Annotated in this window: 97 protein-coding genes and 1 pseudogene (1 of these 98 running past the window's edge); 44 read left to right on the top strand and 54 right to left on the bottom strand. The window is 59.3% G+C overall.

Features of this window, described 5'->3' with window-relative positions; genetic code table 11:
• The 3 genes in view from kduI to AC1DOG_RS19895 are tightly spaced (at most 3 nt apart) and all read left to right on the top strand, a layout consistent with a single transcriptional unit that may run on beyond the window.
• Positions 1 to 545: the 3' portion of a 5-dehydro-4-deoxy-D-glucuronate isomerase gene (kduI, locus tag AC1DOG_RS19905; RefSeq protein WP_296435537.1), read on the top strand. It extends 298 nt beyond the left edge of the window; 545 of the gene's 843 nt are visible here — the last part of the coding sequence; the start codon falls outside the window, past its left edge; its stop codon occupies positions 543 to 545.
• Positions 542 to 1,297, top strand: a complete 756-nt coding sequence (gene kduD, locus AC1DOG_RS19900) for a 2-dehydro-3-deoxy-D-gluconate 5-dehydrogenase KduD (RefSeq protein ID WP_477930483.1) — start codon at positions 542 to 544, stop codon at positions 1,295 to 1,297. The genes kduI and kduD overlap by 4 nt, the downstream gene beginning before the upstream one ends.
• Positions 1,298 to 1,300: 3 nt before the next feature.
• Positions 1,301 to 1,636, top strand: coding sequence for a cupin domain-containing protein (locus tag AC1DOG_RS19895; RefSeq protein WP_477930481.1), 336 nt, complete (start codon positions 1,301 to 1,303; stop codon positions 1,634 to 1,636).
• Between the two features lie 30 nt (positions 1,637 to 1,666).
• Here the strand turns inward: AC1DOG_RS19895 and AC1DOG_RS19890 are convergent, their stop codons facing one another.
• The 8 genes from AC1DOG_RS19890 to AC1DOG_RS19855 all read right to left on the bottom strand — a co-directional run bounded on the left by AC1DOG_RS19890 (position 1,667) and on the right by AC1DOG_RS19855 (position 12,996).
• Entirely contained in the window at positions 1,667 to 2,680 is a 1,014-nt protein-coding gene (locus AC1DOG_RS19890) for a LacI family DNA-binding transcriptional regulator (protein WP_112941183.1), read from the bottom strand.
• Between the two features lie 110 nt (positions 2,681 to 2,790).
• Positions 2,791 to 4,071, bottom strand: coding sequence for a D-tagatose-bisphosphate aldolase, class II, non-catalytic subunit (locus tag AC1DOG_RS19885; protein WP_477930479.1), 1,281 nt, complete (start codon positions 4,069 to 4,071; stop codon positions 2,791 to 2,793).
• 1 nt (position 4,072) lies between these two features.
• Positions 4,073 to 5,017, bottom strand: a complete 945-nt coding sequence (locus tag AC1DOG_RS19880; protein WP_112941185.1) for a tagatose kinase — start codon at positions 5,015 to 5,017, stop codon at positions 4,073 to 4,075.
• 19 nt (positions 5,018 to 5,036) lie between these two features.
• Complete coding sequence (locus AC1DOG_RS19875) at positions 5,037 to 5,999, bottom strand: ABC transporter permease (RefSeq protein ID WP_289729561.1); 963 nt, start codon at positions 5,997 to 5,999, stop codon at positions 5,037 to 5,039.
• Complete coding sequence (locus tag AC1DOG_RS19870) at positions 5,996 to 7,513, bottom strand: sugar ABC transporter ATP-binding protein (protein ID WP_112941186.1); 1,518 nt, start codon at positions 7,511 to 7,513, stop codon at positions 5,996 to 5,998. Before AC1DOG_RS19870 ends, AC1DOG_RS19875 begins: the two co-directional genes overlap by 4 nt.
• A gap of 174 nt (positions 7,514 to 7,687) precedes the next feature.
• On the bottom strand, positions 7,688 to 8,581 hold the full coding sequence (locus AC1DOG_RS19865; protein WP_112820312.1) for a substrate-binding domain-containing protein: 894 nt from the start codon (positions 8,579 to 8,581) through the stop codon (positions 7,688 to 7,690).
• A gap of 267 nt (positions 8,582 to 8,848) precedes the next feature.
• A complete protein-coding gene (locus AC1DOG_RS19860; protein ID WP_477930475.1) occupies positions 8,849 to 12,022 on the bottom strand; it encodes an autotransporter outer membrane beta-barrel domain-containing protein in 3,174 nt (1,057 codons plus the stop codon).
• A gap of 368 nt (positions 12,023 to 12,390) precedes the next feature.
• A complete protein-coding gene (locus tag AC1DOG_RS19855) occupies positions 12,391 to 12,996 on the bottom strand; it encodes a J domain-containing protein (RefSeq protein WP_477930473.1) in 606 nt (201 codons plus the stop codon).
• Positions 12,997 to 13,556: 560 nt separating this feature from the next.
• Here AC1DOG_RS19855 and AC1DOG_RS19850 point away from each other — a divergent pair.
• Positions 13,557 to 14,474 carry a DMT family transporter gene (locus tag AC1DOG_RS19850; RefSeq protein WP_477930471.1) on the top strand — a complete coding sequence of 306 codons (918 nt, stop codon included), beginning with the start codon at positions 13,557 to 13,559 and terminating at the stop codon, positions 14,472 to 14,474.
• Between the two features lie 59 nt (positions 14,475 to 14,533).
• On the opposite strand, the gene AC1DOG_RS19845 is transcribed toward AC1DOG_RS19850, so the two are convergent.
• The 13 genes from AC1DOG_RS19845 to AC1DOG_RS19785 form a co-directional block, all read right to left on the bottom strand.
• Positions 14,534 to 14,839 carry a hypothetical protein gene (locus AC1DOG_RS19845; RefSeq protein WP_112819897.1) on the bottom strand — a complete coding sequence of 102 codons (306 nt, stop codon included), beginning with the start codon at positions 14,837 to 14,839 and terminating at the stop codon, positions 14,534 to 14,536.
• Positions 14,840 to 14,935: 96 nt separating this feature from the next.
• Positions 14,936 to 15,574 (bottom strand): glutathione S-transferase family protein, encoded by a 639-nt coding sequence (locus AC1DOG_RS19840; protein WP_112819895.1) that lies wholly within the window; start codon positions 15,572 to 15,574, stop codon positions 14,936 to 14,938.
• Between the two features lie 174 nt (positions 15,575 to 15,748).
• Positions 15,749 to 16,786, bottom strand: coding sequence for an LLM class flavin-dependent oxidoreductase (locus AC1DOG_RS19835; RefSeq protein WP_477930577.1), 1,038 nt, complete (start codon positions 16,784 to 16,786; stop codon positions 15,749 to 15,751).
• Positions 16,787 to 16,842: 56 nt separating this feature from the next.
• Positions 16,843 to 17,238 carry a DUF1622 domain-containing protein gene (locus AC1DOG_RS19830; protein ID WP_113010563.1) on the bottom strand — a complete coding sequence of 132 codons (396 nt, stop codon included), beginning with the start codon at positions 17,236 to 17,238 and terminating at the stop codon, positions 16,843 to 16,845.
• Between the two features lie 45 nt (positions 17,239 to 17,283).
• Positions 17,284 to 17,961 (bottom strand): YoaK family protein, encoded by a 678-nt coding sequence (locus tag AC1DOG_RS19825; RefSeq protein WP_477930468.1) that lies wholly within the window; start codon positions 17,959 to 17,961, stop codon positions 17,284 to 17,286.
• A gap of 326 nt (positions 17,962 to 18,287) precedes the next feature.
• On the bottom strand, positions 18,288 to 18,542 hold the full coding sequence (locus AC1DOG_RS19820; RefSeq protein WP_112819887.1) for a formate dehydrogenase subunit delta: 255 nt from the start codon (positions 18,540 to 18,542) through the stop codon (positions 18,288 to 18,290).
• Between the two features lie 3 nt (positions 18,543 to 18,545).
• Positions 18,546 to 21,425 carry a formate dehydrogenase subunit alpha gene (fdhF, locus tag AC1DOG_RS19815; RefSeq protein WP_477930465.1) on the bottom strand — a complete coding sequence of 960 codons (2,880 nt, stop codon included), beginning with the start codon at positions 21,423 to 21,425 and terminating at the stop codon, positions 18,546 to 18,548.
• A gap of 234 nt (positions 21,426 to 21,659) precedes the next feature.
• On the bottom strand, positions 21,660 to 23,216 hold the full coding sequence (locus AC1DOG_RS19810; protein ID WP_477930463.1) for a formate dehydrogenase beta subunit: 1,557 nt from the start codon (positions 23,214 to 23,216) through the stop codon (positions 21,660 to 21,662).
• Complete coding sequence (locus AC1DOG_RS19805) at positions 23,213 to 23,692, bottom strand: formate dehydrogenase subunit gamma (protein ID WP_112941194.1); 480 nt, start codon at positions 23,690 to 23,692, stop codon at positions 23,213 to 23,215. The genes AC1DOG_RS19810 and AC1DOG_RS19805 overlap by 4 nt, the downstream gene beginning before the upstream one ends.
• Before the next feature lie 159 nt (positions 23,693 to 23,851).
• Entirely contained in the window at positions 23,852 to 24,748 is an 897-nt protein-coding gene (locus tag AC1DOG_RS19800; RefSeq protein ID WP_113010559.1) for a LysR family transcriptional regulator, read from the bottom strand.
• A 126-nt stretch (positions 24,749 to 24,874) separates the two neighbouring features.
• Entirely contained in the window at positions 24,875 to 25,162 is a 288-nt protein-coding gene (locus AC1DOG_RS19795) for a hypothetical protein (protein WP_112819879.1), read from the bottom strand.
• Positions 25,163 to 25,322: 160 nt separating this feature from the next.
• Positions 25,323 to 26,183, bottom strand: a complete 861-nt coding sequence (locus tag AC1DOG_RS19790; protein WP_477930460.1) for an urea carboxylase-associated family protein — start codon at positions 26,181 to 26,183, stop codon at positions 25,323 to 25,325.
• Positions 26,184 to 26,219: 36 nt separating this feature from the next.
• Positions 26,220 to 26,924, bottom strand: coding sequence for a GntR family transcriptional regulator (locus AC1DOG_RS19785; RefSeq protein WP_210297260.1), 705 nt, complete (start codon positions 26,922 to 26,924; stop codon positions 26,220 to 26,222).
• Between the two features lie 398 nt (positions 26,925 to 27,322).
• On the opposite strand from AC1DOG_RS19785, the gene AC1DOG_RS19780 reads away from it, so the two are divergent.
• Both AC1DOG_RS19780 and AC1DOG_RS19775 read left to right on the top strand, forming a co-directional pair.
• The gene (locus AC1DOG_RS19780) at positions 27,323 to 28,108 is read left to right on the top strand and encodes a transporter substrate-binding domain-containing protein (protein ID WP_477930457.1); all 786 of its coding nucleotides are present in this window, start codon (positions 27,323 to 27,325) and stop codon (positions 28,106 to 28,108) included.
• 96 nt (positions 28,109 to 28,204) lie between these two features.
• A complete protein-coding gene (locus AC1DOG_RS19775) occupies positions 28,205 to 29,701 on the top strand; it encodes an amino acid ABC transporter permease/ATP-binding protein (protein WP_477930455.1) in 1,497 nt (498 codons plus the stop codon).
• Positions 29,702 to 29,781: 80 nt separating this feature from the next.
• Here AC1DOG_RS19775 and AC1DOG_RS19770 read toward each other — a convergent pair whose 3' ends face one another.
• From AC1DOG_RS19770 to AC1DOG_RS19760, 3 genes are read right to left on the bottom strand one after another with little or no spacing between them, the layout of a single operon-like run.
• On the bottom strand, positions 29,782 to 31,494 hold the full coding sequence (locus tag AC1DOG_RS19770) for an acetyl/propionyl/methylcrotonyl-CoA carboxylase subunit alpha (protein WP_477930453.1): 1,713 nt from the start codon (positions 31,492 to 31,494) through the stop codon (positions 29,782 to 29,784).
• Entirely contained in the window at positions 31,491 to 33,113 is a 1,623-nt protein-coding gene (locus AC1DOG_RS19765; protein WP_477930451.1) for a 5-oxoprolinase subunit B/C family protein, read from the bottom strand. The genes AC1DOG_RS19770 and AC1DOG_RS19765 overlap by 4 nt, the downstream gene beginning before the upstream one ends.
• Entirely contained in the window at positions 33,110 to 33,880 is a 771-nt protein-coding gene (locus AC1DOG_RS19760) for a LamB/YcsF family protein (protein WP_477930449.1), read from the bottom strand. The genes AC1DOG_RS19765 and AC1DOG_RS19760 overlap by 4 nt, the downstream gene beginning before the upstream one ends.
• Positions 33,881 to 34,059: 179 nt before the next feature.
• On the opposite strand from AC1DOG_RS19760, the gene AC1DOG_RS19755 reads away from it, so the two are divergent.
• Complete coding sequence (locus AC1DOG_RS19755; protein ID WP_477930447.1) at positions 34,060 to 34,743, top strand: GntR family transcriptional regulator; 684 nt, start codon at positions 34,060 to 34,062, stop codon at positions 34,741 to 34,743.
• Positions 34,744 to 34,756: 13 nt separating this feature from the next.
• Here the strand turns inward: AC1DOG_RS19755 and AC1DOG_RS19750 are convergent, their stop codons facing one another.
• The 3 genes from AC1DOG_RS19750 to AC1DOG_RS19740 all read right to left on the bottom strand — a co-directional run bounded on the left by AC1DOG_RS19750 (position 34,757) and on the right by AC1DOG_RS19740 (position 37,389).
• Complete coding sequence (locus tag AC1DOG_RS19750; RefSeq protein ID WP_210297259.1) at positions 34,757 to 35,515, bottom strand: ABC transporter permease; 759 nt, start codon at positions 35,513 to 35,515, stop codon at positions 34,757 to 34,759.
• On the bottom strand, positions 35,500 to 36,273 hold the full coding sequence (locus AC1DOG_RS19745) for an ABC transporter permease (RefSeq protein WP_477930444.1): 774 nt from the start codon (positions 36,271 to 36,273) through the stop codon (positions 35,500 to 35,502). Before AC1DOG_RS19745 ends, AC1DOG_RS19750 begins: the two co-directional genes overlap by 16 nt.
• Positions 36,274 to 36,381: 108 nt before the next feature.
• Positions 36,382 to 37,389: an ABC transporter substrate-binding protein gene (locus AC1DOG_RS19740; RefSeq protein WP_477930442.1), complete on the bottom strand. Its 1,008-nt coding sequence runs from the start codon at positions 37,387 to 37,389 to the stop codon at positions 36,382 to 36,384.
• 238 nt (positions 37,390 to 37,627) lie between these two features.
• Here AC1DOG_RS19740 and AC1DOG_RS19735 point away from each other — a divergent pair, with 238 nt between their 5' ends.
• Positions 37,628 to 39,049, top strand: a complete 1,422-nt coding sequence (locus AC1DOG_RS19735) for an amidase (RefSeq protein WP_477930440.1) — start codon at positions 37,628 to 37,630, stop codon at positions 39,047 to 39,049.
• 12 nt (positions 39,050 to 39,061) lie between these two features.
• Here AC1DOG_RS19735 and AC1DOG_RS19730 read toward each other — a convergent pair whose 3' ends face one another.
• The 7 genes from AC1DOG_RS19730 to AC1DOG_RS19700 form a co-directional block, all read right to left on the bottom strand.
• Positions 39,062 to 40,009 (bottom strand): NAD(P)-dependent oxidoreductase, encoded by a 948-nt coding sequence (locus AC1DOG_RS19730; RefSeq protein WP_112941208.1) that lies wholly within the window; start codon positions 40,007 to 40,009, stop codon positions 39,062 to 39,064.
• A gap of 64 nt (positions 40,010 to 40,073) precedes the next feature.
• The gene (locus tag AC1DOG_RS19725) at positions 40,074 to 40,793 is read right to left on the bottom strand and encodes a GntR family transcriptional regulator (RefSeq protein WP_477930438.1); all 720 of its coding nucleotides are present in this window, start codon (positions 40,791 to 40,793) and stop codon (positions 40,074 to 40,076) included.
• A gap of 73 nt (positions 40,794 to 40,866) precedes the next feature.
• On the bottom strand, positions 40,867 to 41,700 hold the full coding sequence (locus AC1DOG_RS19720; protein ID WP_477930436.1) for an alpha/beta fold hydrolase: 834 nt from the start codon (positions 41,698 to 41,700) through the stop codon (positions 40,867 to 40,869).
• 3 nt (positions 41,701 to 41,703) lie between these two features.
• Positions 41,704 to 42,549: a carbohydrate ABC transporter permease gene (locus AC1DOG_RS19715; RefSeq protein WP_052213787.1), complete on the bottom strand. Its 846-nt coding sequence runs from the start codon at positions 42,547 to 42,549 to the stop codon at positions 41,704 to 41,706.
• A gap of 1 nt (position 42,550) precedes the next feature.
• Positions 42,551 to 43,489, bottom strand: a complete 939-nt coding sequence (locus AC1DOG_RS19710; RefSeq protein WP_477930434.1) for a carbohydrate ABC transporter permease — start codon at positions 43,487 to 43,489, stop codon at positions 42,551 to 42,553.
• 15 nt (positions 43,490 to 43,504) lie between these two features.
• Complete coding sequence (locus tag AC1DOG_RS19705; RefSeq protein ID WP_477930432.1) at positions 43,505 to 44,809, bottom strand: ABC transporter substrate-binding protein; 1,305 nt, start codon at positions 44,807 to 44,809, stop codon at positions 43,505 to 43,507.
• 46 nt (positions 44,810 to 44,855) lie between these two features.
• Positions 44,856 to 45,938, bottom strand: a complete 1,083-nt coding sequence (locus AC1DOG_RS19700) for an ABC transporter ATP-binding protein (protein ID WP_477930430.1) — start codon at positions 45,936 to 45,938, stop codon at positions 44,856 to 44,858.
• 301 nt (positions 45,939 to 46,239) lie between these two features.
• Between AC1DOG_RS19700 and AC1DOG_RS19695 the strand changes: the two genes are divergently transcribed.
• The 15 genes from AC1DOG_RS19695 to AC1DOG_RS19625 all read left to right on the top strand — a co-directional run bounded on the left by AC1DOG_RS19695 (position 46,240) and on the right by AC1DOG_RS19625 (position 61,630).
• The gene (locus tag AC1DOG_RS19695) at positions 46,240 to 47,028 is read left to right on the top strand and encodes an SDR family oxidoreductase (RefSeq protein ID WP_112820047.1); all 789 of its coding nucleotides are present in this window, start codon (positions 46,240 to 46,242) and stop codon (positions 47,026 to 47,028) included.
• 3 nt (positions 47,029 to 47,031) lie between these two features.
• The gene (locus tag AC1DOG_RS19690; RefSeq protein ID WP_477930428.1) at positions 47,032 to 48,168 is read left to right on the top strand and encodes a pyridoxal phosphate-dependent aminotransferase; all 1,137 of its coding nucleotides are present in this window, start codon (positions 47,032 to 47,034) and stop codon (positions 48,166 to 48,168) included.
• Between the two features lie 42 nt (positions 48,169 to 48,210).
• Positions 48,211 to 49,089: an alpha/beta fold hydrolase gene (locus tag AC1DOG_RS19685; RefSeq protein ID WP_477930426.1), complete on the top strand. Its 879-nt coding sequence runs from the start codon at positions 48,211 to 48,213 to the stop codon at positions 49,087 to 49,089.
• Positions 49,090 to 49,094: 5 nt separating this feature from the next.
• Positions 49,095 to 50,348, top strand: coding sequence for a hydantoinase/carbamoylase family amidase (locus AC1DOG_RS19680; RefSeq protein ID WP_477930424.1), 1,254 nt, complete (start codon positions 49,095 to 49,097; stop codon positions 50,346 to 50,348).
• The gene (locus AC1DOG_RS19675; protein ID WP_477930422.1) at positions 50,348 to 51,277 is read left to right on the top strand and encodes a cupin domain-containing protein; all 930 of its coding nucleotides are present in this window, start codon (positions 50,348 to 50,350) and stop codon (positions 51,275 to 51,277) included. The genes AC1DOG_RS19680 and AC1DOG_RS19675 overlap by 1 nt, the downstream gene beginning before the upstream one ends.
• A complete protein-coding gene (locus AC1DOG_RS19670) occupies positions 51,277 to 52,215 on the top strand; it encodes a nucleoside hydrolase (RefSeq protein WP_477930420.1) in 939 nt (312 codons plus the stop codon). The genes AC1DOG_RS19675 and AC1DOG_RS19670 overlap by 1 nt, the downstream gene beginning before the upstream one ends.
• Positions 52,216 to 52,579: 364 nt before the next feature.
• Positions 52,580 to 53,515: an ABC transporter ATP-binding protein gene (locus tag AC1DOG_RS19665; protein ID WP_477930418.1), complete on the top strand. Its 936-nt coding sequence runs from the start codon at positions 52,580 to 52,582 to the stop codon at positions 53,513 to 53,515.
• Positions 53,516 to 53,537: 22 nt separating this feature from the next.
• A complete protein-coding gene (locus AC1DOG_RS19660; RefSeq protein ID WP_477930416.1) occupies positions 53,538 to 54,317 on the top strand; it encodes a class II aldolase/adducin family protein in 780 nt (259 codons plus the stop codon).
• 50 nt (positions 54,318 to 54,367) lie between these two features.
• Positions 54,368 to 55,393, top strand: coding sequence for an ABC transporter substrate-binding protein (locus AC1DOG_RS19655; protein ID WP_477930414.1), 1,026 nt, complete (start codon positions 54,368 to 54,370; stop codon positions 55,391 to 55,393).
• A gap of 5 nt (positions 55,394 to 55,398) precedes the next feature.
• Complete coding sequence (locus AC1DOG_RS19650) at positions 55,399 to 56,187, top strand: ABC transporter permease (RefSeq protein WP_477930575.1); 789 nt, start codon at positions 55,399 to 55,401, stop codon at positions 56,185 to 56,187.
• Positions 56,184 to 56,942, top strand: coding sequence for an ABC transporter permease (locus AC1DOG_RS19645; RefSeq protein ID WP_477930412.1), 759 nt, complete (start codon positions 56,184 to 56,186; stop codon positions 56,940 to 56,942). The genes AC1DOG_RS19650 and AC1DOG_RS19645 overlap by 4 nt, the downstream gene beginning before the upstream one ends.
• A 7-nt stretch (positions 56,943 to 56,949) precedes the next feature.
• A complete protein-coding gene (locus tag AC1DOG_RS19640) occupies positions 56,950 to 58,245 on the top strand; it encodes an LLM class flavin-dependent oxidoreductase (RefSeq protein ID WP_477930410.1) in 1,296 nt (431 codons plus the stop codon).
• A gap of 9 nt (positions 58,246 to 58,254) precedes the next feature.
• Positions 58,255 to 58,767, top strand: coding sequence for a flavin reductase (locus AC1DOG_RS19635; protein WP_477930408.1), 513 nt, complete (start codon positions 58,255 to 58,257; stop codon positions 58,765 to 58,767).
• A gap of 89 nt (positions 58,768 to 58,856) precedes the next feature.
• Positions 58,857 to 60,440: a Na+/H+ antiporter gene (locus AC1DOG_RS19630; protein WP_477930406.1), complete on the top strand. Its 1,584-nt coding sequence runs from the start codon at positions 58,857 to 58,859 to the stop codon at positions 60,438 to 60,440.
• A gap of 149 nt (positions 60,441 to 60,589) precedes the next feature.
• A complete protein-coding gene (locus AC1DOG_RS19625; RefSeq protein ID WP_477930404.1) occupies positions 60,590 to 61,630 on the top strand; it encodes a zinc-dependent alcohol dehydrogenase family protein in 1,041 nt (346 codons plus the stop codon).
• 164 nt (positions 61,631 to 61,794) lie between these two features.
• Here the strand turns inward: AC1DOG_RS19625 and AC1DOG_RS19620 are convergent, their stop codons facing one another.
• The 6 genes from AC1DOG_RS19620 to AC1DOG_RS19595 form a co-directional block, all read right to left on the bottom strand.
• Entirely contained in the window at positions 61,795 to 62,541 is a 747-nt protein-coding gene (locus AC1DOG_RS19620) for a ribonuclease activity regulator RraA (protein ID WP_113010536.1), read from the bottom strand.
• A 22-nt stretch (positions 62,542 to 62,563) separates the two neighbouring features.
• On the bottom strand, positions 62,564 to 63,727 hold the full coding sequence (locus AC1DOG_RS19615) for a mandelate racemase/muconate lactonizing enzyme family protein (protein WP_477930402.1): 1,164 nt from the start codon (positions 63,725 to 63,727) through the stop codon (positions 62,564 to 62,566).
• 29 nt (positions 63,728 to 63,756) lie between these two features.
• On the bottom strand, positions 63,757 to 64,854 hold the full coding sequence (locus tag AC1DOG_RS19610; RefSeq protein WP_113010534.1) for an ABC transporter ATP-binding protein: 1,098 nt from the start codon (positions 64,852 to 64,854) through the stop codon (positions 63,757 to 63,759).
• A 10-nt stretch (positions 64,855 to 64,864) separates the two neighbouring features.
• Complete coding sequence (locus tag AC1DOG_RS19605; RefSeq protein WP_113010533.1) at positions 64,865 to 65,755, bottom strand: carbohydrate ABC transporter permease; 891 nt, start codon at positions 65,753 to 65,755, stop codon at positions 64,865 to 64,867.
• Positions 65,752 to 66,711, bottom strand: coding sequence for a carbohydrate ABC transporter permease (locus AC1DOG_RS19600; protein WP_113010532.1), 960 nt, complete (start codon positions 66,709 to 66,711; stop codon positions 65,752 to 65,754). Before AC1DOG_RS19600 ends, AC1DOG_RS19605 begins: the two co-directional genes overlap by 4 nt.
• A gap of 76 nt (positions 66,712 to 66,787) precedes the next feature.
• Positions 66,788 to 68,266 carry an ABC transporter substrate-binding protein gene (locus tag AC1DOG_RS19595; RefSeq protein WP_113010531.1) on the bottom strand — a complete coding sequence of 493 codons (1,479 nt, stop codon included), beginning with the start codon at positions 68,264 to 68,266 and terminating at the stop codon, positions 66,788 to 66,790.
• Positions 68,267 to 68,469: 203 nt separating this feature from the next.
• On the opposite strand from AC1DOG_RS19595, the gene AC1DOG_RS19590 reads away from it, so the two are divergent.
• From AC1DOG_RS19590 to AC1DOG_RS19575, 4 genes are all read left to right on the top strand, one after another.
• Positions 68,470 to 69,180: a GntR family transcriptional regulator gene (locus AC1DOG_RS19590; protein WP_113010577.1), complete on the top strand. Its 711-nt coding sequence runs from the start codon at positions 68,470 to 68,472 to the stop codon at positions 69,178 to 69,180.
• Between the two features lie 64 nt (positions 69,181 to 69,244).
• The gene (locus tag AC1DOG_RS19585) at positions 69,245 to 70,411 is read left to right on the top strand and encodes a mandelate racemase/muconate lactonizing enzyme family protein (protein WP_477930398.1); all 1,167 of its coding nucleotides are present in this window, start codon (positions 69,245 to 69,247) and stop codon (positions 70,409 to 70,411) included.
• 64 nt (positions 70,412 to 70,475) lie between these two features.
• Positions 70,476 to 71,837 (top strand): mandelate racemase/muconate lactonizing enzyme family protein, encoded by a 1,362-nt coding sequence (locus AC1DOG_RS19580; protein WP_113010529.1) that lies wholly within the window; start codon positions 70,476 to 70,478, stop codon positions 71,835 to 71,837.
• Between the two features lie 23 nt (positions 71,838 to 71,860).
• Positions 71,861 to 73,060, top strand: coding sequence for a mandelate racemase/muconate lactonizing enzyme family protein (locus AC1DOG_RS19575; RefSeq protein ID WP_477930395.1), 1,200 nt, complete (start codon positions 71,861 to 71,863; stop codon positions 73,058 to 73,060).
• Positions 73,061 to 73,133: 73 nt separating this feature from the next.
• On the opposite strand, the gene AC1DOG_RS19570 is transcribed toward AC1DOG_RS19575, so the two are convergent.
• The 8 genes from AC1DOG_RS19570 to AC1DOG_RS19535 form a co-directional block, all read right to left on the bottom strand.
• Positions 73,134 to 74,120 carry an aldo/keto reductase gene (locus AC1DOG_RS19570; RefSeq protein WP_477930393.1) on the bottom strand — a complete coding sequence of 329 codons (987 nt, stop codon included), beginning with the start codon at positions 74,118 to 74,120 and terminating at the stop codon, positions 73,134 to 73,136.
• A gap of 223 nt (positions 74,121 to 74,343) precedes the next feature.
• Positions 74,344 to 75,591, bottom strand: a complete 1,248-nt coding sequence (locus tag AC1DOG_RS19565) for an arsenic transporter (RefSeq protein WP_477930391.1) — start codon at positions 75,589 to 75,591, stop codon at positions 74,344 to 74,346.
• Between the two features lie 19 nt (positions 75,592 to 75,610).
• Positions 75,611 to 78,748, bottom strand: a complete 3,138-nt coding sequence (locus AC1DOG_RS19560; protein ID WP_477930389.1) for an efflux RND transporter permease subunit — start codon at positions 78,746 to 78,748, stop codon at positions 75,611 to 75,613.
• On the bottom strand, positions 78,745 to 79,899 hold the full coding sequence (locus AC1DOG_RS19555) for an efflux RND transporter periplasmic adaptor subunit (protein ID WP_477930387.1): 1,155 nt from the start codon (positions 79,897 to 79,899) through the stop codon (positions 78,745 to 78,747). Before AC1DOG_RS19555 ends, AC1DOG_RS19560 begins: the two co-directional genes overlap by 4 nt.
• Positions 79,900 to 79,904: 5 nt before the next feature.
• Positions 79,905 to 80,426: a hypothetical protein gene (locus tag AC1DOG_RS19550; RefSeq protein ID WP_477930385.1), complete on the bottom strand. Its 522-nt coding sequence runs from the start codon at positions 80,424 to 80,426 to the stop codon at positions 79,905 to 79,907.
• Between the two features lie 700 nt (positions 80,427 to 81,126).
• Positions 81,127 to 81,966, bottom strand: a complete 840-nt coding sequence (locus AC1DOG_RS19545) for a TIGR01459 family HAD-type hydrolase (protein WP_477930383.1) — start codon at positions 81,964 to 81,966, stop codon at positions 81,127 to 81,129.
• Positions 81,959 to 83,236, bottom strand: a complete 1,278-nt coding sequence (locus tag AC1DOG_RS19540) for an FGGY-family carbohydrate kinase (protein ID WP_477930381.1) — start codon at positions 83,234 to 83,236, stop codon at positions 81,959 to 81,961. The genes AC1DOG_RS19545 and AC1DOG_RS19540 overlap by 8 nt, the downstream gene beginning before the upstream one ends.
• Positions 83,233 to 84,315, bottom strand: a complete 1,083-nt coding sequence (locus AC1DOG_RS19535) for a class II aldolase/adducin family protein (RefSeq protein ID WP_477930379.1) — start codon at positions 84,313 to 84,315, stop codon at positions 83,233 to 83,235. The genes AC1DOG_RS19540 and AC1DOG_RS19535 overlap by 4 nt, the downstream gene beginning before the upstream one ends.
• Positions 84,316 to 84,493: 178 nt before the next feature.
• On the opposite strand from AC1DOG_RS19535, the gene AC1DOG_RS19530 reads away from it, so the two are divergent.
• The 6 genes from AC1DOG_RS19530 to AC1DOG_RS19505 all read left to right on the top strand — a co-directional run bounded on the left by AC1DOG_RS19530 (position 84,494) and on the right by AC1DOG_RS19505 (position 91,220).
• Positions 84,494 to 85,273 carry a DeoR/GlpR family DNA-binding transcription regulator gene (locus tag AC1DOG_RS19530; protein ID WP_112941229.1) on the top strand — a complete coding sequence of 260 codons (780 nt, stop codon included), beginning with the start codon at positions 84,494 to 84,496 and terminating at the stop codon, positions 85,271 to 85,273.
• Positions 85,270 to 86,676 (top strand): FGGY-family carbohydrate kinase, encoded by a 1,407-nt coding sequence (locus AC1DOG_RS19525; protein WP_477930377.1) that lies wholly within the window; start codon positions 85,270 to 85,272, stop codon positions 86,674 to 86,676. The genes AC1DOG_RS19530 and AC1DOG_RS19525 overlap by 4 nt, the downstream gene beginning before the upstream one ends.
• Entirely contained in the window at positions 86,673 to 88,217 is a 1,545-nt protein-coding gene (locus AC1DOG_RS19520) for a sugar ABC transporter ATP-binding protein (protein ID WP_113010520.1), read from the top strand. Before AC1DOG_RS19525 ends, AC1DOG_RS19520 begins: the two co-directional genes overlap by 4 nt.
• Positions 88,218 to 88,248: 31 nt before the next feature.
• On the top strand, positions 88,249 to 89,232 hold the full coding sequence (locus tag AC1DOG_RS19515; protein WP_477930374.1) for an ABC transporter permease subunit: 984 nt from the start codon (positions 88,249 to 88,251) through the stop codon (positions 89,230 to 89,232).
• A 65-nt stretch (positions 89,233 to 89,297) separates the two neighbouring features.
• Positions 89,298 to 90,236 carry an ABC transporter substrate-binding protein gene (locus AC1DOG_RS19510; RefSeq protein WP_112820045.1) on the top strand — a complete coding sequence of 313 codons (939 nt, stop codon included), beginning with the start codon at positions 89,298 to 89,300 and terminating at the stop codon, positions 90,234 to 90,236.
• 78 nt (positions 90,237 to 90,314) lie between these two features.
• Positions 90,315 to 91,220, top strand: a complete 906-nt coding sequence (locus AC1DOG_RS19505; protein WP_477930372.1) for a sugar phosphate isomerase/epimerase family protein — start codon at positions 90,315 to 90,317, stop codon at positions 91,218 to 91,220.
• A 406-nt stretch (positions 91,221 to 91,626) separates the two neighbouring features.
• Here the strand turns inward: AC1DOG_RS19505 and AC1DOG_RS19500 are convergent, their stop codons facing one another.
• The gene (locus AC1DOG_RS19500; RefSeq protein ID WP_477930370.1) at positions 91,627 to 92,619 is read right to left on the bottom strand and encodes a hypothetical protein; all 993 of its coding nucleotides are present in this window, start codon (positions 92,617 to 92,619) and stop codon (positions 91,627 to 91,629) included.
• A gap of 601 nt (positions 92,620 to 93,220) precedes the next feature.
• Here AC1DOG_RS19500 and AC1DOG_RS19495 point away from each other — a divergent pair.
• The 5 genes from AC1DOG_RS19495 (at position 93,221) to AC1DOG_RS19475 (ending at position 98,371) form a co-directional block, all read left to right on the top strand.
• Positions 93,221 to 94,747, top strand: coding sequence for an ABC transporter substrate-binding protein (locus AC1DOG_RS19495; protein WP_477930368.1), 1,527 nt, complete (start codon positions 93,221 to 93,223; stop codon positions 94,745 to 94,747).
• Between the two features lie 76 nt (positions 94,748 to 94,823).
• On the top strand, positions 94,824 to 95,765 hold the full coding sequence (locus AC1DOG_RS19490) for an ABC transporter permease (RefSeq protein ID WP_162725118.1): 942 nt from the start codon (positions 94,824 to 94,826) through the stop codon (positions 95,763 to 95,765).
• Complete coding sequence (locus AC1DOG_RS19485; RefSeq protein WP_112941237.1) at positions 95,765 to 96,634, top strand: ABC transporter permease; 870 nt, start codon at positions 95,765 to 95,767, stop codon at positions 96,632 to 96,634. The genes AC1DOG_RS19490 and AC1DOG_RS19485 overlap by 1 nt, the downstream gene beginning before the upstream one ends.
• On the top strand, positions 96,635 to 97,843 hold the full coding sequence (locus AC1DOG_RS19480) for an amidohydrolase/deacetylase family metallohydrolase (protein ID WP_477930365.1): 1,209 nt from the start codon (positions 96,635 to 96,637) through the stop codon (positions 97,841 to 97,843).
• A 30-nt stretch (positions 97,844 to 97,873) separates the two neighbouring features.
• On the top strand, positions 97,874 to 98,371 hold the full coding sequence (locus AC1DOG_RS19475) for a RidA family protein (protein ID WP_477930363.1): 498 nt from the start codon (positions 97,874 to 97,876) through the stop codon (positions 98,369 to 98,371).
• A gap of 11 nt (positions 98,372 to 98,382) precedes the next feature.
• Here AC1DOG_RS19475 and AC1DOG_RS19470 read toward each other — a convergent pair.
• A pseudogene (locus tag AC1DOG_RS19470) lies at positions 98,383 to 99,141 on the bottom strand (IclR family transcriptional regulator); the annotation flags it as partial.
• 180 nt (positions 99,142 to 99,321) lie between these two features.
• Between AC1DOG_RS19470 and AC1DOG_RS19465 the strand changes: the two are divergent.
• The 5 genes from AC1DOG_RS19465 to AC1DOG_RS19445 all read left to right on the top strand — a co-directional run bounded on the left by AC1DOG_RS19465 (position 99,322) and on the right by AC1DOG_RS19445 (position 108,017).
• Positions 99,322 to 100,518 (top strand): aminotransferase class V-fold PLP-dependent enzyme, encoded by a 1,197-nt coding sequence (locus AC1DOG_RS19465; protein ID WP_477930361.1) that lies wholly within the window; start codon positions 99,322 to 99,324, stop codon positions 100,516 to 100,518.
• Positions 100,519 to 100,554: 36 nt separating this feature from the next.
• Entirely contained in the window at positions 100,555 to 102,393 is a 1,839-nt protein-coding gene (locus tag AC1DOG_RS19460; protein WP_477930359.1) for an ABC transporter ATP-binding protein, read from the top strand.
• A 699-nt stretch (positions 102,394 to 103,092) separates the two neighbouring features.
• Positions 103,093 to 103,650 carry a TetR/AcrR family transcriptional regulator gene (locus AC1DOG_RS19455; RefSeq protein WP_112941243.1) on the top strand — a complete coding sequence of 186 codons (558 nt, stop codon included), beginning with the start codon at positions 103,093 to 103,095 and terminating at the stop codon, positions 103,648 to 103,650.
• A gap of 41 nt (positions 103,651 to 103,691) precedes the next feature.
• A complete protein-coding gene (locus AC1DOG_RS19450) occupies positions 103,692 to 104,882 on the top strand; it encodes an efflux RND transporter periplasmic adaptor subunit (RefSeq protein WP_477930357.1) in 1,191 nt (396 codons plus the stop codon).
• A 6-nt stretch (positions 104,883 to 104,888) separates the two neighbouring features.
• Positions 104,889 to 108,017 carry a multidrug efflux RND transporter permease subunit gene (locus AC1DOG_RS19445; RefSeq protein WP_477930355.1) on the top strand — a complete coding sequence of 1,043 codons (3,129 nt, stop codon included), beginning with the start codon at positions 104,889 to 104,891 and terminating at the stop codon, positions 108,015 to 108,017.
• Positions 108,018 to 108,087: 70 nt separating this feature from the next.
• On the opposite strand, the gene AC1DOG_RS19440 is transcribed toward AC1DOG_RS19445, so the two are convergent.
• From AC1DOG_RS19440 to AC1DOG_RS19425, 4 genes are all read right to left on the bottom strand, one after another.
• Positions 108,088 to 109,338, bottom strand: coding sequence for an MFS transporter (locus AC1DOG_RS19440; protein WP_477930353.1), 1,251 nt, complete (start codon positions 109,336 to 109,338; stop codon positions 108,088 to 108,090).
• An 8-nt stretch (positions 109,339 to 109,346) separates the two neighbouring features.
• On the bottom strand, positions 109,347 to 109,853 hold the full coding sequence (locus AC1DOG_RS19435) for an N-acetyltransferase family protein (protein ID WP_477930351.1): 507 nt from the start codon (positions 109,851 to 109,853) through the stop codon (positions 109,347 to 109,349).
• A 162-nt stretch (positions 109,854 to 110,015) separates the two neighbouring features.
• A complete protein-coding gene (locus AC1DOG_RS19430) occupies positions 110,016 to 111,203 on the bottom strand; it encodes a (R)-mandelonitrile lyase (protein ID WP_477930349.1) in 1,188 nt (395 codons plus the stop codon).
• Between the two features lie 727 nt (positions 111,204 to 111,930).
• A complete protein-coding gene (locus tag AC1DOG_RS19425) occupies positions 111,931 to 112,179 on the bottom strand; it encodes a hypothetical protein (RefSeq protein WP_477930347.1) in 249 nt (82 codons plus the stop codon).
• Between the two features lie 153 nt (positions 112,180 to 112,332).
• On the opposite strand from AC1DOG_RS19425, the gene AC1DOG_RS19420 reads away from it, so the two are divergent.
• The coding region (locus AC1DOG_RS19420; RefSeq protein ID WP_477930345.1) for a N,N-dimethylformamidase beta subunit family domain-containing protein at positions 112,333 to 115,343 on the top strand (3,011 nt) is incomplete at its 3' end.

Genomic DNA, 115,343 nt, shown 5'->3' with positions numbered 1-115,343 from the left:
TTGGCTTCCAGGAGGCGCTCTATGTCGGAATGGGCGAGGGCGCCTTGAGCTTCGCCAGCAAGGACCCGGCGGCGCCGGCGCTCTTTTACGTCTTGAGCGCGCCAGCGCACCGCACATACCCCACGGTGCACATCACCGGCGAGATGGCGAGGAAAGTGATCGTGGGCTCGGCGGAAGAATCCAACGCCCGCACGATCAACCAATACGTCCACCCCGATGTCTGCGACAGCTGCCAATTGCTGGTGGGGCTGACGAGGTTCGAGCCGGGTTCGGTGTGGAACACCATGCCGGCGCATGTTCATGATCGCCGCATGGAGGTTTATCTCTACTTCGGCATGCAGGAGCAGACACGCATCTTCCATTTCATGGGCGAGCCCAGCGAAACGCGGCATGTCGTCTTGAAGAACCACGATGCCGTGCTGTCGCCCGGCTGGTCAATCCACTCTGGTGCGGGAACCGGCCGCTACGCCTTCATCTGGGCGATGGCTGGCGATAATATGAGCTTTACCGACATGGACAAGGTGCCGATGGAAGACCTGCGATGAGCCTGTTCGATCTCACCGGCCGCTGGGCTATCGTCACCGGCGCCAACACCGGCATCGGCCAGGCTATCGCGGTTGGTTTCGCGCAGGCGGGCGCCGATATCGTCGGTGTCGGCCGCTCGGCAATGGACGAGACAGCGGACGCGGTCATATCGACGGGGCGCCGGTTCGTATCGCTCAAGGCGGACCTGTCCGATACCGGGGAGGCGAGGGACGTCATCGAACGCGCCCTAGCCGCCGGCGCCTCGCCCGATATCCTCGTCAACAATGCCGGCATCATCCGTCGCGCCGATGCGCTGGAGTTTACGGAAGAGGATTGGGATGCGGTCCTCGACACTAACCTGAAATTCGTCTTTTTCCTCTGCCAGGCTTTCGCGAGGGCTGCATTGGCACGACAGTCGCCGGCAAAGATCATCAACATCGCTTCGCTTCTTTCTTTCCAGGGCGGTATACGCATTCCGTCCTATACGGCGGCGAAGAGTGGGCTGGCCGGGATCACCCGGCTTATGGCGAACGAGTGGGCCTCGAAGGGCATCAATGTGAACGCCATTGCGCCCGGTTATGTCGAGACCAGCAACACCGAGGCGCTTCGCGCCGATGCCGAGCGCAGCGCCGACATCTTGAAGCGCATTCCGGCCGCCCGATGGGCCAAGGCGGAGGATATGGCCGGCACGGCGGTTTACCTCGCTTCACGCGCTTCCGATTATGTTCATGGCACTGTATTGCCAGTCGATGGCGGCTGGCTTGCCCGATAGGAGATGATGATGGCCGATCACTACACACTTCCCGATGACATCACCTGGACAGAAGTCGCGCCGGGCAACAATCGCGCCGTGCTATCGCATCGCCCCGAGGCGATGCTGGTCGCCTTCCGCTTTGAGCCAGGTGCGATCGGCGCGCTGCATTCGCATCCTCACACGCAGGCAAGTTATGTCGCAGAGGGTGCTTTCGACGTGACAATTGACGGAGTGACAACCAGGCTCGATGCCGGTTCCAGTTTCATCGTCGCGCCGAACCTTGTTCACGGCGTGGTCGCACTGGAGAAGGGACTATTGATCGATACCTTCACGCCAAGGCGCGATGACTTCCTGTAAGGCGGGGGGCGACGCTCGACCTGACAGCGTCTAGGCCGATTGTCTAAGAATGATCTCGGCATTCAATAGGACCTGCTCGGGCACGCTCAAAGCCGATCCCTCTGTTTCCTGGTCGAGCTTTTGCAGCAACAACTGCATGGCAATGCGGCCGATGTCGTTGTAGCTCTGCGCGACGGTGGTGATCGGCGGGCAGGCGTAGCGCGACAAAGGGTGGTCGTCGTGGCCGGCGATGCGCAGGCTGCAGTCGGGCGTGCGGCCGATTTTCACGCCTGCCTGAAAGGCTGCTGCGATGGCGCCGAATGCCACGCGGTCATTGGCGCAAAGAACGGTTGCGGTCGGGAAGCCCCCGCCTTCGAGAATGCGCTTCGTTTCTTCATAGCCAAATTTCTCGAAGTCCCAGCCCGCCGCCTTTTCGATCGGCAGCACGATCGGCTCCATCCGAAGTTCGGTCATCGCCTCGATATAGGCCGTCTCGCGGGTCGACGCGTTGGTGTTGACCGACGGCATACCGAGATAGCACGGCGGCTCTCCGGACCGGCACAGATAGTCAACGATCAGTTGAAAGCTTTGGCGGTTGTTGGTGCCGACAAAGGGAGAGACGTCGTCCAGTGGCGAGTCAACAAAGATCAGCGGGATCGACGCAGACAGCGCAAGCAGGGTCTCATGGTGTGATTGCACGCCAAGCGGGGCAATGATGGCACCTGCGACGTTCATCGACTTCAGCGTTTCGATGGCGCGTGCTTCCATCAGGGCATTGCCATCCGACGACAGCACAAAGGCGAGAAAGCCGGCATCATTGGCGATGAGCTCGACCCGGCGCGTCAGCGCCATGTAGAACGGGTCGGTGGAGTTGGGAATGATGATGCCGATGATGTTGCTGCGTCGGCGATTGAGATTGACCGCAAAGAGGTTGGGACGGAAGCCGCTCTCCTTGAGGGCAGCTTCGATGATGTCGCGGGTCTTGCGCCGCACGGAGCCCGGGTCGTTGAAGTACTTCGAAACGGTCGGCCGCGATAGGCCGACATACTCGGAAAAGTCCTCCATGGTTCTGATCGGCCTGTCTGACAAACGCGCGTCCCACTCATTCTTATTTAATCGATTGAAATATTTGACGCATTTCAATCAAAACTTTTGCGCCGGTGCAAGCCGCGCCTTTAGGCGCGGCAGGCTTCGAAGTAATCTTCCAACACGCGGTCGACGGCGGCAAGCGCTAGCGAACGTGCGTCCGGCTTGACCTTGCCGTCGCGCACGCCGACATAGGCGCCGGTCAGATACTGGTTGATCAGGGTCTCGGGGATCTGCACGCCATCAAGCAATGAGAATAGTGCCTTTACGGCCGCGTCGATCTCCGGCTGCGGCCAGTAGTAGCGAATACGGTCGCTGTAGCTGAAGTGACGCTGAATGTGCTTATCGTCGTCCGAACCGTGGTAATATTTGTCCCAGTTCTTCGGATCGGCCGTCAGAACACGCTCGATGGTGGCGATCAGCGTCTCCTTGCGCTTGTCTGGAAACAGGAACTCAGCGATCTGGTCGAGCCCGTAATAGGCTTCGCGCAGTGCAAAGGTCAGGCCGGGGCCAACTTTCAAAATAGCGAAACCATCCATGACGAGCTGCCGAAGCATGTCGCGGGTCTGGTAGTCGGTGGAGTGGGCCTCATAAACCATGCCCGGCATGTCTGAAAGCGTGGCGCTCAGTGCAGCCGCTTTTTCCGGAGCGTAGGCGATGACGTTTGCATTGCCGAATTCCACGCCAGGCTGGACAACCGCGCCGACAACTCGAGTGAAAGCGTCGGATACGCCAGCGGCCACGAAAGCCTGGCGGTGAATGGCGATGGTTTCGCGCGCGGCTTCTGGCTTGGTCACCTCAAGTTCTTCGATCTCTTCCATGGCGCCGCCGGGGATCGGCACTTCGGTGCCGACGATGTAGACAGGCTTGATGCCGTCCATGCCCTGCAGCGCTGCCTCGGCCACGGCAGCGAGCTTGGCAGCGCGCTCAGCGGTGATCGCGTCAGGCAGGGCAACCGGCTCGCCGGCGCAGCCCATGCTGGTGTCGAGATGCAGTTTGGTGAAGCCGGCCTTGGCAAAGGCCTCGATCATGGTGGAGGCTTTCGCCATTGCCTCGTCAGCGGGCAGGCTCTTCCATGGATTGGGACCGAGATGGTCGCCGCCGAGGATTAGCTTTTCAAGCGGGAAACCTGTATCGGCGGCGATCTTTTCCACGAAGTCGCGGAAATCGGCCGGCGTCATGCCGGTATAACCGCCATCCTGATTCACCTGGTTGCAGGTGGCTTCGACGAGTAGGTGGGCGCCCTGCTTCAGCGCATGCAGCATCGACGCCTCGATAACGAGGGGATGGGCCGAGCAGATCGAGGGAATGCCCTTGACGCCGCTGCCGTGGCGCCATTGTGCGATATCCGTGAGGTAGCTTTTCTGCATGTCAGGCTTGTCCTTGCGCTTTGATGAGGGCGTCGAGTTCGGCTTGGGTCGATGCGCCTTCCATCGGGCCGGCCTTGGTGACGGCGCGGGCGCCGGATGCGTTGGCGTAACGCAACGCTTCGGCGGGATGCATTCCCTTCAGCCAGAAGGTGACGAAGGTCGCGCCGAAGCAGTCGCCGGCGCCGGTGGGATCCACTTCCTCGACTTTGTAGCCCTCGAGATTGATCTGGGTGGTCCTGTCGAAGTAGCTGGAGCCCTTTTCGCCGCGCTTGATGACGATCGCCTTGATGCCCTTGGCGAGCAATTCGGCGACCGCCTCCTTCTCCGTCTTTGCCTCGGCGAACAGGAAGAGTTCCTCGCCGCTCGGCATGAATAGATCGGTCACTGAGAGCACGGTCTGCAGCGCCTCGCGCATGCCCGGACTATCGAGGATTTCAGGGCGCAGATTGGGGTCGAAGGACACGGTGCCGCCAGCGGCCTTGATGCGTTCGACTGCTGTCAGGATACTCCTCACCACGCTCGGGGCATAGAGAGCGGTGCCCATGACGTGCATGTGGGTGCAGCCGTCGATCAGAGCCAGCGTCTTGTCCGATAGCTCGATCTCACCGCATGCGCTGTGGCGGATGTTGAAGACGAAGGCGCGGCTGCCGTCCTCGCGGTAGCGCACGAAGGCGCTGCCGGTTGTGCCATGTGCAACGATCTCGATGCCGGAGACATCGACGCCGTCCTCGGTCAGGCGGTTGATGTTGACCCAGCCGAAATCATCATCGCCGACGCGCGAGATGATCGCGCAATCCTGGGCGAGCTTGCCGACCTGATCGATGAAGATGGCCGGTGCGCCCGAAGGAAAAGGACCGATCAGTGGCACGGCTTCACGAAAGCCGTTGCCGCGATTGGTAGCGACGATTTCGACCAGAATTTCGCCGATGGTGAGGATTTTCGACATGGCTTCTTGCTCTTGAGGATTACTGCTTGGCGCGCTTGGAGCGCACGTCGAGATAGACGGCGACGAGGATGACGAGGCCCTTGACGATGAGCTGGTAGAAGTAAGGCACTGACAGCATGTTCATGCCGTTGTTGAGCACGCCGATGATGAGCGCGCCGATCAGCGTGCCGATCATGGTGCCGACGCCGCCGGCAAGGCTGGTGCCGCCGAGAACGGCTGCTGCGATGGCGTCGAGCTCGTAGCTCATGCCCGCGTTGGTCTGGGCCGAGAACAGACGCGAGGAAAGCAGGATGCCGCTGATCGCCGCCATGATGCCCGAGATCATGAAGATGATGATCTTCAGGCGATCGACCTTGATGCCGGAATACAGAGCTGCCTCGCGGTTGCCGCCGGTCAGATAAGCGCGTCGGCCGAACTTGGTCTTGCTGAGCAGGATGTGGTTGAACAGGAAGAGTACCGCGACGACCCAGATGACGATCGGGATGCCGATGAAGCTCTGGGTGCCAATGGCCGTCCAGGTCGGCTCCATGATCATGGCAGGCGCGCCGTTCGTCGGCAGGCTGACCATGCCGCGATAGATGCCCATCGTGGCCACCGTGACGATGAACGACGGCAGCAGGAATTTCGCCGTCAGCACGCCGTTGGCGAGACCCAAAATCGCGCCGGCTGCGAGCGTCAGGACGAGTGCTGGAACGAAACCCATACCGAACGCGAAACATTGCGCGCCGACCATGCCGGCGACCGCGATGATCGATCCGATCGACAGGTCGATCTCACCGAGCAGGATCACCCAGGTCATCCCGAAGGCGGCGATCGCGATGACCGAGACCTGTTGCAGCACGTTCAGAAAGTTGGCAACGGACATGAACCGTTGATTGGTGATCGAAAAGATCACGCAAAGGACGATCAGCGATAGGAAAATACCGCCATACTGCTTCATTACCTGCCGGAATGCGGCATTGGCTGCGTGTCTGTCGCTCATGATACAAATCCCGTAGCAAAGCTCATGATCTTCTCCGGTGTCATCTGGTCGCCGGCAACGATGGCGGTGGCCCGCCCTTCGCTCATGACGACGGCGCGGTCGCTCATGCCGATGACTTCGGGAAGTTCGGACGACACCAGCAGGATTGCCGTGCCTTCCGCCGCCAGTTGGCGGATGATCTTGTAAATTTCAAACTTGGCGCCGACATCGACGCCGCGTGTCGGCTCGTCGAGGATGAGGATCCTCGGCTTGGTCAGCAGCCACTTGGCCAACACGATCTTCTGCTGGTTGCCGCCGGACAGTGATCCCGCCGAGGTCTCGAGCGACGCCGTCTTGATGGCTAGCCGGCCGACTTCCACCTTCGCGTCGTCGCGTTCGCGGCGGCGCTTGAGGAAGCCGAAGGGGCTGGAATAGTTGTCCAGCGCCACCATCGAGATGTTACTCTCGACGCTGTGGCTGAGCACCAGCCCCTCTTCTTTGCGGTTCTCGGTGACGAAGCCGATACGCCGGTTAATGGCATCGACGGGGGAGGTGATCGTTACCGCGCTGCCGTCGATCGAGATGGTGCCCGATGTCGGCTGCGTCATGCCGAAGAGGGTCTTCATCACCTCCGAACGGCCGGAACCGATCAGGCCGAAGAAGCCGAGGATCTCGCCCGGGCGCACATCGAAGGAGATATCCTCAAACTCGTCGTGGCTGGAAAGCCCGCTCACTGCCAGTACCGGCTTTTCGTCAAGCGCTGGAGCCGGCACGTCGCGCGGAGGGTAAATCTCATTCATGTCGCGGCCGACCATCAGGGCGATCAGTTCGTCGATCGTGGCTTCGGACTTATCGCGCGTGGTGATGTAGCTGCCGTCGCGCACGACGGTGATGTCGTCGCTTAGCCGCATGATCTCTTCCATGCGGTGCGAGATGTAAATTACGGCCACGCCGCGCGCTTTCAGTTGCGCGATGATCTCGAAAAGGATCTCGGCTTCGCTGTCGCTGAGCGAGGACGTCGGCTCGTCGAGGATAACGACCTTGGCGTCGATGCTCAGCCCCTTGGCGATCTCTACAAGCTGGCGCTGGGCGATCGACAGGTCGCCGACGCGCTCCTGGACGGATATCGGCAGCTTCAGATCGGCGACGATCGCCGCGGCCTGGCGCACGAGTGCCTTGTCGTTGATGAAACCGGCCCTTGTCGGCTCGCGGGTCGCGAGAATATTCTCGGCGACGCTCAAATTGTTGCAGAGGCTGAGTTCCTGGAAGACGATCGTCAGGCCCGCTGCCGCCGCGTCCTGCGGGTTGGCTGGCGCATAGGGCTTGCCGTCGAGAAGGATCGAGCCCGATGTCGGCTGGTAGACACCGGCGAGGATCTTCATCAGCGTCGATTTTCCGGCGCCGTTTTCACCGAGGATCGTGTGAACCCTGCCGGGCCGAACCTTCAGCTGCATGTTCTTCAACGCGGTCACCGCACCGAAGACTTTCGTAATGTCCTTGATCTCTAGGATCGCGTTGTCGCCGCAGCTTTGCATGGCGTCACCTTTCACCAAGAGCCGCAGGCATCGGGCAGATGCGTGGGGCGCTCTGACTTGTCGCGAGGATATCGCTGCTTTCCGGCGGCTAGCCCTTCAAAAGAACCCGGCCGCCGGAAGGAGCGGTCACTGTGCGAGACTTCGGACCTTCGCACAGTGCGCCTTGGGAGGACTTTACTGCTTCTTGACGTAGACGCCGGGGACGATCGGCTGCTCAGCAGGCACGTCTTTGCCGGCCTTGAGGTCCAGCGCGGTATCGACGGCGAGCTTGCCCATCTGGTCCGGGAACTGCTGGATGACGCCGACCATGTCAGGATCGCTGTCGACCGCCTTGATCGCCTCAGGCATGCCGTCGAAGCCGATGACCTTGACCTTGCCAGTGAGGCCGGAGGACTTGACCGCAACCGCTGCAGCAAGAGCCGCGTCGTCACCGAAGCCGAAGATGCCGTTGATGTCGGGGTTTGCCTGTAACATGTTCTGCGCGACGGCCAGAGCCTCGGCGCGGGTGATGCCGGTCTGGATCGACACGATCTTGATGTCAGGGTGCTTGGCAATGGCTTCCTTGAAGCCGTTGACGCGGTTCACGACCGACTGGACCAGCGGATAGTCGATGATCGCGACATTGCCCTTGCCGCCGAGCTGCTCAGCCATCAGTTCGCCGGCCTTGACGCCACCGGCGTAGTTGTCGGTGCCGATGTAGGATGAAACCTTGGCGCCTTCGACCGGAACGTCGACAGTGATAACCTTGATGCCTGCTGCCTCAGCGCGGGCGACGGCTGCGAGCGCGCCCTTGCTGTCGACTGGCGACATGATGATGACGTCCACGCCCTTGACGATGAAGTCTTCGATGTCGGCAAGCTGCTTGTTCAGATCCTGATTGGCGATCGCGATCTCGACCGAGACGTTCTTGGCCTTGGCTTCAGCGGTGATCGCCTTTGCGAGCTCGTTGTAGAAAGGATGCTGCTGCGTCAGCAGCGACGCGCCAATGCCTTCTGCCTGCGCGGTAACGGCGGCGAGCGTGAAAGCGGCGGAAACGAGCAGCGACTTTGCGATGCGAGAAATAATCAATTTTTCCTCCCGGAAACCTATCGAGGCTTGTGCTTGGGACCGCCGGACCTGGCCGCCTCCTGAGCCAACCGACGTCGCCTATTCATCATTAAACTTTCCGCGCGTCAACTTTAAAATCGATATGCGTTAAATTAGGTGAGGATTGCGCGTGTTTGTTTGTGCCGCTCATGCCGATGCATGCGCAGCTTGGTTCCGCGTCGTTAATACGATAACGGGATAAGTATCCTCAGCGCTTCAGGCGGTTGCTGGCCATCGCGGCGGCACAGCCTAGAAACTCGTTACGAGGTTCATCTGGATGGCGGTGGAGCGCAGGCCTTTGCCGAATTCGCCGGCGTAGTTCAGCGTCAGCCGCGCCGACTTTGAAAGCTTCGCGGAGACGCCGATCTCCGCCACGACGGAATCGCGGGGCATCTCGGTACCTTCGATTATAAAGGGCGAGCCACCAGAAAACGCCATACGCGAGTATGGCGTTACATCGCCTGCGATATGCCGCCAGCCCAGCAATCCGGAAACGGAGAGGGGCAATTCGTTCTCCGGCCAGTCCATAGCCCAGCGCAATCCGACCGTCGAAGAGGTGATTGCGGCGTTTGCGCCGGCTGCAGAGAGTGCGGCGTCGCCACCCTTCTCCTCAAAGCTATCAGTGTCGAGATTGATGTAGGCGAGACTTGCGAAGGGTTGAACTTTGAGCGCGTCCCACTCGTAAGTCCATGAAAGATCGGCAAAGACCTGGCTGGTGGCGCTCGCATAGTTTGCCGATAGGTGGTCCGTAAATGTGCCGAATGCGATATCGCGCTGCGTGGATGCGTCATTGTGTGCGTAGATGGCGCCTCCGGCGAGTTGCACCGGGCCGATATCGCCCATGGCGTAAAGCCCGGCGTAATAGGAGTTTGCGTCGACCTGGGCGAACGATTGTTGACCAAAGCCGACCACACCGCCGACACGCCAGTGATCGGACACTGGTGCATCGGCCCCGAACAGGGCGCCGTCGACGCGGGTGTCGATCCCGGCTGCGTTGTTTCCTCCCGACAGCACGTTGGACGACAGAAGTCCTGAGGTCCAGAAGGTGACGTCGGTCTCCCGCTGGTGCGGCCCCCAGGCGATCTCGTCGAGAATCGCTTCCCGCGGAAAGCGGCTTTGCCATAGCAACGCGCTTTTGACAGAGGCATGGGCTTCGCCGCTCAGCTGCGCAAAGGCACTCGCGGCCGTGGCGGAATCAAGCGACAGAACCGCGTCGTAGACCACACGGCCCGATCCCATCTGTTCGACCGCCGCAGCGGCAGCCCGGCCATTTGCCGTATTTGCCACATCAGCGAATTGGACGCTGTTGCGGTCCAGTCGCATGTCGATGGTGGTGACGTCGTATGTCAGGGTTGGCGACAGAAAGGCGAAGTCGCTTGTCACAGTGTCGAACGTACCGGCAATGCTGCCGCCGGTCAGGATCGTGTAGCTGGTTGCTGCGGCGTAATTGCCGGTCGCTGCCTTGACGGCAAGCGTTCCGCCCTGGATGGAAACGGCTCCCGTGGCATCGACCTTGTCGGAGACGCCTCCCGTCGCAATGTCGACCTGGTAGGTGGATCCGGCGGCGAATGTTACGTCCCCATTGACGCCAAGCGTTGCAATCCCTGGCCCTGGCGCCAATACGCCGCCTGCATTCACTAGGATGCCGCCGACATTGCCGCTACCAGAGAGAAGGCCGCCGTCGTCTATGCTGACGGCGCCCGATATGGTGCCATCGTTGACGAGCGAGCCGCCGGAAACAATTGCCGCGCCTGAAATTGTACCGGTGTTGGAGAATGTCCCGGCATTGTTCTGGAGTGCTGCAATCGTTCCGTCGTTTGCAGCCATTCCTGAATTCGTCACGGTAGCGGCCGTCGCGCCGCTGTTGTTGACGAAGGTGCCGGCAGCGCCCACTTCGACATTCGCCAATGTCGCATTGTTGACGACGCTGCCCCCGGCCACTGTCGTTGCGCCCGTAACTGCTCCACCCGCATTATTGGTGAATGTCCCGCCGTCGTTCTGGACGGAGGCGATCGTTCCGGCATTGGTGACCGTCCCGGCATTTGTAACGACGCCGGCTGTCGCGCCGGTGTTGTTGACGAAGGCTGCCGTGGCAGCGACATCAGCATTGGTGATGACAAAGTTGTTCGTCACCGCTCCGCTTTTGACGGTGGTTGTTCCTGTAATCGTGCCGCCGGCATTGTTGGTGAAGCTGCCGGCGGTATTGGTCAGGCTCGCGATGGTGCCGGCATTGGATGCCGTGCCGGCATTGGTGACAGCGCCTGCGGTGGCCCCGCTGGTGTTGGTGAACGTGCCGGCTGTGCCGACATCGACGCTATTGAGGCTGGCATTGTTGGTGACGCTGCCGCCGGCGATGTTCGTGTCACCGGTAACGGTTCCGCCAAAATTGTTGGTGAACGTCCCGGCGTCGTTCTGCACGGAGGCGATCGTCCCGGCATTGGTGGTGGTCCCGGCGTTTGTGATGGCGCTGGCGGTGGCGCCGGTGTTGTTGACGAAGGCTGCTGCCGCGGCGACATCAGCGTCGGTGATAACGAAATTGTTGGTAACCGTTCCGCCTTCGACAATGGTCTTCCCGGTTATAGTGCCGCCGGCATTGTTGGTGAAGCTGCCTGCCGTGTTGGTGAGGCTTGCGACTGTACCGGCATTGGACGCTGTGCCGGCATTCGTGACCGTTGCGGCGGTGGCCCCACTATTGTTGACGAAGGTTGCGGCCGCGGCGACATCGGCGTCGGTGATGACGAAGTTATTCGTGACCGTTCCGCCCGAGACGGTCGTTTTTCCCGACACGGTTCCGTCGTTTGTGAAACTGCCTGCCGTGTTTGTGACGCTGCCAACGGTTCCCGCGTTGGACGCGGTGCCGGCGTTGGTGACCGCGTCGATGGTCGCTCCGCTATTGTTGACGAGCGTTGCGCCGGTGGAGACGTTGACCTGGCCCGTGGCGCCGTTGTTCGTGAGTGCGGTTCCTGTTGCGACAATGGCACTACCGAGCGTACCGTTGACTGAGACATTGCCATTGTTAAGATTGAGCTGTCCGTTGAGTTGGCCATCGAGGGACAAGCTGCCGCCATCGAGACTGACGTCCGAGTTCATCACGCCACCGCTGTTGATGCTGACGCTGCCTGACGTGATCGTCGTGCCATTCGTGCTGGTCAAAACGCCGGTATTGCTGATGGTGACGTTGCCGCCATTCACGTCCAGATGACCGACGGTCGCATCATTGGAAACTTGTGGAGACCCCGCGTCGACGTGTGCTGTATCGTTGGCGTCGGGCGCGGTTGGGGTCCAATTCGCCGCGTTACTGAAATCGTTGTCTGTTGCCCCGGACCAGGCCGATTGCGCGAAGCCATGCGCGGGCAGCGCGATGGACGCCAGTGCCGTAAACAAGCCTAGACGGCGATAGAATGCCGGGAGTAGTTGGTTCATCTGCAGGCCGACGCTTAGCGGGCACCCACCTGATGTCGGCGGGATGATCAATAATTTCTAGCGCCCACATGGTTAACGAAGCGTTAACCATGTGGGCGCGTATCGCCATTCGATGGTGAATATCTTTTTCTCGAGTCCCTCGTTTCGCTTTTCGCGATATGGGCCGATGTATCCCGCGAAAGTCTTCACTCGGCTTGCGGAAACCAACTTTGATCCCGACGAAAAGATGCGCGAATAATCACAAACAGACGCCGGGGACCGGCAGCCTGATTTCCGGATCGACGTCCGCAATCTGCTCAAATGTTGCTGATCCGCTTTATTTCCATACAGGCATCCTCCAAAGCACCGGCCCTGGACACGACTGCCCTCTAGCAAAAACCGTTGAGCTTCAGGATCCGGTATGCTTCGATTGTCGCCCGCAGGCGATCTTCTGATTTGCGGTCACCACTGTTCGCGTCGGGATGATCGGCTTTCAGGCGCTCTTTATATCGGCTTTTGATCTCTTCAGACGTTGCAACCTGTTCGAGCCCCAGGACTTCGAACGCCTTGACCTCAAGTGGTTTGAGCTTGATCTGCGGTGCTGCCGCCGCCGCGTGGGACCTGTTCGCTATCCCTCGGGCTCTGAGTGATTTCGCTGATCCCGACGGGATAGATGACGGTAGTGGAGCCTCGCGGTGTTCCTGATCGGTCCTCACCCCGCGCGTGGCAATTTTACCCGCAGCTGCGTCAAGCTGGTACCGCGCGACGACGGGATCCGAATGGCTGGGATAGAAACTGTAACCCTTGGCGTAAATCTTTGAATGCTTCACACAGAAAGACAGGTAAAGCCCCTCTGCGGCGCTCCCGACCGGCGCTCTTTGGACACCAGGGCTATCGCAGCCATCCCACTGGCACCGGGGCGCGCTCGGTTGGGCTGGTTTGTCGCTGCTACTGCGGATAGGCCGAATGCCCACGAAAATCTTCGAGTCTGTCATCCGCGCGTTATATGGTGGGCGCTCTTTTCTAAGCAAGCTTCAACGCTCATCTAGTTGAAGATCAGTTCGAGATTTGTGATCGCCGAATGATCGACGTAACCCTTGAGCGTAAACGGAATGATTTGGCGATATGCACTGAACTGAGGCTGCCTGCGGTTTGAAGACTTGTCCTAAAGTTGTTCGCCGGCGACCCGCCAGCGCCGTGGTTGGCCCCTGTGGCAAGCACAGGGGTGAGAGTGGAGAGGTTGGCGGCCAAGAGCTTTCACTGCTCGCAAGAGAACGCTCCCTCAGAATCCGAAAGCTAAGATCCCGCCGCTTTTGACGCAAAGTACTGGCTTTCTTGCGGACGCAGAGCTATTGCGGCATTCAACACAGTGCAATGCCTGTGGACGCACCTCAACGCGGCATCATCAAGATTTGCTTCTTTGCTTGCAACAGGGTTTGCCACCGGGCTATGCATCTGCCGAACAATTGGGCATCGGCGTGGTGCGGCGAACCGTGTACCGGCGTTGCCGCTAGAACCGCGTCACAAAATGGCGTCACGGAGCGCCTTGAAAATCATGAACAAGCAGGCGGCTCTTGTCGCGGGCGGAAACGCCGTGTTGGTCGGTATCGCATTGATGCTCGTCGGCGACTTCATGTTCGCCCTTAACGACGCTATGGGCAAATGGCTCGTGGCCAGCTTTTCGGTCGGTCAGGTTCTGCTGGTTCGCTCGCTCGGCGCGTTTTTCGTGCTCGGGCCGATGTTGTCGCGCCAACCGGTCGCGGCACTCTATAGGGTGGAGAAGCCGCAATGGCAGCTAGCGCGCGTCATCCTCGCTACCGCTGACACCGGGCTATTTTATGCCGCCGTCGCCTATCTTCCGCTGGCCGACGTCACGACCTTCTACATGGCCGGTCCGATCTACGTCGCTGCTCTATCGCATTTCCTGCTCGGCGAACGGATCGGCTGGCGGCGCTGGCTGGCCGTGCTGATCGGCTTCATCGGCGTCGTCATCGCGCTGCGTCCATCTTCTGCGATGTTATCCTGGCCCTCGATGTTCGGTCTCGTCGGCAGCATTTCCTTCTCGTTGACACTGGTGCTTGGTCGTGTCCTACGATCCACGCCTGACGCCACGCTGGTTACGTTGCAGACGCTTGGATGTCTCGCTGTCGGGGCGGTGCTTAGCGTCGGGAGCTGGAGCGCTTTCAGCACAAGCCAGTTGCTGGCGCTACTACTGCTCGGAGTGGTGTCGTGCTCCGCGCATCTGATGATTACCCGCTCGCTGAAGCTTGCACCTGCCTCGCTGCTGGCACCGCTTCAGTACACGTTGCTGCTGTGGGCGATCATCTTCGGCTGGATGTTTTTCGGCGAGTTTCCCGATCGACAGACGTTGATTGGCGCTGCCGTGATCGTACTGGCAGGGCTGTTCATTTTCCACCGCGCCAAGGTCAAGGATGTGGAGCCGCTGGTGCCCAACGACGCGAGCCACGGATAAGACATGGCCGTGGCTGTGCCAATCCATGTGTTATGGTTTCGGGATGCGCGGCAATCGCGCTAGATCCCGGATCCATCGAGCTGGAGAATATCGTCGCCCTCCCATGGGGAGGGCAGCGAGCTCTGGCCGACATTGGCCAAAGGCATCGGCATCCAACATTTCAGCTCCGGATCGGGATATTCGATGATACGGCCGGGGACAGAATCGGATGAGCGCCAGCCTTCCGAACCAAACCGATCGCCGTTAGACCAGTAGGCAAGATCGACCTGCGCCGGTCCCTGTTCGGATGGATGGATCGTCACGAGAATCCGGCTGCCGTCCTTCGGGGCGCTTGCCATGTGGCGCCACTGGTTTGGGTCTTCCATCAACGTCCTCCCACATTGCTGTAGTTCACAAGTGTGGCGTCGCCGTTGAAAACGTCAACTCAAACTTCGCGAAATGCCCTCCGCATTTCGCCGATTTCAAACTGGCAGTGGGGGCATCGGCGGTGCTTCGAGCCCATGGAAAGGGTCGCGCCAGGCGTCAATCTCAGTCAGTCGGTTCGACCAGCGCTGAATGGAGGGATAGTCCGACACCGGCAATTTTGCGGCATCATTGAACGGCAGGAAGGTTGCCATGCGAAAATCCGCGAAGGAGATCGTGTCGCCAACGAGCCACATGCGATCGGCAAGTTCGGCCTCAAGCAGGGCTGCGGCCCTGTGGAACTGCTTCAGTCCGCTTTCGACCTGCGCTTCATCACAGCTACCAATGCCATAACGCGGTTTTGTCCCGCGCTCCCAATGGACCGCGTCACATGCCTTCACAAAATTGTCCTTCGCCCAACTGATCCAGCGGATCATCTCCGGTTCATCATCATCGGTACGCCAGAAATTCGAACCGGTATGTCGGGAAAGGTAACAGGCAATCGCGTCGGTTTCCCATAGCGATCGTCCCGGACGCTCGAGGATTGGAAGCAGGAGATTGGGGTTAAGTGGCAGGTAGCGTTCCGATTGCCCAGGCTCCAGAGGAGACGCGAATTCAAATTCGATGTTTGCGTCCAGGTGCCTGGCAACGGCAACGGCCAGACGTGGATTTGGATTTCTGCTGAAATAGAGCTTCATGGGGATCTCCTCCGATGCTTTTACCCTTCAAGGACGAACCAGGATCTGTCGTGCCGACACTGTCGGATGAAGATCCTAAATGAAAGGATTACACCGAAGCACCGGGCGGGCCGAAGACTATTCGATCCTCCCGGTGCGGCGCAGGGCGATATCGTTCTCCGCATCGGGTCAGGCTCAGGGCTGCGCCAGCATTGAGCGGACCAGCGGGATAACCTTGGTGCCGTAGAGGGCGATGCTGTTCATGAGCTTTTCGTGCTCCATCGGACCAGCCGAATACTTCATCTGGAAGCGCGAAATACCAAGTGTTCTGACGAGGTTGACGATCTTCTTCGCGACCGTTTCCGGCGATCCCGCGTAAAGCGATCCGTGTTCGATCTCGTTGTCGAAATCACGCTCTGTTACCGGCGGCCAGCCGCGCTCCCTGCCGAGGCGATCACGGATCTTCTTGAAATGTGGAAACAGATCGCGGCGAGCCTCTTCATCGTTTTCGGCGATATAGCCAGGCGAGTGGACGCCAACTTCACGCGCGGGCCGGCCCGCCTGCTCGGACGCTTTCTTGTAGAGATCCACATAGGGCACAAAGCGTTGCGGGTTGCCGCCGATGATCGCCAGCATCAGCCGCATGTCGTGCCTTACTGCGCGGATCACCGATTCTGGACTGCCGCCTACGCCGATCCACGTCTTCAGCTGGCCGTCGCCGATCGGAGGGTAGATGCGCTGGTCCTTCAAGGGCGGTCGCCAGTCTCCCTCGTAATCGATGACATCCTTGGTGACGAGTTCAGAGAAGAGGTCGAGCTTGTGTTCGAACAGTTCTTCGTATTTCGACAGATCGTAGCCGAAAAGCGGGAAGGATTCGATGAAGGAGCCACGGCCCAGAATAACCTCGGCGCGTCCGTTGGAGATTGCGTCGAGCGTGGAGAACCGCTGGAAGACGCGTATGGGGTCGTCTGAGCTCAACACGGTGACTGCTGATCCCAATCGTATGCGTTCTGTGCGCGCCGCAATCGCCGAGAGAACAACCTCGGGAGCGGACACGGCAAAATCTTTTCGGTGGTGTTCGCCGATGCCGAAAAAATCGATGCCATGCCGGTCTGCTAGAACGGCCTCTTCGATCACGTTGCGGATGACTTGAGGTTGCGCAAGAAGCTGACCGTCTGCCGCCGTGGTGACGTCTCCAAATGTGTCGAGGCCAAATTCGAGGGTTGAAGTCATGGTTTTCCTGCTGGTTTTGTGAATGATTAGGAGTGGACGCACTATTGCCCTTGTGGTCAACGGGGTTCCGTGCCGCCTTTCGACGCCCTGGACCATGGCCACTGACCGTCGATCTCGGCTTCCAGAGAGAAGCTGAGGAAGGTCCTGATCAGGACGATCAGCCCGAGCAGGCCGACGCTTTCCCAGGTCAAGGGCGATATGATCGTCGCGATAATGTCGGCGCCGATCAGGATTTCGAGCCCGAGCAAGATGCCGCGTCCAAGGTTCGCGCGATATCTGTCGTAGGCGTCATGCTTGGCAGGTGACATCAGATCTCGCGCGTAACTCACCGTCGCGACAACCACGCCGACCAGAATGACGCCGACACCGAAGAATTCGAGGCCCGATGCCATCGGCTTGAGGATCGGTGCGATCAGACTTGCCAACCCGCCGACTTCGCCAATTGTGTCCATTGCGGTCTTCCTTCTTCTTTGGTCCAATAGTCGTGAGAGTGAGAATTATGCGTCGGCACCTGCAGTGCTGGCGAAGAGTGCGATTGTGGCCAGAATGGCTGGCAGGGTGAAGGCTGCGGCGGGAGCAAACATGTAACCGGCGGCACCGAGGCCACAGCCGAGTGCGAACGTGACAACGGCCATGCCCATTTTCAAGATCCGTGCCCTCAGTGCTGCCGTCTCTTCCGGTTTCGCGCTGACCAGGAGATCTGCTAGATCGAGCATGATCTGCGTTGTCGTTCCGGTCATCAAGGTGGAGGGAGGCGCCTTCGACAGATGGGCTCTGTGCAGCCCGTTTTGGATGGCCATCGCGCAAACGAGAGCAAGTCCGACGACAAGCGTCACGATGTTTTCGTCCGCGTGAAATGGTCCATGATAGAGCGCGAAAATCGCGACACCGGCGAGGAAAGCCAGCTTCACGATCAGCATCGGGCGGATCGGGGAACGATCCACAGCCTGCAATTTCAAACACGTCAGGCGCGATGCGAAGACGACGAAGCAGAACACGGGAAGTGCCAATAGCTTCGACAACGCTCCGCCCAGACCGAGTGCCGCCGTTGCGCCGAGCGTGACGAAGTTCCCGGTGACGTGGGCGGTGAAGAGACCCGATAGCGCTAGAAAACCGAGCGTGTCCACATAGCCTGCGTTGAAGCTCAGGAGTTGGGGTAGGGAGGGCAACTTCATGATCTCAATCTCAATTCTCAAGTGGCGACGAGCTGAACGGCGGCTTGAAGCCGCCCTGGCGAACCTCGCGTTCGTCTGATGAGGAGATATTGAAGGGAAGAGCTCGCGCAAACAATTGCACGAATGATTTCGATTTAATTGCGCTAGCTGCAATTATCAGACCGCTTCAGTTCTAACGAACCGAGCTCGATTGGTTATCGGGTGTCACCTTCCAGTGCGCTGGAGGATGCGGGATGGTTGGGAGGTGATAGCCGAAGCGCATGACCGCTGTCGGCGCAATGGCGCCGTTATCTTCGATGATATCTGCATCGGCGGCATGGTGTTTGTCAGACGGTCGTTTCCGTACTGGGTGTTTCCGACAACGGCCGTTTGATCAGCGACACGGCCCGCAACACCAGGGGGCTCAGCCCGTTTTCATCCTGCTCCAGTATCTCGAACAGTTGCCGGCGCATGCGCGGCTCCCAGAACTTGTTGATATGCGAGGCCACACCCTGTGCGGCCTCGCCTTCGGGCTGGGTCGCGAAGAAGCCCGCGATTTGGTTGGCCATATAGACGAGCTTGTCGTTGGTGCTGTGTGACATGGTTTACTCCGCCGCTTCGAGCTTGCCCGATATCCGTCGGCTCTGCCGCGCCTGCTCATCATACTCGACCTGCCAGTCTGTCGGGCCGTTGGAAGGTGAGACCTGGACCGCGGTCACCTTGTACTCGGGACAGTTGGTTGCCCAGTCGGAGAAGTCGGTGGTGATCACGTTAGCCTGCGTGTCCGGATGGTGGAAAGTTGTATAGACCACGCCGGGCGAGACGCGATCGGTGATCAGCGCGCGCAGTGTCGTGTCGCCCGAGCGGCTCATCAGCTTCACCCAGTCGCCATCGCGGATGCCGCGCTGTTCGGCATCATGCGGATGGACCTCCAGCCGGTCCTCGGAGTGCCATACGACATTCTCGGTGCGGCGCGTCTGGGCTCCGACATTATATTGGCTGAGAATTCGCCCTGTCGTCAAAAGCAGCGGGAAGCGCGGGCCGGTGCGTTCATCGGTGGCGATGTATTCGGTGCGGATGAACTTGCCTTTCCCACGCACAAAACCATCGACATGCATGATCGGCGATCCCTCGGGGTGCGCTTCATTGCACGGCCACTGCACAGACCCCATCTTTTCCAGATAGTCGTAGGAGACCATTGCGAAGCTCGGCGTTGTTAGCGCGATCTCATCCATGATTTCGGACGGATGCTCGTAGTGCCAGGCAAGGCCGATCGCCTGCGCCAGCTTTTGCGTCACTTCCCAGTCAGCATAGCCGTTCTTCGGGCTCATGACCTTGCGCACGCGGTTGATGCGTCGCTCGGCATTGGTGAATGTGCCGTCCTTCTCGAGGAAACTCGAGCCCGGCAGGAAGACGTGCGCATAGTTTGCCGTCTCGTTCAGGAAGAGATCGTGGACTACGACGCATTCCATGGCCGCCAGCCCCGCCGCCACATGCTTGGTGTCAGGGTCGGACTGGAGGATGTCCTCGCCCTGAACATAGAGCCCTTTGAAAGACCCATCGACGGCGGCATCAAGCATGTTGGGAATGCGCAGGCCAGGCTCGTCGCTGATTTTGACGCCCCAGAGCTTCTCGAAGATGTCGCGTGTCGCATCGTCGGAGACATGGCGATAGCCCGGCAATTCGTGCGGGAAGGAGCCCATGTCGCAGGAACCCTGCACGTTGTTCTGGCCGCGCAAGGGGTTCACGCCGACGCCGGGACGGCCGATATTGCCGGTTACCATTGCAAGGTTGGCGATTGCCATGACCGTTGTCGAGCCCTGGCTGTGCTCGGTTACGCCAAGCCCGTAATAAATCGCGCCATTGCCGCCTGTGGCATAGAGGCGGGCAGCTCCGCGAAGCATATCTGCAGGCACGCCGGTCAGCGCCTCAGTCGCCTCGGGGCTATGGTTTGGCTCGGCCACGAACGCCGCCCAGTCTTCGAACTCCGACCAGTCGCAGCGCTCGCGGATGAAGCGCTCGTCGAACAGCCCTTCGGTGACGATCACATGCGCCAGCGAGGTCATGACCGCGACGTTGGTGCCCGGCTTCAGCGGCAAATGATAGGCTGCCTCGACATGCGGCGAGCGAACGATATCGGTGCGGCGCGGATCGATGACGATCAGCTTGGCGCCCTGCCGCAGCCGCTTTTTCAGGCGAGACCCGAAAACCGGGTGTCCATCCGTTGGGTTGGCGCCGATGATGACGATCACATCGCTCTTTTCGACGCTGTCGAAATTCTGTGTGCCGGCCGAGGTGCCGAAGGCCTGGCCGAGACCGTACCCCGTCGGTGAATGACAGACGCGGGCGCAGGTGTCGACATTGTTGTTGCGGAAGCCAGCGCGCACCAGCTTCTGCACGAGGTAGGTCTCTTCATTGGTGCAGCGAGAGGAGGTGATGCCGCCGATCGAATCGCGGCCGTACTGGTACTGGATACGACGGAACTCGGAGGCCACATGTGCGAAGGCCTCCTCCCAGGTCACTTCGCGCCACGGATCGGTGATTTTCTCGCGCACCATCGGGTTCAAGATGCGGTCCTTGTGGCTGGAATAGCCGTAGGCGAAGCGGCCCTTTACGCAGGAATGTCCGCGGTTCGCCTGCCCATCCTTCCACGGCACCATGCGCACCAGTTCTTCGCCGCGCATTTCCGCCTTGAATGAACAGCCGACGCCGCAATAGGCGCAGGTGGTAACGACCGAATGCTCGGGCTGGCCGATCTCGATCACCGACTTCTCGGTCAGCGTCGCGGTTGGGCAGGCCTGCACGCAGGCGCCGCACGAGACGCATTCCGAAGAGACGAAATCCTCATGCATCCCGGCCGAAACCCGCGAGCCGAAGCCCCGGCCCTCGATGGTTAGCGCGAAGGTGCCTTGCACCTCCTCGCAGGCGCGCACGCAGCGCGAACAGACGATGCATTTGGCCGGATCGAAGGTAAAATAGGGATTGCTTTCGTCCTTCGGCGCCCACTTGGCATTGAGCCCGCCATTATCGCGCGCCTTGACGTGGTTTTCGCCATCGTAGCCGTAGCGCACATCGCGCAGACCGACGGCGCCGGCCATGTCCTGCAGCTCGCAATCGCCATTCGCAGCACAGGTAAGACAGTCAAGCGGGTGGTCGGAGATATAGAGTTCCATCACGCCGCGGCGGACGTCCTTGAGCCGGTTCGTCTGCGTCGAAACCACCATGCCAGCCGCAACCGGCGTGGTGCAGGACGCGGGCAGGCCGTTGCGTCCCTGGATCTCGACAAGACAGAGCCGGCAGGAGCCGAAGGCGTCGATCATGTCGGTGGCGCAGAGCTTCGGGATCTCGATGCCTGCATCCATCGAGGCACGCATGATCGAGGTACCCTCGGGCACAGTGATCTGGTTGCCGTCGATGGTGAGCGTCACCATGGTTTCGGAGGCGGAGGCCGGCGTGCCGTAGTCGATTTCATGAACGAAGGACATGGTGTGCCTCCTGTCTGGACCTGTATGAACGGTTTGATGCGATGGGATCGAGGCCTCTGCGCCGAGCGCTGTTCGCCCAGCGCGAAGTCTCTCGCGCAAGCCGTGAGATTGGCTCTGCGCATCCGTCCAATCCGCTGGGGCAGGCTAGCGCTGCGCCGGCCACTTTATGATCTACCTGCATGTTCGGTTGAGCGTCGGCAGGGTCAAGCGGGGTTTGGGTAGCGTCAGCGCGCATCATTCCGCAGCCTCCACTATCGACCCAGGCGCAAAATCGTCAGGAAAATGCGCCATGGCGCTCAAGACGGGATAGGGCGTGAATCCACCGAGCGCACAAAGCGAACCAAACTTCATTGTGTTGCACAGATCGGCCAGCAGCGCCCGATTCTTATCCGGCTCGATACCTTTGGCGATCTTGTCGGCCGTCTCCACCCCGCGTGTCGAGCCGATGCGGCAGGGCGTACACTTGCCACAGCTCTCCACGGCGCAGAACTCCATCGCAAACCGCGCCTGCTTCAGCATGTCGGCGCTATCGTCAAAGACAACGATCCCTGCATGCCCGATCAGCCCGTCCTTGGCAGCGAAGGCTTCGTAGTCGAACGGCGTGTCGAACAGCGCGCGTGGGAAGTAAGCGCCCAGCGGCCCGCCCACCTGCACCGCCTTGACCGGCAGTCCCGATGCGGTGCCGCCGGCGATGTCGTCGACGATTTCTCCCAAGGTCAGCCCAAAGGCCGCCTCATAAAGTCCGGGGTGCTTCACATTGCCGGCGATCTGCAGCGGGATCGTGCCGCGAGAACGGCCCATGCCGAAGTCGCGATAATGGGCAGCTCCCTTTTCCATGATCACGGGCACGGAAGCGAGTGAGATCACATTGTTGATGACGGTGGGACAGTCGAACAGCCCCTTATGCGCCGGCAGTGGCGGCTTGGCGCGCACGACGCCGCGCTTTCCCTCCAGGCTGTTTAGGAGCGCCGTTTCCTCGCCGCAGACATAGGCGCCGGCGCCAGCACGGATCTCGATGTCGAACGCCTTGCCGGAACCGAGAACCGAAGGGCCGAGCACGCCAGCGCGCGCCGCGATCTCCACCGCCTCCGTCATGGCGGCAATCGCATGCGGATATTCGGAGCGGATATAGACGAAGCCTTTGGTGGCGCCGGTCGCGAGCCCCGCGATCACCATACCCTCGACGAGCACGAAGGGGTCGCCCTCCATGATCATTCGGTCGGCGAACGTACCGCTGTCGCCTTCGTCGGCATTGCAGACGATATATTTTCGCGCTCCCGGTGCATCGAGAACGGTGTTCCACTTTATGCCCGTCGGAAAACCCGCGCCGCCGCGGCCTCGCAGACCGGATTGGGTGACGTCACTGACGATATCGGCCGGCTGCATCGTGACGGCAAGACGCAGGCCGCAAAGCCCGCCATGCGCCTCATAATCGGCAAGCGACAGCGGGTCGATCACGCCGCAACGGGAAAATGTCAGTCGTGTCTGTTGCTTGAGAAACGCGATCTTCTCGACCGCGCCAAGACAGAGCCGGTGATCGCCGCCAGATATCATCCCCGCGTCGAACAAGGACGCCACATCGCTCGTCTTCACAGGGCCGTAGCCGATCCGCTCGCCGGCCACCTCGACTTCGACCAGCGGCTCGAGCCAGTGCATGCCGCGCGAACCGTTGCGCACGATGACGGCATCGATCCTGCGATCGGCGATCTGCCTGGCAACCGCATCTGCGACCTTGTCGGCACCCAGCGCCAGCGCTGCCGCATCGCGCGGAATATAAATCCGAACGCTCATCGGCGTGCCTCCGCGATCATCTCTTCGATATCGGCGAGATCGACCCGGCCATGCACCTCGCCGTCCAACATCGCGGACGGCGAGCACGAACAGAGCCCGAGACAGAAGACCGGCTCCAGCGTGATCGCCCCATCCGGCGTCGTGCCATGCCAATCGATGCCGAGCACCGCCTTCACCCGATCGGCCAGACGGTCCGCGCCCATCGACTGACAGGATTCGGCGCGACAGATTTTTAGCACATGTCGGCCGGCCGGGTGGTTGCGATAGTCATGATAGAAGGTAACGACACCGTGGACTTCGGCCCGCGACAGATTGAGCCCCTGCGCGATAACGGGAAGCGCCTCAGATGGCACGTAGCCAAACACGTCCTGGATCTCGTGGAGGATCGGCAGCATCGGCCCCTCGAGCGTCTTGAGACGCTCGACGATATCACGCACCCGGTCGGGAACATCGCCGTTGGCGACACGAATATTCATCAGCGGCCCTCCCAGACCAACAGCGACGCTCACAGACGTTCGGCAAGCCTCCTCCAGAAACCGTTGGCCGACGATGTGGAACCGTCAAATCACTATAGAACTTTCTCAGGGAAGGACGAAGCGATCAATAAAGCTGTCCCGTCGGCCGATAGGATTTTCCTATTGAACGTCCGGCTTGTCGGTGAGTATGCGCGCCTCGTGAAGCAGCGCGGAGACCAGAGGCGTGAAGGGCTCACGGTGCGTTGCGACCAGGCCGACGACATGATGCGCCTGCGGCTCGGTAATCGGGATCATCCGGATTTCGGCGGGAAAGCCGAATGATTTCGCGACATTGCGCGGCATGATGCTGGCCCATCGGCCGGTACGCACGTGCGAAAACAGGACGATCATCGAGTTGGATTCGAGGGTGGGCTGCGCCGTTACCCCCGCATGCGACAGCAACTGATTGATAATACGTCGATTTTGCATGTCGGCTGTCAATAGACAGAGCCTGATGTCGCCGACCTCTTTCCAGGTGACTCTTTCGCGATCGGACAACGGGCTACCTGCGGCGGTGATGAGATTATACTGTTCGGCATAGAGCGGAACGCTCGTCACGCGCCCGAGCGGCTCGTTTTCGAGATAGGTTATACCGGCATCGATCTCCAGGTTCTCAAGCATGCTGAGCACCTGCAATGAATTGCGCGAGACGATCGAGAAGGTGACGTCTGGGTGGCGCTCCTGAAAGGGCGCGGTCAGCTGCGGTAGCATGGAAAGCGCCGTCGGTATAGCGGCGATCCTTATATGACCGGCAAGGCCAGCGCGCGCAGCGCGCATTTCCTCGCGCAGGGTGCGAGCATCACCAACAATTCGACGCGCCCATTCGAGCACGCGCTGACCTTCCGGTGTCAGGCCCTGAAAACGCGAACCGCGCTGCACGAGAATGACGCCCAGCTGATCCTCCAGCTGGCGAATGGCTGCGGAAAGGGAGGGTTGGGATATGCCGCATTCCTGGGCAGCACGGCCAAAATGCTTTTCGGTGGCAACCGCGATGAAGAATTCTAGTTTGTCGATCATGCGGCCTCCCTGCCGGAAGCGAGCTTATCGCCACAAGATCAAATCGTGAAGTCTGTAATCGTGGCAACGAGCCCTGCCATGCGCGCAGCATGGCAGGGCTCAATGCACGCCTCGTGTTGAGGCGCCTTAGTTACAGACGCGTACCGACTCGACATGAGATCCGCCATCATAGGCGTTCTCGACCTCGCGATCCTCATACCAGCAACGCGGACGCGGCGGTGGCGGATCGACGTAACGGGGGCCGGAGTTCGCGATGGCGCCACCAATCAGTCCGCCAACGACGCCTGCGGCAACTCCGCCGGCGATAGCGCGTCCTGTGTTGTCATGATGATGGTGGTCGCGCGCCATCACCGGGCTAAAACCTCCGACGAGTACGATTGTTGCAGCAAAAACTGCGGCTAACGTCCTTTTCATCGGACTGCTCCTTTCTGAAAACCATAATAACTCAACGTCGCAAACGCGGATTGGTTCGATCTCTCAAAGGAGCCGGGCTGTCGGATGCGTAAGCGCGCCTCAGCCAAAAACTCCCGCGAACATGTCACGGGAGCCTGTCGTCTGATACTTTTTGCGCGGCTCAAAGGCCGTGCGTGCCGTCATAGCCGTTGACCTTAGGCGCGCTCCAGTCTTGTGGGAGGCGGGCCGGCTTGTAGATCTCGACCACCAGCGGGTAGCAGGCGACGGCGTCTGAGGAATGCTCGGACGAGCAATCGCCGCCGGGGCAAGCCGACATGCAGCCGAGAAGATCGATCTCGGCGAAGAACTCGAGATAATCGCCGGGACGAACAGGGCTGGCCTTCATGAAATACTGACCGGTATCACGCGTGAAGCCTGTGCACATGAAGACATTGAGCACGTCGTGAATGTAGGTGCCAGCCTCCTGCAGAGATTTGCCAGTCTTCGCGGCAAAAGCGCGCGTCAGGTTGGAATGGCAGCAGTGATGATACTGGCCGCCATTGCTGAGCAGATTGTGCGTATAGGGGTCGCAGCGCGTTCCGATGACGTCGTGAACCGAGCCACCAAATTCGTCGAAGCCATACCAGTCGAGCGTGTCGTGGGTGATCGTCGCGATCGGGCGCAGATAGGGCATATTGGAGAAGAGCTGGTCGCCTAGGCCGACATGTGTGCCGTTCAGCGCCCGGGTCTTGCCGGTGAAGAGGCGTTCTTCGAGGTTGTTGGCGTTAAAAAGATTCAGATCGCCCACCTGCGAGCCTTCACTTGAAAGGATGCGGCAGAAATGGCCGGCAGGCACGGTCCAGCAGGCCGCATCACGCGGCGGCACGACCACGCGCTCGACGAACTCCAAATCGTCGCGCAACGCGCGGTACGCCGCAAGGTCCGGGCGGGGCAGTGTCTCGACGGGATAACAGATAACCGGCTTGATCGCCTTGCGGCTTGCTGCGTCTTGCGGTGTGCTGGTAATCGGCTGGGGCTTCATCCGTCATTTTCTCCTGATATGCCGGGCGGGCTGCCGTCAATCGGCGGGCGCCGCCAATGTTTTGGTGGGGCGGGGCAGGCTTTGCGCGCGGGCAGCTTCCAGCACCACACGTTCGGATTCCTGCAAATAGAGTTCAAGTGCTCGGGTGGCTGCCGTGCGGTCGCCATCGCAGAGCAGACCGCAAATCTCTACATCGCGTGCCACCCACGGCTCCTGGAACCGGCGGGCATCTGGCGCCAGCGAGAAGGCGAGGCGGGCCTGGGCTGCGACAGTCGCAAACACGTCGTTCAATCGCGGGCTGCCGATGAAATGGACGATCTGCTGGTGAAATTCTAGCGAAGCGGTGCCGCACTGCTGCCAGTCCTTGGCAAGCGCAGCGCGCTGAACCGCCTCGACGCGGGCAACGAGTTCCGACATCGCTTCCTGCGAGGCATAGGCGCTGCATGTAACACCGCGCAGTTCGAGGGTCATGCGGATCGCATAGATCTCGCTGATCTCGGTTGAATTCAGCGCCCGCACGGTCGCGCCGTAATGGGCGCGATGTTCGATCAACCCCTCTGCAACCAGATCGCGCAGCGCCTCGCGCAGCGTATTGCGCGAAACGTTCAGCGCCTCCGCCCACACAACCTCACGCAGCGGTGCGCCGGGCGCAAGCTCTCCACGCAAAATCTTGTCGCGCAGCAGGCCAGCGGCGGTCTGCGTTAGGACAAGCGGTCGGTCGGCGGGATTCTGGTTGCTCAATGCGGTCTCCTTGGTCCATGATTTTTGTTGAACAACTTACGCATGTCAAGAGAGGCGCTGCGCCCATATCAGGATGTCGACCGTGGCGCAGGAGATTTTTACAGACCCCAAGGTCATGGGGTCTTTCTTTCGGTGAACGCCGGATCCAGCGCATGCTGCTTGTGAACTGGATGTGTCGTTGCGGCGTGTTTTTTGGTCTATTGACATGCTGTCGCCGAAGAATCTCGTTTTATTTCGACATTTCAGTTGCTTGCCCGGTGCACGTCAAGCGCCTTTGCCGAGACGCGGGCTATCGATCTGCTCGAAATCCGCCCCTTGATGAAACTTTATGCATAGCAGGGGATTGCAATCTCAAAATTGTTCAACAAAAATGAGCTATCAATCGAGAGGAACAGTCCATGAAAAAACTCCTTGCTGGTATCATCATGTTGGCGGCGCCCCTGACCGCGGCGCATGCGGAAACGCTGAAGATCGGTGTCGATCTCACCTATCCGCCCTACAATTACTTCGACGACGCCAACCGGCCGGCCGGCTTCGACGTCCAGCTGATGAAGCTGATTGGCAAGAAGACCGGCAGCGACGTTTCCTTTCATGACACACGTTTCGAAAACCTGATCCTCGGCGTTTCAAGTGATCAGTTCAACGTCATCGCGTCCACGCTTTACGTGACGGCGGCGCGCGCCAGGCAGATCGACTATATCCCCTACATGAAGACGGGTGTCTCGATCGCGGTTTCGGCCGCCGGCGGCCAGAGCTTTGTCAAGCCCGAAGAGCTTTGCGGCAAGCGCGTCGGCTCCATCAAGGGTGCGGCCTGGATCCCGGAACTCGAGAAGCTGAACGCATCGGTATGCTCGGCCAACCCGATCGATTCCCGCGAATTCCCAACCTCGCCCGAGGCAACCCAGGCCGTGATGTCCGGTGGCGTCGATGCTCAGCTGGAAAACTCGGCGGTGCTTGCCGATGCCGCCAAGAAGCTGAACGGCCGCCTGAAGGTCACCTCCACCGAGCAGCTCTACCCGGTCATTGTCGGCTTCGGCGTGAAGAAGGGCAACACTGAGGTCGCATCGTTCCTGCGCGATACGTTGGCAAAGCTCGACGGCGATGCCGACTACGAGGCGCTTTTTGCCAAGTACGGCGTGGCCAAGTCGACCGAGGGCGAATTCAAGGCGGCCGTCGGGCAGTAAGCGTTGCGGGCGCGCGCCGGTGGGGCGCTCGCCTGACCGATCAACACAGGAATGCGCGGCGCTTCGGCGCCGCTGCTCTTTTGGGGATACCCGCCCATGAATTTCGACTGGAACTACCTCTTTAGCCTCTTTCTTTATCCCGACTTCTGGCGCGCGACGGCGCTCGTGGCTTGGCTCGGCGTTTTGGCCTGGGTCATCGGTACCGTGCTCGGCTTCCTGCTCGCGCTCGCGCGGCAATCGAGCCTGCGCGCGGTGCGCTGGTCTGCGAAGACCTATATCTGGCTGTTTCGCAGCCTTCCGCTGCTGGTGCTGCTAATCTTCGTCTACAATCTCCCCCAGTTCATGCCGGCACTCGGGCCGGTGCTGTCGGTCCCCTTTTGGGCCGGGTTGATCGCGCTGGTCATCTCCGAAACCGCCTATCTCGCGGAAATCCACCGTGCCGGCCTCATCGCCGTCGATCCGGGGCAGCATGAGGCAGCGCACGCGCTCGGCGTACGCCCCGTCGGCAAATACCGGCATATCATACTGCCGCAGGCAATTCGCGTGGCGCTCCCTTCGCTTGGCAACGAGTTCATCACCATCGTGAAGCTGACTTCGCTTGTCTCGGTCATCTCGCTCGCGGAAATACTGCTCGTCGGCCAGCGGCTCTACACCCGCAACTTCATGGTCATCGAAACGCTGGTCGCGGTGTCGTTCTATTATGTTTTCGTCGTCTCGATCTTCAGCTTCTTCCTGGCCCGCCTCGAGGGTCGTCTCGATATTTCCAGGATGACCGGCGCCGAGATCGCGGTGCCGGCAGCTGTGGCCCACGCAGGCGCTGCGGGCGATGAACGCCGCGTCGGTGAAGAGGTCGTGGTCGGCATCGACCGTATAGCCAAGAGCTTCGGCGACAAGCGGGCTTTGGCCGATGTATCGCTCGATGTGCGCAAGGGCGAGGTGCTCAGCATCATCGGCCCCTCGGGCTCGGGCAAGACTACTCTCATTCGTACGATCAACGCCCTGCAGGACATCGACGACGGCTGCATCACGCTCGATGGAAACGAGTGGATCACGGCAGATGCCAAGGGTTACCGCATGGTGACCGGTTTCCATCACCGCGTGACCTGTCTCGGCATGGTTTTCCAGTCGTTCAACCTCTTCCCGCATATGACGGCGCTTGAGAACGTGACCTTCGGCCCGCGCTATCACGGCAATCGCGACAAGCAGGCTGTGCGCGCGGCGGCGATGAACCATCTGGCCCGCGTCGGTCTGGCAGCGCATGCCAACAAGTATCCGCACCAGCTCTCGGGTGGCCAGAAGCAGCGTGTCGCCATTGCCCGCGCGCTCGCCATGGACCCTGAGATCATGCTGTTCGACGAGCCGACCTCTGCGCTCGATCCTGAATTGGTCGGAGAGGTGCTGCAGGTCATCGAGGGTCTTGCCAGAGAGGGAATGACGATGATCATCGTTACGCACGAAATGCGTTTCGTCAGCCGCGTCAGCGATCGCGTCGTGATGATGGAAAACGGTCATGTCGTCGTGAACATGACGGCGCAGGAGCTGGAAAGCTCTCCGGCCGACAGCCGCATCCAGCAGTTCATGCGGCAGAGCTGATCGCTCTTTTATCATCTGAACAAAAGACGCCGGCGGATCGCAAGACCCGCCGGCGTCTTTATTTTGAGCTATCGTTGTCCTTACACGATAATACCCAGTTCCGCGCCGAGGCCGACGCTATCTCCGACCTTGGCGCTGAGCTTGATCGTGCCGGCCCTGGGCGCCGCAACGCGCGTCTCCATCTTCATGGCTTCGATGACCGCAACGATCTCGCCTTCGGCAACCGTCGCATTGTCGTCGACCAGCCACTGCCGGAACGTACCTGGGATGGGAGCGGTCACGGCGCCCTCGCGCTCATGGGATGCCTGGGGCGCAGCTGTTTGAGGGGTAACGGCGAGGCCGGAAAACAGCGCCGCCGGCAAGCCGATCTCGTGGCGCTTGCCGTCGATCTCGATGAAGCTGCGGATGAGACTGCCATCGGTGGGCTCTATTCTCGGCGAGGAGGTAACGCCGCGGAATTCGGTCTCGATCCAGTTGGTAAAGACCTTGAAGCCGTCCTCGCCGGTAAAGGCCTTCTCCTCGAGCACGGCACGGTGGAAAGGCAGCACGGATGCCACGCCTTCGATCCGGAATTCAGCGAGCGCGCGGCGGGCACGGACCAGCGCTTCCTCGCGAGTTGCACCTGTCACGATCAGCTTGGCCATCATGGAATCGTAGAGGCCGGGGATTTCCGAACCACTCTCCACGCCGGTGTCGAGGCGTATGCCTGGACCGGACGGTGCGCGGAAGCGCGTGATGAGGCCGGGCGTCGGCATGAAGCCGCGGCCCGGATCTTCGGCGTTGATACGGAACTCGAAGGCGTGGCCACGCGGTGCAGGCGTCTCTGTCACCGAGAGCTGTTCGCCATCGGCAATTCGCAGCTGTTCGATGACGATATCGATGCCGGTGGTTTCCTCGGTCACCGGATGCTCGACCTGCAGGCGCGTATTGACCTCGAGAAAGGAAATCGTGCCGTTCTGTGAGAGCAGGAACTCAACCGTACCGGCACCGGTATAGCCGGCTTTGGCGCAGATCGCGCGGGCGGCATCATGGATGCGCTGGCGCTGCTCTTCGGTGATGAAGGGCGCCGGTGCCTCTTCGACGAGTTTCTGGTTGCGGCGCTGGAGCGAGCAGTCGCGGGTGCCGAGGACGACTGTATTGCCGTGGCTATCGGCAATCACCTGCGCTTCGATGTGGCGCGGCTTTTCCAGGAACTGTTCGGCGTAGCATTCGCCGCGGCCGAAGGCTTCGACGGCCTCGCGAACGGCGGAATCGAAGAGCTCGCCGACTTCGTCAATATGGTGCGCCACCTTCATACCGCGCCCGCCGCCGCCGAATGCGGCCTTGATCGCCAGCGGCAATCCGGCCTGGCGGGCAAACGCGACGGCCTCGGCGGCAGAGGCCAGCGGGCCGGCGGAGCCCTTTACGAGCGGTGCGCCCACGCTTTCGGCAATCCGCCGTGCCTCGACCTTGTCGCCAAGGGCCCTGATGACATCAGGCGCGGGCCCAACCCAGATCAGCCCGGCGTCGATGACGGCCTGCGCGAACTCCGCGCGTTCCGAAAGAAAACCATAGCCCGGATGCACGGCATCGGCGCCAGCCCGTTTGGCGATTTCGAGGATCCTCTCAATATTAAGATAGGTGTCGACAGGTCGTCCAGCGCCAAGACCGTAGGCTTCGTCGGCAAGTTCGGCATGAAGCGAGCTTGCGTCGGCGTCCGAATAAATCGCAACCGAGGCGACGCCGTAGTCGCGGGCGGCGCGGATGATGCGGATGGCGATTTCGCCGCGATTGGCAATGAGCAGCTTTTTCATGAAATCAGTGTCCTGTTCGGCACGGTGCCGGCGATGACCTCTCGCGGCTCAAAGGCGGAGATCGGATTGAAACGAATGCGGGCCCCGATCGGGATCTGGCCGGCGAGGTCGAGATGGTGGCTGGCGACGACGCCTATGACGGGATAGCCGCCTGTCAGGGGATGATCGGCAAGGAAGAGCACGGGCTGGCCGCTATGCGGCACCTGGATCGCGCCGAGTGCCGTGCCTTCGGAAGGCAGTTCCGCATTGTCGGAACGCTCGATCGCCACCGTGCCGTCAAGGCGCATGCCGACGCGGCTGGATTGAGGCGTCACGTCCCATTCCTGCGATGTCAGCGTCGCGACGCCCTGCTCGGTGAACCAGTCAGTGCGCGGGCCGAGCACGATGTCGAGCGTCACGACTTCGCCGGCGCGCGGCAGGCGCCGCTGCGCGGCGTGGGTCTGCAAAACAGCAAGTGATCGACGCTCGGCCGCAACCAGAATGTCGCCGGACCCGATCGGCGCCGGGCCGACCTTGGCGAGCGTGTCGGTGGCCGCCGATCCGAGAACCGGCTGGACATCAAATCCACCGCGCAGGGCGAGATAGCTCATCATGCCCTCGGGTGGAATGCCCAGCACGAGTTCGTCGCCGGCATCAAGGGCGATCGGACTTGCGAAATTGGCGCTGCTCTCGCCACCAGCCGCGCTACGGATCGTCAAAGGGCAGGGCGCGCCGGTTGCCGCAACGGTCACCGGCCGATCGGCTTTGATGGCGAAGCCACCGAAAAGCACTTCGATTACGGCGGCATCGCGCGGGTTTCCGAGGCGGCGATTGGCCTCGATCATCGAGGTGCGATCGAGCGCGCCGGATTCCGAGACGCCCTGGCTGGCCAGGCCCGGTCGGCCGAGATCCTGGAACAGCGCCGGACGATCCGCGCGGGTGACCCGCAATCCGGCTTTCTGCACTAGGACCTTGTCGACCGACGGCTTGCACAAAGAGACAGGGATGACAGCGCCTTTGGCGATGTCACGAAAGCGAACGCGGTCGCCGGGCGCCAGCAGTGCGGCGCGCTCCCGTGTCGTGTCCCACATCGCGAGCGGGGTCTTGCCGAGCAGCTGCCAGCCGCCAGGGCTGTCGGACGGATAGATGCCGCCGAACTTGCCGGCGATGGCAACCGAGCCGGCCGGGATTTTTACGCGAGGGCTCTTCCGTCGGGGGACATCGAAGCGTGGATCGTCTGAGGTCATATAGGCGAAGCCAGGGGCAAAGCCGGTGAAGGCGACTGTGTACGTCGCCTCGGTGTGGCGCTGGATGACCTCTTCGATCGTGCAGCCGAGCATCTCGGCCACATCCCCAAGGTCTTCGCCATCATAGGTGACCGGGATTTCGAATAGTTCGCCGCCACGTGACGAGCGCGTGGAAAGGTCCAGGGCGGTGATCTTTTCGCAAAGCCCTGCGACGTTTGTCAGCCACGGATCGAAGCGCACCATGACGGTGCGCGCACCCGGGATGACTTCACGCACGCCTTCGATCCCCGCCGCCAGTATGGCGTCGAGCAGGGTCAGGGTCGCGGCGAGGTGGTCGAGTTCGACGAGGAAACTGTCGCTGCCTGAAGGCAGGAAACGCAGGCGCTCGCTCATGACGACATATCGACAAAGGACTTCAGCTCGACGCCGCGCGCTTCCAGCGTCTGCCGGAGCGTGCGGGCGATCGAGACGGCAGCCGGCGTATCGCCGTGAATGCAGATCGACTGCGCTTCGAGCGCGATCACGGTTCCGTCGATTGCAACAACGCGGCTTTCGTTGACCATGCGCAGCATGCGCTCGGCGACGGCTTGCGGGTCGTGGATCACCGAGCCGTCCAGCCGGCGGCTGACGAGGCTGCCGTCAATGTTATAGGCGCGGTCGGCGAAGGCTTCGCAAACGACGGTGAGCCCAGCCTCACGCGCTTGTTCCACGATGGGCGCGCCGGCCAGTGCCATCAGCACGAGGTCGGGGTCGACGGCCTTGATGCCTTCGATGACGTCGGCTGCCTGGCGGGCGTCATGGGCAATAGTGTTGTAGAGCGCGCCGTGCGGCTTCACGTAGCGCACTTTCGTTCCCGCCGCTTTCGCCAGGCCTTGCAGTGCGCCGATCTGGTAGACCGTGTCGCCGACGAGTTCGGCGCTCGACGGATCCATGTTGCGCCGGCCGAAGCCGACGAGATCGCGGTAACCGATATGGGCCCCGACGGCCACGCCACGAAGCGCGGCTTCCTTGAGAACCGTCAGGATTCCCGCGGGATCGCCGGCATGAAAGCCGCAGGCGATGTTGGCGCTAGTCACCGTCGCCAGCATGGCGGCGTCGTCGCCCATCGGCCACGGACCGAAGCTCTCGCCGAGATCGCTGTTCAGATCGATTGCCGCCATGTTCCATCTCCATTGAAAATACCGACGTCACAGATTATTGTTCAATAAAGCAATATCGATTGTTGAACAATATGTGCGGTGCGTGTTTTTGAAGCGTGCTGCGGAGTGGGTGGTAGGCCCGGCTCGCATGCGCTCAGGTCGATATGGTGTCTCGGATTTGCAGGGAAAGGGCATTGAGAATGTCTGCGGCGATTGCTGAAATGGACGACGCACCGCTCACGGCGCAGATTGCGGGAAAGATCCGCGAGATGCTTATCTCAGGCGAACTGGCGCCGGGCGCCAAGCTTTCCGAACAGCAGATCGCCGGCCAGTTCGGGATCTCGCGCAACACACTGCGCGAAATATTCCGGCTGCTGACCAGCCAGAACCTGTTGGTTCACATACCCAACCGCGGGGTCTTCGTTGCCACTCCGGGCGAGGCTTCCGTCGTGGACATCTACAGGGTGAGGCATGTCATCCAGAAAGGCGCCGTTCGCGCCGCTGTGCGCACACACCCGGCATTGGCGCGCATGAGGGAACTCCTGACGCGCACCGAGGCGTCGCGTGAGGCTGGCGACTGGAGAAGCGTCGGCACGATCAATATGGAGTTTCATCGTTCGATGGTCGAGCTATGCGATAGTCCGCGGCTAAGCGCATCCTTTGAACTTGTTCTGGCGGAGCTCCGCTTGGTGTTCGCTCAGTTCGAGGATACCGCCCATCTTCACGATCCCTACATCGCCCTGAATTGCGAGCTTCTTGTATTGCTAGAGGCCGGGGACATCGAGGCGGCATCGGATAAATTGGACGCGTATCTTGCGCGCTCGGAGAGATCAGTTCTTGCGGCTCTACAAACCGCCAAGCAGAAGACGTCTCCTCGCATATGACGATTGGGTCATCTCACCGCCACCAGACCAGGCGCCTGTCCGCTGCGACCAAAAGGCCGTAGAGCGAAAGGCTCGTCAAGGACGATACAAGAATGGCCGACCAGACCGTCTGCGAGTCCATCTCTGCGGTGGCGCGATAGACGATCTGACCTATACCCTTGTAAGCGCCGAGCATCTCGGCGACGATTACCGCGATAGTGCTGCGTGCAAGACCAATGCGCAAGCCAGTTGCGATGGACGGCATGGCAGCCGGAAGCTGCAGGCGCCACAGAAGCGCAAACGGACCAGCGCCAAAGCTGCGCAGAAGATTAAGATGTCCGTTTTCAGTGCGCGAGAAGCCTTCCAGTGCCGACAACAACACCGCGAAACTAACGGCGAGAGCTGCAATTGCGACCTTCGAGGCGGCACCCATGCCGAACCACAACAGCGCGAGTGGCACGAAGGCGATCGACGGAACCGTGTTCAAGGCGATAATCAGAGGAAGTAGCAGGATGCGCAGCGTCGGCATGAGAAGAAACAAACAGGCAAACAGCAAACCGAGCGCCGACCCAAGTATGAAGCCGGAAATGGCCTCGAGCGTGGTCAACCAAAGGCCGTCGGCAATGTGTGGTAGCGACGTCATGGTGGCTGACGCTATGGCGCTTGGTGCGGGCAAGACATATTGCGGTATGTTGCCGAAGGACGCAGCAACCTCCCAGACGATGAGAAGCATTGCGATGGCGAAAAGGACAGGAACAGCCTCGGTGGCCACGGTTTTCAGACGATTCGCCACCAGACGTACTTCCTTTCAAGGAGAGCTAGAAGACCATAAAGCAGCGCCCCAAGCAGACCGCAGATGACGATCAAGGCCCAGACCCGCTCTACCTGTTCAAAATAGAGTGCCTGCAACAACATCACGCCAAGTCCAACATTATCGCCGAACCACTCGCCCACGATGGCTCCGATCAGGCTGAGCGACACGCCGAGCTTCAGACCGGTGACGACCGAGGGCATCGCAGTAGGCAAGGCGAGGCGCCAGAAGATCTGGGCCCTCGATGCGCCGAAACTCAAAAACAGCGCGACGCGCTTTTCGTCGACCATCTGCAAGCCGCGCAGAGTGGCAACCGAAACAGGAAAGAAGGTGAGGTAAAGTGCTATAGCGACTTTGGCGAGAATGCCATTGCCGAACCAGATGACGACAATGGCGCCGAAAGCGATCACGGGAACGCTTTGCAGCGCAACAAAGAGTGGCAATACCGAGCGCTCGAGGAACCGGCTACTGGAGAAAAGGACGCCGAAACCGGCCCCCATCGCCACGCCGGCGACGAAGCCGAGCACGGTCTCGACCAGTGTGTGCAGGAAACTGTTCCAAAGTTCGGAGCTGACGGATGCGGCGTCAGCGATCACGCGCCCGAGCGCCGGAAGATAGCGCGGTGGCAYGTCAAAAAACGGCACGAGCACCAGCCAAGCGAAAACCGCAAGCACGATGCCGGCCGCTGGGTGCTCAAGGAAAAGACGTCGCCTCATGAAAACTCCTGAGATATAGGCCAAACCGCCCCAAGCCGCGCGGCAGCGTGAGCGAGCGGTTCTCCACACCACGCGTATTTGACGTTCGAGACGGGAGCGGACCCAAATAGGATCCGCTTCCGATTGGTTCGATTACATCGATTTCGCGGATGCTGGCGTCTTGCCCCAGAAGGTCTGATCGAAGGCGGCTTCCAGATCGACCGGCTTCTTCAGTGCCTTGTATTCGATCAGACTGTCGTGAACGGCTTTGATCGATGTCATGTCGATGGCGCCCAGGCCCTGGCTGCCGCCGAGCTTGGCGCGCATCAGCTTTTCGATTTCATCGAGCATCAGCTCCTGGTGCTTGCGCTCGAGACCGGAACCTGCCGCCATTATGATATCCGTGGCTTCGGCCTTGTTTTCGAAGGCGTACTTCCATCCCTTGAGCGTCGCGTCGAGAAAGGCCTGAACGACTTCTGGCTTCTCCTTGATCATCTTTTCCGAAGTGACGATCGAATCCTGCTGCGTCGTCACGCCGGAATCGTCGGGTAGGAAGGTTTTAATGTTGTTGATGCCTTGTTCCTTCAGCGTATTCAGCTCGTTGTAGAGCGTCACGGTCGCGACCTCGTACTGCTTGTCGATGAAGGGCTGCATAGAGAAGGGCTGTGAGACGACATTGACGTCGCTCTGCGACAAACCTTCATGCGCGAGCACGGAGTAGAGCGTGAACTGCGGCCCGGTCATCCAGGTTGCGACCGACTTGCCCTTGAAATCCTTGACCGAGTTGATGCCCGAACTGTCGTAGGTAACATAGGCGAATGGTGTCATCTGCTGCGACATGCCGATGCAGATCAGCGGCAGGCCCTTTTCGCGTGCATAGAGAACGCCTTCAGTGCCACTGGCGATACCGAATGTGTCCGCGCCTGAGGCAACCAGTGTTTCGACGTTAATGTTCGGGCCGCCGGGGCTGATCGTCGCGTCGAGACCGGCGTCTTTGTAGAAGCCCTTGGCCTTAGCGACGTAGACGCCGGCGAACTGCGCCTGGGCGACCCATTTCAGCCGAATGGAAATGGCCTCCGCGGCATGGGGCGAGACCGAGCCACCGATTGCGGCGGCAAGAAATGCAAGTGAGAAAACACTATGCTTGAAATTGCGCTTCATGATGTAGTTCCCCATTTTGTGTATGCAGAAAGATGATTGCAATATACATGCCAATTCAAGACTCGGCATTTTTGCCTGAAAACGGACTGTTCATGCGGATGGGCCGTGCATAATCCAGTCCTCGCTGATTATAAAATGCAATATTTGCCTAATATGTATTCAATTTTGACAAGTGTGATTTTTTTAGGCTGAATTGAGTGCGCCTATGCCGTATCGAACATGCAAAAAAGGATGACTGATGAGTAACGAGCCCCTGTGGTCTGCCGAATTTACCCAGCTTGGAGAGGTCATGCGCAGGGGGGCGGTTTCCTCGGTTGCGTTGACAGAACTCATGCTCGAGCGGATCTCTACGCATGACGGGGCACTACACTCCTATGCCGCCGTTGCGCGGGACGTGGCTCTCGCCGCAGCGCGCAACGCGGATGCCGAGATTAAGGCTGGGAACTGGCGCGGACCACTGCATGGAATTCCGCTAGCCGTTAAGGATGCCTTCGCCACCGCCGACATTCCGACGGGTTTTGGTAGTCCTGTCTTCGCCGGTCAGGAGATAGGCGAGGACTCGACTGCGACGGCGCGTCTGCGGGCAGCGGGTGCCGTGATGCTTGGCAAGCTGACTTTGACTGAAGGCGTCTATGCCGATCACCATCCGTCGATCACACCACCTATCAATCCTTTTGGCGCCGCGCACTGGACCGGAACGTCGTCATCGGGTTCGGGCGTGGCGGTCACGTCGGGCCTTGCCTATGGCACACTCGGCACCGACACGGGCGGCTCCATTCGCCTACCGTCGTCCTGCTGCGGTGTCGTTGGCATCAAGCCGACATGGGGGCGCGTGAGCCGCCACGGCGTCTTTCCCCTTGCGAACTCTCTCGATCACGTCGGGCCGATGGCCCGCAGCGTGGCCGATGCGTCGGCTCTTCTCGGCGCCATCGCCGGGCCGGACGCGGCGGATCCGACCGCCGCGCAGGTTCCCGTCGATGACTATCTCGCCGCTGCTCTGTCCGCTGATGTCAACGGCCTGACGATCGGCATCGATCGGGCCTTCATTGCGTCACGCGCGACGGACGAGGTGGTGGCGTCGATCGAGGCGGCGGTCGAGGTGATGCGCGGGCTTGGCGCCCGTTTCGTGGATGTCAGCTTTCCCGATCCCGATCTGGTGCTGCGCGGCTGGTCCGTGCAGTGCGCGGTCGAATGCGCGATGGCGCATGAAGCGACCTATCCGGCGCGCAAGGCGGAGTATGGCAAGCGACTGTCCGCTCTTTTGGAGCGCGGCCGTGCCTACACGGCGCGCGATATGGCGGTAGCGCTGGAGGATCGCCGCGAATTCAACGGCCGGATCGCGCGCATGTTCGCCGATATCGACCTGCTCATGGTGCCCGGATTGCCGGTTGCCGGCCCCTCTTTGGAGTTCATGTCATCGCTCGGCGAAGACCCCGCCGCGATCCTTGCCATCGGGCCGTTCACGGCGCCTTTCGACGTCTGCGGTTACCCGACGATCACCATGCCTTGCGGTGAGAGCACCAAGGGAATTCCCGTCGGCTTCCAGTTCGTCGGTCGCCCCTTCGCCGAGGCTTTACTGTGCCGGGCCGGCGGAGCCTACCAGACGAGGACGTCGTTCCACCGCAGACGTCCGACGCTTCGGGGCGAGGTTTCAGAGTGAGGTCGACCCGGGTCAGTAGCCGCGCGCGGGATCGACCAGCGCCTCGAGCTCTTCGCCATTCAGATAGGCGTCGAGGTTCTTCATCAACCGGTCCTGGAAAACCCGGTCCTGATCACCGCCCGCCCATGAAATGTGCGGGCTTATGAAGACGTTGGGCAAGGTGTAGAGCGGGTGACCGTCCGGCAGCGGCTCCGGCGTGGTCACGTCGAGCGTCGCGCTGCCGATATCTCCCGCAACGATTGCCGCTACCAGCGCTTCCTGATCGATGAGGCTGCCGCGGGATATATTGACGATGTGCAAGCCCGGCTTGGCGGCGCGGAAGAGGTCGGCACCGATCAAACCTTCCGTTTCCAATGTCAGCGGCGCGGCGATGACGAGGTGGTCGGCGGTTGCGAAGATCTCGTCGATCCCGGCCGCTGCGATGCCCCGCTCACCCTCCCAGGCCGTGCGGCGGTTGACCATGACATTCATGTCGAAGGCAAGCGCCCGGCGGGCGATCGCCTGGCCGAGGCTTCCGTAGCCGATGAGGCCGAGCGTCTTGCCATATAGGCGGCCGATGTCGTGCCGGCGCCAGTCCGCCTCGCTGCGGGCACGCGTCTCTTCCAGCCGCTTTTCGCTGCGCAGTATCGCCGCGAAGACGAACTCGGCGATCGGCAGTGCGTTCAGTCCGCGCCCGCAGGTCATAACCCGATCCCGCAGGAGGGTCGGTGGATAGATCTCGATGCCCGTCGTCTGCGATTGCACCCATTTCAGCCGCTCTGGAAACCGCCAGTCGCGCGGCGCCTGTTTCCAGTTGGCAAAGCCTCCCGTCACAAGAATGTCGGCCTCGGGCACGATCTTCCATGGCTCGTCCGGAAAGGAACTCTGGATCACGATGGGTCGGGAAGGATGCTCCTCGAGCGTCTTGCCGAGTTCCGGGCCAAGCTGGTTGAGGATCACGGGGCGTTCTGATGCGGGCATATGTTTCCTCCTCCCGCGCGACGATTGCCGCGCGGTCTTCTTGCGAGCGCGAAGCTCGTTCGTGTTACTGAGCGCGGCTCATATGTGCCGGCAACGACGAAATGAAATCGGTCAGCTGATCGCCGAGCAGCTGGACGTGATCGCTGGCCGCCTTGCGCGCCCCTTCCGGATCACCGGCATCGATCGCGTCCATGATGCGGACGTGCTCGGTCAGCGTGCTCAGCATGCGGCCAGGCTGGTAGGTGGCGCGCATGCGGTAGGCACCGATGCGGCGGCGAAGCTGGATCGCCTGGTCGGCGATGAAATGCGTGTGGGCCGCCTCGTAAAGCTGGTCGTGGAACTTCTGGTTCACCTTGTAGAAGGCGACAGGGTCACCGGAATTGTAGGCTTCGACCAGTTCCTCGTGCACCTTGCGCATACCAGCGCGCTCCGCAGGTGTCGCGCGGCGGGCGGCGAGTCGGGCGCAGAGACCTTCAAGAGCCGACATCACGTCGAACATCTCGATCAGCGCCGGAATGGAGAGCAGGGCAACATGGGTGCCCTGCCGGCCGCGCGTCTCGACGAGCCCTATCGCCAGCAGCGCCTTGATTGCTTCGCGCACCGGCGTGCGTGACAGGCCGAAGCGGCGCGCGAGCTCCATCTCGTCCAGCCGCTCGCCGGGTTCGAGCCTGCCGTCAAGGATCATCTGCTCGAGCTGCTCACGCAGCTCGCCGGCGCGGGTCGGAGCGCGCATACCGTTTGCCGCCTCGGGCAGACGCGTGTCATCCTGATCCAATACGGTCACTCCTCTCGCGGAACTGCGAATGGCCAATTTGTATTTTGCTGGCGGCATTTATACTTTTCTTTTCGCTCTGCATTCAATGGGTGGTGAGTGGGTATACGAATGTAGCAAGGCAGGTTCGGAGCTTTTCCACAATCATCACGGGAGCTTCGATCATCGGAAAGTGACCAGAGTCGTATTCGACGACATCGGTGCTGCTGAAACAGTCCATTGGCGCCGGATCCGCCAGTCGCGCGACCCAGGCCGAATTGAGCATCACGGCGGGACAGGCGACGAGCGGCCAGCGCTCTTGCGCGTCCCAGGCGAAGAGGTCGTCCTTGACGTCAAGCGCGAAGGCGGCGGGAGCCGAGGCGATCATGCTGTCGGTGATCGACTGGCGCATCGCCTCGTCGGTGGAGGGATGCACAATGATGTCGATCATGGCGCGCATGCGGCCCGCGTAGTCGGCGGCGAACTCCTCGTGGCGTCTGACGAGCTCGTCGTCGGGAACACGACCGTAATAGTCGCGGTCCGTCAACGTATCGAGGCCGATCAAGGCCCTCACGCGGTCCGGTGCGATGATCGCCACCTCGGTCATGATCGGGCCGCCCATGGAGTGACCGATCAACGTCGCTCCTTCGATGCTAAGATGAGTCAGGAGATGTGCGACTGCAGCGCCCATCGCGCGGATCGTCTGGCCGGCTGGCGGCGGCGGGAGCGTGCCACCGAAACCGGGATGCGAGACCGCCAGCACGCGGTGGTCTCGCGCCAGTTCGGGCGCGATCGCGTTCCAATGCTCTGCGTTGCCGCACCAGCCGTGGATCAGCACGAGCCAATCGCCTTCGCTTCCGAAGACGCGATAGCCGATCTGTCCGCCCATCGGGGCGTCCAGTGTCGAAAGCTGGGCAAGGCCGCGTGCCGGTGCGTTCATGGCCTAGCCCTTGATCCCGCTGGTGGTCATGCCCTGCGTGAAATACTTCTGTAACAGCAGGAAGAGCAGGATGAGCGGAACGGTAGCGACAGTCGCGCCGGCAAAGGTTTCGCCCCAGTTCGGCAACTGTGTCGGCGAGCCCTGCTGGGCAATCGCCACCTGGATGACCTGGATTGCCGGATCCTGGATGATGACGAGTGGCCACAGGAAGCTGTTCCACGAAAACAGGAAGGTGATGAGGCCAAGCGTCAGCATCGGCACCTTCACATTCGGCAGCACGATTGAAAAGAAGATGCGCACATGACCGGCGCCGTCGATCCGCGCGGCGTCCTCGAGTTCGACCGGCAGTTCCTCGAACGCCTGCTTCAGCAGGAACAGACCGAACGGGCTGGCAATCCACGGGATCATGACGCCGAGCAGCGTGTTGGAGAGGCCGAGGCCGGAAACCACCTGATAGAGGGGCACCATCATCGCCTCGATCGGTAGCAGGAAAGTGAGGAGGATCAGCACGAAAACGATCTTCGCGCCGGGAAAGCGGATGCGCGTCAGCGAATAGGCTGCCATCGAGCAGAGCAGCAGCGTCAGAGCCACCTGCCCGCCGGCAACGATGGCGGTGTTCATCAGCGCGGTCAGCACGTTGGTGCGCTCGAACAGCGTGCGATAGTTTTCGAACGTTCCCTCGACGGGCAGGAAGGCGCGCCAGGAGAGCGGCGTAACGTCGTTAAACAGCGTCAGCTGGTTCTTGAAGGACGACGAGACGATCCAGGCATAGGGCGCCAGGAAGCAGCACAGGATGACGACGATGACGAGGGCGACCATGGCGCCGCGCCGGAGATGTTGCTTCTTCATGTCAGTAATTCCAGCGGGAGCGCAGCAGGGCCATCTGCGCCATGGAGATGGCAAGCACCACAAGCAGCAGCGCAACGGATAGTGCCGAGGCATAGCCGGCCTGCTGCATGATGAAGGCGCTGTTGTAGATGTGGTAGACGATCAGGTTGGTGCTGTCCTGCGGTCCGCCCTGGGTCATCAGGAAGGCCGGCGCGAAGGCCTGCAGTGAAAACACCGTCATGATCACGACGACGAAGAGCGTCGTGCGGGAGAGGAGCGGGATCGTCACGTTCCAGAGAACCTGGCGGCGCGTGGCGCCGTCGATACGGGCGGCCTCGGTCAGTTCTACCGGCAGGCCTTGCAGGCCGGCGAGGAAGAGGATGGCGCCGAAGCCGACCTGCTGCCAGAGCGTCATGGCGATCAGGGCCGGGAGCGCCTGGCGCGTCGACGTCAGGAAGGGCTGGTTGCCGATGCCGACGATGTTCAGCACGCCGTTGATCAGGCCGTTCGATGGGTCGAGCAGGAAAGACCACATGGTGGCGACAACCACCGACGAGGTCACGACCGGCAGCATGATCATGGTGCGGACAAGGCCGCGCGCCGGCAGCTTCGAATTGAGAAACAATGCCAGCGAGAAGGCCACCGGGATGACGAATACGACGACGCCGAGCGCGAAGAGGAAGGTGACGCCGAAGGAGACGGCAGCATCGTCATAGTCGATCATGTCCGTGAAGTTGCGCAACCCGACGAACTTAGCTGCTGCCGGGTTGAGCAGGGAGTAATCATAGACGCTGTTGCGCGCCATGACGAGCAAGGGCACGTACTGGAAGAGCAGCAACAGGATCATGAACGGCGCAAGGAAGCCGGCCGCAAACAGCCAATCGCGCTTTTGCCGCTTCGTAGCGGGCTTTCGCGTTTTTGGTTTGGCCGAAGCCGTGAATAGGGTATTTGAGACCGACATTCTTACGTCCAATGCTTAGCGATCGAGAACTCGCTGTACTTTCTTCTCGGCGTCCGCCATCAGGTCGGCTGGATCACCGCCGAAAGCCACAGCACGCAGAGCATCGGTAACGAGCTTGTCGTACTGGGCGAACTTCGGACCAGGAGGACGCGGCTGGCCCCACTTCTGCAGCTGGTCGACGAAGACCTTCATCGGATAGGAATTGTAGGTCTCGAAACGTGGGAACAGGCTCTTCAGCGTCGGCAGGTTGCCGCGCTGACTGACGTTCATGTAGGCGTATTCACCCGTGGACATGTCGACCACGAACTTTGCGGCGATATCGGGATGCTTGGAACGCGCCGTGGCGCCGATCGTGGTCGAGCCGGTATGAACGATCGGGGTCTTGAAGTACGGGATCGGGGTGATGCCCCACTCGATCTTCGGATCCTTGATCAGCGCGCTGCCGGCTGCCGGCGTATCGATGTAGAAGCAGGCCTTGCCGTCGAAGAAGGCGTTCGGAATGCCGACCTTTGGCGCGACACCTTCGGAATTGAACAGCGACTGGTAAAACTTCAGCGCTTCGATCGCTTCCGGCGTGTTCAGGTATCCCTCGACCGACTTGCCGTCCTTGGAGAGTGCCCAGAATGTCTTGTAGGCGGAGCTTTCCGGATCGGCCTTCGGGTCGCCTGCTGAACGCTGGTAGATCAGGTCCTGATAGACGAGGCCGGGCTGGCCGTTGCCGAAGCGGGTCGGGCCGAGACCCCAGACGCTCGGTGCGCCGGCCGGGCCCTGCTGGCAGGCCTTGAAAGCAGCCAGTGCTTCCGGCCAGGTCCAGGCCTGGTCGAGCGTCTGCGGCGGCTTGATGCCTGCGGCTTCAACGAGCTTCTTGTTGTAGTACATGGCGACGGTGGTCTGCTCGATGCCGGGCGAATAGACTTCACCCTCGTAGCTGTGCTCGGCCTTGGTCGCGGGCAGGATATCTTCGTCCCAGCCCTTCGGCAGGTACTTGGTGATGGGCAGCAGGATGCCGGAGGCGGCGTAGGACTGGGTGTTCGGACCGTCGTAAACCAGAACGTCAGGCGGATTGGAGCTCGCGGCCTGAACGGAGATCGTGTCAGCAAGCTGGGCGAATGGAACTTCGTTGATCTCGAACTTAACGCAGGGATTTTCCTTCTGCCAGGCCTCCATCGGCGCCGGATAGGGGTAGTTTCCCGGCGTGCGCAGAATGCGCAGCGTCACGGTCTCGCCGGTACAGGCAGCGCTGTCCTGGGCAAATGCGCCGGTGCCGCCAAGCGCGGTGGCGCCAAGCAGGCCGGCGAGAAAGAGTATGCGGGCATTCATCAGCTGTTCTCCTTGGTTTTATGTCGTCATGCAGGCGGTGGCCGCGTCAGATGGCGCGGCCGGTATTCGGGTCGAAGAGGGACATGCGATCACGGGCGATGCGCAGCGACTGCGCCTGCCCCTCGGCGGCGGCGAGCTCCGGTGGCAGCATGGCGGAACAGGAGACGCCTTCCAGCGTGAAATGAACGAGCGTCGTCGGGCCGAGCAGTTCGGCCATGTCAACCGGTACCGAGATTTCGGTGGCGCCGTCGGCCAGGAAATGTTCGGGGCGCAGAGCGATCTCGACACGGCGGCCGGCGAAGGCCTTCAAGGCTTCGAGCTTGTCGGTCGGAGCGGTAAGCGTGGCGCCAGCGAACTTCAGCGTCGGCGTTTCGCCTTCCATAACGACGTCGGCCGGCAGGAAATTCATGGTCGGGCTGCCGATGAAGCCGGCGACGAAGCGGGTTGCGGGACGTTCGTAGAGTTCCTGGGGCGTACCCTGCTGCTCGATCAGGCCCTTGTTCAACACCACCACGCGGTCCGCCAGCGTCATGGCCTCCACCTGGTCGTGGGTAACGTAAACGGTGGTCGCCTTCAGCCGCTTGTGCAGGCGGCGGATTTCCGCACGCATCTGCCCGCGCAGCTTCGCATCTAGGTTGGAGAGCGGCTCGTCGAACAGGAAGACTGCAGGATCGCGAACCATCGCGCGACCCATGGCGACGCGCTGGCGCTGGCCGCCTGAGAGCTGCTTGGGCCGCCGCTCCAGCAGGGCTGAGATATCCAGGACCTTTGCTGCCTCCTCGACACGGCGGCGAATCTCTGCCTTATCCATGCCCGAAAGCTTCAAGCCGAAGCTCATGTTCTGCGCCACTGTCATGTGCGGATAGAGCGCGTAGTTCTGGAATACCATGGCGATGTTGCGATCGCGCGGCTCCAGTTCGTCCACACGCCGGTCGCCGATCCAGATTTCGCCGTCCGTCAATTCCTCAAGGCCCGCCAGCATCCGCAGTGTCGTCGACTTGCCGCAGCCCGACGGGCCGACAAGCACCACGAACTCACCGCTGCGAATGTCCAGGTTCAGGTTCTCGATCGTGTTCGCCGAGGCGTTTTCGTAAGTCTTCCCCACATTCTTGAGGGACACATCTGCCATAAGGATATTCCAGCCGTCTGTTTCAGGTGTCGTTCGTGCCCGAAGGCGTGAATGTGACATTATGTCATTTCAGTATTCGCGCAATAGATATTCGTATACACAAAATCCGTTTTCTTAAATAATTGCGATACTGACGATAAAATGGACTTTGTGCCTTTTCGCTTTGCAAAGGTTGCGAATAAATTCCCCAAGTCGCTGATAGTGAGCAAGAATTTTCAATATTTTAGTGATGGGCCTATGGACATGGTGACAAATCGGCGTATGCAAGAAAGCGAAATATGTATTCACACAGGAGATGCAGGTGGAACTTAATCTTGCTGGAAAGACGGCGTTGATCACTGGAGCCTCGCAGGGCATCGGTCATGCCATCGCGAAGGTGCTGGCCGCTGAAGGATGTCACCTTCACCTCGCTGCCCGTAACGGCGCGGCGATGGCGGAGCTGAAGGCCGAACTGGCGCAGTATCCGGTCAACGTTACCGTGCATGAAGCCGATCTCGGCACGACCGAGGCCATGGTTGCGCTCGACAGGGCCTGCGGCGACTACGACATCCTGATGAACAACGCCGGCGATATCCCGGCCGGTTCGATCGAGGACGTCACCGACGAATCGATCCGCCGCGGCTTCGATCTCAAGGTGTTCGGCTACATCACGCTGGCGCGCGAATTCTGGAAGCGCCGCAAGGGCCAAGGTGAGGGCAAGGGTGGCGTCATCATCAACGTCATCGGCAATTCCGGCGAAAACTGGGACGCCGCCTACTTCGCCGGCTCCACCGGCAATGCCGCTTTGATGAGCTTTACCAAGGCGCTCGGCGGCCGCAGCATGGACGAAGGCATCCGCGTCGTCGGCGTCAATCCGGGCCCGGTCGATACCCCGCGCATGTTCAAGATCATGAAGCGCAAGGCCATCGACATGCTCGGCGACGAAAGCCGCTGGGAAGAACTTTACGACAAGTATCCGGGCAAGCGCCCGGCAACCGCCGAGGAAGTCGCCGATCTCTGCGTCTTCCTGGCATCGCCCAAGGCCGCCTATATCAGCGGTACGGTCGTCACGATCGACGGTGGCATCGCAGCGCGTGGCTCGGTGATCTGATCCATGGCCGACGCACGCACCCGCAACCGCTACTTCGACGATCTGTTCTCCACGCCCGATCTGGCGTGGATGGGGCAAAACACAAACCACGTGCCCGCCCATCCGGCGGTCGCGGAAGCCATGATCCGCTCGGTCGAAGCCGGCGAGTTCAATGCCTATGCCCCACCGATGGGCTTTGAGGCGCTGCGCAGCGCGATCGTTGCCGACCTCGGCGTCGCCGGAACCTCGGCCGAAGCGCTTGTCACCGAAGGCGGCGTCAATGCGCTTGCCATGATCTGCAAGGCGCGCGCAAAGCCGGGCACCACGCTTGTCACCACCGACCCGACCTGGAAGTGGCCCTGCATGTTCGCCGAACAGGCCGGCGCCGAAGTGGTGCAGATTCCGATCTACGACGCCTCGGTCAACTACAAGCTGACGCCGGACGCGCTGCGTGCCAACGTGGATGACCGTTGCGCCATCATCTACATCGTCGATCCGAACAATCCGCTCGGCATCCGCTATGAGCGCGAAGAGATCGACGCCTTCGCCGATATTGCCCGTTCGGTCGGCGCACTTTTGATCCACGATTGCACCTATCGCGATTTCGCCGACGGCCATACGCCGGTGTTGCAGGTCGCGCCCGAGGGCACGGTGGTTTCGCTGTCGTTCTCCAAGTGGCTCGGTCTCGCCGGCATGCGCATCGGCGCTCTCGTCGCGGAGCCGAAGCTCGTCGACGAGTTCTCGGCCGCCTCCACCTCGGTGCTTGGCGCATCGGTCGTGGCCCAGCGCGCTGCGATGGCCGGGCTTTCGGTGAAGAATGAGTGGATGAAGGACGTGCGTCGCATCGACAGCGCCAACAAGGCAATGATCATCGAAGCGGCAAAAGCCACCGGCCTTTCGGTTCCGATCCCAGTCTCGCACGGCAATTTCCTGGTTCTCGAGACCGCCTCTACCGGCGTTTCTCCCGAGGCCATCGTCGAGGCTGCCCGCCGCGAGGGCGTAATGATCCGCCAGGGTCGCTATCACACGGCTGCTTTTGGCGATCGCTTCATCAAGGTCTCGACCTCGGTGCCGTCGGATTGGGCCGAGCGTTTCTGCGAGGGCCTGCCGCGCTATATCGAGACCGCGCGCACGCTTAACGACGTACCGGCCCTATTCTAGGGCCGGCATATCCATCGACGATACGAGGCAAGAGGCTTTCAGATGGACGCGACCGCCAAGGATGGAACAAAGCTTTACTATGAGACGGCAGGAGAGGGCGGAACGCCGATCCTGTTCATCCACGAGTTCGGCGGCAGCTACGATGCCTGGGAACCGCAGATGAGCTTCTTTGCGCGTCGTCACCGCTGCATCACCTATGCGGCCCGCGGCTATGCTCCATCCGATATTCCTGAGGACATGGAAATGTACTCGCAGGCCAATGCCGCCGACGATGCAGTTGCCGTCCTCGATGCGCTCGGCATCGAGAAGGCCCATATCGTCGGCCTGTCGATGGGCGGCTTCGCCACCCTGCATTTCGGCCTTCGCACGCCGGAGCGCGCGCTGTCGCTGACGGTTGCAGGTGCCGGTTACGGCACGGAGCGGGAAACGGCTGATTACTTCCGCAATACCTCGCTGAAGGTTGCCGATAATTTCGAGAAGGATCCGGCCGGGTTCTCAACGATCTATTCGCTTGGCGCCAGCCGGGTTCAGTTCCAGAACAAGGATCCTCGAGGCTGGGCGGCTTTTGCCGAGCGCCTGTCGCATCACTCGGCCATCGGCGCCGCCAATACCATGCGCGGTGTCCAGTGCCGCCGCCCCTCCTTCTGGGATCTCGAAGAGCAGTTGAAGGCGATGATGGTGCCAACGCTGGTCATGACCGGCGACGAGGACGACCATTGCCTGCAGCCGTCGATCTACTTGAAGAAGATGCTGCCGGCCGCAGGTCTCGCCATCTTCCCGAAAACAGGTCACACGCTGAACCTCGAAGAGCCGATGCTGTTCAATTCCCTCGTGTCCGATTTCATCGCCCAGGTCGAGCAGGGCGCATGGAAGGTGCGCGATCCGCGTGCCGATCCCGCTCAGGTGATGCGGACGGAGTAAAAGACATGGTGAGGCCCGCAATCTCTCCCGACCGGCTCTGGACCCGCCTGATGGCGCTCGGCGAGGATGGCGCGCTGCCGGGAGGCGGCGTCAACCGGCAGGCACTGTCGGGTGAGGAGATACTGGCTTGGCGGCGGATCATTGCTTGGGGTGCCGAGGCCGGCCTCGAGCCTTCGACCGATCCGGCGGGCAATCTGTTTCTCACGCTCGAAGGATTACTTCCCCAACTGGCGCCTGTCGTCGCCGGCAGTCACATCGACAGCCAGCCGACAGGCGGTCTTTTTGACGGGGCCTTCGGCGTGCTCGCGGCCCTGGAGGCCGTGACCGCGATATCGGAAGCAGGCCTGACACCGGAGCGTTCCATCACGGTCGTCGGCTGGATGAATGAAGAGGGAAGTCGCTTCGCTCCCGGCATGATGGGCTCCGAACTCTTCGCCGGCCTGCGTACAACTGAGGACGTGATGGCGGTGCGCGATGCCGATGGCGTCAGCGTCGGCGATGCCCTTGGCGAGCTACGTGCGGCGTTCCCCGAGCTGCCCCGTCGCGCGCTCGGCTTTCCCATTCACGCCTATATCGAGCCGCATATCGAGCAGGCCGATGTGCTGGAAACGCAAGGCGCCGTCATCGGCGTCGTGTCCGGCATCCAGGGCAAGAAAACCTACGACATCACGATCACCGGCCGCGAGGCGCATGCCGGCACCGAACCGATGAGCCGCCGGCAGGATACTGTGCAGGCGTTCGCGCGCATGGCGACGCGGATGCATGATGCGATGGCTGACGAGGATGTAATCAAGTTCACCATCGGTCGTGTCGTGGTCGAGCCTAATGCGCCGTCAGTCGTCCCGGCCAAGGTCATCTTCCGCATCGATCTGCGCCATCCCGACAATACGGTTCTGGAAGCGTGCGGCGCCCGCCTCGAGGAAATCGCACGCGAAGAAGCCGGCGCCTGCCGGGTCGAGATCCGTCGCCTTGTCGATGCGCCCTCGAACGATTTCGACGAAGGGCTGAAGCAGGCGATCCGGGTTTCGGCGGACCGGCATGGATTGTCGCGCTTGGACGTTCTTTCCGCAGCCGGACACGATGCGCGGCAGATGGCGCCGCTGACGCGGTCCGCCATGATATTCATTCCCTGCCGGGGCGGCATCAGCCACCACCCGGACGAATGGTCCGAACCGGATCATGTCGCAGCCGGGGCCTCCGTTCTTCTCGACCTGCTTCTGGAGGAAGCGGGTGTTTCGTTCAACCAAGGAGATGCATGATGAGCACAGCCAACGACATGGCCGAAATGCCGGTCCAACTGCCGCGTGAGCCTGCCAACGCGGCGGAGGCGCGCAGCCGCTATTTCAATTCCGGCAATGCCTTCAATATAAAGCTTCCGGCGGTGCCTGGGCACATCTTCATGGACGAGCCGGCTGAAGCGATGAAGATGGAGAAGACCGGCTTCATCAACTGCGACCAGTCCCAGCAGATGGAATGCGGCTTTGCCGCAACGACGCCACTGATGCTGGCGCGCTATGGTGTGGTCAAGGCCGGTGAAACACTGGATACGACACTCGTGAACACAGCGTCGATCTGGTACGTCATCAAGGGAAGTTCCAGCCTCGTTGTCGGTGACGAGACGGCGACGCTCGGCAAGGGCGATGTCTTCCTTCTGCCGGGTGGCATCAGATCGGCGATCACTGCCAAGGATGATTGCGTCTTCTGGGCTGTCGGCAACGATCCGCAGCTGAAGTTCGACACCTCCGCGCCGGTCACCGGCAAGGAAGCCGCGGTGCAGTTCGTGCATTATCCGGCCGATGAAATCACACATCAGCTCGATGTGGTCTACACCTCGAACGCCAATGCCTCGACATCCGGTCACGCACTGATCTTCTCGGCCGAGAAGACCGAAGCGGCCCGCAACATAACGCCGACCATGACGCTCTCGCTGAACACGCTGAAGCCGAAGAGCGCGCAGCCGCCGCACAAGCACAATTCGGCCGCCATCACGCTGGTCGTTGCCGGCGATCCCGCGTACTCCCTGGTTGCCGAAGAGAAATGCGACTGGTCGCCCTGGGCAACGCTGGTGACACCCGCCGCCGCCAAGCACAGCCATCACAATGATGGCAACACCCGCGCTGAGTTTTTGATCGTGCAGGATGGTGGGCTCTACTATCATGCCCGCACCATGGGATTCGAGTTCTACTGATGCGGCTGATTATCGATACCGATACCGCAGGGGATGATACCTATTCGCTGCTGCTGGCGATGAAGACGCCGGGGTCGACGCTAGAGGCGGTCACCGTCTGCGTCGGCAACGTGCCCTTCGACCAGCAGGTGGAAAACGCGCTGGCGACCATCGAGGCCGCCGGCTTCTCCGGAAAGGTTCCGGTTTACTGCGGCGCGCGCCGGCCGATGGTCAAGCCGTGGGAAGCATCCACCATGCACGGCAATGACGGGATGAGCGGCGCCAACCTTCCGATCGCCCGCCAGAGGCCCGAGACGATGCACGCCGTCGATGCGATCATCGAGAAGGTGATGGCGGAGCCCGGCGAGATAGACATCCTCGCCCAGGCGCCGCTGACCAACATCGCGCTGGCGGTGATGAAGGAACCGCGTATCGCCAAGGCTGTTCGCCATCTCTGGATCATGGGTGGCACCGACAACTCGGTCGGCAACATCACGCCCTGCGCGGAATACAACTTCTTCATTGACCCGGAAGCGGCGAAGATCGTCTTCGAGGCGGGCTTCAACATCACGCTCTCGACCTGGACGCTCACCATGCGCTCCAGCCTGTTCGAAGCGGACCAGCTCGATGAAATCTTCGGCATGAAGACGCCGCTTTCGGAATTCTACCGCAAGGTTTCGGCTACGCCTCGCCAGACGGCCGAGGTGCGGTATGGTCGCCCCATCAGCACGCATCCAGACTCCCTGACCTGCGCCATGGCGCTTAATCCCGATCTGATCGAGATTGCGCGCGACGCGGTTGTCCGGATCGAGACCGCGGGTGAAATCACCCGGGGATTCTCCGCCGTTCATCCGCCGGTTCTCGGTAATCGTTGGCCTGAGTTCAAGGTCAACGCCCGCGTTGTCGAGAAGGCGTCGAACAATGGTTTCTTCGAGATGATGAAGCGGGCGCTCTCCTAGGTCCAGGCCTTCTTTGTCAACTTTCGAGGACCGGGGACGATTTCGTTCCCGGTCTTTTTTGTGCAAGCGATCCGCCAAGGCGGCTATTTGCCGAGAGTTCGAACCTTGATGCCTGGTGGCTAAAAAACACACACGTCGTGCACAACAAATAGCGCATCGAGAACACGAATATCTATTATATGCATGCATAATTCCACAATCCTGTATAACTATCACCTCGAAGTGGAGCTTCTCAGTGTGGTGGCCGCTCCTTTCCTAGGCGGAGGTCTGTTTTTGAGCGAAAAAATACGGGGTTTTGCATCTGGCATGGGGCTTGCTTGTATTTCTTCGACGAAGATTTGCATACGTGACAGGAGTCGTGCTCATGACTGACAGGGCGATAACGCCAACGGAACTCTTCCCTCGTGGTTCGGCATCCGGCGCCATGGGGTTGATCGAGTTGCTGAAGCCGCAAAAGGCGCGGGCCGCCCTGCCGGCGCCTGCCTTGCTTGAATCCGGCGATGCGGTTGATGACGGAAAGCCACTCATCGAGTTGCGGAACGTCTCCAAGACCTTCGGCGCGACGAAGGCGCTGAGCGATCTCGAGGTGTCCATTCGCCCCGGCGAGCTGGTTACCGTGGTCGGCCCGTCCGGCTGCGGCAAGAGCACGCTCTTCAACATCCTTGCCGGTCTGGAAGAGCCTGATGCGGGTAATATCCTACGCCTCAAGGGCGTCAGCTCCACGGCTTCCGATCTGCTCGGCAAGGTCTCGTTCATGCCGCAGCGCGATCTGCTGCTGCCGTGGCGCAATGTCATCGACAACGCCATCATTGCCCTTGAAATCGAGGGCATGCCGCGTGCGCAGGCGCGCAAGCTGGCAATGGACATGCTTCCCGAGTTCGGCCTCGCCGGCTTCGAGAAGCAGTATCCCAACCAGCTCTCCGGCGGCATGCGCCAGCGCGTGGCGCTGATGCGCACTTTCCTGTTCAAGCGCGACCTGATGCTGCTTGATGAACCGTTCGGCGCGCTCGATGCGCTCACCCGCACGATGATGCAGCGCTGGCTGCTCGATGTCTGGCAAAAGCACAAGCGCACCGTGCTGTTCATCACTCACGATGTCGACGAGGCGATTTTCCTCGGCGACCGCGTGCTGGTCATGACGGCGCGCCCGGGTAAGGTCAAGCTGGAACAGGTTGTAGACCTGCCACGTCCGCGCAAGGCCGATATCGTCACGTCTCCCGAATTCATTGCGCTGAAGAAGACCCTTCTCGAGGCAATCGAGGAGGAAAGCATGAAGTCCTTCCAGGTCGCTGGACACTGATTGAAGCATGAGGAAATAGATTATGACAGACCACTATTCGGGTCGCCCGGCCCATATCGCCGAAGACGAATGGAAGGCGCGCGTCGATCTCGCCGCCTGCTACCGCATGGTTGCCCGCCTCGGCATGGACGATCTGATCTACAACCACATCTCGATGCGCGTGCCTGGCCACGAGGATCAGTTCCTTCTGAACCCCTACGGCTTCCTGTTCGAGGAGATCACTGCGTCGAGCCTGGTCAAGATCGACATAGAGGGCAACAAGCTCGACGACACGCCCTATACGGTCAACAAGGCCGCCTTCGTCATTCACGGCGCGCTGCACAAGTCGAGCCACGATGCCGTTTGCGTGCTGCACACGCACTCCGATTCCAGCGTCGCGGTATCGTGCCAGAAGGACGGCCTGCTGCCGCTCAGCCAGTTTGCCATGCGCTTCTATCAGCGCCAGGCTTTCCACGCCTATGAGGGCGTCGCCATCGATCTGGTAGAGCAGGAGCGCCTTATCAGCCATCTCGGTGGTAACAAAGTGATGCTGATGCGCAATCACGGCATCCTCACCATCGGCCGCACGCCCGGCGAAGCCTTCATGCTGCTCTACTATTTCGAGCGCGCCGCGCGCATCCAGCTCGATCTTCAGGCTGCGAGCGCTTCGGGTGCCGAGCTCGTCATCCCCCCGCACGATGTTTGCGAGAAGGCGGCACGCCAGTTCTGGGAGAGCAAGGGCGACATTCTTATTGCCGGCGAACGGGAGTGGCCGGCGTTCCTGCGCCAGCTGGACAGGGAAGGCTCTGACTTCCGGCAGTAAGCACATCAATGGGAGGGCAACGACAAGTCACGACGATAAAAGAGGGTTTCATGCTTAACAGACGTAACGTGATCGCAGCATTTGCTGCCGCCGCCATAACGCTTCCGGCACTCGGCATGGGTGCCGCTCCGGCCGCCGCGCAGGAGATGGTCGATGCCAGCCTGCGCCTGAAGTGGCTTACACAGGCTCAGTTCGCCGGCTTCTATGTCGCTCTCGAAAAGGGCTACTACAAGGATGAAGGCATCAACCTTACCATCAATCCTGGTGGACCGAACCTTCTGACCGAAAACCTCGTCGCGACCGGCGCCGATACCTTCGGTCTCTCCGGCGGCACCGACAGCGTGTTCGCCGGACGCGACAAGGGCCTGCCGATCGTCTGCATCGGCGTTGCCCACCAGCAGACGCCGTTCGTCTTCGTTTCGCACAAGGACGGGGCGGTTCAAAGCGTCGCCGATTTCAAGGGCAAGAAGATCACCACCTGGTTCACCGGCGCCAACCACGTGCTTTCGGCCATGCTGTCGAAGGCCGGCATCGATCCGAAGGAAGCCGATATCCAGCCCCAGCAGGTTTCCGTCACCCCCTTCGTCGATAAGCAGGTCGATGTCGTGACCGCCACCCGCTACAACGAGCTCTACGTCATCAACCAGCGCGTCGGCAAGGAAAACCTCAACCTCTTCGTGCCCGAGGACAGCGGCGTCTCCTTCCCGCGCGATACGCTGATCGTTTCCGAACAGACCGCCGCCGAAAAGCCTGAACTCGTCGAGAAGTTCCTGCGCGCCAGCGTCAAGGGCTGGAAGGAAGCCTTCGCCAACGAGAAGGAAGCGATCGACATCATCATGAAGATCGCCCCTACGCTCGACCGTGCCCAGCAGGAATTCATGCTGTCGGAGATCAAGACGCTGATGACGGCAGGCAAGGCTTCGACCGACGGCATCTTCACGATCGACAAGGCAGCCGTCGGCTCGGCCAACGATCTGCTCGCCAAGTATGGCGTGATCTCCAAGCCCGTCGATCTCGACAGGGCGTTCAACGCCTCCTTCATCGACAAGATCCCGGCCGAGGAACGACGCCTGTGACTGGAATGAATGCATCCGCGACAAGCCTGCCCGTCATTACGACGGGCAGGATCTACGCCGCGGTAAAGCCTATCCTGTGGCTGGCCTTAGGACTGTTGGCGATCGAAGTGATCGTCATGGCCTTCGGCATCCGCCCCTATTATCTGCCGCGCCCAAGCGCCATTGCCGCCAACATCATGGCGACACCCGGCGCCTATCTTGCCGGAATGTGGCGGACCTTCCTTGAGACGGCGCTCGGCTTCGTCGCCGGCAGCCTGTTCGGCGTGGCGATCGCGGTCGTCTTCCATCGCTGGACGGCGCTTCGCGAACTGTTCTTTCCGCTCTTCATCGTCTCGCAGACCATTCCGGTCATTGCCTTCGGCGCCGTGGTCGTGCTCTGGTTCGGCAACACGCTGTTGGCCAAGGCGGTGATCTCCTTCTATGTCAGCTTCCTGCCGGTGACGGTCAACGCCATCCTCGGCTTTTCATCGGTCGATCCGAAGCAGGTTCAACTGATGCGCAGCTTCGGCGCCAGGGACGGACAGATCTTGCGGCGCATTTATCTGCCGGCCGCCTTGCCGCAGATCTTCGTCGCGCTGAAGCTCGCCTCTTCGCTGGCCCTCGTCGGTGCGATCGTGGGCGAATGGTTCGGCGACACGACCGGCCTCGGCGTGCTGCTGCTGCAGGCGATGTACAACGAAAACGTCGTCGGCATTTGGGCAACCATCGTCGTCTCTGCCTGTCTCGGGATGGGGCTCTACGGCGCCGTGTCCTTTGCGGAACGCCATGTCGTTTTCTGGGGGATCGAGAAATGAGCACTCAACGCACGGACACCCTGCGCCAGATCGGGCGCGGCATCGCGGGCGCGCTGCTCATCGCCGTCATATGGGAACTGTCGGCGCGCGGCTTCAATCTGCCTGCCTATGTGCTTCCGCCGGTCTCCAGCATCCTTTCCGGACTGGTATCGGATGCGGGTAATCTTCTCGATGCCACCGCCTTTACCGCGGGTGAGGCCATCGCCGGATATGTGATCGGCTGCGCCATCGGCATGTCGCTTGCGGTCCTCGTCACCATCATCCCGGCTGCGCGCGGCGTTGTCCTGCCGCTGGCGACCGCCATCAACTCGGTTCCCGTCGTCGCCTATTCGCCACTCGTCTTGCTTTGGTTTGGCATGGGCATGACGTCGAAGGTGGTGATGGTGGCAATCGCTGTGTCCTTCACGATTTTTCTCAGCACCATCGCCGGCCTCGACCGGATCGATCGCAAGACTGTCGATCTCATCCGCTCGTTTGGCGCGGGACAGTTTGCCATCGTTTGGCGGCTGCGCCTCCCGACCGCGCTACCGCTGATTATCGCCGGCATGCGCGTCTCCACCGTGCGCAGCGTTCTGGTGGCCATTGTCACCGAGATGCTCGGCGCTTACGGAGGCCTTGGCTGGGTCATCTATCAGGCGGTGCTGCAGATCGACTTCATCAAGGTCTGGGCAGCCATCATCGTCGCCTCGACGATCAGCCTCGTGTTCTTCGGCGCGATCAGCTTCGTCGAGCGCCGTTACGTCTTCTGGAGATAAGCACAGCATGACACGCAAGATTCACTTCGGCCTGTTTCTTCTCGGGACCGGCAGCCATGTCGCCGGTTGGCGGATGCCTGGAGCAATCGACAGTTTCCAGAATATTGACCAGGTTCGCGCGATCGCGCAGGACGCCGAGCGCGGTCTGTTCGACATGATCTTCATGGGCGACAACCTGCACGCAGATCCAGCCGCCCACCCCTCCTACACGGCGCGGCTCGAGCCGCTGACGCTGCTATCGGCAATTGCCGGTGCGACGAAGCACATCGGGCTCGGTGCCACCGTCTCGACCACCTACAGCGACCCCTTTACGGTCGCCCGCGTCTTTGCGTCACTTGATCATCTCAGCGGCGGTCGTGCGGCCTGGAATGCGGTGACGACGGCAAATCCGTTGGCGGCGGCGAATTTCGGCACCATTCATCCCGATCATGCCAAGCGCTACGAGATCGCTGAGGAATTTTTGACGGTTGTGCGTGGTCTATGGGACTGCTGGGCGGATGACGCGATCGCAGCCGATCGTGAAACCGGGCTTTATATCGATCCGGCCAAGGTTCGCTGCCTCGATCACGAGGGCGCGCATTTCAAGGTCAAGGGTCCGCTGAATATCGGTCGCGCGCCGCAGGGACAACCGATCATCCTACAGGCTGGCGGCTCGGGCCCTGGTCAGGAACTGGCGGCCAAATCGGCGGATGTCGTTTTTTCGGTCACGCAGGATCTCGACGAGGCGCGCAACTTCTACCGGTCCGTCAAGGATCGCCTGCCGAACTACGGGCGTACCGAAGACAGCATGGTCGTGCTGCCCGGCGTGATGCCAATCGTCGGCCGCACGGAGCGCGAGGCGCACGACAAGCTCGCAGCGTTGCAGGGCTTCGTCAGCGAAACCAATGCCCTGTCGCTGCTATCAGATCGTTTCGGTATCGACATGAGCGTCTACGACCTCGACGGTCCTGTCCCCACCGATCTAAAACCATCCGACAACTACCACGCCTTCGCCAAGGTCATGCTTGACAAGGCACGCCGCGAGGATATGCGACTGCGGGATGTCTATAACCTCATGGCCGCTGCACGCGGGCATTGGGTTCTCTGCGGGACGCCCGAACATATCGCCGACACACTCGAGACCTGGTTTACAACTGGGGCCGCCGACGGTTTCAACGTTATGCCGTCGCACTTCCCCGATGGCTTGACCGATTTCGTCGACATGGTCGTGCCGATCCTGCAGCATCGCGGCCTCTATCGTACCGAATATGAGGGCACAACGCTGCGCGATCGGATGGGCTTGAAGCGACCGGAACGGATTTAGGAGCCGGAGATGGGGATCATGGGTCACAATTTCGAGACCGTGGAAAGCACGGTGTTCCGTCACGGCATGTCGCGCCTCGGCGCGGCGGTTAACATCGTAACGACGCGGGCCGTCGACGGGCCTTGCGGCTTTACTGCATCGGCGGTGTGCAGTGTCAGTGATACGCCCGCTACGCTTCTAGCCTGTATCAACAGGACGAATTCCTGTTTTCCTGCCTTTGAAACCGCGCGCTTCTTCTGTGTCAACACGCTCGCCCCGAACCATGAAGCGCTGTCCAACCTTTTCGGCGGCAAGACGGCGATGACCGAGCGCTTCGCAACGGGCAGCTGGGTTGAAGGCAAGACTGGCGCGCCGGTGCTTGAGGACGCTCTTGTCAGTTTCGAATGCGAGCTTGCACACGCAGTCGATCAGGGGACACACCGAGTATTGTTTGGGCGCGTACTTGGACTGAGCGCTGGCGGCAATCAGGAGGCGCTTCTTTATTGCGCGAGGAGATACTTGAAGGTAGGCGCTCCAAGCTAATAACGGCAAGTTTGCTTGATCCAAGCCAGGATGTTGCCTTTCCATGAGGTTCGTCATCTTATGTCTCGGCCATTGTGGTGGGGAGACCTATGGACAGCACGCATCTCTTTGAACTTGTGATCGCAATGTTTGTGGCGATCATCGCGCTTCATTACATTGCACATCGGTTAGGATTGCCACCATCCGTAGCGCTTCTGGCCGGTGGTGCAATTCTCGCCTTCCTTCCAGGCCTACCGGCGATCACTGTCGATCCAGAACTTGTGCTGGTCATATTTCTTCCGCCCTTGCTGTTCGACGGTGCTTGGTCAATAGCGGTCGAGCGGCTGCGTCGTCACATGCTCGGCATCGCCTCGCTTGCTATCGGCGCTGTGTTTTTCACCACAGCTGTAATCGCCGTCATCGTTCATTTGTTGATGCCGTCGCTGCCGTGGGCCGCGTGCGCGGCATTGGGTGCAATTGTTTCGCCACCCGATGCCGTGTCGGCGCGCGCGGTTCTAGAGCGCGTCAAGCTGCCGCGCCGCCTCCAGATACTGCTTGAAGGCGAAAGCCTGCTTAATGACGCAAGTGGTCTCGTTCTCTTCCGGTTCGCCGTGGCAACCGTGGCAACCGGGACCTTCAGCGCGTTTGACGCTGTTGGCACATTCACGCTGCTGGCTGCAGGAGGTGTCGCCGTTGGCGTTGTGGTGGGAACGATCTGGGTCAAGCTCATTCGTCGATTGCGAGATGATTACCTGATCATCGCCTCCACGGCATTGCTTTCCTGGGTTGCCTACCTCCTTGGTGAGCAGCTTCACGTGTCCGGCGTCATCGCCACCGTCACGACCGGCCTGATCGCGTGCTGGCATCATCACACGGTTTTTTCGGCTGCAACGCGTATGCGCGGAACGTCGTTCTGGACGGTCGTCATTTTCCTAATGGAAGCTGCAGTTTTCATCTTGATCGGCCTGTCTCTGAGGGACGTTATCGAGCGTGGCGGCGGCTTCGGTGCGGTAATTGAATCGATGGCGTTTCCGGCTGTCGTTGTTCTTCTTGCGCTGGTGCTGGCGCGCTTCACGTGGGTGTTTGCCGCCGATCTCATTGTCCGGCTGTGCAACTCGGCTGGCCTTGCAAGGACCGTTCCTCTGGGGTTTGGAGGCGCATCGGTGCTTGGTTGGGCAGGTGTCCGTGGTGTCGTCACGCTGGCGCTCGCGCTGAGCTTGCCGGAAGATTTTCCAGAGCGAGACTTCATCTTGATCACGGCGTTCGTGGTGATCGCAGGCACAGTGCTCATACAGGGCACGACGCTCGGCAGGGTGATTGCCTGGGCGGGTCTGGGGGAGGCGGAAACAGAACGCGCCCCGATGACCATGAGCCAGGCGGAGGCTGCGATGGCGCAGGTGCAGTTCTCGACCGTTCAGGGTCTGGCCTACGATGAGGCCGGCACGTTGATCCATCCGCAACTGCTGAAACGATACGAACACCGCGCAACCGCGATCATCGACTACGCGGCCCGTACGGAAGACTATGCACCGATGCTGCAGGCACATTTCGACGTGGTTCTCGCGGCTGTTGCGGCTGGCCGCAGAGAACTCATTCGTCTTCATCGCGCGGGTGAGATCGATGACGAGACCCTGCGTGAGCTCGAACGCGACCTCGATCTTGAAGAACTGAGCTCGATCTCGGCGAAGGCGTGAGACTAGGATGATCAGGGGTCGCTCATACGCCCCTTGGACCGGGCAGGCTTTGTAAGAATAGGAAGATTGTTATAGCGTTGACAAGGCGATCATGCGCTTCGATGTCATGCAAGATCGGGCTGATAGTATGAAGTTCGAGGGAATGTTTTATGAAGGCTATGTACTACGAAGCGTTCGAACAGATGCCGGAGATCCGGACGCTTCCCGATCCGGAGCCAACCTTCGGGGGCGTGGTGATCAAGGTCGGCGCAACGGGACTATGCCGCAGCGATTGGCACGGCTGGAAGGGGCATGATCCGGATATCCAGCTGCCGCATGTGCCCGGCCATGAACTGGCCGGCAAGGTGGTGGCAACAGGTAAGGGCGTCATGCGCTTCAAGGTCGGAGATCGTGTGACCGTGCCTTTCGTCTCGGGTTGCGGCCATTGCGCGCAATGCCATTCCGGCAACCAGCAGGTCTGCCCCAGCCAGTTCCAGCCCGGCTTCACTCACTGGGGATCGTTTGCCGAGTATGTGGCGATCGACTATGCCGATACCAACCTCGTTATTCTGCCGGAAGACATCGACGATGCGACAGCTGCCAGTCTAGGCTGCCGGTTCGCCACTTCTTTTCGTGCGGTTGCCGATCAGGCACGTACCGGCCCCGGTGACTGGGTGGCGGTGCATGGCTGCGGCGGCGTCGGCCTGTCGGCTATCATGATTGCCACTGCGCTTGGCGCCAACGTTGTCGGTATTGACCTGACCGAAGACAAGCTGGCACTCGCTCGAAAATGCGGCGCAGTCGCGACCATCAATGCTGGGAGTGGAGAGGATGTGGTGGAGGCCGTGCGTGAGATCACAAAGGGCGGCGCGCATGTCTCGATCGACGCGCTCGGTCATCCGACAACTTGCTTCAACTCGATCAAGAACCTTCGCCGCCGCGGCCGCCATGTGCAGGTCGGTCTGATGCTTGGCGAACACGCGACGCCGCAGATCCCGATGGCGCAGGTGATCGGCCATGAGCTGGAGATCTACGGTAGCCACGGCATGCAAGCCTGGCGTTACGACGCCATGCTGGCGATGATCACCTCGGGCAAGATGGAGGCCCGCCAGCTGATCTCGAAACGGATCTGCCTTCAGGAGGCCATTCCTGAGTTGATGACAATGGACAAGGCCGAAACCCCAGGTATTGCAGTCATCACTAGCTTCTAGGCCATCTGTGCTGGCAAGGCAAAAATAACGTCCTAGCAATGAGGTATTTGATCTGTGGCAATCGGAGTGAATGTTCCGCTGAACGCGTTATTATCTGTACGCATAGTCTAAGGGCATTATGAAGTTTCGGCCGCGGATTTTCACGATTGGCAGGTGACTGGCCCTTACTCCGGTGTCATCCGCACGCTTTCGCGCCACTCGTCGTATTCGACCCTGGCGTCGTCATGCAATGGGTAGTAGCGTTGCAGCGAACCGCCTTCCATCAGCTTCAAGCGCGAAAACTCCTCCCAGTCATGGTGCGTCTGTGACTCTTCAATCACCTTTGCGGCCATGGCTACGGGCAGTACGACGACTCCATCATCGTCAGCCACAATGATGTCGCCTGGGATCACGGTGACACCCCCGCAGGCGATCGGGACATTGACCGCGTTTGGGTAGATGCTTGTTTGAACATGATAGTTCGGCGTCCAGCCTCGCAGCCAGAGCGAAAGATCGAGTTTCTCTACGTTTGGCCGATCACGCATGCAACCATCAATCACGATCCCCGAACCGCCGCGGCCCTTGAAATAGGTCGACATCATATCGCCGAAAACGCCGGAACTCATGTCGCCGCGGGCATCGACGACGACAACGTCGCCTTCCTGTACATGGTAGAGGACATGTCTATGTAGCTGCGTCTCCGGATCCGCATACTCGCCTTCGCTAAAGAGATCCGGTCGCTGTGGCAGGAACTGGAGCGTCAACGCCGGACCGACGATCGATTTACCTCGAGCCTGCGAGACGGGGCCGACCATGTGCGGGTTGCGAAATCCCATGTGGCCGAGCGTACCAGCTATAGTCGCCGCACCGATTTCCTTTAGCGCGTCGATCAACTCTTTCGGTGGCCGCTGAATGTCTTGGGTCTTTATCATGATGAACTCCAGTGTTCGGTGATTACCAGTTCGTGACGGAACCGTCGCGCCGCCTGAGATGAGGGGCTTCCCAAAAGCGAAAGCTCTGAGCCGCAATTGCATCCTCATTGACCTCGACTCCGAGGCCGGGAAGGTCGCTTACCGGATACTCGGTTCCGTCGAGCCTTGGTTGCATGGGAAAGAAGTCAGAGTTATCGAACCCTAGCTTGACCTCGGGGGCCCTAGTCTCCAGCCAAGCGAAGTTGGCCACTGCAGCGCCGAAATGAACCGTCGCAGCGGTGCACACAGGACCCAGCGGGTTATGCGGCATAAGGTCTACGTAGTGAGCCTCGCTCCAACCTGCGACTTTCATCGCCTCGGTAAGCCCACCGACATTACAGACGTCGATGCGGTTGAACTGATGGAGGTCGCTCTCGATGTAAGGTAGGAATTGCCACTTGCTCGCAAATTCCTCGCCGATGGCAAATGGAATGGTGGTCATCTTGCGCAGCGCCTCGTAGGCACCCGGCGTCTCGTCTCTAATCGGCTCTTCGAGAAAGTCCAGAACGCCGCGCTCGAGCTTGGCGCAGAAGCTTGCCGCTTCAGCCACCGATAGCCTGTGATGGTAGTCGACGCCCAGGACAACGTGGGCGCCCAATGCGTTGCGTGCCTTGTTCAACATCGCAGCGGTTGCGCCAATCGACTCGCGCGGCTCGAAGATGTCTCGATTGCCTTGTCCTGCCGGGAAGAAGCGGATTGCCTGCCAACCCTGAGCGTGCAGTTCGATTGCACGTTCGATCGCAGCATCGCCCTCCGCCTCGTCACCGGTTGAGGCAAAGGTCGGCACCCGGTCGCGCTGTTTGCCCCCCAATAGATCGTAGACTGGGACATCCAGTGCTTTGCCCTTGATGTCGTGCAGCGCAATATCGATCGCGGAAATAGCTGCCTGCAGGACTCGACCGCCCTCGAAATACTGACTTCGATAGAGCTCTTGCCAGATGCGGCCGATCTGCATAGCATCACGGCCGATCAGGAATTCGCGATAATGCTCGACGGCAGCGGCAACTGCTTTTTCGCGCCCGCTCAAGCCGCTCTCGCCCCAGCCAACAATGCCGCCATCAGTCTCGACCTTGACCAGCATCTGGTTGCGTATGCCGACCCACACAGGATATGGCTTTATTGCTGTGATTTTCAGCTTCACCGTCATCGACGCCTCGTATTGCGTTTAGACACCATTTAATCAGCCCTGAGCGCCATTTCGGTTTCGCCATCGAACAGGTGCATCCGCTCCTGATCGAACTCCAGCCAAATCTGCTCATCTGGCGCGACACTGACGGCCGGTGGCACGCTGATATTGACAATGGCACCGGATAAAAATGCCTGTACGAAGGTAACGTCTCCCGTTGGTTCAACAGTGTAAGCCTTGGCAGGCACGCACCCTGGAGCCGCGTTCTTGTGCAGTTTTATCGTCGAGTGACGTGCTCCCAGAACGACCTTCCTGGACGAAGCTTTGGTGACTTTCCTTGCGTTCTCGGGCGAGAGTTCAAGACGCCAACCCTCAGCACTGGTCAACGTAGTGTTCCCATCGACCGTCGATGCCTCAAGCGGCACAAGGCTCATCGCCGGACTGCCGACGAAGCTTGCGACGAACATGTTCACCGGATTTGCGAAAACCTGTGCCGGCGTGTCGTACTGTTGCAGATAGCCGCCGTTCATCACCGCCATTCGGTCGGCCATTGTCACGGCTTCGAGCTGATCATGGGTCACGTAGATAATCGTGGCCTTTAGGTCCTGATGGAAACGCTTGATTTCGGAGCGCATCTGGACACGGAGCTTTGCGTCGAGATTGGAGAGGGGCTCATCCATTAGAAACACAGCCGGGTCGCGGACAAGCGCGCGGCCCAAAGCCACGCGCTGCTGTTGCCCACCGGAAAGTTCGCGTGGCTTGCGCTCAAGTAATTGCGTCATGTCGAGGACGCGCGCCGCCTCTTTGACCTTTCTGTCGATCTCGTCCTTGGGCAGTTTGCGCATCTGGAGAGGGAACGCCAGGTTTTTGTAGACCGATTTTTGAGGATAGAGGGCGTAGTTCTGGAACACCATCGCGATGTCGCGGTCCTTGGGGTCGAGGTCATTGACGACCTGGTCGCCGATTAAGATATCGCCCGATGTCACCGAGGTAAGGCCGGCAACTAAGTTAAGCGTCGTGGTTTTGCCGCAGCCTGAAGGGCCGACAAGCGCTACGAACTCGCCATCGTTGACCGTTAGTGAGACACTCTTAACGGCATTGAAGCTGCCGTAATTCTTGATCAGATCTTTCAAGACCACGTGGGCCACAGGCAACTCCCTAGTGCTTGACCGCGCCCTCTGTGAGCGCGCGTACGAAGTATCGTTGCAGAAGCAAGAACAGGACGACGACGGGTACGCTCATCATGAAGCTTGCCGCCATGAGGCCTGGAAAGTCGGTCGTGTTTTCCGAAAAGAAACGCTGGATACCCACCGGTAGCGTCAACTGGTCGTTCTTCGATAGAAAGGTGTATGCGTAGATGTACTCGTTCCACGCGCCGATGAAGGAGTAGATTGCCGTGGCGATGATGCCCGGGGTGGACAGTGGCACCACAATCAGGACAAAGGCCTGGAAACGCGTCGCACCGTCAATGCGTGCTGCTTGTTCAAGCTGAATCGGGATGTTGTCGTAAAACCCCTTCAGGAGCCAGATCGCCAACGGCAAGCCGAAGGTAAGGTAGGTTAGAACGAGGGATCCATGGGTGTTCACCAGTCCGATTGCACGCATGAGGATGAAAAGTGGTACGAGGAAGATGACAGCCGGGAACATGTTACGGAGCAGTACGGCAAAAAACATGAAGTTTCGGCCCGGGAAGGTGAAACGCGAGAACGCGTAGGCTGCTGGGACCGCAACGATGACCGACAGAATTGTCGTTGCGGTGGAGACGAAAAGGCTGTTCCAGAAGAACCGCAGAAAGTCCTGACCGACGCTGTTTTGCGGATCGAGCAGCTTCTGGTAGCTGGCGAGCGTAGGCTGGTCAGGCCACCACTGCGGGGGGAACTGCATCGCGGCGAAGCCGGATTTGATCGACGTGATCAACATCCAGACCATTGGCAGGGCTGTGTAAAGCAGCATGAAAACCAGGAAGATGCGTCCACCCCACCGCCATCCATCTATCCGGTTACGGCGACGGGTCTGCCGCGGTTGCGCGGTTTCTGTGATCGTACTCATTCAGCCTCTCCCTTCTGGTCATTGCTGCTCAGCGCGCGGACGTAGAAGTAGCCAAAGGACATCAAGATCATAAAGAGCAGGACAGAGTATGCCGAGGCCACGCCCCAACGCTGTCGGCCGAAAGCCAGTTCATAGATATGCGTGATCCAAATATGAGATGCATTCGACGGTCCTCCACCTGTCATGATCCAGGGAATGATGAAGGAGTTGAAGTTGGCGACTGCCAAAAGAAGAACTGTTACGGTCGAGACGTTCCTGACGTGTGGAAAAGTGACATGCCAGAAGCGTTGCCACGCGTTGGCCCCATCGACCTTTGCGGCGCGCAGCAGTTGATCGGGAACGGTCTGGAGGCCCGCCATCATCATGATCATAGCGAATGGAAATTCTCGCCAGATATTCACAACGATGAGTGAGGCAAGGACGGTATCGACATTGTCGATGAAATTGGGTGGTCGTTCGGCAAGACCAAGACCCACCAGGACCGCTCCAATGACGCCAAAGTCCGAATGGTAGATCCACTTCCATATATAAGATGCGGCAACCGCGCTGATGACCCATGGGATAATCAGGATCGCGCGTAGGATCGCACGGCCAGCGAAGTCACGATGGAGCGCCAGCGCACAGGCAAATCCAAGGACAAAGGAGATGAAGGTCGAGCCCACCGTCCAGATAAGCGTGTTCTTGGTGACCGTCCAGAATACCGGACTTTTTAAGATCGCGGTATAATTGTCGATGCCGACGAAGATTTTGTCGCGAAGCTGTAGGCCCGGGGGCGTATTGAAGAACGACAGTTCGATCGTGTAGTAGATCGGGTACGCAATGACGATAAGCATGACGGCGATGGACGGTAGCACGTACGCATAGTCAAAGCGGTGATCCCATATCCTGCGCAGGAGAGTTGAGGTACCCTTCCGTGGGACCAGGGGCACGTCGGCCTTTCCGATTGAAGTCGTCACTGTTCGAAGCCCTTCATCCGTGGAAAAGAGATCGGCTGCCGATTGTGCGGCAGCCGGTCAGTTTGTCGGACTTCGACTAGAGGCCACCGTCCATCAGTTCCTTGACCTTCTTGGCAGCGTCATCTGCCGCTTGATCGACCGTCATGGCTCCAGTCAACGCGTTCTGAAGCATGTCCGGGACGATAATGTTCATGATCTCGGGTGACTGCGGCAGCGCTGGAAACGGAATGCCGTAAGGCAGCATCGAGGTGGTTACGTCGAGGAACTTGATCTTTTCCAGACGATCTTTCATCCACTTTGTCTTAAAGCCGTTCAGGTTTCCGGGGTTCGATCCCACATACGCCAGTTTCAACGACCACTCTGGACTTGCCCACATGCATGCGATGGCCTTGGCTGCGGGCTCGTCCACCTTACCGCCCTCTACATATTCGGGCTTGAGGATATGGATGTTTGAGCCGCCGAAGACGACGGCTCGCTTACCGTCGGGGCCTGTCGGAATGAGGCCGTAACGCATGTTGTCGATGACAGTCTGAGCTTTTTCCTTGTCGGTTGCCGTCGCCTTCTTCTGAAGGTCGAGCATGACGTCATAGTCCGACGGATGCGAAACCATCATACCGAGCTGGCCAGCCAAAAAGAGTGGCTGATTATCGGCCTGCTGGTTGGTGAGGGCCGAAACGGGAACCGACTTGTCGCGCACGTACATGTCATAGGATGCCTGCAGTGCTGCCTTGCTCTGGGGGCTGGCGAGCTCGACTTCCTTGTACGTTGGATCAGGAGAGGTTTCGTCGAAGACGCTCCCGCCATATGCCCAAAGCTGCGGCATAAAGCGATAGGGCGTGTTGCCGGCGTTTTTTCTGGCAACCAGCCCGTAACCTGAAACGCCGAGCTTATCGTGGATTTGCTTGGAATAGTTGACAACGTCATTCCAGGTTGCAGGGGCCTTGTCCGGGTCGAGACCCGCACGCTTGAAGATATCGGCATTCCAGATGAACGCCATTGTTTCGTTGTTTGTCGGAATGCCATAGGAGACGCCATCCCAAGTCACGGCCTTCATTGCGCCCGGCCAGAAATCCTGGGTGGAATAGCCGATATCCTCAGGTTTCAGAGGCTGAAGATAACCCTTGGAAGCAAACTCGACGCCGCCGAGAATTTGCAGGCGAACGGCCATCGGGGCCGCATTACCAAGGAGCGCGGTGCGGAACTTGTCGAGAAGATCGTTGTAGGTAAGGCCTTGTTCCTCGAGCTGGATATTGGGGTAGGTCTTGCGAAATGTCGCGAAGAACTCCTTGTAATACTCCCGAAGCGAATCTGGGTCGCCCTCGAAGATGCCCTGGTACCAAAACGTCAGGCGTCCTTTGTAGTCGAGCGGCGTGACCTTGTTGCATTCTGCAGCAGTATCGAAATCCTGAGTGCCTGCAATAGAACGCACGTATTCCGGTGACCACTTGCTTAGGTCCACCGATGCTCCCATTGCCGACGTAGACATAAGTGATACAAGCAGGGCAGTCGAGACCGTGCCGTGCAGGATGGCACCGCCGAGTGAAATCCTCGTCATAGGTATCCTCCAGGTTCTCCCAAGCCGCTCTGCCCATGGCGAACGGTCCTCATCCGCTGGGCCGACCTCCTCAAGTCAGTGTATCCCCTCGGGCAGATCGCACGTTTTCAGATCAAGGAATGTCTGTCAATCTGCAAAATCGTACATTGTTTGCGGCAGATTTGCATGATAGTCGAGGATTTAGAGTACTGATGGGGAGTGTATTGACCGAGACTGCTGACTTCAGAGCTAGGCCACCCGAAGGCATTGACGCCGATGGAGCATCAAGCGAGGGGGCCTCTCTCTACAAACTGATACGAGACGACATCATCGAGGGTCGGCTAGTAGCGAACGAGCGGCTGGTCGTAACCGATCTTGCCCGACGCCATGGGACCTCAACCAACCCTGTTCGCGAGGCCCTGCAGCTGCTGCGCGGAGAAGGCTTTGTCACCTTCGTACCTAATCGCGGCGCTCGCGTGCGGCCAATCGATCAGGATTTCGTTCGAGACATTTACGAGATTGGGGTGCTGATAGAGCCGGCACTGACGCGATGGTTCGTAACGATGGCGACGGTGGAGGACATCGCCGAGCTCGAACGCATTCAGGCGCTTATTGAAGAAAACAACTTTGCCGACACTTTCAAGCACAGCGAACTCGATACCGCTTTCCATACGGTGATGTACCAGAAGCACTATAACCGGCATGCCGCGGAACTATGGTGGAAACACCGTGAGGTGCTTCGAGCCGTCGGTCGGCGCTTCAATTTCACGCTTGCCCGCCGCGCTGCCATTCTGACCGAGCATCGGGAGCTTATCGCGCACGTAAAATTGGGCGAAGCAGACGCGGCGGCTGAGCTTATCGCTCGCCATGTCGAAGGCTCAGGTCGACATCTCCTGGAACACATGCGAGCCCGTATCGCGGCCCGCGCGGGATAGACAAGGCCGACCAGAACTCATTTCCATCCGAATAGCCCATCCGACATAATCGAAGGTAGCTCAGATGAAAATTACCGGTGTACGGCCTTGGCTCATAGAATCCGATGCGTCTTATTGGGGAGAGTTTCTGTTTGTTGAGGTCACGACCGACGAGGGATTGAGCGGTTGGGGGGAGATCACCACGACGACCAAGCTCGCCAATCGCGCTCTTTGCACCATCCTGCGTCAGATCGGCCAGACGCTCAAGGGAGAGGATCCCGCACGCATCGAGTATCTCTGGCACAAGATATTTCGCAGCTTCACCTATATGGGAAGCCGCGGTGCCGCGGTTGAATGCGTAAGCGCGATCGACATCGCACTTTGGGATATCCGAGGAAAGGCTCTGTGCAAGCCGATCTATGAACTGCTCGGCGGCCCTGTCCGCGACGAGATCGCGCTATATACCCATCCCAATCAGACGAAGTTCACCAGCAAAGAGGCTATTATCCGCGAGATCCGAGACATCGTCGATTCCGGTCACACTGGACTGAAGTTCGACCCCTTTCCCCAACAAGGGCGCGTTACCGATGGATATGCGCGAGAACAGCGAGATGGTTATCTCGATGGCGCAATGTCGCGAAGGGATGAGCGGGAAGCTGCTGAACTTACGGCACTCATCCGTGAGACGGTCGGCCCCGATGTCGATGTTCTCATCGATGCTCATGGCCGTTTCGATGTTCCAACCGCAATTCGCCTCTGCCGAAGCCTCGAGGAGGCAGGACAGATTGACTGGTTCGAGGAGCCTTGCCCACCAGAAAGCCTTAAAGCCCTTCAGCAGGTCCGCGAGAAAGTAAGCGCTGCCATCTCCTGGGGCGAGCGTGGTCACACGAAATGGGACTTCGTCCCCGTACTCGAAAACAAGCTTGCGGACTATATCATGCCGGATGTCACCTGGACCGGCGGCATTACCGAACTCAAGAAGATCTCTGCGCTCTGCGAAGCTTATTACATTCCGGTCTCGCCGCATGACGCAGCTGGCCCGATCAATGTGGTTGCCGGCGCACAGGTGATGATGACCGTACCGAACTTCTACAAACTAGAAACCTCTGAATGGAACCTCGGAAAATATGATCATCTCATCGACCGCCCACTCGAAGTCTCAAACGGCCACCTGAAACTTAGCACAAAGCCTGGACTCGGCGTCGAGATGAACCGCGACTACCTTCAACATCACGAGATTGCATTGGACTGACCAACGTTTCCCGCGGTGTTGACCATCGGGCGACCAGTCTGCCGATCAGAACGAGGATCATATCATGCGAGAGGCATATGAAGCCGAAGCAGCGCTCAATCGTGTTAACTCAAATTCCAAACCTTCCGAACTGCGTATCACCGATATGCGTGTCGCAGAAATTGTCGGCGCGCCATTCAGTTCTGCGCTCCTGAAGATCTATACCAACCAGGGGATCGTCGGCCTGGGGGAGGTGCGAGACGGTGCCAGTGCGACTTACGCCTTGATGTTGAAGAGCCGATTGCTGGGAGAAAACCCCTGCGACATCGACCGCCTTTTTCGTCGCATCAAGCAGTTTGGCGGGCATGGACGGCAGGGTGGCGGTGTTTCGGCCGTGGAGATTGCCTTGTGGGATCTTGCTGGCAAAGCTTATGGCGTGCCGATTTACCAGATGCTTGGCGGCAAGTTCCGAGAAAAGATCCGTGTCTACTGCGATACGGATGCGACCGTTCCAAGCGGCACGGAGACCGGCAAGCGTCTGAAGCAGCGCATGGACCTTGGTTTTACGTTCCTTAAAATGGACCTGGGGCTTATGCAGATCGCAGATGTGCCAGGAGCGGTGGTATTTCCCGCAGGATCACTTGAAGGCTATCGCAACGATCCAACCCGCGGTCCGCTGAAAACGATCGACGAGCGGCGCATGCGCAATGCGTCCTACGATCTCCATAATGTCCAGCATCCGTTCACCGGGCTCCACTTCACCGACAAGGGCCTCGATCTTCTCGAGCAATATATTGCCGAGGTCCGTGAAGTGATTGGAATGGACGTGCCGCTGGCGATTGACCACATCGGCCATATCTCGATGCAAAATGGCATTCGCCTCGCGCGGCGCATCGAGAAATACGTGCCGGCCTGGCTTGAGGATGTTATCCCATGGCAATTTTCTAAGCAGTATCGACAGTTGCAGGATGCGACCACCGTGCCGATTTGCACGGGCGAGGATATTTATCTGAAAGAGGGCTTTGAGCCTCTGCTGAGAAGCGGCGGGGTTTCAGTCATCCACCCTGACCTCCTCACTAGTGGGGGAATTCTCGAGACCAAGAAAATTGGCGACATGGCGCAAGATCACGGTGTTGCAATGGCGATCCACATGGCCGAGAGCCCGATCGCAGCGATGGCGGCTGCGCATGTTGCGACAGCGACTGAGAATTTCATGGCGCTTGAGTACCACTCCGCCGACGTTGACTGGTGGGACGATATTGTCGCCGGGCTTCCCAAGCCACTGGTAAAGGATGGCTTCATCACGGTAACGGACAAGCCGGGCCTGGGAATAGATGATGTCGTCGACGAGGTGATATCGCGCCATTTGCAGCCGGGCGTTTCCGGCATCTGGGAGCCGACTGACCGCTGGGATGACGAGTATTCCTGGGACCGCACCTGGAGCTGAAGCAGGAGCAGAGAGGAAAGAAGATGAAGATCACCGATCTACGCTGTGCCGTTATCGGCAGACATCCAATCGTGCGTATTGTTACCGACGAAGGTCTCTACGGACTGGGTGAAGTCGAATTCACCAAGTCTTATCTCAAGCCATGGGTTCTGCATTTTCGCGACGCGCTTGTCGGTGAGGACCCGACCGATGTCGAGCGCGTGATGCTCAAAATCCGCCAGCGCGGCTCGTTTAAACCCTATGGTGCGGCGGTCAGCGCGATCGAACACGCGCTATGGGACATTGCCGGCAAAGCCGCCGGCGTTCCAGTTTACAAACTGCTTGGCGGCAAGGTGCGAGATAAGGTGCGGGTCTATAATGGCTCGATCCGACGCAAACGGACAGGCGACCGACCGGAAGACTACGCAGCCGACGTCAAGTGGATGATAGAGCAGCCGCAAAACTTCTTCATGGTCAAGCAGGGCATTTCCTTTCACTCGAACATGAAGGATACGATCGACGACTTTCATTATGGCGTCACGCAGAAAAAGGCAGGCTACCACGGCGCCATGGATCAAGGCGTGATTAGCGAGCGCGGTTTCAATCACATGCTCGACTGCGTCATCGCAATGAAGGAAGTTCTCGGCGACAAGGTTAGCCTCGCGCTCGATTGCGGACCGGGATGGATGTTGCCGGACGCGATCAAGTTCGCTCGAGCGGTCGAAAAGTACAATCTGATGTGGCTCGAGGACATGCTGACCGGCGACTACGTGCCTTGGGTCAACCCTCAGGCATACCGGGAACTAACGACCTCCACCTCGACCCCCATCCACACCGGGGAGCAAATCTATCTGCGTCACAACTTCAAAGAGTTGATCGAAACCCAGGCAGTGCGCGTAATCGGACCCGATCCCGCTGATATCGGCGGTATTGCAGAGCTCAAGTGGGTCGCTGAACACGCTTATATGCATTCGATTTTGATGGCACCTCACGGCACCGCGAACGGTCTGCTAGGCCTTGGCGCCTTGATCAATGTCTGTGCGACGCTGCCCGCAAATTACGTGGCTTTTGAATACCCATCGGCATCCGACCCGTGGTGGGAGGATCTGGTGATCGGGTTGCCGGCGCAGATCGTCAAAGACAGCATGGTCGACGTCCTCGAAGCGCCAGGCCTCGGCGTCGACATCGATGCAGAAGCGGCGAGGAAATACCTCGCGGAAGAAGACGCCAATTTCTTTGGTTAGAGCCTTTGACCGGGCCTCGCTTGCAATCAAGTTGATGTCGCCAATCGAGGAGCGTGGCTCTTCCCCGCAGCCATCATCTTTGGGCTTGCGGTCGAGGTGCCGTCGCGTAGCGGTCGCCACGAGGCGTTATCGTCGAGAACACGTCATCGATCTTGTCCATCTCCTCCTGGGAAAATTCAATCGCTGCCGCCGCGACATTTTCCTCAATCCGGTGGATCTTCGTCGTTCCTGGAATTGGAACGATCCACGGTTTGCGAGCCAGAAGCCACGCGATCGCGATCTGTGCGGCCGTGGAATTTTTCTCTTTCGCGACTGATTGAATCGCATCGATGATAGGCTGGTTTGCCGCGCGGTTTGCGGGCGCAAGATACGGATTGGTCTTGCGTTGATCGTTCGGAGCATCGAAGTTCGTGCTCTCACCCATCGTTCCCGAAAGAAAGCCGCGCCCAAGTGGGCTGTATGCAACAAACCCGATGCTCAGTTCCTCCACTGTCGATAGAACACTGTCCTCGGGCTTTCGCCACCATAGTGAGTACTCGCTTTGCAGTACTGCGACCGACTGCACGGCGTGTGCGAGCCGGATTGACTGGTCATCCGCTTCCGAAAGGCCAAAATGCAAAACCTTGCCTTCCTCAATTAGGTCGCGAACCGCTCCGGCTACGTCAGGCATCGGTACATCCGGATCAACGCGGTGCTGATAAAGAATGTCGATCCTGTCGGTCTTCAACCTAAACAGAGAGGCCTCGACCATTCGGCGAATACTTTGCGGGCGACTGTCGAGGCCATTACCGGGACGGCCGTCCCTAAAGCCAAACTTGGTCGCAATCACAACGTCGTCGCGAATTGGTTCGAGTGCTTCTCCCACGATCGCCTCGTTCGTGAAAGGACCATAGATCTCGGCCGTGTCGAAAAGCGTGATGCCACCGTCGAATGCGGCTCTGAGAAGAGAAACCGCGTCTTCGTTGTTCAAGGCGGGTCCGCGATGGTGATTTAACCCCATGCAGCCGAGGCCGATCGCGGAAACTTCTGGACCGGATCCGCCAAGTTTGCGCTTCTGCAACATTCTCTCCCACCAACCGGAGACACGCTTAGCCCTCTCTGGCGGGGCATCCCACGAGTCCTATTCGACTATCCCAGCAAGGACATAGTCCGCGACCAGGAAATGGCAATCATCGACCTCGTTTACTGACAGCTTTCCTCGATCAGGCACTTCCTGCGACTATCTCCGGGAGGCTCTGCAAGGTTCAAGCATTGTGTTCTAAGCGGCGCGCGCAATCCCGTCTTCAAAGCAGAGCCAATGCAACGATAAGGGACGTCACCATCACCACGATCCCGATTTTCAGGAATGAGAGCGCGCTCACATGGATCCCCTCGCGCCTGAGAGCCGCTAGCCACAAAATTGTCGCCAAGGATCCCGTTACCGAAAGGTTCGGTCCAAGATCAACGCCGATAAGCACTGCACCTGCCACCCGATCAGAAACCTGCGCCAGGCCGACGGCACCACCCGCGAACAGCCCAGCGGGAAGGTTGTTGACGACATTCGATAAAAACGCCACTCCAACTCCTGCGAATGCAATCGCACGTGCTTCGGAATGAGCACTCAGAGATCGTAGCTCCTGCGCGAGCAGTGCTGTTGCGCCTGTCTGGTTTATCGCCTCCACGACAACAAAAAGTCCCGCTACCAACGGTATAACGCTCCAGCTAATTTCACGGATGATGTGAAGTGGACTTTGCCGGACAACGGAAAACACAATCAGCGTTGTGATTGTGCCCGCAATGAATGTGGGCATGCCCAAGTCCAGATGTGCGGCCGACGCCCCAAGAAGGATGATGGCGGTAATGGCCAACCCTGCGCCGGCGAGGGCAGCCGGGAGCGAAAGTTCGGGGCGGGGAACATCTATGGCCAACGTCTCGCAAGTGAGCGTCCTACGCTGGGTCAGGTAAAGCGCCACAAATGTCATGATGATCGCTCCGATCGAAGGCGCGAGAAACGTTGTCATCCAGCGTCCAAGCGACGGCATCTCGCCGCCGGCGAAAATGACGAGATTCGCCGGATTGGATATCGGCAGGACGAAGCTCGCTGCGTTGGCGATAAACGCGCAGACCAGAAGGTATGGAAGGGGATTATTGACCTTGGCCGCACGGCAGGCGGCGTAGACGGCGGGCGTCAGCACCACCGCCGTCGCGTCGTTGGACAATAGCGCTGTGACGATTACGCCAACGACATAAATTAGGAGAAACAGCCTTTTTGGCGAGCCTTTGGCATAAGACGTAGCGATCGCCGCAACCCAATCGAAAAGGCCCTCCTTGCGCGCAAGTTCTGACAGCAACATCATGCCGATCAGAAAAAGATAGACGTCGGTTCCCTTCGTAACGCCCGTCCAGACCTCGCCAGGCTTTAGGACGCCAAGGCCAAGAATCGAGACTGCACCTGCAACTGCCCATATCGCCTCTGGAAGCCGGAAAGGGCGCACGACGACACCAGTTGCCGTCGCGGCCGCGATTGCAAACGTATAGACCGATGAGTTCATCTTGTTTCCGATTGGAAATTCAGGCCGCCTGCTGGGCGGGTGTCGGGTCGGGGTGGGGTCTCTTTGATTGGCGGAGGCCATCAAGCAAGAGGTATATGACCGGGGTCGTATAAAGGGTAAGCAATTGGCTTACCAGAAGGCCGCCGACAATCGCATAACCGAGCGGTTGCCTCAGCTCAGACCCTGCTCCATGTCCAATGGCAAGCGGCAGCCCCCCAAGCAGTGCCGCCATTGTGGTCATCAGGATCGGTCTAAAACGCATTTGAGCTGCTTGGACAATTGCCTCCTCGCTGCCGTGGCCATTCCGTTCCGCCTGTATGGCGAAATCAACGAGCATGATGCCGTTCTTCTTGACGATCCCGATCAGCAAAATGACCCCAATCATCGCGACCAGCCCAAAATCAAACCCCGCCAGATACAGAGCAAGCAAAGCTCCTAGACCAGCGGATGGGAGGGTGGAAAGGATGGTGAGCGGGTGGATCAGGCTTTCATAGAGAACGCCAAGAATGATGTATACGACGATGAGGGATGCAAGGATCAAGAGCGGCACGGTCCCGAGGGAATCCTTGAATGCCTTTGCACTTCCCGAAAAACTCGTCTGTAACGAGGCCGGCGGATGCATTTCGGCCACCGTGGCTTCAATTGCCTTTGTTGCCTCTCCCAGAGCGACATTGGAAGCAAGATTGAACGAGATCGTGACGGATGGAGACTGCCCCTGATGAGAGATGGAGACGGGTGAAACGCCATCAGTCGACCATTTAGCGACGACGGAAAGCGGCACTAGCGTGCCGTTGCTTGCTCGAACTGAGAGCCGATCCAATGTCGCGATGTCGCGCTGCAGGCTTGGAAGAACCTCGAGGATCACCCGAAACGTGTCGGTCTGGGTCGAATAGGACGCCACCTGACGTTGCCCAAAGGCGTCATAAAGCGTGTCGTCGATCGTTGAGGGAAGCACGCCGTAAAGGGTTGCGGCCGCGCGATCGATTTTGATCGAGAGGTTGGGAGCCTCCGCCTGCTGATCACTGCCGACGTCGCGCAATTCCCCAAGGCTCTGAAGTCGGCTCGTTACTTTCGACGCCCATTCGCCAAGCTCGGCTATATCGCCGTCCTGCAGGGTAAACTGGTATTGGGTCTTGGCCGGCCGCGCGCCGATATTGATATCCTGGGCGGATTGCATGAACAGCTTGATGCCCTGCTGGGCGTTGAGCGCGGTCCCAAGCCGATCAATGACTTGCTTGGCGCTCGCATCGCGCTCTTCAAGCGGTTTCAGTGTAATGTTGACGTGGCCCTGGTTGAGAGCATTGCCACCATTGCCGCCGCCGATATCCATGAAGACCGAATAGACCGCGGGATCTTTCATGACGATTGCGCTGACCCGCTCCTGCAGCTTTGCCATTTCGGCAAACGAAATGTCGGGCGAAGCCTGGGACAATCCGCCGATGAAACCAGTATCCTGTTCCGGGAAAAAACCTTTGGGAACGATGGAGAATAGATACGCTGTCGCGGCAAGGGTGGCGATGAACAAAGCAAGCGTCAGCAGGCGATGACGGATGAAAGGCCTTAGTGATCTGATATAGCCCGCCGTCAGCCTCTCGAAAAACACCTCGCCCACGCGGTAGAACCATCCTTGTTGCGACCGCTCGATCGGGCGGATGAATTTCGCGGCCAGCATCGGCGTGAGCGTAAGCGAAACGAGCGCGGATATGATGATGGCGATCGTCAGCGTCAATGCGAATTCGCGAAACAGTCGTCCGACAATGCCGCCCATCAAGAGGATCGGGATCAGCACTGCAATCAAGGATAGGCTTATCGATATGATGGTGAAGCCGATTTCGCGAGCTCCCTGCCTTGCCGCGACATTCGGCTCGACACCGTCCTCGATATGGCGCGTTATGTTTTCGAGCATGACAATCGCGTCGTCGACGACAAAGCCAACAGCGACAACCAGTGCCATTAGCGACAGGTTGTCCAAGCTGAAGCCCAAAACCCACATGGGAGCGAGAGAACCAACAAGTGCTATCGGCAGGGTCACTGCGGGTATGATCGTTGCCCTTAAACTCCTCAGGAAGAGGAAAATAACGACGACGACGAGGCCAATGGTCAGCATCAAGGTGAACTGAACATCGTCCACCGAAGCACGGATCGTTGTCGTGCGGTCGGTCACCAGCTCCAGCTTGATGGACTTTGGCAACGAGGCCTGCAAGGAAGGGAGCTGTTCCTTGACGGCGTTTACAACGGCAATGACGTTTGCGCCTGGCTGGCGAAAGACATCGAGCGCGATGCCTCGCTCGCCATTTGTCCAATGCGCCATTTTATTGTTTTCGGCGCCGTCTACAGCCTGACCGATATCACGAATGCGGACCGGACCGCCGTTCCTGTAAGCGATCACAGCGTCGTTCCATTCAGCGCTGTTGCCGATCTGGTCGTTTGTGTAAATCGGGAAGGTTCGCGTCGGATCGTCAATATTGCCCTTGGGCGCGCTAAGGCTGAGGTCGCCGATCGCGGTTCTAACGTCCTCAAGGGTCACATCGGCCTGAGCCAGTCTACCAGGATCAACCGCGATGCGAATTGCCGGTTTTTGCTTGCCGCCGATATTGACGAACGCGACTCCAGACACCTGGCCAATTTTCGAAGCAACATTTCGCTCGATGTATTCGTCAAGTTCGGGCAGCGTGAGGACGTCAGAACTTGCCGAGAGTTGCATGATGGGGGCGTCGGCGGGATTCGCCTTATGAACCGTCGGCAGGGACGTCATGTCTTTGGGCAGTTGTCCGGCCGCTTCGCTGATCGCGGTCTGAACATCGCTTGCCGCGGTCTGAATATCTTGGTCGAGCCCGAACTGCACGGTGATCGAGCTTGTGCCAAGCGAGCTGTTAGAGGTCATTTCGCTAATGCCCGATACCCTCGACAAGGCATTCTCAATTGGCTGCGCGACGCTAGCAGCCATCGTTTCGGGCGAGGCTCCAGGAAGATTAGCCTCTATCTGTATGGTCGGAAAATCAATCTGCGGCAGGGCTGAGACCGGCATGAAGGGATAGCAGATCGCTCCAACGAGGAAGATCCCGCTCATGATCAAGCCGGTCGCGACCGGGTGAGCGATGAAAAAATCGAACAAGCCGCCGGCACGTCGTTCCCCAACGTTCTTGTCCATGCTCATGGGGTCGCCCCTCCTACAAGCTCACCAGCGGGCGAGCCGCTCCAAGGCGTCACTTTAACCAAAGCACCATCTCCGATGCGCGATTGCCCGTCCATGACGACCTGCTCGCCCTCGCCAATTCCTTCGCTCACCAAAGCCATGGCGTCGGTGACAAACGCTGTCTTGACCGTGCGGCGTACAACCTTTCCATCTGCTCCGACGATGTAGGCATAAAGACCATCGCGCCCACGCGCGACGGCTTTGTCAGGGACAACAATACCGCTGCGCTTTTCGACCGTTAGTCGCGTGGCGACCGGAAGACCGGGCCAAAGAGCGTTCCCAGAATTGTCAAAGTTGGCTTTGAGATGAATGGAACCATTGGAGGCATCGACGGAGTTGTCGAGCGTTGTAAGGCGACCGTCGGCCAGGATCGTTTTGCCGTCGGTGCTGGTCAGCTTGACGGCGGCGATGCCTTTACTTAGCGCATTGCGGATCTCACCGAACCGGTCACCCGGAGCAACAAACTCGACACCGATAGGATCCATCTGCGTGATAGTGACGACGCCGTTAGTGGAGGCGGCGCTTATAACCGAGCCGACGTCAACCTGACGAAAGCCGGCTCGACCGGAGAGCGGTGCGGAGATGGTAGCAAAACCGAGCTGCGTTTCTGCGCTTTCTATGAGCGCTTCGTCATATTGAACGGCTGCGGCTGACTGCTCGCTAGCGGCGGTCTTCTGCTCTAGGGTAGATGCAGAGGCGACGCCTTTCTCGGCCAGCGCTGCATAACGCTGCGATTCCGTTCGTGCGCTGTTCAGCTGCGCCTCGTCCTGGGCCTTTTTGGCTCGTGCAGAGGCAAGTGAAGACAGCAACTCGCGGTCGTCGAGCTTGAGAAGAATACTTCCTTTCTCTACAATTTGCCCCTCGTCGAAAGATATGTCGACGACCTGGCCGTCGATACGTGGCCTGACCGTAACGGATTGCAGCGGCGCGACCGTGCCGATGCCATTAATCACGCGATCGAGTACCGCCTTGCGCGCTATGACGGCGGTCACCGGTATCGCTGGCGGTTCATTGGCCAATAGCGGCCCAGCGGTGACAACCAAAATGCTGGCACTCACAAGCGCCCAGACAAGCTTACCCGTTGCAAGCGGTTTAACCAGTGGTTTGATCATGCCCGCTACTCCGTGAAAGTCGCCGAATAACGCGCATCGGTAAATTTGGTTTCACTGGTGAGCGCTACTCCTTTAGGCTGGCAATCGACGATGCAATTTGCGTTGTGCATCGCGCATTGGTCCACACCTGCCACCAGACTGGGGTGTGGGCGCAGATCGCCGGTTGTGCCATCGTGGTCAACTGTGTAGCGTTCGTCTTCGTCACTCGCGGGCCCTGTCTCGATCAGAGCGCGTCCAGCTTCGTCCTGGATGATGAGCCTATTGCGAGACATCTCACCTATTATGTTGCTGATCATCACTATGCCACGGCCATATCTGAGGCTGGAAATCGACGTCGCGGCCAAAGGCGCAAGCGCTATGTAGGTGCGCTTGGATTTTTGTGCTGCTGCGCGACCGGTTGCATCCATTGCAAGGAGCGGAAAAGCTGCGATGCCGTATGCGCAGAGATGAGTGGCGGCTCCCGCCGTTTTTTCCTTCCTTAATATCCTCGGTGCGGGTGTATGGGTGGGGGCCTGTTCGAGCGACATTGCTTTTCCCGTGTGTTATGAACCCAAGACGATGACATGCGTGGTTCGACTGGGCCTGAACGTGGCGGTTCAGTTTCGGTTAAGCAAAGCTGGCCCCGTACCAGTTGAAGACTAACCTGCATTAGGATTGGAAAAATGCGAGTAATCTTCTTCAGCCGACGTCGGTCTTCCGGGTGGCGCTGGTGCAAGACGGCGATCCGAGAGGTTCGCGGGCATTTCTATTGAGGACGACGATATCCTCCGTTGAGATGCTCGGAGGATCGCAAGAGATGCAACGAAGCGGGCATACAGGGGCGCTCATGACGCAAAGCGCGGTCGGAACCGGTCTGATTTCGATCTACAGCTCCACTCTGACCGGCTGTCATTGTGGCAGAGGAGTTTCAGGAAGGCGTCGCACACGCGTGTTCGATCGCGTTCACATCGCGGCGAACATTGCCGGTAGAGCAGCCAGTGGATCTTGATGGTGACATCATGAACTTAATGCGGTCTCGAGGCATTTCTCCGCCGACATGGCGCCTACCGTATATCATATTGCGTTGCTAAACGAGATCGTTGAGGTCTATGGCGTGACTGCGGCAGCTGTGGCTGTCGCTTGGATCGCTTGCCATTTCGCTAACGTCGCCGAGTGGACCGCTATCGCGGCCAAGGCTGCGGGATACGTCGTCCCGTAGAGAGGCGGGCGACTAACCACGAGAGATCGTTAGAGCGTAAATTGGTTTATAACGAAGTCTGGATGGGCGGACAGGGTTCCCGATAGCGCGGCTAGATCGTTTTCGGTCATCTCAGCCAAAATGCCCGTTCGGACTAGTGCTGAAGGTATACTTGCCATCTGTGCGCCGAGAATGTCGTGTTCCAAGCTATCGCCAATACACAAGACACCGCTGCGATCGGTAACACCTGCGACACGCAAGGCATGATCGTAAATCTCCGGATATGGTTTGCCAAGCCAACGCACGTCGCCACCAAGTTCCTCGTAGAGCTTTGCAATGCTTCCGGCTCCCGGTGCGATCCGTCCTCCATTCAGTTTGTGGATGTCGGGATTTGTGCAGTAGCAGGGTATCTGTCGTTCAGCAGCGGGACGAAGAATTGTTCGGTATTCATCCATCGAGATACGCTCTGCTTCACTACCCGAAATGATAACGACGTCGGCATCGCGAGCGGTATCTGAAGACACCAGGCCTAGACGGTCAGCCAGATTGCTATCTCCGCCGCTCGAAACAGTGAAGCAGCGTGCGGATTTCGTCAAAGGCGAGTTAGCGCGCGAGAGAAGCTCAAACGCGACATCGCCAGACGTGACGAAGTGCTCGAAGCTGTTCGCCGCAAAGCCAAGCCTGATCAGGCGCTCGGAATTGTAGTCGCCGCTTCGACCTGAATTAGAAAGGATTATGATCCGCTTTCCATGCGATGCCAGCGTCGACAATGCGGAGATGGCGCCTTCGTAGGGTCCGACGTCGTCGCGAAGTACGCCGAATTGATCAACGAAGAACACATCATAAGCCTGCGCCAACGCTGCGAGGTCGGTTCGAGACGGGCTAAACATGCTCACCTCTATTAGCTAGAACAAGTGCGGCGGCTCCGACAGCCGCCTCAACGGATATCGCGGGCAATGGCTCGATCCCCATTGCGCGGGCTCTCATGGCACTCCAAACTGGATTTCGTGCGCCGCCTCCCACCGTGCGTAGGCTGCTCAACGTCGGGGAACCCAGTTCACGCAAGCGATCGTAACCCAGGCGCTCGATATCCGTCATTCCCTCGAGCAGCGCCTGAAGGAAAGTGGCATCATCGGTAGGCCGGGGCTCGAGCCTTGGCAAATAGTGGGGATCGTTTATTGGAAAACGCTCGCCTGGCCTAAGAAGCGGGTAGAGACCTAAACCCAGTGGCTGGTCGGGATTGATTGTGCCTGTCAGGTCTGCCAGGCGCTCATCGCCGATCAACGCACGCAAAACGTTCCCGCCGCTGTTTGATGCGCCGCCGACCAGCCAGAAGTCGCCCACCCTGTGTGAGTAGACCCCGTACGCCGGTGCATTGATCGGTCGATCGGATGCCAACTTCAGCACGATCGTCGAACCAAGCGCCGTGACAGCGTCACCAACGACGGATGCTCCGGTGGCCAGAAACGATGCGCATCCGTCAGTAGTACCTGCGTGATACCAAGCAGTTTCCGGAACACCCAGTTGACGGAGATATCCTGATACTCGGGCAACTCTCGTGCCCGCCCGGTAAACTTGAGGCAGTCTCGTGGTGTCCATGCCGGCCGTTTCGATCCAGGCTGGCCAGTCCTGCGAGTCGAGGTCGAAGCCTGACTTGAGCGCGTTGTTTTCATCGCTGATCCGCCCGGGGCATCCCAGCTTCATGAGGATCCAATCCGCCTGGTGTACCACGGCGTCAACGTCTCGCTTGCGCGATAGGTAAATGGCGCGGGCCAAGCCGGAATTTGCCCCGATCGCCGTTGCGCCCGGAGGAGCGTGTTTTGAGATGCGGTTGACGATCTCGGCGTCAGGGCACGGCTCATTGTACATGAGCACCGATCCTGTAGCCTCGTTCGAAGCGTCCAACGAAAGAACAGAGCCGGATGTCCCGTCAACGGCGATACCCTTGACGGCACTGAGATTTGTTCCTGCAGCGAGGTGCTCGATCGCCTCTTTCACCCTAAGCCACCAGGCAGCCGGTTGCCGCAGTTCTTCATCGGATCTGAATGGCGCTGCGGCGAACGCCACAGAGTTACCAGCGGCGTCTACCGCAGCGGCACGAGCGCCAGATGTTCCGATATCGATTCCGATGGCGGCGGCTGGTCCGGAATTCGCTGTCACGCTCTCTGCCTCGCCGATCCACGATCTAGCGCCTGTCGATATTGCTCGGCTTCCCAGTTGGTCAGCTCGTATTCATCGCTTTCGGACAGGTAGACCACATTGCTTTCACTGGGGATGCGGCCAACCACCTCGGCCAAGCAGCGTGCCATCACTTCACCGCCAGCGGTCAATGAGCTCGACAATAGAATGCCTTTGTCTGGGACAATCAACATCTTCGGCACGTCTCGGCCCTCGTTGTGCAAGGCAGCTTGGAAATCTGCCGCGCTTTGGCCGTCCTGCAGCACGCCGATCTCGGTTCCGAGGAAGATCACATGGTCGGGATACAGGGATCCCCCCAAGGCGATTGCCCGGTTGACCTCGGACAATGCGACCGCATGACTGTCGTGGTCTCGCGCAGGATGGAATCCGGATCCTTCGGCAATAGCGTCGAGTGTCGCGAGATCGGGGCTGATCGTCTCGCGTGTGACCCCAGCCAGTGCTTTCGTAACGCGTTCAATCCTGTCCGCAACTTCCTCGAGGGTGTCACCACATACGATGATCCCGTGATTGAACAGAATCAAGACATCCGGTCGAGACGCAGCCGCCTTTTCGATTTCCTTCGCCAACGGGGTTCCGGGGCGTCGGTAGGGGATGGTCACCCATGTGAGGTCCTCAACGGTCCGCATCCGATGCGCTAACTCAATGTCGCGGTTCTCAAGAACTGCGAGTGCGATGGCATTGACACAGTGATAGTGCGCAACGACGGGGTTTTTGATCGCTGCGTGGAAGCTTGTCTCGATGGAAGGCCTGAGCCCGCTAGAGTTCAGCTCGCTTACTATGAAATCTGTTGATTTTTCCGCGCGGGGGTCTCCGTCCCGTAATGCAGAGACGAGTGGGTCCACAACCACTGGAACCATAATGTCCTCGGCCTCGGCTTTGGCGAGCCAAGTGCCAGAAGCCTTCACCCACATGACACCATCATCTTTGATCGACGTGTTTCCACCAGCGCCTTGGGTCTTCAGGATGTCGCTTCCGATCTCGCTGGAAAGCCGGAGGAACCCCTTGAACACGTTCGTTTCCCTTAGGTCTGGTCGATCCATGAATGCCTCCTCCTGACGATTGTCGCCCAGTGATGAGCGAACTCTGGCTCAACCATATAAATGTGATCGAATATCGTCAACGGTGAAGATTTTACATCTTTGTATGTTGCGATTGCTGATTGTGTGTGATTATAGTTCGTCAAAGACGTTAGGGAGAAACGTCAGTGGAGGCATATAGTTGAACGATTCCGATCGCCATCGCCTGATCACGGAGATGCTTCAAGAGAGGCCGTTCGCATCTGTGCGCGACCTTCAGGAGCGGCTCGGTGTTTCTCCAGCAACGATCCGACGTGACATCGACAAACTCGATGAAATTGGCGTCGCCCGAAAAGTATATGGTGGTATCTCCGCGAACGAGTCGGCTGCTTCTGGTCGCCTGTCAGCGCGGCCATACGATGAGAACCGCGACATCGCGGTTGATGCCAAGCGCGCCATTGCCGAGAAAGCTGCGAGCCTGGTGCGGGACGGAGACTCGATCATCGTTCACGCGGGTTCAACATGCTACCAGTTGGGACTGCAGTTGGCCCGGCGCAATGTCCGCCTCTATACTAATTCCATGCCGCTTGCTGCCTATCTAGGTGAGCACGGCACTTGCAGCCTGATCCTGGCTGGCGGCGTGCTGTATAGAGAGCCTGGTATCATCCACGATGCGTCGGCCGGCGCGCCGGACTTCTTCGCCTCCCGCTTCTTCCTCGGCACGCAGGGTATTAGCGGCGAAGGGCTTTTAGAGTCGCATCCGCTTTTGACCAAGGCGATCGGTGAACTGAGCAGTTGCGCGGACGAGATCGTCTTGCTGGCGGATAGCCGGAAGCTTTCCATTCAGCCTCGCAACCTTGTCCTGCCGCTTTCACGTATTGGGACGATCGTCACCGATGACGGCTTGTCGGATGCCGGCGCGAAAATGCTCGAAGACGCGGGGATCACGATCATGATCGCAGCGGTCGGGGGGCAGGGATGACCTCTGGAACCGCTGTTGCTGTCTTCGATCTGGGCAAGACGAACTCGAAGCTGTTCGTGTTCGGCGCGGATGGAACGATACTTGCACAATCCAGGACAAAGCCGGGCTGGAGCGAGCGCGACGGGATTCGTGTGCTCGATGATGAAGCGCTCTTTGAATGGATGACGAACGCATTGCTGCGCGCTGTTGACGATCACGCGGTCGGGCACGTCATGTTTTCCGGACATGGGTGTACCTTTGCGCTCGTCCACGATGACCATCTGACGCATCCGATCCTCGACTATGAGCAAGAGCCGCCGGAGATGCTTACGCAGCGCATCGACATGTTGGCTCCAGCTTTCAGTGAGACCTATTCGCCCAAACTCCCCCTCGGGTTCAACTACGGCCGGCACATTCTCTGGTTGGAGGCGGCCAAGCCGGAAAGCCTCGGGAGAGCCGACGCGATCCTGGCATATCCGCAATACTGGTCCTGGAAATTTTCCGGCAGCAAGGTGTCGGAAGTCTCCTACATCGGTTGCCACTCTCATCTCTGGGCACCTCTGAACGAAGACTTTAGTAGCTTGGTAGACCGTCAGGGCTGGCGAGAGAAGATGCCGGCGTTTGTACGCGCGGGTGCTGCTATCGGAAATTGGCGAAGCCCGCTCCAAGGTGATAACCGCACCCAAGTCCAAGTCCATAATGGCGTCCACGACAGCAATTCGGCGCTCTACTATTATCGCTCGGTCGGGTTCGACGACTTCACGCTCGTGTCAACCGGGACATGGGTCGTCATCTTCAATGCGGCTTGCCCGTTGGATGCCCTCGATGAGCATCGTGACATGCTGGCCAATGTTACCGTCGATGGACAAGCTGCCCCTACAATCCGTTTCATGGGCGGAAGAGAGTACGAGCTTGCGAGCGGCGGTTGGAATAAGCCCGTTAGTGTTGATGCACTGTCGCAAGTGATTGCAAAGGGCGTCTTCGGTCTGCCGTCTTTTGCCCCAGGTGGTCCGATGCAGGGGTTCAACGGCCGCTTGGTAGGGCCGCTTGTCGAGGGTGAGGAACGGGCAGCTGCCGCACTTCTCTACGTCACCTTGATGACAGACTTGTGCCTCGATCTGATAAGGTCGGAAAATTCGATCGTCATTGACGGCGGCCTGGTGAAAACAGGTTTGTTTGCCGCGCTTCTCGCTGAGCTCCGTCCCTCGCAGGACATTTACTCAAGCGCGACCGCTGAGGGAAGCGCATTCGGGGCGGCTGCGCTCGTCTTCGAAACCGTCGGGCAATCTCCATTCAGAAACGAAACGACACGGGCAGAACCAATGCCGCTCTTCGGGCTTGAGGCCTATCGCAAAGCTTGGAGATCATTGATCGAGATCGAAAAGGCTGAGGTGGTGCGGCCACGCAAGGAGTTTCACGCATGACAACTGGAGGGAACACGGAGCGCGCTCCTGTACTTGAGATGCGCAACATCAGCAAGACTTTCGGGAGCACCAAGGCTCTGACCAAGGTGTCGCTCACGGTCTACCCGGGAGAAGTTCATGCTCTGATGGGGGAAAATGGCGCTGGAAAGTCAACGCTAATGAAGGTCCTGTCCGGGGCATATACGGCTGATCCAGGTGGCGCTGTTCTCGTGGATGGCAAGCCGATCGTGGCAGGAGATCCGCTTAAGGCCAAGGCAAACGGTATCTCAGTGATCTATCAGGAACTGTCGCTCGCCCCTAACCTCACCGTTGCCCAGAACATGTTTCTCGGAACAGAACCTTCTCGCTATGGTGTCGTGGACAAAGCTGAGGCCCGCAGTCGTGTTGAGCCAATCCTCAAGCAGCTCGGCATTTCGTTCGCGCCGTCGCAACTTGTCGCCGCTCTCTCTTTGGGTGAGCGCCAAATGGTCGAGATCGCACGTGCTTTGACGACCAACGCGAAGATCATCGTGATGGATGAACCGACAACTTCACTGACGTCGAGGGAGACTGAACGGCTGTTTGAGGTGATCGCCGGCCTGAAGGCGCGGGGGATTGCTATTATCTATATCAGCCATCGCATGGAAGAGATCTACGCGCTAGCTGACCGGGTGAGCGTGCTGCGCGATAGCGCGTATGTCGGCACGCTTGATCGCAATGATTTGTCCGCCGAAAAGCTCGTGGCAATGATGGTGGGTCGCGATCTGTCGTCCTTCTACAAAAAGGAACACCGTGCACCTCTACAGGCGGCCAAGACTGTCTTGGCCGTCAAGGACATGGGCGATGGTCGCCGCGTGCATGGCTGCTCCTTCGATGCAAAGGCTGGCGAGGTCTTGGGTATCGCTGGCCTTGTCGGCTCAGGTCGAACCGAGCTCGCGCGGCTTATTTTTGGAGCAGACAGCAAGACATCTGGAACAGTGACCCTCGACGGGCGAGAGCTAACCATCGGTGGACCACGTGACGCCATGGATGCCGGGATTGCTTACCTGACCGAGGATCGAAAGGGGCTTGGGCTCTTCCTCGATTTAACGATTAACGAGAACATCAACATCGGCGTTATCGGCAAGGATGCGGGTCGCGGAGGCATACTGAACTTCGCTGCTGCAAAGGAGCGTGCCACCCGGGCTATCAAGTCACTCTCCATTCGTACGCTGAGCGCAAGCATAAACGTCGGAGCGTTATCGGGTGGCAACCAGCAGAAAGCTCTTATCGCGCGTCTTCTCGAGACCAAACCCAGGGTCATCATCTTTGATGAGCCGACGCGTGGCGTCGACGTCGGTGCCAAATCGGAAATCTACCGGATTATCGACGAACTCGCGCAAAGCGGGATTGCCATCGTGGTGATTTCGAGCGACCTGCCCGAGATCATCGGCATTGCCGACCGTGTGCTTGTCATGCGCGAAGGCCGCATCGCTGGCGAGATTCATGCAACGCCCGATCACCCGATAAGCCAAGAGGCCGTTATGGCCTTCTCCACGGGATCGGCATCCAAAGTAGCCTGAGGCCTGAAACCATAGACGACGGGATTACATCATGACCTCTACATCGACCGATCACGCAAACGCCAGCAAGGCAAAATTTAGGTCGACATTGACCGCACTTGGGATGCTGCCCGTTCTTGTTATTCTGGCAATCGGTTTCCATCTTTTGAGTGGCCGCTTTCTCAGTGTGAACAATCTTTCGATCGTCACTCAGCAGGCCTCGATCAACACGGTGCTTGCCGCGGGCATGACTTTCGTGATCCTGACCGGCGGTATCGACTTGTCGGTCGGCTCGATCCTGGCAGCATCCGCAATGGTCGGTGTCATCGTTTCGCTTTATCCCGAGATCGGGATGCTAGGTATCCCCGCGGCGATTGGCGTGGGCCTTGCATGCGGCGTAGTCAACGGTGTCATCATCTCGTTTCTAAAGCTGCCACCGTTCATCGTGACGCTCGGCTCGCTGACGGCGATGCGTGGCGTAGCCCGGTTACTCGGTAACGACACGACGGTCTTCAACGCCGACCTCCCGTTCGATTTCATCGGCAACGGCTCTCTTTTCGGAATTCCGTGGCTCGCGATCATCGCGCTCGCCACCATTGTAATCTCCTGGTTCATTCTGAAGCGAACCGTACTCGGCACTTGGATCTACGCAGTGGGCGGCAACGTCGAAGCCGCACGGTTGACGGGCATCAAGGTGCCACTCGTCCTACTCTTTGTCTACTCGATGTCTGGGCTTCTCTCGGGCGTCGGTGGAGTGATGTCCGCGGCCCGCCTTTATGCGGCAAACGGCCTGCAGCTCGGTCAGGCTTACGAACTGGACGCGATCGCAGCGGTTATCCTTGGGGGTACCAGCTTCGTCGGCGGTGTCGGCTCGATATGGGGCACGCTGATCGGGGCTCTGATTATCGCAGTGCTGTCGAACGGTCTCATCCTCGTCGGGGTCTCCGACATCTGGCAGTACATCATCAAGGGACTTGTCATCATCGTTGCTGTGGCGCTCGACCGCTATCGGCTGAAAGGGCTTAGCCGCACATGAGGTGCGGCTCAAGAAACCGGGATTACCGGAGCAATGGCGCGGGGAGCGCCAAAATGGAGGAAAGTATGCGTCTGTTTTCTAAACTGCTCGTCGGTACCGCGCTCGCGGCTGCCGTTGCAATGCCCGCCTCTGCCAAGGAACTTCAGAAGATCGGCATCTCGGTCGGTCTTCTCGGCAACCCGTTCTTCGTCGCCACGATCAAGGGCATCGAAGACCGCGCCAAGGAAATCAACCCGAATGTCCAGGTAACCTCCGTCTCAGCGGACTACGACCTCAATAAGCAGGTCTCGCAGATGGATAGCTTCGTCGCGGCTGGCGTCGACATCATCATGCTGAACGCCGTCGACGCCAAGGCGATTGCGCCAGCTGTAAAGAAGGCGCAGGCAGCAGGTGTGATCGTTGCAGCATTCGACGTCTCCGCGCCCGGCGCTGACGTCACCGTAATGACGAACAACATCAAGGCAGGCGAGGAAGCCTGCAAGTACATCGTCGATCAGCTCAAGGGCAAAGGCGACGTCGTCATCATCAACGGCCCGGCATCGTCTTCGATCATCGACCGCGTCCAGGGTTGCAAGAACGTCCTGACGCAGAGCCCAGACATCAAGATCCTTTCAGACGACCAGAACGCGCAGGGTTCGCGCGACGGTGGCCTGGCCGTCATGCAGGGCCTTCTGACCCGGTTTGACAAGATCGACGCTGTCTTCGCGATCAACGATCCGACAGCGATCGGTGCGGAGCTTGCTGCCAAGCAGCTGAACCGGAACGAGTTCTTCTTCACTGCCGTTGACGGCGCGCCGGATATCGAAAAGTCGCTTGCCAGCGGAAACTCGATGATCAAGGCATCGGCTTCCCAGGACCCTTACACAATGGCGGGTGACTCGCTGAAGATGGCGGTCGACTTGTTCAACGGGAAGAAGCCAGCAGAGGCTACCGTCCTCCTCGATCCTCAGCTGATCACGGCAGACAACATCAAGGACTACAAGGGCTGGACTGCAGCTCGTTAAGGTCTCCTCCCGGTGCCCCGTCGGAACCTCCGGGTTTTGGCGGGGCTCATTCTACAGTGAAATCAGGAAATTGATGTCATGTCCAAAATCGGTGTCCACTCGTTTGTCTGGAGTGCGGGATCTTCGAAAGATGAGATCGAGAGGACCCTTGCGCGGTCTCACGAACTCGGTTTCAAACTCGTGGAATTTTCCTACCTTGACCCGGAGCAGGTCGATGTTAAGTGGCTTGCGTCCCGCATTCGGGAGCTTGGCCTCGATGTCGCGGTAAGCATGGGGCTGCCTGCAAATGGCGATATCTCCAGCGACGATCCGTCGATTGTTGCCAACGGTGAGGCCATCCTCGATCGCGCCGTGGCGCTCGTTCGCGATCTTGGCGGCACCAAATTAGCAGGCATCTTGAGCTCGGCCCACGGTAAGCAACAACACTCGTTGTCTCGAAAGGGGTGGGATCGGAGCGTCGGTACGCTATCGAAAGTCGCTGATCGAGCAAAGGCTGCGGGCGTGACCTTGAACCTTGAAATCGTCAACCGGTTCGAGAGCAACATGCTCAATACTGCGGCGCAGGGACTGGCATACATCCGCGACACCGGCGCATCGAACATCTTCCTGCACCTGGATACCTTTCATATGAGTATCGAGGAGGCGGATGTCGGCCTAGCAATCCGAAACGCCGCGGACAAGATCGGTTACGTTCATATCGGGGAAAGTCATCGCGGCTATCTGGGAACCGGTAACATCGATTTTGCCTCAATCTTTGACGCTCTCGTTGCGATCGGATGGAACGACTATGTCACGTTCGAATCGTTTTCGACGACCATCGTCGACAAAGACCTGTCGCTGAAGACCGCGATCTGGAGAAATCTCTGGGATGACAACGTCGCCCTGGCAAAGCATGCGCTTACGTTTATCGAATTGGGACTGGAGACGGCGCGGCTTAAAGCTGACTTGGTAAGGGTGGCACATTTACCGTCAGCAGAGAGCTGACCTCGAACCCGGCAAGGACTTGCAACTATGCTGGTCTATCACTGTGGAACAGAGGCCGCGATCTGCTCAGGACCTCGATGTCAGGCAGCTCGGATACTGTCCAAGGCCTCTTGCCCCATCGGGGATCGGTGGCGACGTCGTCAGTAACCTCGTGCGTTACCCTTAGGCTGTCTAAGCCGGACGGTTGACAGGCAACGACTAAACTCGCCTGGCGCTGCCGATACAGCGATAGGCAGGAGTGTTGAAAGCGTCTGTTAGTCGTATCGTGAATAATCGGTTGCTGAAGTGTTTCCGTTGGTCGGTCGTACGTCCTCAAAGGGATGTTCGCAGGTGAAGTGTGTAGGGCGTAGTCATTTCTAGATTCCGCCACGACTGACCATATGGTGCGTTTTCACAAAGGCGCCGTTCAGTTGATGTTAGCGGCACAAATAGGCGTCGCTTTCCCCGGTGGAGCAGCGTTATTCAGTTTGTACTGGCTGATGCGCGGTTCGAGCTCTTCCTTGCTCCAGAACCGCGGAGTGCCGATTGCTATCAGGCAGCTGGCGTTCCAGTACGTTCCAGACCCGTTGAGCGATTTGCCCGCTGCCAAAGTCTTTGACACCGCTGCAATGTCTCGAGCTTCTGGGTAAATGTGGATCGTCGTCGGGTTGTCTTTAACCGTCGATAGAATCTGAGGCGCGTCCAAAGGCGACCAGGTCGTGCAGCCATTGCTCCGCCCACCTTCATAGTTCACAAGTTTGCCGAACGGCACATATCCATCCGAGTTCGCATACGGGCTTCCTGGCTTCTTCAGCATGCAAACGCCCGAGATGAGAGACGCCGGATGTCCGCCGATCGCTCGCTGCCTGGCATTGGCGGTATCGCCCGCTCCGTCGAATTGAACAAAGGAGCGGGTCAGCGGTGATTGTTGGCCCGACGCATTCTTGTAGTAACCTTTGAAAGAAGTCTTGATCTCACTTGTGAGGTAAGCCCCTCCCGCAGTTAGATTGGAATCCTGCGCGTTGCCGAAATTCTTGGCGCATTGCCGTCCATTGGAAAAATCCACGACACCAGTCAGTTTACGCCCGCTCCCATGACCCGACGATACGACACGAAAAATCTGTTCTGCCTCGCAGATTGTGTAGAAGCGACCGCCTGATTTCTCTCCAGTTAAATCGTTCGGCCGGGTGGCATCCATCGCGAAGTAACAAGTGTTCTTCACTTTGCCTTCGCTGACCTTGGCCAGATAGAGCGCTCGTGCACGTTCCAGCACGATCTGGGCAATTTGACCGTCACCTTCGCCGACGTGGCTAGTCAGCCAAGTGGGAACTTGCATGCCCGCCGCCTCGGTGGGTGATACGCCGAAAACGCTGGTGATAGAGATTCCGACAAGCGCAAAAAGGCGAATACCAAGTGGCAAGGTGGACCTCCTGAAATCTGGTTCAATTGGGCCTCGCGGTCCAGAGAATAGGGGCGATCATCGCTTTGAAATGGTTAACAGAGCATGTTGCGACGTGCTGAGCATAATCGGCTATCTCAGCTAGTGTAGCCGATAAAGCGTCTCATAGTGTTCTGTGACTGCGCATTTCACTTCGCGTGACGCTTACACCCCGCCGCCGGTCGCGAATGGTAAGTTCGCTGCAGTCAGGGATCCATTTGATGCCTGAAATTCTGGTCCATCATCAGGAAAGGGCGTTTCAGCGTGCGTTCGACACGGGCGGGCGCCCTTGCGATCTACTCGCGCGTTTTGCCGGCGAGACCCAGCCCCCCAAACTTGTCGACTGATCTGCCCAACCATCCAAACGATCCGATTTGGGCAAGTTGCTTCACCTGAGGGACCCCGGTGGCGCGACCTGAGGGTGGTTGAGTAAATTTCGAAGTCCGTCACTACCCGGACGCCCAAGCAATCTCTTTACCGACTGCCAAAAACTGGCGCGCGATTGACACGTGCCCAGCGGGCGGTATTATATAATAAAAACGCATATAGCATAATAATGGAACAATGAACCGGGAGAATTGAGATGAAGCTAAGGCACGCCTTGGTATTGGCAACCGCGCTAATAGCCCTGCCATCCATTGTTGCAGCTCAGGAGAAGGGTGGCGTCATCAACGTAGCCACTATTGGCGAACCGCCAACGCTGGATCCCATGACGTCAACGGCCGACCTCGTTGGTATCGTCACACAGCACATTTTCGAAACGCTCTACACGTTCGACAAGCAGTGGAATGTCACTCCGCTGCTCGCAGAGAGCCTGCCAGAAGTCAGCCAAGACGGTAAGACGTACACGATCAAGCTGCGCACCGGGATCAAGTTCCACGACAATACCGACATGACGTCTGACGACGTCGTTGCATCGCTTTCGCGATGGGAGAAAATCGCCTCTAGGGGCAAGCAGGTCGCAGGTTTCATCGAAACTATTACCGCTTCTGATCCGGCAACTGTGAAAATCGTTCTCAAGCAGCCCTATGCGCCGCTGACATCGCTTCTCGCGTTCAACAACTCGGCGGCCATCATCATACCCGCCGAGAAGCAGGACGAGCCAATGAAGGACTTCATCGGCACCGGGCCTTACATGCTCAAGGAACGCAAGGCTGATCAATATATTCAGCTCGTGCGTTTTGACGGCTACAAGTCACGCAACGAAGAGAGCACCGGCTATGGGGGCGCACGCCACCAGTATCTCGATGAAATCCGCTTTGTGCCGGTTCCTGATGCCAACACTCGCGTCGAGGCGGCTGTTTCAGGACAGTATGATTACGCAGATTCAATTCCGGTGGAATCCTTCGACAAGCTGAAAGCCTCGAGCGCTTCGCAGCCTGTCATTCTCAAGCCCTTTGGCTACCCGGTCTTTGTCTTCAATACAAAGGAAGGCGTGGCCAAGGGCGTCGCAGTGCGTAAGGCAATCCGTCAGGCTTTGAACATGGAAGACATGCTCGCTGCCGCTTTCGGCAGCACGGATTTTTATGCCCTGGACGGGGATATCTATCCGAAACCCTTTGCATGGAGCACCGATGCAGGGGTTGAAGGAAACTATAATATTGCTGATCCGGAGGGGGCTGCAGCAGCGGCGAAAGACGCCGGCTACAACGGTGAGCCGATCCGTATTTTGACAAGTCGCCAATATGAATTCCATTATAAGATGGCGCAGGTTGCCGCGGAGTATCTCAAGCTCGCTGGGTTCACCGTTGATTTGCAGGTGGTCGACTGGGCTACACTGACCCAGCGTCGAACCGACGCGAAGCTTTGGGACATCTACATCACCCATAGCCCGTTCCTACCTGAGCCTGCACTGATCGGTTCCCTTTCACCGAGTTCGCCAGGATGGTGGGATACGCCGGCCCGCAAGGCAACTGTTGACGCGTTTACTTCCGAAGTCGATCCGCAAAAGCGTGTCGCACTGTGGGCTGAGGTGCAGAAGGCGATGTACGATGAGCTGCCCTACATGAAGATCGGCGACTTCAATGCAGTTTCAGCAAAGTCAACGAAGCTCGAAGGCGTCGATCCGGCTCCTTGGCCCTATTTCTGGAACGCTTCGATCAAGAAGTGATCATCAATACGGGGGTGTCTGCCAAGAGGGCGGACCTCCCTTCTTGCCCGCGGGCATCGTGTCTGAGGCCAACTCCATGATCCGATATATTCTCCAGCGACTAGCCGGAATGATCGTTGTGATGTTTCTCGTCGTTACGATCGTCTTTATCATCGTTCGGGTGACGCCCGGTGATCCAGCTGCCGTGATGCTGGGCCCTGACGCAACCGCTCAGGATATTGCGGACCTGCGCAGCCGACTGGGGCTCGATCAGTCGTTGATTGTCCAATATACCTACTACGTCGGCCAGCTTCTCAAAGGTGATCTCGGCCAGTCGATTTTTCTTAACATGCCGGTCACATCGGCCCTCATGGACCGCGCTGAACCGACATTCTTTCTGACGATCTTTTCGCTATTGATCGCCAGCGTCATAGCCCTCCCGATCGGCATCTACGCCGCATATAGACGTGGGTCTTTTATCGACCAAGCTGCAACGACGCTCGCGATGCTCGCGGCCAGCATACCGAGCTTTTGGCTCGGACTGATATTGATGCAGACCTTCGCCGTACGCTTCAACATCTTCCCGGTCTCGGGCTATGGTGGCCCCGGCTCCACCTTTTTGGAGCGGATGTATCATCTTACTTTGCCAGCGATCGCCTTGGGTATCGTTTCCTCGGCCCTGATCTTACGGTTTACCCGCGCGTCGATGCTCGATGTGCTTGGTGACGACTATATTCGCACGGCGCGCGCCAAAGGATTGGTGGAGCGCCGCGTCATCCTCAAGCATGCATTGAAGAACGCGCTAATACCCATCCTGACGGTTCTCGGTTTGACGGCTGCCGTGTTGGTCTCAGGTGCCGTCGTAACGGAGACCGTCTTTGGCCTTCCTGGCGTCGGAAACCTTGTGGTGACAGCGGTGTTGCGACGCGACTATCCCGTCATCCAGGGTGCGTTGCTGGTGATAGCCGCGCTTTATGTTTTGATCAATTTCGGGATCGACATGCTCTACCTGCTCGTTGATCCAAGGGTGCGCTACTGATGACCGAGATCACGATACAGTCGTCCAACAGTCACAAGCGTAATTTCGTGCGTCGCCTGTTCAAGCGCAAAACCGTTGCCGCCGGTATCCTGATCCTGGCAATCTTCGTACTGCTTGCAGTGTTCGCCCCTTGGATAGCGCCTTACTCTCCATCGAAACTATCCATCGTCAATCGCCTTAAACCGCCGAGTGGAACATATCTGCTTGGTACGGATGAATTCGGTCGGGATGTGCTCTCGCGCACGATTTTCGCTGGACGGCTGTCATTGCTTGTCGGTGCAGCGGTTGTCGCCCTTTCAGCTCTCATCGGCGTTACGCTCGGGCTACTTGCAGGCTTCTTCAAGAAGCTCGACACGCCGATCGCCCGTTTGATCGATGCAATGATGGCATTTCCCGATATCCTTCTTGCGATTGCGTTGGTCGCGGCACTCGGGCCTTCGCTTGCAACGGTCATCGTGGCGCTTTCTGTGGTCTACGCGCCACGCCTGGCGCGGATCGTCCGCGCCTCGACGCTGGTCATCCGTGAGCTTCCATATGTCGAAGCTGCTCAGGCACTTGGAATATCAACGTTCCATATCATGACCCGGCATGTCTTGCGAAATCTGCTCTCGCCGATCCTCGTTCAAGCGACGTTCCTCTTTGCCAGCGCCATGCTCGCTGAGGCGGGGCTGTCGTTTCTTGGCCTCGGCGTCAGTCCGGAAATTCCGACTTGGGGCACAATGATTGCCGCGGGACGCCAGTATATCGGTCAAGCCGACTGGATGACCCTGTTCCCAGGCATCGCCATCATACTGTCCGTCCTGTCGCTGCAAATGGTCGGCGATGGAATGCGTGACATGCTCGATCCAAAACTTCGAAAGGACTTGTAAATGAACGATGGCAAAAAGCAGAGCGCGCTGCTCATCACCAACGTAAAGCCGATGGCCTTCGGCGCAAGCGCGCCAGGACAGAAGACCGATATTCTGGTGGACGGAGATGGACGGATTGCCGCTATCGGACCTGAACTTAGCGTCTCCCAGGATGTGACACGGGTAGACGGCAAGGGCGCGTGGATTTCTCCTGGTTGGGTCGACCTTCATGTTCACATCTGGCATGGCGGTACCGATATTTCGATCCGCCCATCTGAATGCGGCGCTGAACGCGGCGTCACGACCCTGGTTGATGCGGGCTCGGCAGGTGAAGCCAACTTTCATGGGTTCCGCGAATACATCATCGAACCCTCGAAGGAGCGCATCAAAGCGTTCTTGAACCTTGGCTCGATCGGTCTTGTGGCCTGCAACCGCGTCACCGAACTGCGCGACATTCGTGACATCAACCTCGATCGTATTCTCGAATGCTATGAGGAAAACCGCGAGCATATCGTTGGTCTCAAGGTCCGAGCGAGCCACGTCATCACGGGGTCATGGGGTGTCACACCTGTCAAGCTCGGCAAGAAGATTGCCAAGATACTCAAGATACCGATGATGGTCCATGTCGGGGAACCGCCCGCCCTTTACGACGAGGTCCTGGAGATCCTGGGGCCGGGGGACGTTGTCACACATTGCTTCAACGGCAAGGCCGGTTCCAGCATCATGGAAGATGAAGACCTCTTCAATCTTGCCGAGAAATGCGCCGGAGAGGGTATTCGTCTCGACATTGGTCACGGCGGCGCGTCCTTCTCGTTCAAGGTGGCTGAAGCAGCGATAGCGCGAGGCTTGCTGCCGTTCTCGATCTCCACGGACCTACACGGACATTCGATGAACTTCCCAGTCTGGGACCTGGCGACAACGATGTCGAAGCTGCTCAGTGTCGGCATGCCGTTTGATAAGGTCGTCGAAGCGGTCACGCACGCGCCTGCGTCGGTTATCAAACTGCCCATGGACGGTCGCCTCAGCGTCGGGGAGCGCGCGGATTTCACGATCTTCGATCTGATCGATTCCGACATCGAGGCCACCGATTCCAATGGCGATGTCTCAGTGCTCACGAAGGTGTTCGAACCGCGATACGCGGTAATTGGACGAGAGGCAATTGCGGCGAGCCGCTACATCCCGCGCGCGCGCAAGCTCGTGCGCCACAGCCACGGTTATTCATATCGCTAAGTCGAACGACCAATACGGACAGGAGTCCTTGTGAACACGTCTACTGTAACGGCCACGTCGATAGGTTCGCCTTACGAAAGGCTATTGGCGCTCGGTATCGAGCTTCCGCCAGCACCTCCACCCATAGCCAACTTCGTCACTCATGTCCTGGAGGGAAATATCCTTTACCTTTCGGGCCAAGGTCCGCGCGAGGCGGATGGCTTTATGCATCTGGGAAAGGTCGGGGCTGAAGTCGATATTACCGATGCGTATGCGCACGCGCGCCTGACGGGCATTAATTTGCTCGCCGTCATGCACCACGCATTGGGCGATCTGTCGCGCGTGAGAAAGGTGGTGAAGCTGCTGGGAATGGTCAATGCCGCACCGCTGTTCGAGGAGCACCCCAGCGTCATCAACGGCTGCTCCGATCTCCTCATCGGCGTGTTCGGTGAAGAAGTTGGCCAACATGCTCGGTCGGCTGTCGGCTTCGGCTCGCTACCTGGAAACATCACTGTTGAAATCGAGGCGATTGTCGCCTTGCACGAATGAAGGAGGAGAGCCTAGTGATTGCGCCATCCCATAACCTTCTCAATTCGCTCAGCGGACTCGCGAACGTGCGCCGTGTAGCGGCTTTCGTCAGAGAAGGCCTTCTGCTCGGGAAGAACGATGGAGATCGTTGCGACGCACTGGCCATCCCGATCACAGATCGGCGACGCTATGCAGGCCACTGCGTAGTCGGATTCACCAGCTTGGATCGACAGTCTCGATTGGAATGCAGCCCCGGCCGACGAGGCCAAGACCTCCGGGTCCATCTCCGCTCGTCCGGTCGGAGAAGACTTCGCGCAGCGCCTGAAAAGTTCGATGCGTTCTTCTTGCGGCAAATGCCCAGCGAGAAGGCGACCCGACGCAGTCCAATTCAAGGGGACGCGCGTACCGATGCGCGACGCTACCTGAAAATGGCTCGGTCCGTCCGCCATTGCGAGAACAAGCATATGGTCTCCGTCACGACCGCAAAGCTGAACGGTCTCACCGGCTTCTCGGCAAAGATCATGCATCTCGTGCGTCGCGACGCTGATGAAATCAAGGGAACGCGCGTAGGCAAGGCCGTAATGGTAGAGCCGCGCGCCGAGCCAGAGCGAACCGTCCGGCTGGCGCATAAGCATGTTCTTCTCAACGAGATCATCAACGATCACGTAGATTGTGGAAAGTGGGGCTTTCAGGGCCTTGGCGATCGCGTAGCTGCCAGCCGGCCCGCCAGTTTCGTAAAGGTAGTCGATGATTTGAAGCGCGCGATCAATCCCGCTCACTCTCGATCGGCGCGTCGCGTTCTCTTGGATGCTGTCGGTTTCGGCGTCCGGGTGGGCCGCAGGTGAAGAATTACGTCCCAACTACACGCTCCTCATATCTGGATGCGTGTGTATTACATTATTATGGCATAGCCGTCGATAGGGCAAATCACTGCTTCCGTCCTCACGCGGCCATGGAAATTGGAGAAACCCATGTCAGATGATATTCGCAGCGCGCTCGGCCTTCGCCCGGTGATCAATGTATCGGGCACGATGACCAGCCTCGGGGCGTCCATCGTTGTTCCCGAGGCCATCGCGGCCATTTCCGCCATATTGCCGCAGTTCGTTGAAGTGAACGACCTTCAGCGCAAGGCGAGTGCCATCATCGCGAGGCTTACGGGCGGTGAGGCTGGCTTCGTTACCGCGTCGTGCTCCGCCGGGATTTCGCTGGCGGTCGCGGCAACGATTACTGGCAACGATCTTTTGGCAATCGAAAAGCTCCCCGATGTCAGCATCGACAAGAACGAGGTGCTTGTTCAGATGGGCCACGTGGTAAGCTATGGTGCACCCGTCGACCAGGCCATCCGGATCGCTGGCGGCAAGGTGGTCTTTGTGGGTCAAGCGACCTCGACACATCGTTACCACATGGAGAATGCGATCACCGACAGGACGGCAGCAGCTGTTTTCGTGGTGTCACACCACGTCGTCGACTACGGCTTGTTGAACCTGAAAGAATTCGTCGAAATTGCCCACGCCAAAGACGTTCCCGTGATTGTCGATGCGGCATCGGAATACGATCTGCGGATATTCCTCGAGCAGGGTGCCGACATCGCGATCTACTCGGGTCACAAATTCCTGGGCGGTCCTACCTCGGGGATTGTGGCTGGCCAAAAAGAACTCGTTCGTCATGCTTTCCTTCAAAATATGGGTATCGGGCGAGGCATGAAGGCCGGGAAGGAAAGCATTGCTGGTGTCATGGCGGCACTCGAGGCTTGGGAGACGCGCGATCATGAAGGTGTCCGCGAGCGGGAAACCAGCTATCTTCAGCTATGGAAGCAGGCCCTGGACGGTCGGCCTGGCGTCACGGCGCTGATCGAGCCGGATCCCACGAACAATCCGCTTGAGCGAATGCGTGTCATCGTCGCCCCGCAAGAGGCTCACATCACTGCATGGGATCTTTCGGAGGCGCTGGCGCGCGGCAATCCGCCGATCATCGTTCGCGACCACGAAGTCGAGCATCGGTACTTCTACCTCGATCCATGCAATCTGCATCCGGGACAAGAGAAAGTCGTCGCCCAGCGGCTCGCCGAAGAGCTCGATAGGGCGCGCGCGTCCAATGAGATCATCGCGACCCCGCTCGAAAATCGCAGCAGGCATCGCTTCGACGCCGCGCTGCGCTGGCCGGACTAATCACCAAATCTCATCGGCATTTGAAGAGGCAATATCATGACAGGCTCCCAGGCACAGGCGAGACAGACCGATGGTACGGTACTGTCGGTGAAAAACCTGACGACATCGTTCCTCGTTGACGGTGCATGGAAGTCCGTGGTGAGAAACGTTTCCTTTGGTGTTGCGCCAGGCGAGACTGTCGCGGTCGTCGGGGAATCCGGCTCAGGCAAGAGCGTTACAGCACTTTCCATAATGCGTCTGCTGGAGGCGGATTCCAGCCGTATAGAGGGGAGCATCTCTCTTGGTGGACGAGACCTGCTCAGGTTGCCTGAAATTGCCATGAGGCAGGTGCGCGGCAACGATGTGGCGATGATCTTCCAAGAGCCGATGACATCGCTGAACCCACTCTTTACAGTTGGAGACCAGATATCAGAGGCGTTGTTGTGCCACTCGTCTATGTCGAAGGCTGAGGCTAGGTCTGAGACAATCAGGCTACTCGAGAAGGTTCGGATCCCTTCGGCAGCATCCCGCTTCGATGAGTATCCGCATCGCCTTTCAGGAGGAATGAGGCAGCGGGTGATGATCGCGATGGCATTGGCGTCGAAGCCCAAGCTTCTGATTGCCGACGAGCCGACAACTGCTCTCGACGTCACCATTCAGGGCCAAATTCTAGACCTCATCAAAGTCCTGCAGGAGGAGGAGGGGACATCGGTCCTCTTCATTACCCACGACATGGGTGTCGTCGCAGAGATCGCCGATCGAACGGTTGTCATGTACCGGGGCGAGGAAGTGGAGACTGGGGCGACACCAGATATTTTCCGACGCGGCAAACATCCTTATACGCGCGCGCTATTGGCTGCGGTTCCGGTGCTTGGTGCAATGAATGGACGAGACAGGCCGCTGCGCTTTCCTGTCGTCGATCCGCAGACGGGTCATCCCGATGTGCCTGCCGATGTTGTCGACACTGTTGCGTCGGGCGAGCGGCCGGTCCTCGAGGTCAAAAACCTGACCAAGCGTTTCGACATTCACACTGGCCTTCTCGGAAAACTTACCGGGCGCGTACATGCCGTCGAGAACGTTTCGTTCAGTCTGCATGCTGGCGAGACATTGTCTCTGGTTGGCGAATCCGGATGCGGAAAATCGACCACCGGTCGTGCAATCATGCGGTTGATCGAACCGCAAAGTGGATCAGTGCGGGTGGATGGCAGGGAAATCCTCGGCCTCAACAAGGATCAGATGCGCGAGATGCGCAAAACCGTGCAAATGATATTTCAGGATCCGTTTGCAAGCCTCAATCCTCGAATCCGGGTTGGAGATGCAATTGCTGAGCCATTCCTTGAGCACCGTATGGGGACTAGCCAAGTGGCAAAGGCCGTGGTCGCTGAACTGCTCTCGAAGGTTGGCCTGTCGCCGGATATGGCGACAAGATTTCCACACGAATTCTCGGGCGGGCAGCGGCAACGTGTTTGTATTGCGCGAGCGCTGGCATTAAGGCCGAAAGTAATCGTCGCGGATGAAAGTGTTTCTGCGCTCGACGTTTCCATCAAGGCACAGGTGATAAACCTCTTGCTCGACCTGCAGCATAGCCTGAACCTGTCGTACCTGTTTATCTCCCACGACATGGCGGTAGTCGAGAGAGTGAGCCACAGGGTAGCCGTGATGTACTTGGGTGAAATCGTAGAGATCGGACCTCGGGCGGCTGTTTTTGGCAATCCCCAGCATGAGTACACCAAAAAGCTGTTGGCAGCGGTGCCGATCCCGGACCCTGACCGTCGACATGAAAGAAAGCTGGGCCTTAGCGAGGAACTGAAAAGCCCGATCCGACCAGTGGCCTTCGAGGTTCGGCCGCCTGAGTATCGTGAAGTTTCTCCCGGCCATCTCGTGGCAATCCAATAGCGAGATGCAGCGCCGCAATGAGGTGTCGCGGTCGTCAACGCAAAAAAACGACCTTATGCTTGACTTCGACACTGCCAAGCCAATCCGCCAAGGTGGCATTACGGCGCGAGCGTCGCTCTCACCAATGTTTAACCCACCTGTAGCATCAATATTGCCGCAGGAAGATCGCATGTTGATGTGATCCCAATGAAATGATCATGGTGCCTTGTGTTTCCATGTAACCTTCCGGCCCGCTTGACGACTTGATTTATAGATACCGCCTTCTCGGCTGCGGATCAGCCGACGGAGGAAGGCCTTTAGCTTTGGGTGCCGGCGCCTCCTAAAAAGCGGCCGGTTACTCATCGTCCTCATGTTTTGATGCCCTCGTTGCGGCGTGTCCCGATCTGCGGCGCTTGTAAACTCTCTCGGCAAGTCGTCGACAGCGCTGGCTGATCCGAGACGCGGAGCAAAACGTCAAATTAGCGTTGCTGCGAAACACATGACTTCGGACGATCCCTCGTGGAAATCCTCAAAAATCAGGGCAGGCGCGATGAACGGTAACGTCGCTTTTTACTCGTCAAACTCTTCTTGGCGTCGAAGACCAGGAGGACTGTTCTGGCCATCGACAATTGCATCCAGACGCCCAGACTGCGCAGGCCAATTTCCCACTTGCATTTAAACACGATCGTTCGTAAATAAATCGCCGAACAGGAGCGTGCAATGGGCCGTACCAGGAAAATCACCGAAGACGACATCCTCGATGCTGCCGAGCGCGTCGTCGTGCGACTGGGGGCTGTCGGCCTTTCGATCGATGCCGTCGCCCAGGAGGCTGGCGTCAGCAAGGCGCGGGTGGTCTACGACCATAAGTCCAAAAGCGGATTGCTAGAGGCGCTTGTCGATCGCAAGTTCAAGGCTGATGTGGCGCATGTCGAGGAATGCGTACAGGCAGCCGGTGATACCCCGCACCCCGAGCTTTTCGGCCGCATCGCGTCTGCCGAAAGCACACTTGACGATACAGACCGCGCCGTTGCGATGGCGGTTAGCGCTTCGATGGCAAGCGGCGACAAGCTGCAGGAGACGATGCGGGAGTGGTGTGATCTTGATCTGAGAAAGATGGCGGAGGGTGCCAAGCCGAAAGCAGCGCTCATGGCCTATCTCGCGCTGACAGGGTTCTTTTGTACCGAGCTTTTCACATTTCATACGTGGCCGGACGTCGAACGGCGCGAGATTCTCGACGGCATAAGATCCATCTATCTCTCTTACGTAGAGAAGACATGACGCACCCTGGTGGGGCGATGAAATTCAAGAAGGAATATCCAATGCAGCGTAGTAGAACGGCGCGCCTGAAACTGTGCCTGATCGCCACCACTTTTCTGGTTGCCGCCTCCGGGGTCACGTTGGCCCAGGAAGGATCAGCGATGCCACCGCCGGCAGTTGCCGTCATAGAACTTAAGGGCAGGGATGTGCCTGTCATCAACGAGCTCCCCGGCCGCATTGCCGCGACCCGTATTTCGGAAGTCAGGGCGCGCGTCTCCGGCATTTTGCAGGAGCGTGTCTTCGAGCAGGGGGCAAAGGTGAAAAAGGACGACGTCCTTTATCGCATCGATCCACGCCTGTTCAAGGTTCGCGTAGCGAGCGCCGAGGCCGCTCTTCAACGCGCAAAGTCCATCCAGGACAATGCCAGGCTGCAGCTCGAGCGCCAAAAGAGCCTTCGTGACCGTAATATCGCATCGGGTATCGATTACGACACCGCAGCCGTCAATCTCGCTCAGGCAAGCGCGGATGTCGCATCTGCCGAAGCGGGCCTGGATGAGGCGAAGATCAATCTTGAATACACGGATGTTCGGGCGCCAATTTCGGGTGTGATCGGTGGCGCTCTCGTTACCGAAGGCGCGCTTGTGACTGCTGACGGAACGTCCAACCTCGCATTGATCCAGCAGGTCAACCCCGTCTATGCCGATTTCACGCAATCGGCGCAGGAACTGCTCAACCTGAAAAGAGCAGTGGCTGCCGGTACGCTGGCAAGCACGGCTCCAGGCGAAGCCAGGGTCGAACTGGTCTTCGACGACGGTTCACTTTACGGCGAACCCGGCAAGCTTCTGTTCGCAAACGCCAATGTCGATTCCAACACGGGCCAGGTGACGCTGCGGGCGGAATTCCCCAACGGAGCGGGCGATCTGCTGCCGGGAATGTATGTGCGTGTCAGGATCGAGCAGGCAGTGAGGCATGATGCCTTTACTGTTCCTCAGCGTGCGGTCATCCGCGACGATACCGGTCAGGCGCAGGTCTATGTGCTTGGCGCCGACAATGTCGCCGAGCTTCGCAAGGTCACACTTGGGCAAGCACACGGCTCTGAGTGGCTCGTCGAGAGCGGCTTGAAACAGGGCGAGACCGTGATCGTCGACGGTGTTCAGAAAGTCCAGCCGGGTGGGAAGGTGGCGCCCGAAGCCTGGAAGCCTGCCGCTCCAGCGGCAAGTTCGTCTCAAGAGCCCGCGAAGGCACCGGAGTAATCGATTATGGCACAGCTTTTCATTCGCAGGCCGATTTTGGCCTGGGTCTTCGCGTTGTTCATCTCCATCGCCGGGATCATCGCCATCCCGTTTCTTCCGATCGCGCAGTACCCCAAGGTGGCACCGCCGCAGCTGACGATCTCCACGGCATATCCCGGCGCATCGCCACAAGAGATCTACCAGGGCGTGACACGCCAGATCGAAGATGAGCTGAACGGCGTTGCCGGCCTGATGTACTTTGAATCGACTTCGGACAATTCCGGCTCGGTCAGCATCAATGCCACCTTCAGGGCAGGCACCAACATCGATCAGGCCTCGGTCGATGTCCAAAACGCGATCCGCCGCGTCGAGGCGAGACTGCCCGCCACCGTGCGTACGCAAGGCGTGACCGTGGAAGAAGCAAGTTCCGGCTTCTTGATGATCGTCTCAATGACATCGACCGACGGCAGTCGCGACGAGGTAGAACTCGGCGATTACATCAATCGCAGCGTCATCGGTGAAATCCGACGCATCGATGGTGTCGGGCGCGCGCAGCTTTTTGCCGCCCAGCGCGCGCTGCGTGTCTGGATCGATCCCGATAAGATGGTCGGCCTCAACATCAACACGGACGACATCAATGCGGCGATCACCGCGCAGAACGCACAGGTGGCGGCGGGGCAGATCGGAGCAAGTCCGAACCCCATCACCCAGGATTTGACGGCGACCGTTCTGGTGCAGGGTCAGCTGGGTACGCCGGAACAATTCGGCGAGATAATCCTGCGGGCCAATCCCGACGGTTCTACAGTGCGGTTGAAGGATGTGGCGCGCATCGAGCAGGGCGCGGAGTCCTATAATTTCACCAGCCGCCTCAATGGTCAGCCTTCGGCAGCGCTGGGCATTCAGCTATCGTCGACCGGCAATGCCGTTGCGGTTTCCGCCGCCATCAAGGCCAAGATGGACCAGCTGAGCCGCTTCTTCCCGAAGGGCGTCGAGTATAGCGTTCCCTACGATACCAGTCCGTTCGTCTCCGCTTCGATCGAGAAGGTAATCCACACCCTACTCGAGGCGATCGTCCTGGTCTTTATCGTGATGTTCGTGTTCCTGCAGAACTTCCGCTACACCGTCATTCCGACGCTTGTTGTGCCGGTGGCGTTGCTCGGCACCTGCGCCGTCATGTATGCGACCGGGTTTTCGATCAACGTTCTGACCATGTTCGCGATGGTTCTTGCGATCGGCATCCTGGTCGACGACGCAATCGTCGTCGTCGAAAACGTCGAGCGCATCATGGCAGAGGAGGGGCTGTCGCCCAAGGCCGCAACGCGCAAGGCGATGGGGCAGATTACCGGCGCAATCCTCGGGATCACGCTTGTTCTATCGTCGGTCTTCATTCCGATGGCCTTCTTCCCGGGGTCGACAGGCATCATCTACCGGCAGTTCTCGCTGACCATGGTTGTCTCGATCCTGTTCTCGGCCTTCCTGGCATTGTCGCTGACGCCTGCTCTTTGCGCGACCTTCCTGAAACCGATCAAGGGCGGTCATCATCACACGAGTGGGCCAGGTGGATGGTTTAACCGCAAGTTCGAGCAGTTGACCAACGGATACGCCGCATCCGTTACCGCAATGGCACGCCGCGCGGGCCGCATGATGGTCGTCTATCTCGCGCTTGCCGTCGGGCTTGGCTACCTCTTCGTCAACCTACCGACGTCCTTCGTGCCCGACGAGGACCAGGGCTTTCTGATCGTCGACATCCAGGGACCGCCGGAAGCAAGTGCAAACCGTACGATCGAATCCATCCGGAAGATCGAAACGATCTTCAAGGCGGAGCCGGCCGTTGCCAACATCGTGGCCATTCAGGGCTTCAGCTTCTCGGGTAATGGCGCCAATGCGGGACTTGCATTCGTCACGCTCAAGGACTGGTCGGAGCGCGGCGAGGGCAACTCGGTGCAGGACATCGCTAACCGTGCCAACATGCAGCTCTTCGCGCTGAAGGACGCGACCTCCTTTGCGCTGTCGCCGCCGCCAATCGAGGGCTTCGGCACAACCGGCGGCTTCTCCTTCCGTCTTCAGGATCGTGCTGGTCTCGGACAGGCGGCGCTTGCGCAGACAACTGCTGAACTGATGGCGAAGGCTGCACAAAGCCAGGTCGTCACAGGCGTACGCATGGAAGGACTGCCGGATGCCGCGCAGGTTCTGTTCGTCATCGACCGCGAGAAGGCCAACACATTCGGTGTGACGTTCTCGGACATCAATAACGCGATCACGGCCAATCTTGGGTCTTCCTACATCAATGACTACCCGAATAGAGGACGCATGCAGCGCGTGATCGTGCAGGCGCAGGATCGCAGCCGCCTGCAGATCGAGGATGTGCTGAAGATCAACGTTCGCAATGCGAGCGGTGGCATGGTGCCGCTGTCGTCTTTCGCGATCGCGCAATGGCAGAAGGGCCCGCCGCAGATCGTCGGTTACAACGGCTATCCCACCGTGCGTATCTCCGGTGCGCCGGCGCCGGGGCAATCGACCGGTGCGGCCATTGCTGAAATGGAGCGTCTGGCGTCTGAAATGCCAGAAGGCTTCGGCTTCGAATGGTCCGGCCAGTCCTTGGAGGAAATCACATCAGGCAGCCAGGCGCCGTTCCTGTTCGGGCTTAGCATCCTGTTCGTATTCCTGCTCCTCGCGGGCCTTTATGAGAGCTGGTCCATTCCCATCTCGGTCATCTTGGTCGTGCCGCTCGGCGTGATCGGCTCGGTGCTGGCCGTGATGCTGCGCGACATGCCGAACGACCTCTATTTCAAGGTCGGATTGATCGCGATCATCGGTCTATCAGCGAAGAACGCCATTCTCATCGTTGAGTTCGCCAAGGACTATTACGCCGAAGGCAGGTCGCTGCTGGATTCGGCCGTCGCAGCCGCAAAGTTGCGCTTCCGCCCGATTGTGATGACGTCACTTGCCTTCACACTCGGCGTCGTCCCCTTGGCGATTGCGACGGGACCAAGTGCCGCCAGCCAGAACGCCATCGGAACGGGCGTGCTCGGCGGCATGATCTCCGCGACCATCCTCGCGATCTTCTTCGTGCCCGCCTTCTTTGTCTTCGTCTTGAAAGTGATGCGGACGAAAAGGCCTGTCGAGGATGAGGACGTTGAAGAGACACGTGGCTGATGCTCCACGTCCAGTGCGCGCGGCAAAGGCCGCGCGCACAGACTTTCCTGCAGCCAGGTGGAGTAGAGAGCTATCTGTCACGATCGTGCGAGACTTGGATATGCCGGCGCTGCGCCACCCACAGGAGGAACGCCAATGTGATCAGGCCCATTGCGCCTGACATGATGGCCGTCCAGCCGGCGAACTCCCAGAGAAAGCCGGCCAGCAGGGAGCCGACCGCGCCGCCGAGGAAATTACACGACACGAAAGCAGTGTTGAGGCGGCTGCGGGCTTGCGGCTCCACCGAGAAAAGGCGGGTCTGATTGAGAACGTTGTTGCCCTGGATCGCGACGTCAAAGAGCAGGACCGCGATGGCGACCGATATGATGCTGTTGGACCCCGTGGCGCCAATGCCGAGCGAGACCAGTGCCAATACAAGCGCAGCCCCTGTTCCGGCTGCGGAATAGCCATTGTCGTGCAGCCAGCCGACGCGTCGCGCGGCAAGCGACCCGGCCAGACCGACGATGCCCATGGCGCCGATCTGGCTGAGCGAGTAGGAAAATGGCGGCGCACTCAGCAGGAACGTGAGGCCTGTCCAGAACATGGTGAATGTGCAAAAGCCAATGGTGCCGATGGCCAAAGTGACCTGCACTGATCTGTGTTTGCGGACAACGGCAGGCACCGAGGCAAGCAGCCGACCGTAAGCAATAGGCGGCCTTTTGCTTTCAGCCGGCAGCACGCGCGTCAGCAGAACCGAGAAAGATGCGGTTGTCGCCGCGGCGAGAAAATAGACGGCGCGCCAGCCGAAGGCGTCCGCGATGACGCCGCTGATCGTGCGTGAAAGCAGGATGCCAATCAAGATGCCACCAACAATCGTTCCAACCGTTCGCCCACGCTCCTCTGCGCTCGAAAGGTCGCTTGCGAGCGGAATGAGCAATTGCCCCGCAACCGTTGTCARGCCGACAGCGGTAAGAGATGCCAGCAGTATCGTGTAAGATGGTGCCAGCGCGGTTGCCAGCAGCGCCAGGGCCGAGAGGAACATGACGAGCGGAATGAGCCTGCGCCGGATCACGACGTCACCGAGTGGCACGATCATAACGATACCCAGCGCATATCCGATCTGCGTCATCGTCACCAGGGCACCGGCCGAACCGATTGGCACATCGAGCGATTTCGCGATCGTGGCAAGCAGAGGCTGCGCCCAGTAAAGGTTGCCGACTGCGGCACCGCCGACGATCGCAAACAGCCAGGTCATCCCGACCGAGATTTGTTTCGGCGCTGATGTAAGTTCAGAGGTAGACATAACATTTCCTGGAGAGCAGGTTGAGGGGAGGCCTGCCAAGCGCTCGGCTAGTCTTTAAGCTCGCGGGTCATCTCGATCATAGTTGCTCGGAATCCGAGAGCGGCGAATAATTGTTGTGCCGTCTTGTTTTGGTGAGCCGTGGAGAGGACAACGCGTTGGGCGCCGCGCGCCTTGATTTCAGACAAGATGGTGACGATGAGCAAACGCCCGATACCTTCGCGCCGACGGGAGGCGTCGACGAAGAGATCGTGTACGACCCCTGCTGGACCGCGCAAGGACATGTAGTCATGACCTTCCATTTCTCCGTAGACGTAGCCGAGCAATATGCCGCCTTGTTCGGCAACAAAAAGCATTGCGTTCGGATCGCTGATCTTCCTTTCCAGAAAACCGGTATAATTCGCTGGCGTAGTTCTGGTTGTTTCAATGAAGCGCTGAGGGTCAAGCTTGTGATGAAGTGCTACAAGAAGCGTTCCAAACGCGCCCAGAACCTGGACGTCCAGCGGCGACGCGGTTCGAATTACGAGATCTTTTGACGCTGAGACGGCTCTGTTCATTGGTTTCTGAAACCCGTGCGATCGCCGGCGGACGCGTCGGCGACGCTCTATCCTATATTGTTCAAAAACTTCCGCCAGCCGATCTTCGCTCAGTGCTATCTGTGCGGCGTGGTCAGGCACCGAAAAGAGGTCTGTACCTTCGAAATCTCATGAGGTCTGTGGTCATTCGCCGGGACGGCCCGCAAAGTAGTCTTCGTCGGAAACCTTCTCCATCCAGGTAACCACGCTGCCGTTTTGCGCTTCTGCGACAGCGAAGTGGCTCATAGCTTCGTCTGCCGATGCGCCATGCCAGTGCTTTATCATTGCTGGTATCCACACGACGTCACCTGGCCGGACCGTCTGAACAGGCGCGCCCTCCTTCTGCACCCAGCCCGTTCCGGAGATGATGAAGAGTGTCTGGCCTAGCGGGTGCGTGTGCCACGCCGTGCGCGCTCCCGCAGGAAAAGACACGGTTGCGCCGCTGACGGTTGACGGGCTGTCGCTCCGGTAAAAGCCGGAGGTTTCGACATCGCCTGTGAAGTATGCTTCCGGTGCACGCGCCCGGTCCTGGCCGGCCGGAGTGACCTTGATCTCAGTCGATACCTCAAACGACTTGGCTTCGCGTGTCTCAAAAACGCTCTTGAGAACCGGCACGGCCGACATCGCTCTCGGCCAGCCGGCGTAGAAAGCGACGTGCATGACGACCTCTGAGGCTTCACCTTTGGTCAATCCGTTGTCCATCGCGCGGTTCGCGTGGAAGGGGAGTTGTTCAGCTTGCCCCATGGCGATGAGTGCTGCCATCGTTACGAGGCTGCGATCACGTGCGGTGAGATCGGGCCTCTGCCAGAGATCACCGAACAAAACGCGGTTCGTAAGAGCGGCAAGCGCCGGTGCCGTCGGGGAGACATGGGCATTGACAGCGGCGGTGCGCATCGCTTCGGCAGCAGCCTCAAGTTCGATCCTTTTGCCGTCGCTGTCTTCTACCGGGGCTACGCCTCGTTCTTCGAACACTTTTTGGGTTTCGATGACGGCTGAGACCGCGTTGGGCCATCCGGAATAAAAGGCAAGATGGGTTATCAGCTCCCCAATTTCGGCGGGCGTGACGCCGTTGTCCAGCGCCCGGCGCACATGTCCGCCGAGCTGTGGCGTCTTTCCGGTCGAGACGATCGCGGAGACCGTGACGAGGCTGCGATCGCGCAGCTCAAGTTCGGCCCGCTCCCAGACCTCACCGAAAAGAACGTCGTCCGTGAAGTGCCCCAAGCCCGGGGCGACTTCATAGACGGCAGCCGGGGCAACGCGCTTGCGCTCCTGCGCCTCGGTTACGGTCGTTGCGAGCGCTGTCATTGCGACACTGGCGGCGATGTTCTTCATCTCATTATCTCTCTGCCGATGACCCTTGAATGTGGTGACTGCCATGCGTCGGATTAGGCCGTCAGTCCCGGATGGGTCTATATTCGCGGTTCATGGTTTGGACTGCTGAGGCTCCGGGCATTTGCGACAACGCGATCTCGGACCTCGGTCTGTTTGAAGGAAACATATGCTCACCCGTCCACGACGATTAGGCGTTCAGTTCCGGATGAGCCTATGTCCTGAATTCATGAGTGGCGCGTCGCACGTCTGTCGTCAGAAGCGCTCAGGGTCGTCGCGGCGCTCTCATGGTATCCCGGGCTCTTCAATGTCGTCGCTGTTCGATGTCTGGTCGCTCGCGGTGTGGGCGTGCCGCAAGGCGTGCTGAAGGAAGCCGCCGCCATGACGAGCTGCGCTGATCGCGCATCATGCAAGGTCTCGAGAAAGCCACTTCCTATCAATATCTTGCGTGCGACTCGGGAAGACGGAGGCAACGTCTGGAGGCCCGAGGCCGATTGACCGGGTTGGATCCCCTGGGAAAAGTCAAATCTAGTTTTGAAGAAATCCACCAGCAAAAAGGTTAGTCTGCCACTCGATCGAAGTAGGTAGCACCGTTTATCGCGACTTTCGAATATAGTTAAAGCTAACTGAAGAATATGATCTTCGAAGCGGCAATCCATTCAAGTAGTCGAGAGGGGCATCCATGTATCGCAGCGCGCACCGGTGGGTTTCTCGTTCCATGTTGACGGATTTATTCGATCCCCGTTGGTGGCTGACGACCGGCGGAACGGCGAAGGCGCGCGTTGCCGCGCCGAAGGCCGAGGAGGCAACCGGGGTTGTCCCCGCGCCGACACAGGCGGTCGAGCAGGGCACGTATGATCTTCATATCGACAAGCCCGGCGACGGAGCCGCCCTTAGCGATCGCAGTTCTGATGAAAGCGGGGATGTCGTAGGCGATATGGAAGGCCATGCCGACGAAGGTTTGCAGCTGCGAGAACAAGGTCCGGTAGGCCTCGCCAGGAGTGCCGCAGATGGCAGGCGCGCGACGGCTTCAAGAACTGTCGCAGCGCCTGGGTTTGTGAGCGCTGTTGCGTTTGGCCAAGGGTCGGGCGTTGGATCGTCGTTGCACGGCGCGCACTTTGCGCGCGGTTCTATGGGCACGGATCCGCTTGCACCATTTCTGCGCCAAGGCGGGGCGTCCGGCGGGCGCGGTTCTGGCGCAGGCTCGACGGGAGGTAGCGATTCCGGCCACGTCGTAATACTGGATGTGACGCCCTCAGGTCAGGCGACCGCACAAGTCACCGGTCCTCATGTCCACTCGTTCGGCATGCCGTTCAGCGTCTGTGGCTGTGGTTATTACACCTCGCCGACGCGAATTCTCGATCTCGGGAAGGATAGCGGTATTCTGCAGGCCGACGGCCAGTTGCCAGGGACCCGGCTTGTTGAGGGACCGGATCACGTTTCCACAGGCAAGGCTGTCATGGGCGCTTCCGTCAGCGACCCGCTGCTCGATCGCAACCTTTCGTTTGCCACGACATGGACCGGAACCGCAAACTGGAACAGCGCCACGGCCCAAAACGGAACCTTGCCTGGCGGTGGAGAGGCGGGCAATGGTGGAACGAAGGGCACGGGCATATTGACCGGATCCGTGACGACGGCGCAGCTGACCCAGAAAACCGCAACGCAGAGCTTTGCCGCGACTGGTTCATTTGCAGCCACAGCCGCGGCAACCGCCAGCAATGCGATTGTGCTTGAGAACCAGAAACAGGGCAACCCTGAGAGCGAGTGGGGCATCGATGGTGCCGGCAGCTCCAACATCGAAGGTTTCGCCACCGATATCAGTGTCGATAACGGCAAGGTGATAAACTTCAAGATCAACACGGATTCCAGCAACTACCGCATCGATATCTACCGCCTTGGCTATTACGGCGGCATGGGCGCGCGCAAAGTCGACACGATCCAGCATACAGGCGTGCAAGATCAGCCCGATCCGCTGCGAAACGCAGCAACTGGCACGGTGGACGCTGGTAACTGGTCGGTTTCGGCTTCCTGGACGGTACCCGATGATGCGGTTTCTGGCGTCTACATTGCCAAGCTTGTGCGCCAGGACGGTACCTTCGGCGAGAACCATATTCCGTTTATCGTTCGCGACGACGACAGCCACAGCGACGTTGTCTTTCAGACCGCCGATCAGACCTGGCAGGCCTATAACGGTTGGGGCGGGGCGAACTTCTATGGAGGCAACGGCCCGGCGACTGGCCAGGGCGCTGGGCGCGCCTATGCCGTCAGCTACAACCGCCCGATCGCCACACGCGGTGGCGTCGGCACCTACGCTGGTCCGCAGGACTATCTGTTCGGCGCCGAATATGCCGGCATCTACTGGCTGGAACAGAACGGCTACGATGTATCCTACATCTCGGGCGTCGATGCCGATCGCTACGGCAGCCTGCTTCTCAATCACAAGACCTATATCGATGCGGGTCATGACGAATATTGGTCCGGCCAGCAGCGCACCAATGTGGAAGCCGCGCGCGACGCCGGCGTCAATCTCATGTTCTGGAGCGGCAACGAGGTCTACTGGCGCACACGTTGGGGCAATGCCTATAGTGCCGACGGCACGGCCTACCGCACGCTGATCTCCTACAAGGAGACATGGTCGCCAGGCGCCAGCATCGACCCTTCGAGCGAATGGACCGGCACCTTCCGCGATCCGCGCTTGAGCCCACCAGCCGTCGGCGGCGGAAATCCGGAAAACTCGCTCACCGGGCAGTTGTTCAAGGTCGATGATGTCGGCAACAATCTTCAGGCGATCACTGTCACTTACGACGATGCGAACTTGCGCTTCTGGCGCAACACAAGCATCGCCAATCTCCAGCCCGGCCAGACGGCAACGCTCACCAAGAATTACCTCGGCTACGAGTGGGACGAGGCTGTCGACAATGGGTTCGACCCGGCCGGCCTCGTTAAGCTGTCGTCGACGACGCTTCCTGTCAGCACCTATCTGCTCGACTACGGCAATACGACGGGCGACGCCGTTTCCACCCACAATCTGACACTCTACCGCGCGCCGAGCGGCGCGCTGGTATTCGGCGCCGGTACAGTCTACTGGACCTGGGGCCTCAGCGACAACCACGACAATCAGGCGACGCCGACCGATTCCCGTGTCCAGCAGGCTATGGTCAATTTGCTGGCCGATATGGGCGTCCTGCCCGGCACGTTGCAGGCCGGACTGATTGCGGCGACGGGCTCAACCGACCATACAGCACCGACGTCGGTGATATCGGTGCAATCGACCGCGACAGTCGGTTCGGCCATCACCATTAGTGGCACTGCCGTCGATGCCGGCGGTGGCGTCATTGCCGGGGTAGAGGTTTCGACAGATAACGGAGCAAGCTGGCATCCAGCCGTTGGTGACGAGAACTGGACCTACACATGGTCGCCACAGGCCGCGGGCACCTATACCATTCTGTCACGCGCTGTCGATGACAGCATCAATCTCGAGACACCATCGGCAGGACGTACGGTTTCAGTAAGCGGTGCGAGCTTCACTTCGCTTTTTTCCGGTTCGACGCCGGCGGTCGTTAACACCGACGATAACTCCGCAGTTGAACTTGGGGTCCGGTTCCAGACGTCGGTGGCGGGTACCGTAAGCGGCATCCGGTTCTACAAGGGCACCCAGGACACGGGCACACATACCGGCTCTTTATGGTCCAGCACAGGTGTTCAGCTTGCCACGCTGACCTTCACCAACGAAACGGCGAGCGGCTGGCAGACAGCATATTTCACCAGTCCGGTTTCGTTGACGCCAGGACAGGTCTATACCGCGTCGTACCACACCGACACGGGTCGCTATTCGTCTACCACCAACTACTTCACGTCGGCGGTCACCAGCGGTCCGCTCACGGCGCTTGCCAGCGGCAACGGTGTCTACCGCTATGGAGCGACCAGCCTGTTCCCGACTGCCACGTTCAGCGCGGAGAATTACTGGGTCGATGTGATGTTTAATACTGGCTCTGCGCCGGCGAACACAGCGCCGACGGCGGTTGCCGATACGGGTGACGCGACAGAGAAGGGTGGGGTGGCCAATGGTTCGGGCGGCGTTGCCGCCACCGGAAACGTGCTCACCAACGATACAGATCCTGATGCAGGTGACACCAAGACGGT

The sequence above is a fragment of the Rhizobium sp. 01N48 genome (genome assembly GCF_056399145.1).
This window is presented reverse-complemented; position numbering and strand designations above follow the sequence as displayed.

Excerpts from the sequence above, each read along its gene's own strand:
- kduD (WP_477930483.1), top strand. The coding sequence starts at position 542 with ATGAGCCTGTTCGATCTCACCGGCCGCTGGGCTATCGTCACCGGCGCC.
- AC1DOG_RS19895 (WP_477930481.1), top strand. The coding sequence starts at position 1,301 with ATGATGATGGCCGATCACTACACACTTCCCGATGACATCACCTGGACA.
- AC1DOG_RS19890 (WP_112941183.1), bottom strand. The coding sequence starts at position 2,680 with ATGGAGGACTTTTCCGAGTATGTCGGCCTATCGCGGCCGACCGTTTCG.
- AC1DOG_RS19885 (WP_477930479.1), bottom strand. The coding sequence starts at position 4,071 with ATGCAGAAAAGCTACCTCACGGATATCGCACAATGGCGCCACGGCAGC.
- AC1DOG_RS19880 (WP_112941185.1), bottom strand. The coding sequence starts at position 5,017 with ATGTCGAAAATCCTCACCATCGGCGAAATTCTGGTCGAAATCGTCGCT.
- AC1DOG_RS19875 (WP_289729561.1), bottom strand. The coding sequence starts at position 5,999 with ATGAGCGACAGACACGCAGCCAATGCCGCATTCCGGCAGGTAATGAAG.
- AC1DOG_RS19870 (WP_112941186.1), bottom strand. The coding sequence starts at position 7,513 with ATGCAAAGCTGCGGCGACAACGCGATCCTAGAGATCAAGGACATTACG.
- AC1DOG_RS19860 (WP_477930475.1), bottom strand. The coding sequence starts at position 12,022 with ATGAACCAACTACTCCCGGCATTCTATCGCCGTCTAGGCTTGTTTACG.
- AC1DOG_RS19855 (WP_477930473.1), bottom strand. The coding sequence starts at position 12,996 with ATGACAGACTCGAAGATTTTCGTGGGCATTCGGCCTATCCGCAGTAGC.
- AC1DOG_RS19850 (WP_477930471.1), top strand. The coding sequence starts at position 13,557 with ATGAACAAGCAGGCGGCTCTTGTCGCGGGCGGAAACGCCGTGTTGGTC.
- AC1DOG_RS19845 (WP_112819897.1), bottom strand. The coding sequence starts at position 14,839 with ATGGAAGACCCAAACCAGTGGCGCCACATGGCAAGCGCCCCGAAGGAC.
- AC1DOG_RS19840 (WP_112819895.1), bottom strand. The coding sequence starts at position 15,574 with ATGAAGCTCTATTTCAGCAGAAATCCAAATCCACGTCTGGCCGTTGCC.
- AC1DOG_RS19835 (WP_477930577.1), bottom strand. The coding sequence starts at position 16,786 with ATGACTTCAACCCTCGAATTTGGCCTCGACACATTTGGAGACGTCACC.
- AC1DOG_RS19830 (WP_113010563.1), bottom strand. The coding sequence starts at position 17,238 with ATGGACACAATTGGCGAAGTCGGCGGGTTGGCAAGTCTGATCGCACCG.
- AC1DOG_RS19825 (WP_477930468.1), bottom strand. The coding sequence starts at position 17,961 with ATGAAGTTGCCCTCCCTACCCCAACTCCTGAGCTTCAACGCAGGCTAT.
- AC1DOG_RS19820 (WP_112819887.1), bottom strand. The coding sequence starts at position 18,542 with ATGTCACACAGCACCAACGACAAGCTCGTCTATATGGCCAACCAAATC.
- fdhF (WP_477930465.1), bottom strand. The coding sequence starts at position 21,425 with ATGTCCTTCGTTCATGAAATCGACTACGGCACGCCGGCCTCCGCCTCC.
- AC1DOG_RS19810 (WP_477930463.1), bottom strand. The coding sequence starts at position 23,216 with ATGAGCGTTCGGATTTATATTCCGCGCGATGCGGCAGCGCTGGCGCTG.
- AC1DOG_RS19805 (WP_112941194.1), bottom strand. The coding sequence starts at position 23,692 with ATGAATATTCGTGTCGCCAACGGCGATGTTCCCGACCGGGTGCGTGAT.
- AC1DOG_RS19800 (WP_113010559.1), bottom strand. The coding sequence starts at position 24,748 with ATGATCGACAAACTAGAATTCTTCATCGCGGTTGCCACCGAAAAGCAT.
- AC1DOG_RS19795 (WP_112819879.1), bottom strand. The coding sequence starts at position 25,162 with ATGAAAAGGACGTTAGCCGCAGTTTTTGCTGCAACAATCGTACTCGTC.
- AC1DOG_RS19790 (WP_477930460.1), bottom strand. The coding sequence starts at position 26,183 with ATGAAGCCCCAGCCGATTACCAGCACACCGCAAGACGCAGCAAGCCGC.
- AC1DOG_RS19780 (WP_477930457.1), top strand. The coding sequence starts at position 27,323 with ATGAAAAAACTCCTTGCTGGTATCATCATGTTGGCGGCGCCCCTGACC.
- AC1DOG_RS19775 (WP_477930455.1), top strand. The coding sequence starts at position 28,205 with ATGAATTTCGACTGGAACTACCTCTTTAGCCTCTTTCTTTATCCCGAC.
- AC1DOG_RS19770 (WP_477930453.1), bottom strand. The coding sequence starts at position 31,494 with ATGAAAAAGCTGCTCATTGCCAATCGCGGCGAAATCGCCATCCGCATC.
- AC1DOG_RS19765 (WP_477930451.1), bottom strand. The coding sequence starts at position 33,113 with ATGAGCGAGCGCCTGCGTTTCCTGCCTTCAGGCAGCGACAGTTTCCTC.
- AC1DOG_RS19760 (WP_477930449.1), bottom strand. The coding sequence starts at position 33,880 with ATGGCGGCAATCGATCTGAACAGCGATCTCGGCGAGAGCTTCGGTCCG.
- AC1DOG_RS19755 (WP_477930447.1), top strand. The coding sequence starts at position 34,060 with ATGTCTGCGGCGATTGCTGAAATGGACGACGCACCGCTCACGGCGCAG.
- AC1DOG_RS19740 (WP_477930442.1), bottom strand. The coding sequence starts at position 37,389 with ATGAAGCGCAATTTCAAGCATAGTGTTTTCTCACTTGCATTTCTTGCC.
- AC1DOG_RS19735 (WP_477930440.1), top strand. The coding sequence starts at position 37,628 with ATGAGTAACGAGCCCCTGTGGTCTGCCGAATTTACCCAGCTTGGAGAG.
- AC1DOG_RS19730 (WP_112941208.1), bottom strand. The coding sequence starts at position 40,009 with ATGCCCGCATCAGAACGCCCCGTGATCCTCAACCAGCTTGGCCCGGAA.
- AC1DOG_RS19720 (WP_477930436.1), bottom strand. The coding sequence starts at position 41,700 with ATGAACGCACCGGCACGCGGCCTTGCCCAGCTTTCGACACTGGACGCC.
- AC1DOG_RS19715 (WP_052213787.1), bottom strand. The coding sequence starts at position 42,549 with ATGAAGAAGCAACATCTCCGGCGCGGCGCCATGGTCGCCCTCGTCATC.
- AC1DOG_RS19710 (WP_477930434.1), bottom strand. The coding sequence starts at position 43,489 with ATGTCGGTCTCAAATACCCTATTCACGGCTTCGGCCAAACCAAAAACG.
- AC1DOG_RS19705 (WP_477930432.1), bottom strand. The coding sequence starts at position 44,809 with ATGAATGCCCGCATACTCTTTCTCGCCGGCCTGCTTGGCGCCACCGCG.
- AC1DOG_RS19700 (WP_477930430.1), bottom strand. The coding sequence starts at position 45,938 with ATGGCAGATGTGTCCCTCAAGAATGTGGGGAAGACTTACGAAAACGCC.
- AC1DOG_RS19690 (WP_477930428.1), top strand. The coding sequence starts at position 47,032 with ATGGCCGACGCACGCACCCGCAACCGCTACTTCGACGATCTGTTCTCC.
- AC1DOG_RS19685 (WP_477930426.1), top strand. The coding sequence starts at position 48,211 with ATGGACGCGACCGCCAAGGATGGAACAAAGCTTTACTATGAGACGGCA.
- AC1DOG_RS19680 (WP_477930424.1), top strand. The coding sequence starts at position 49,095 with ATGGTGAGGCCCGCAATCTCTCCCGACCGGCTCTGGACCCGCCTGATG.
- AC1DOG_RS19675 (WP_477930422.1), top strand. The coding sequence starts at position 50,348 with ATGAGCACAGCCAACGACATGGCCGAAATGCCGGTCCAACTGCCGCGT.
- AC1DOG_RS19670 (WP_477930420.1), top strand. The coding sequence starts at position 51,277 with ATGCGGCTGATTATCGATACCGATACCGCAGGGGATGATACCTATTCG.
- AC1DOG_RS19665 (WP_477930418.1), top strand. The coding sequence starts at position 52,580 with ATGACTGACAGGGCGATAACGCCAACGGAACTCTTCCCTCGTGGTTCG.
- AC1DOG_RS19660 (WP_477930416.1), top strand. The coding sequence starts at position 53,538 with ATGACAGACCACTATTCGGGTCGCCCGGCCCATATCGCCGAAGACGAA.
- AC1DOG_RS19655 (WP_477930414.1), top strand. The coding sequence starts at position 54,368 with ATGCTTAACAGACGTAACGTGATCGCAGCATTTGCTGCCGCCGCCATA.
- AC1DOG_RS19650 (WP_477930575.1), top strand. The coding sequence starts at position 55,399 with ATGAATGCATCCGCGACAAGCCTGCCCGTCATTACGACGGGCAGGATC.
- AC1DOG_RS19645 (WP_477930412.1), top strand. The coding sequence starts at position 56,184 with ATGAGCACTCAACGCACGGACACCCTGCGCCAGATCGGGCGCGGCATC.
- AC1DOG_RS19640 (WP_477930410.1), top strand. The coding sequence starts at position 56,950 with ATGACACGCAAGATTCACTTCGGCCTGTTTCTTCTCGGGACCGGCAGC.
- AC1DOG_RS19635 (WP_477930408.1), top strand. The coding sequence starts at position 58,255 with ATGGGGATCATGGGTCACAATTTCGAGACCGTGGAAAGCACGGTGTTC.
- AC1DOG_RS19630 (WP_477930406.1), top strand. The coding sequence starts at position 58,857 with ATGGACAGCACGCATCTCTTTGAACTTGTGATCGCAATGTTTGTGGCG.
- AC1DOG_RS19625 (WP_477930404.1), top strand. The coding sequence starts at position 60,590 with ATGAAGGCTATGTACTACGAAGCGTTCGAACAGATGCCGGAGATCCGG.
- AC1DOG_RS19620 (WP_113010536.1), bottom strand. The coding sequence starts at position 62,541 with ATGATAAAGACCCAAGACATTCAGCGGCCACCGAAAGAGTTGATCGAC.
- AC1DOG_RS19615 (WP_477930402.1), bottom strand. The coding sequence starts at position 63,727 with ATGACGGTGAAGCTGAAAATCACAGCAATAAAGCCATATCCTGTGTGG.
- AC1DOG_RS19605 (WP_113010533.1), bottom strand. The coding sequence starts at position 65,755 with ATGAGTACGATCACAGAAACCGCGCAACCGCGGCAGACCCGTCGCCGT.
- AC1DOG_RS19595 (WP_113010531.1), bottom strand. The coding sequence starts at position 68,266 with ATGACGAGGATTTCACTCGGCGGTGCCATCCTGCACGGCACGGTCTCG.
- AC1DOG_RS19585 (WP_477930398.1), top strand. The coding sequence starts at position 69,245 with ATGAAAATTACCGGTGTACGGCCTTGGCTCATAGAATCCGATGCGTCT.
- AC1DOG_RS19580 (WP_113010529.1), top strand. The coding sequence starts at position 70,476 with ATGCGAGAGGCATATGAAGCCGAAGCAGCGCTCAATCGTGTTAACTCA.
- AC1DOG_RS19575 (WP_477930395.1), top strand. The coding sequence starts at position 71,861 with ATGAAGATCACCGATCTACGCTGTGCCGTTATCGGCAGACATCCAATC.
- AC1DOG_RS19565 (WP_477930391.1), bottom strand. The coding sequence starts at position 75,591 with ATGAACTCATCGGTCTATACGTTTGCAATCGCGGCCGCGACGGCAACT.
- AC1DOG_RS19560 (WP_477930389.1), bottom strand. The coding sequence starts at position 78,748 with ATGAGCATGGACAAGAACGTTGGGGAACGACGTGCCGGCGGCTTGTTC.
- AC1DOG_RS19555 (WP_477930387.1), bottom strand. The coding sequence starts at position 79,899 with ATGATCAAACCACTGGTTAAACCGCTTGCAACGGGTAAGCTTGTCTGG.
- AC1DOG_RS19550 (WP_477930385.1), bottom strand. The coding sequence starts at position 80,426 with ATGTCGCTCGAACAGGCCCCCACCCATACACCCGCACCGAGGATATTA.
- AC1DOG_RS19545 (WP_477930383.1), bottom strand. The coding sequence starts at position 81,966 with ATGTTTAGCCCGTCTCGAACCGACCTCGCAGCGTTGGCGCAGGCTTAT.
- AC1DOG_RS19535 (WP_477930379.1), bottom strand. The coding sequence starts at position 84,315 with ATGGATCGACCAGACCTAAGGGAAACGAACGTGTTCAAGGGGTTCCTC.
- AC1DOG_RS19525 (WP_477930377.1), top strand. The coding sequence starts at position 85,270 with ATGACCTCTGGAACCGCTGTTGCTGTCTTCGATCTGGGCAAGACGAAC.
- AC1DOG_RS19520 (WP_113010520.1), top strand. The coding sequence starts at position 86,673 with ATGACAACTGGAGGGAACACGGAGCGCGCTCCTGTACTTGAGATGCGC.
- AC1DOG_RS19515 (WP_477930374.1), top strand. The coding sequence starts at position 88,249 with ATGACCTCTACATCGACCGATCACGCAAACGCCAGCAAGGCAAAATTT.
- AC1DOG_RS19510 (WP_112820045.1), top strand. The coding sequence starts at position 89,298 with ATGCGTCTGTTTTCTAAACTGCTCGTCGGTACCGCGCTCGCGGCTGCC.
- AC1DOG_RS19505 (WP_477930372.1), top strand. The coding sequence starts at position 90,315 with ATGTCCAAAATCGGTGTCCACTCGTTTGTCTGGAGTGCGGGATCTTCG.
- AC1DOG_RS19495 (WP_477930368.1), top strand. The coding sequence starts at position 93,221 with ATGAAGCTAAGGCACGCCTTGGTATTGGCAACCGCGCTAATAGCCCTG.
- AC1DOG_RS19490 (WP_162725118.1), top strand. The coding sequence starts at position 94,824 with ATGATCCGATATATTCTCCAGCGACTAGCCGGAATGATCGTTGTGATG.
- AC1DOG_RS19485 (WP_112941237.1), top strand. The coding sequence starts at position 95,765 with ATGACCGAGATCACGATACAGTCGTCCAACAGTCACAAGCGTAATTTC.
- AC1DOG_RS19480 (WP_477930365.1), top strand. The coding sequence starts at position 96,635 with ATGAACGATGGCAAAAAGCAGAGCGCGCTGCTCATCACCAACGTAAAG.
- AC1DOG_RS19465 (WP_477930361.1), top strand. The coding sequence starts at position 99,322 with ATGTCAGATGATATTCGCAGCGCGCTCGGCCTTCGCCCGGTGATCAAT.
- AC1DOG_RS19460 (WP_477930359.1), top strand. The coding sequence starts at position 100,555 with ATGACAGGCTCCCAGGCACAGGCGAGACAGACCGATGGTACGGTACTG.
- AC1DOG_RS19455 (WP_112941243.1), top strand. The coding sequence starts at position 103,093 with ATGGGCCGTACCAGGAAAATCACCGAAGACGACATCCTCGATGCTGCC.
- AC1DOG_RS19450 (WP_477930357.1), top strand. The coding sequence starts at position 103,692 with ATGCAGCGTAGTAGAACGGCGCGCCTGAAACTGTGCCTGATCGCCACC.
- AC1DOG_RS19445 (WP_477930355.1), top strand. The coding sequence starts at position 104,889 with ATGGCACAGCTTTTCATTCGCAGGCCGATTTTGGCCTGGGTCTTCGCG.
- AC1DOG_RS19435 (WP_477930351.1), bottom strand. The coding sequence starts at position 109,853 with ATGAACAGAGCCGTCTCAGCGTCAAAAGATCTCGTAATTCGAACCGCG.
- AC1DOG_RS19430 (WP_477930349.1), bottom strand. The coding sequence starts at position 111,203 with ATGAAGAACATCGCCGCCAGTGTCGCAATGACAGCGCTCGCAACGACC.